This is a genomic window from Candidatus Pelagibacter sp. PS_28 (assembly GCF_059417885.1).
The window spans coordinates 459,633-574,975 of sequence record NZ_CM182070.1; the positions used below are offsets into that span (position 1 = coordinate 459,633).

The window sequence follows — 115,343 nt, forward strand, 5'->3', positions numbered from 1 at the left end:
AAGGTGTGGTAATGCTAATTTAATGTCACTAATCCCTACTTTTTTTTTAAAAGAAGATTTTGCAACTAATTTTGAATTAAAAATTAAACCAGACAATATTAAAAAATTAACAGAATGCTCTAGATTGTTAGATGAGATTTTAAATAGAAAACCTAACAAACATCTTCCATACGTTGGTGCTGCTGCTTTTTCTCATAAAGGTGGCCTTCATGTATCAGCGGTTCAAAAAGATCCAAAAACTTACGAACATATTGATCCAGTAGAAGTTGGAAATTCTCGAAACATAGTAGTTTCAGATCAATCTGGAAAATCCAATATAATCTCAAGATTAAAAACTATTGGTATAGAAATAGAGGAGAGTGACCCTAAAATTAAAAAACTTTTAGATGAAGTAAAAGATAGAGAATTTATAGGTTATAGTTATGATGGTGCTGACGCATCTTTTGAATTATTGGCCAGAAGGATTATTAGCAAAATACCAAGGTATATATTGATTAAAGAATATGATGTTTCTGTTAAAAAAGATTCATCAGGCACAATTGTTTCTTCTGCAAAAGCTCAGCTTGAAGTTGATGGTGAAAAAATTATGTGTACCGGTGAAGGAAATGGTCCTGTTAATGCACTAGATAATGCTATTAGACAAAATGTAGATCGATTAAATAAATACTCTAAATATTTAAAAGATTTAAAATTAGTTGATTATAAAGTTAGAATTTTAAATACAGGTACTGAGGCAATCACTAGAGTTTCAATAGAAAGCACAGACTCAAAAGGCAAAAATTGGTTCACCATTGGTGTTTCAGCAAATATAATTGATGCTTCATTTAAAGCATTGGTGGATAGTTTAGATTATAAATTATTTAAAGATAAAGCTCCAGCAAGTCTTTAATGTCTTTTAGCAATATATCATTTATCTTACATCAACCCCAATTATCTGAAAATATTGGAGCTTGTGCGAGAGCTCTTAAAAACTTTAATTTTAAAAAGCTAGTTATTGTTAAACCAAAACCAATTTTTCCAAATGATAAAATTTTAGCAACGTCAGTTGGTGCAAAAGATCTAATTATTAATGCTAAAGTATATGAAACTTTAGAATCTGCTGTAAAAAAAGTAGATTACGTTATTGCAACATCTGCAAGATTTAGAAATAAAAATATTAAACATATTAATTTAGATGATTTAAAAAAAATTGATTTTAATAAAAAGATAGCTTTTTTATTTGGCTCTGAGGCGTCTGGCTTATCTAATAATGAGATCAGTTATGCTAATTACACCATGCAGATCTCAACTAACCCTGATTTTAAATCTTTAAACCTGTCACATAGTGTTATTATTATTGCCCATACTGTAGCAAGCATTATTGATTTAAAGGGTGCAAAATATTCTAAATCAAAAAAAGTAACCTTAGCTAGCAAAAAGGATATTCAAGCTATGACTAACTTGTGCATCAAAAAACTAGAGGAAAAACACTTTTTTAAACCCTTGGAGAAGAGACCTATTATGCTTGAAAACTTAAGAAGTATTTTTTCTAAAATGGAGCTTTCTGAGAAAGAAACACGTATTTTATCCAGTGTATTTGCAAGTTTGTCCAAAAAAGGTTGATTGACAAAATAATGAGTAAGTTTATAAACCCATCTATCAAATGACAAAAAGAATAAGCGCTAAACATAAAATAGATAGAAGGTTAAAAATTAACCTATGGGGTAGACCTAAAAGTCCTTTTAATAAAAGGGATTATGGTCCAGGACAACATGGACAAGGTAGAAAAGGAAAACCTTCTGATTACGGAATTCAACTACAAGCTAAACAAAAATTAAAAGGTTACTACGGTAACATTAACGAAAGACAATTCAGAAATATTTATAAAAAAGCTACCATGTTAAAAGGGGATACCGGTGAAAATTTAATTGGTTTGCTTGAAAGAAGATTAGATTCTGTTGTTTATAGAGCAAGATTTTCAACAACAGTATTTTCAGCGAGACAACTTATTAACCATGGTCACGTAAGAGTTAACGGTAAAAAAGTTAACATTGGAAGTTACGTTGTTAAAGAAGAAGATATAATTGAAATTAGAGATAAATCTAAACAGTTGGCTATAATTGATATTGCTCTAGCTAGCAAAGAAAGAGAAACTCCTGAATACATTAATTTAGATGAAAAAAATAAAAAAGTTACTTTTGTTAGAACACCTAAGTTCGACGAAGTTCCTTATCCAGTAATAATGGAACCTAATCTAGTAATTGAATATTACTCTAGATAATAAATATCCTTTTTTTTAAATAATTCTTTTAATATTGTTCTTAAAATTCCAATAAAATTGTGAATTAATCCTAAGTGAATTTTACATAAATTCATTATATATTTTCTTATAAATAAAATTTTTATGAGATTTTAAATGCAACTGGCAAGATATCTAAATAAATTGTTCCAGAAAGATGGTTTTCTTTTAATTGATGCAAGTTCAAATAAATATATTATAGGCACACCAAAAAACAATAAACCAATCACAGTTAAAATATTAGATAAAAAACTCCATTATAAATTATTTTTTAGGCCAGATTTATATTTTGGAGAAGCTTATTCTAATGGAGATATACAAATTGAAAACGGAAGTTTAACCGATTTCTTAGATATAGCGCTTATGAATATAGGAAGAGGTGAATTAAATTTTTTTAGTATGTTGATAAATAAACTTTATGGCTCTTATAGATATTTGACAAACTTTAACTTTATAAAAAAATCAAAAATGAATGTGGCACATCATTATGATCTCTCAGATGATTTATACTCTTTATTTTTAGATCCTAAAAAACAATACTCTTGTGGATATTTTATAAATGAAAATGATACTTTAGAAGATGCTCAAAATAATAAAATACAACACATAATAAAAAAACTTAATATAAAGCCAAATCAAAAAGTTCTTGATATAGGTTGTGGCTGGGGATCTTTAGCTATTGATATTGCAAAAAGTACCAATTGTGAGGTGACAGGAATTACTCTATCTGAAAATCAGTTTAACTACTGTGTTAAAAAAGCCAAAAAGCTTAATTTAGAAAATCAAGTTACCTTTAAGCTAATAGATTATCGTCAGTTAGATGAAAAGTTTGATAGAATTGTAAGTGTTGGAATGTTTGAACATGTTGGTAGAAAATTTTATAAAAATTTTTTTAAGAAAATCGATAATTTGCTTAATGATGATGGTGTTTCACTAGTTCACACTATTGGTTCAGTTAACCCTCCTAGAGACCCACACCCCTGGATAACTAAGTATATTTTTCCAGGTGGTTATACGCCTAGTCTCAGTGAGGTGGTAACACCTGTTGAGAAAGCTGGATTAATAGTATCTGACATAGAGGTTCTTAAATTACATTATTCTCACACTCTAAGGCACTGGAAAGAAAATTGTATTAAAAATAAAATTCAAATAATTAACATGTTTGATGAAAAATTTTTTAGGATGTGGGAATTTTATTTAGCTAGCTGTGAAAGTGCTTTTAAATGGGGAGACCAAGTTGTTTATCAATTCCAACTAACAAAGAACTATATGTCAACTCCTAATACTAGAGATTATATTTATAAGTAATAAATTATTTTTTAAAATTAATTCCTTTATCCTCAAGGACTTTCTTGAGTTCACCGTTTTCATACATTTCCTTAACGATGTCACAGCCACCAACAAATTCACCTTTAATGTAAACTTGTGGAATAGTAGGCCAGTCACTAAATTCTTTTATACCCTCTCTTAAAGACTGAGATTCAAGAACATTTATTCCTTTGTAATTCACTTCTAAAATTTTTAACATATTTGACACAGCCATAGAAAATCCACATTGAGGAGCATCTGGTGTTCCTTTCATAAATAAACATACTTCGTTGGCGTCTATATGACTTTGAATTAAATTTTTTGTACTATCGTCCATTATTGTTCCTTTGTTTTAATTGCTAATGCATGAAGTTCGTTGCCCATTTTTCCTTTTAAAGAATTGTACACTATTTTGTGTTGTTCAATTTTACTTTTTCCTGAAAATTCTTTAGAAGTTATTGTCGCTGAGTAGTGATTACTATCTCCAGCTAGATCTTGAATTTCTATTATAGCATCTGGTAAAGCTTCTTTAATGAGTGTTTCAACTTCTTTTATATCCATTGCCATTTTAATTTTCCATGTAGTTCGTTAGCCAATTTGTATGTGATTTAATCAAATCGTCAATTGATAGTTTTGTCTTATCGTTAATTATTAAACTATCCTCATTTACTAACCCAAGTTCATCAAAATGTACGGAGCTTTCTTGAAGTATTTTAGTAGCATTTTCTAGATCATCTTTACTAATTTCAATAATGTATCTTCCCTGATCTTCACCAAACAAGTATTCAAATTGATTAATTAAGTAATTAGACTTTTTAAGAGTTGCACCTTTTTTACCTTTAATACACATTTTAGAAAGAGCAGTAATTATTCCACCTAAAGAAACATCGTGAGCTGATTTAATATATTTTTTATCAATAAGTTTTAAGATTGTTTCACCATTATTTTTTTCATTAAAAAGATTAATTTCAGGAGGAGGTCCATTTTTTTCATTTAGAATATCTCTTGCAAATAAGCTTTGATCCAAGTGACCTTCAGTTTTACCAATAACTAAAAGTATATTATCAGCTTCTTTTAAATCCATTGTAACAATATTTTGGTAATCTTTAATTAAACCAACTCCCCCAATTGTTGGAGTAGGTTTAATCCCAATATCTTTAGTTTGGTTGTAAAATGAAACGTTTCCTGAAACTACTGGAAACTCTAAGTAAGCACTCGCTTCACCTAAACCTTGAACACATTCAACAAACTCACCCATATTTTCTTCGTTTTCGGGACTACCAAAATTTAAGCAATTAGTAATAGCAATAGGTTTAGCACCAACTGAAATTAAATTCCTCCAACTTTCACAAACAATTTGTTTTCCACCACTTAATGGGTGAGCCCAACAATATACAGCAGATGAATCTACAGATGCTGCAACAGCTTTATTGGTACCATGAACCCTAACAACACCAGCATCTCCGCCAGGTTTTTGAATAGTGTCACCCATAACAGTATGATCGTATTGTTGCCAAATCCACTCTTTGCTACAAATATTTGGATTAGATAATATTTTGTTTAAAACATTTTTTACTTTTAAGGTTTTAAATTGTTCTTTCTTAACTTTAATTCTTTTAGGTAATTTAGCTTTCTTCCATTTACGGTCATACATAGGTGAGTTTTCAACCAATGTGTTAACAGGAATATCTGCTACCTTTTTTTCATTAAAATAAAGTTCAATCTTTTTACTTTTTGTTGTTTGACCAATTACAGCGAAATCTAAATTCCATTTATCAAATATTTTTTTAGCCATTTCTTCTTTGCCATTTTCTAAAACAATAAGCATTCGCTCTTGGCTTTCAGATAGCATAATTTCATAAGGGGACATGTTTGCCTCTCTACAAGGAACTTTATTTAAATTGATTTCAATTCCTAAATTTCCTTTTGAAGCCATTTCAATACTTGAAGAAGTTAATCCAGCAGCGCCCATATCCTGAATAGCAATAATGGAATCTCCTGCCATTAATTCTAAACAAGCCTCTAATAATAGTTTTTCTGTAAAAGGATCTCCAACTTGAACAGTTGGTTTTTTTTCTTCAATTTTATCATCAAATGAAGCTGACGCCATGCTTGCACCATGAATTCCATCTCGACCTGTTTTTGAACCAACATAGATCACAGGTTTTCCTAAACCTGCAGCTTTTGAATAAAAAATTTTATTTTTTTTTACATGACCTAAGGTCATAGCATTTACTAAAATATTACCATTATAAGATTCGTCAAAACTAGTTTGACCAGCAATTGTTGGAACCCCCATGCAATTACCATATCCGCCTATACCGTGAACAACTCCACGTAATAAATTTTTAGTTTTTTTATGTTGAGGTGATCCAAAATGAATTGAGTTTAAATTAGCTATTGGTCTTGCTCCCATTGTAAAGACATCTCTCATAATTCCACCAACACCCGTTGCGGCACCTTGATAAGGTTCAATAAATGAAGGGTGATTATGACTTTCAATTTTAAATACTATTGCATCATCATCGCCAATATCAATAACACCAGCATTTTCACCAGGACCTTGAATTACGTTTTTTCCTTTAGAAGGTAAGTTTTTAAGATGAAATCTTGAAGATTTATAAGAGCAATGCTCATTCCACATTGCTGAGAAGATACCAAGCTCAGTAATATTGGGAACTCTTTTTAATAAATCACAGATTTTTTTATATTCATCTTTTTTTAAACCATGATCAATTGCAAGCTGTTCGTTAACTATCATTATTTTAAATTATTGATTAAGTTTTGAAAAAAAATTGAACCATCTTCACCAGAAAGAGCAGGGTCTATCATTCTTTCTGGATGAGGCATCATTCCTAAAACATTTTTTTGTTTATTAAAAACACCAGCTATATTTTGTAATGAACCATTTGGATTAGATTGTTCATTAACATTTCCGTTTTCATCTGAATAAAATAAAGCTATTTGATTATTGTCATTAATTTCTTTAATTTGATCATTAGAGCAAAAGTAATTTCCCTCATTATGAGCTATATGAAACTCGTAGACGTCTTTTTTATCATCTTTAAAATAAGAGTTATCTTTATTGTTAGCTTTAACAAAAACATTTTTGCAAATAAATTCTAGGTATTTATTTCTAAGCAGCACACCTGGTAGCAAACCAGATTCAACTAAAATTTGAAAACCATTACAGATTCCCATAACTTTACCACCCCCTTGAGCAAAGTTTAATACCGATTTCATAATTTTTGATTTTGATGCCATACTTCCACATCTAAGGTAATCCCCGTATGAAAAACCACCTGGTAAAACTACTAAATCACTTTTTGGCAGCTCAACATCGTCATGCCAAACCATTTTGTTTTTAAAGCCAAATTTTTTTAAAGCAACATCCATGTCTCTGTCACAATTGGATCCAGGAAAGGTTATTACGGATGAATGCATTTTTTATTATTGTGATCCAATAATTTTAAAGTCTTCTATTACTAAGTTTGCTAAAAGTTTCTTACACATTTCTTCAACTTTTTTTTCTGCTTTTTTTTTATCATCTTCTTTAGTATCAATTTCAAAATATTTTCCTTGTCTTACTTCATTAATTCCTTCAAATCCCATACCATCCAGGGTTTGATGGATAACTTTACCTTGAGGATCTAAAACATCTTTTTTAAGAGTTATAATTACAGATATTTTCATATTATTTTCTTTTTTTAACTGATCTTAATTTAGTAACATTTACAGCACTTAAATTTGATTGCTCATGCAATATACCAAGTCTTTTTGCAACTTCAGTATATGCGGGTATTAAATCACCTAAATCTTTACGAAATCTATCTTTATCTAGTTTTTTATCAGTAATACTGTCCCATAATCTGCAAGTGTCAGGACTAATCTCATCAGCCAGAATAACCTCATTTTTTCCATTTTCTTTAAGTCTTCCAAATTCAAGTTTGAAATCAATTAGTTTAATCCCAACTCCTCTAAACATTCCAATCATAAAATCATTAATTCTAAGGATCATTTTTTTAACTTTTTCTAATTCAGATTTTGTAGCCCAATCAAAAGCTAAAATATGTTCTTCAGCAATAAGTGGATCACCCAATTTATCATCTTTAAGGCAATACTCTAATAGTGGCTGTTTTAGAACTGTTCCATCTTCGATACCTAATCTTTTAGTAATAGAGCCTGTTGCAACATTACGAACAATAAATTCAATAGGTATAATCTCAACTAATTTGATAATTTGTTCTCTCATATTTAGTCTTTTTACTAAATGATTTTTAATCCCAATTTGAGTTAGGTTTGATAAAATATGCTCTGAAATTCTATTGTTTAAAACACCTTTGCCTTCAATTGTTGATTTTTTCAAATTATTAAAAGCAGTTGCATCATCTTTGAAATACTGAATAACCAAATTTTTATCAGATGTTGCATAAATTATTTTAGCTTTACCTTCGTATAATTTTTTACCTTTTTTCATTATTTGAATACTCTTCTAAAAATTAAATCTACGTTTTTAAAATGCGATGAATAATTGAATATAGCTTTTAATCTTTTTGATGAAATTTTAGTCATTATGAATTTATCATTTAATATAACATCAAACAAATTTAGGTTTTCTGCAAAACATTTTTTTGCATAATTTTGGACCATTTTGTAAGATTGCTCTCTACTTAAACCAGATTTTGTTAGCTCTAACATTACTTCTTGTGAAAAAATTAAACCCTTGGTTATATTTAAATTTTCAATCATTTTTTTTGGATAGACAATCATTTTATCTAAAATATTACTTAGTCTTGCTAAAGCAAAATCTAAGGTAATATTTGCGTCTGGACCAATATTTCTTTCAACACTTGAGTGAGAAATATCTCTTTCATGCCATAGTGCAATATTTTCAAGAGCAGGGATAACAGCACTTCGAACCATTCTAGCAAGTCCTGTTAAATTTTCACTTAAGATTGGATTTTTTTTATGAGGCATTGCAGAAGAACCTTTTTGATCTTTTGAAAAAAACTCTTGAACCTCATAAACTTCAGTTCTCTGTAAATGTCTAATCTCAATTGCAACTCTTTCAACTGATCCTGCAATAATTCCAAGAATTGAAAAATAAAAAGCATGCCTATCTCTTGGTATTACTTGAGTTGATATAGGTTCAACTTTTAATCCAAGTTTTTTTGCCACATGTTTTTCAACATTAGGACTAATATTTGCAAATGTGCCAACAGCACCAGAAATTGCACATGTTGAAATTTCATCAATTGCATCAACTAATCTTTTTCTATTTCTCTTAAATTCCTCATAAAATGATGCTAATTTTAAACCAAAAGTTATAGGTTCAGCGTGAATTCCGTGACTTCTACCCATACAAGGAGTGTATTTATATTTCTTGGCTTGTTTCTTTAAAACTTTTAGAATTTGATCGATATCATCTCGTAAAATTTTACCAGATTGAACTAATTGAATATTTAAACTGGTATCTAAAACATCAGAAGAGGTCATACCTTGGTGAAGGTATCTTGCTTTAATCCCTGCTTTTTCAGTAACAGATGTTAAAAATGCTATTACATCGTGCTTAACTTTACTCTCAATTAGATGAATTCTTTTAACGTTTATTTTAGCTTTTTTTCTAACAATTGATGCAACACCTTTAGGAATTTGACCTAATTTTTCCATGGCTTCTGCTGCTGCAACCTCTACATCGAGCCAAATTTGGTATTTGTTTTGTTCTGACCATATGTCAGTTAGTTGTTTTCTAGAATATCGTTCAATCATTAATTATAAGTAAGGAGGCTTAGAATAACCTTTAACAGATTCTGTAAAGATTTCATAACCATTTTCAGTAATACCTAGTGTATGCTCAAATTGTGCTGATAAAGATTTGTCTTTTGTAACTGCTGTCCAGCCATCTTTTAGCATCTTCACATCCCATTCACCGATATTTATCATAGGCTCAATTGTAAAAGTCATTCCAGGTCTAAGTTCCATCCCTGTATTTCTTCTTCCATAATGTAAAATATTAGGTGGTTCGTGGAATGTTGTGCTTATTCCATGACCACAAAAATCTCTAACAACTGAGTAGCCTTTTTTTTCAACAAAAGATTGTATTTCATATCCAATGTCACCTAATTTTAATCCTGGCTTTAATAAATTAATTGCTCTCATCATCGACTCGTATGTAGCATCAATTAAGTTATTAACTTTAACAGGAGTTTTTCCAACACAAAACATTCGACTTGTATCACCATAATGTTCATCAACTATAGCAGTTACATCAACATTTAAAGCATCACCTTCAACTAAAACTCTATCAGAGGGTATACCGTGACAAACAACATGATTTAAAGAGGTGCATAATGATTTTTTAAAACCTCTATAAAACAATGGAGCTGAATACCCACCATTGTCTCTAATAAATTCATATCCTAGTTTATCTACAAACTCTGTGGTTACACCGGGCTTAATATTATCTGTAAGCATATCAAGAGTTCTTGCTGCAAGATTTCCAGCAACTCTCATCTTTTCAAATTTCTCTAAATAATCAGGCATTAATAATTTTAATTTTTTTATCTATTTTAATTTCTTTTGAATTTATTTTACATTGATAAGCCAAAAAGTTAACTTCAGCTTTTTTTGCAAGTAAATAATTTTCATAATATTCTTTATCAATGTCTTTTGCTATTTTAAAATTATCCACACCCTCTATTTGGACTAAAAATAATAGATAGGATTTATAGCCCTTTTTAACTGCCTCTATAAGTGTTTTTAAATGCTTTGACCCTCTAGTGGTAACGGCATCTGGAAATTCTGCAGTTTTTTCTTCTCTAAATAAAGTAACATTTTTAACTTCTACAAATATTTTTTGTTTATTTTTTTCAACTAAAAAATCAAACCGTGTTTCTTTATCAAAAAATACCTCAGCTTTGATACTGTCAATGTTAGCAATTTCTTTAACTAGATTATTTGTTAAACCATGGAAGGCAATTTTATTTGCAAAATGAGTATTAACACCAACTAAATTTTTTTTAACTTTAACTATTTCAAGGGTATATTTTAATTTTCTTTTTGGGTCATCATTTTTAGATACATAAACCTCATTTCCTTCATCTAATAAGCCCTTCATAGATCCAGTATTAGGGCAATGCGCTGTAACAATTTCCTTGTCAATTTTAACGTCTGCAAAAAACCTCTTATAACGTTTGATCAGTTTGCCTTTTATTAAAGCTTTGGTAAATTTCATATTTAAATTGTATATTTAATAATGACTCAAAATACAAAATTTAATGCAGCAATACTTATTATTGGTAATGAGATCCTATCTGGAAGAACGCAGGACACTAATACCAGCACAATTGCACAATGGTTAAACTCAATTGGTGTAAAAGTTAACGAAGTTAGGGTTATTCCAGATATAGAAAATACAATTATTGAGACCGTTAATCATTTAAGAAAGGTTAATAATTATGTATTTACAACTGGTGGTATAGGACCAACTCATGATGATATTACTGCTCAGTCTATTTCTAAAGCATTTAATCTTGAGTATGAAATTCACAAAGAAGCTTTTAAGATATTAGAAGCTTACTATAAAGTGGGTGAATTTAATGAAGGTCGACAAAAAATGGTATGGATGCCACGTAATGCTAATTTAATATTAAATCCAACAAGTGGTGCACCAGGATTTAGTGTTGAAAATGTTTTTTGCTTACCAGGAGTTCCTTCAATTTTAAAGTCAATGTTAGGTGGATTAAAAAACAAGATAGTAGGGGGAGATCCAATATTAAGCCATACAATAAGTTTAAATACTGTTGAAAGTGAAATTGCAAACTCTTTAACTAATGTTCAAGATAACAATAAAGATGTTGAAATTGGAAGTTATCCATTTTTTCAAGCAGGAAAACTAGGTGTATCAATAGTAATAAGATCTGAAGACCAACTTAAAATTGATAAGTGCAGTTCTGAAGTATTAGAGTTTGTTGATCAAAAAAAAATAGAAGTAGTTGTTAGATAGTTTAATGTTTTATTTCGCTTACGGAAGTAATCTTAATCATTTTCAAATGAAAAGAAGATGCAAGGATAGTGTCTTTTTAAAAAAAATTAATTTAACTAATTTTAAATTAACTTTTAGAAGCAAATATAGAGCTGCTGATATAGAGCGTAAAAAAAACTCAATTGTTCCAGGTGCTTTGTTTGAAATATCAAAAAGTGATGAAAAAAAATTAGATGTTTATGAAGACTATCCAGTTCTTTATAAAAAATATTATTTTACTTATTATGGTAAAAAAGTAATGACCTATACTATGACTAAAAAAACCTTATTTGCATATCCAACAGAACGATATTTAAATATTATAAAAAAAGGGTATCAAGATTGCGGTCTTGATAAAAAGTATCTTAATCAAGGATTAAATAATTTGAGCAAACAAAAAAATCACAAAAAATAAAATAAAATTAGATAATTGTGAACAATTTCCTAATATTTATTAAAAAGTATTTTATTTATAAGAAAAAGACTATGTTTTATTGTAAATAAAAATTTTTAAAAGTTTCACCTAATAAATAAATCAATATAATTAACAAAGACCAAAAAATAGCAACATGGATTTAGGAATTGACCTCTGAATGAAAAAGACAAGTAATCAAAAAAAAATAAATATTTATAAAAAAAAATTATTAATTTTTACAACCACCATATTTGTATTTTTTTCAATAATAACAATAATTTTTTTAAGTAAATTTAAAGATATTATATATTTAAACAACCCAATTACCGCGCATGAAATTAAAAACATTCGAAATATAGATAACTACTCGAGATATTTTAAATTTTATTTATTAAAAAATAATTATAAAAATCAAAATTTTATTTTTGGATCTTCTTCTATCAAATTTATGAATCCTGTTTTGAAAGACAAAGGTGAGAAATATTCAGCTATAAACATGGGAATGCCCGGTTTTACCATAGAAGAATTAGAAAAATATATTAATTGGCTTGTAGTAAATAAACAAAACACTCAAGATGTCATAATTTTTTTGAAATCATTTTCTTTTGATAAAAATAAAAATTATAAAGTTTATTTACCTTATGAGTTAGAGATTTCAAATTATGGAAAAATTCAAAATATATATAACAAGCTTCATTTTTCAAGAATAGTTAAAATGATATTAAAAAACAAAATTACTAATAAAAAAAATAAGCAAAAAAATGAACAACTAACAAATGATGATTTAAATAGCTTTAATTATGGATATAAAATTATTAATAATTCTCAAAAATTTAATAGTACAAAAAAATTTAAGCTAGATTATGTAAATGAAATAGATATTGAATATGATGAGTATGTGGATAAATTATTTAGAATAAATCAGTTATTAATAGATAAAAATATCAATGTTAAGTATGTTTTTGATCCAGTTTATTATGAAAAATTATTATTAGATAATAAAATATATCATTTATTTGAACTTGAGTTAATTGAAAAATTATTAAAAAAAATTAATAAGATTTATTATTATAACAATTTTAATAAATATAACTTTTCTACTGATTTCAGTGATTTTGACCATTATAATGCTGACCTTGCTAGCAAAATATTAAGTGAAATTGTTTTTCCAGATGTTGAGAAAAATTATATAGTTTTAGATAAATATAATTTTACTAAATTCAAAAAACAAATTAATGAAAAACAATAGTGTACTTTAATAGTTTACTTTATATCTTTTTATTTATACCGACAGTGTTTTTTATTAATTTTTTTTTAATAAAGAATAAAATTAATAATAAATATTTTTTAATAATTTCAAGTTTATTTTTTTATAGTTTTTTTAATATTGTTTTTTTACCAATATTAATATTTTCAATTTTAATAAACTATTATATATCTTTAAAAATCAAATACTTTTTACAATCAAAAAAAGAATTATCTAAGAGATATTTATTTTTTGGGATTTTTTTCAATATATCTATTTTGATAGTTTTTAAATATACAAATTTTTTAATTTCTAATGTAAATTTTTTTATAGAGGAAAAATTAAGTCTTATAAACTTGATATACCCGTTAGCTCTAAGTTTTTTTTCAATACAGCAAATTGCTTATCTTGTTGATAATTATCAAAGTCCTGACCTCAAGACTCCAAATATTTCAGATTACTTTTTTTTCATATCTTTCTTTCCTCAACTAATTGCCGGTCCAATTGTTCTTTATAAAAATATCTCAAACCAAATTGAAAATCGATTTTTTTCAATTATTAATTATAAAAATATTTACATCGGGACAATAATATTTTTTATTGGCTTATTTAAAAAAGTAGTTATTTCAGATTATATAAGTATTTTTACACTTAATAATTATGCAAGGCTTGAGATGGGTTTTTTTGAGTCTTGGGCACTCAGTCTATCTTATACAATGCAAATTTATTATGATTTTAGTGGTTATAGCGATATGGCCATAGGAAGTGCATTAATATTTGGTATTAGTTTACCTAATAATTTCAATAGTCCATATAAATCTTTATCCTTAATCGAGTTTTGGAGAAGATGGCATATAACTTTGTCTAATTTTTTAACTTATTATTTATTTTTTCCAATACTTTCTACTTTTAAATCTATTAATAAATTTAAAGAATTGTTTTTAATATTTTTTGTTATGTTTGTCATGGGAATTTGGCATGGTGCATCATTCAGCTATTTAATTTTTGGCATGTTTCATGGATTTGGATTGATAATTAATCATTTATGGAGAGCAACCAACATAAAGATTAATAAAATTTTAAGTTGGTCAATATTATTTTTGTTTTTAAATATATCTTTTTTAATATTTTATTCGCCTGACCTTGACACTTTTAAAAATATTTCAAGAGGATTAGTTGGTTTAAATGGTATTGGATTAAAAGATTTAAGCACTTTAAATATTAGTGAAATTTTAAACTATAACTTGGGCTTAAATTTCAGCTTGTTTACTTTAAAATATATAATTGTATTATTTTCATCTGTAATTTTGATTTTTTCAAAGATAAATAGCGAAGATTTTAGGAATTATGAAAATATTTCTAAAAATAAATTCTTTTATTTTTTAATCATTATAGCAATCATGGGGATAATGAGAATTGATACTAGTAACATTATACAATTTTCATATTTTGAGTTTTAGTACTACAATTTTTTTTCAATCAGAATGATTATTTTTTCATCAGACATGCACGAAAGAGAAGAAAGTTCACTTGAGGAAAATTTAATAAGAAATTTTTTTTCAATTTTAACTATATTTTTAAAAAAGTCTAAAGAATCAAATTGTTTATTGTTTAGCCCTCCTGGAAACGTTTTTTTTATAAATTTTTTAACTTTATCTTTATCCATAAAATATTAGTATAGTTTACACTATGAATTACAATAAAATTATTCATTCAAATTTTTATAATAAATTTCTTAAAAATATTGATAATAATAAAATCTTATTTTACAGATATAATAATAATGAGAAAACTTATAATGATCTGAAGAACTATAGTGCTAAACTTTTTAAATTTTTAGATCAATTTAAAATTAAAAAAAAAGTCATTTTTACATACTCAAACAAATCATTTGAGATGTACTCATCAATAATGCCCATATTTCTTCAAAACTGTATATGGGTGCCGCTAAGTATTCATTATCCCACTGAAAGGCTAAAATTAATTTTTGAGCAGTTGAAACCTGATTTATTTTTATATGATAATAATAATGAATCTTTTCTTTCCTTTTTAAAAAAAAATAAAGTTAAGTGTGTCAACTTTAAGAGTATTTATCGTGTCAAATTATCAAAAAACTATTTGGATAATATATTTAAAAAAAAGATTTTAAAAACTAATATAAATTCAACTTGTATGGTTTATTTTACTTCTGGATCAACAAATATTCCCAAAGGTATTAAGATTAGTCAAAAAAATTTATTAATTGATGTCATTGATCAAAAATATCATTTATTTAAGAATAAAATAAAAAATCCAGTATTTGGTGATTATTACGACACTGCATTTAGTATATTTTTTGATATTTTTTTTCCAGCTGTGCTTTTAGGAGCTGCAATAAGTCCGGGTAAAACTAAATTCGAAAACTCAATTCCTTTAGAGCATATAAAAGAAAATAAAGTCAATGTATTCATTGGAGTACCTTCTACAATTCAACTAATTAAAAATTATCATAAAAATAAAAAAACTGATTTGATTTTTGATGTTTTTATTCTAACAGGTGAGCCATTTTTAATGAAATTGATACCCTATATATATAAAATATTTAAAATTAAAAAACTTTTTAATTGTTATGGATCAACAGAGACTTCAAATTGGACTTTTTTTCACAAATGTTCACCAAATGATTTGATCAAATTTCCAGATGAACCTTACACACCAATTGGCAAACCTTTTAGAAATGCTAAATTAAAAATTAAAAATAAGGAACTTGTTATTAAAGGTCCAACAGTATCTCAAGGTTACATTGAGCAGGTACAAAATAAAGGTGTTTTTGTTTTAAACAATAAAAACAAAGACAATGTTTATTATACATCTGATTTAGTTAAAAAAAGTTTTTCTAAATATTTTTGCATAGGCAGAAAATCAAACTTAGTAAAAATTAGAGGTTATAGGGTTGATATTTCAGAGATAGAGTATGTATTAAAAAAAAATAAACAGATTGATAACGTTATTATTTATGAAAAAAATAAATCAAATTATGAAAATTATTTAGTTGCTATAATATTATCGAAAAAAAAAATATTAGACACAGTACTAGTGAGTTATCTTACAACTAAACTCCCACAATATATGATACCAAAAAAATTTTATTTTGTTAAAAAGTTAAAACTAAATTCAAATGGCAAGGTAGATAGAAAAAAAAACATTTTAATTTTTGATAAAAAATTATTAAGATTACAGTCTTAATAATAGATATTTAAAAAATATTTTAAAAGAGGGTATCAAGACTGTGGTCTTGATAAAAAGTATCTTAATCAAGGATTAAGTAATTTGTAATTAAATTAAATTATTTAATAATCAACATCATTTTGTGCAGCAACAATTGATGGTTCGGTAATGTTAGGTGTTTTTGAGATTTCAATAATAAAATTATTAACATCCATTTCCTCTTTTAAAACTATATCATAAGTTAATTTTAGTGAACTTTTGTCGCCAGATGGTTCTGAGTTTAAAAGGATATGTGAGGAGCAAAATTTTTTTAATATATTTAAATACAGCGGAATATTTTCATCAAATTTACTGTATCTAAATTGTAAAATAAACTCACTTTTGTAAATAGCTCCGTAATTTGTTTTGTATAACACAAGAGCTGTTGTAGTAATTATAATTGATGAAGTTAATGCAATAAAATAACTCCCTGTTCCACAAGCCATACCTGCAGCCAAAGACCAAAATATATATATAATATCCTTTGTATCTTTTATTACAGTTCTGAATCTTATTATCGATAGAGCCCCAACAAGAGCGAATGCTCTAGCGATGTTGTTTCCAATTGTCATAATTACCATACAAACGATTAAACTTAAAAAAATATTTGTAATCATGAAAGATTGTGAATAGCTCATACCTTTATGTGTTTTTTTATAAATAAAACTTATTAATAAACCATAAAAAAAGGAAAGAATTAAATTTAATATAACCTCATTAGGAAAATATATTATTTGTAATTCTTGTAATTGGTTGGTAATTAAAGTTGATTCCATGCTATTAACATAAGTGATTTATGTTTAAATATAAAGGTATTATTTTTTTTATAACAACTTTAATTTTAGTAAGTTCTTCAATCGTATTCATATTATTTAATGATAACTTTCGAAGAAATTTATTTAATAAATTTTTCTCTGGGTATGGTCTTTATCAGACATTTAAGATGAGTAAAAATGTTTATGATAGAGATTTTGTTTCAGCAGAAAAGCAAATTTTATCCTACATAAACATTTCTCAAAAAATTTCAAAAGGAAAAAATTCAATGCTAAAAGGAATATTCCAAGTTACTGAACTAATATCATCAAAAGCATATACGCAAAAAGATTTTAACGATATGCAAGAAGTTTATATTGAAATTAATGAAATAACAGATGATATTTACCAGAACCATATTTGGCTTGCTAGAGCTTTGCTGGATGATGATTTAGATAAATCAATTTTTCATTTTAAAAAAGCTATAAAATTGGCAAGGTCAGATGAAAATGTATATAGGGAAATTGTTAATTTTTTATATAATAATAAAAAAGGAGCTGATTTAATAAATACATATTGCAAAAATTACTTTAAAGATAATGGGAGTGGCACAACAAAGAACGAAGGTTTTTTCTATGATGAAAAAAAGTTTTTTTATGGAAGCAGCTCTGAATTTGCAATTTCAATTAATAACAATAATTTACTTTATTCAAATTTTATTGGTGATGTTGGTAAATATATCAATTATAATATTAACTTAAAAAAAAATGAAAGTGTTAACCAGATAAGTATTTATAAAAATTTCTTTTCAGGATCAATAATAACTATAAATAATTTAGTTTTATCAAATGGTAATGAAGAATTTAAAATTAATTTAGATGCTATAATCGCCAATAGTTTGTTTAGTTATATTTACGATCAATCTAAGAATGAAATAATTATTTTTAATGCAAATGATAAAAGTGACATTATAAAATTAAACTTTTTAAAAAATTATAAGAATATTAGCAATATTTCTTTTAATTTAAAACTTGTTAGACTACCAATTATAAGTAACAATATTTGTTTAAACTTAGATGAAAATTAAAAAAACTTTTTTAACTTTTTTTATTCTTTTTTTTCCTTTTTTTTTATTAATTATATTTATTTTTTTTATAAATATAATCATTAAAGATCTTAATTATTCTCACAAAAGTCATAATACTTATGTTCCTGTTGTTAACTGGACAAAATATTATTTTGAACTTAAGAAAAAAAAAATAGAAAACTATTTTTTAAATCATAATAATGATGATAAACGATTAAATTCTGTGAATATTTATGTTACAGAAAAATCATCTAGGAAGCTATTATCAAACATTCCAAGTTCTACAAAACAATATGTTGATGCTTCAATTGATATTAATGGGAAAAATCAAAAAGCGAAGTTAAGATATTTGGGAGATAATCCTAGAAATTACTTGTTCCATAAAAAATCTATTCGTCTTAAACTTAAAAAATCAGAATTAGCAAATAGAACAAGATATCTTCAATTTAAGAATTATGAGGAGAATATTCTTGAAAGATATACCTCATATTTAATTGCAAAACATTTGAATATGTTAGTACCAAAAATGCAAATGATTGAACTATTTGTAAATGGTGAAAATTCAGGTCTGTATTTACAGGGTGAAAGACTGAATGAATCATTTTTGAGAAGAAACAAGATAATGCCAATTAATATTTACAAAGGTGAAGCATATATGAATAGTGAAAAAAAGATTGGTTTAGAATTTTACTTAGATCAAAATCCTGGATTGTGGGAAAAAATATCATATTTCAATATGGTAAAAAAAGATGATTACAGTGATTTAATTAGCTTTTTTCATGATATCAAAAATGCAAATAACTCAATAGACCATTTAAACAAGATTATAAAAAATGAAAATTTAGAATTATTAGCAAGAGCATCAATTTTGGAATTACTAACTAATAGCCAAAATGGTGATTATATTCACAATAGAAGAATTGCATTAGATCCTTGGTCAGGTAATGTACATATATTACCACATGATTATTCATACAATAAAACAACAATTGATTTGAGCAATAATTATTTAGATCAAAATGACACAAACCTATTTAATAATTTAAACCAAAGTAGTAAATTTTTAAATCATAAATATGATTTATTGATTAAATTAATAAAAGAAGAAAAGATTTTTAAAAAAGTTATTAGTGATTTATTAAATTTAAAAGATGAATATATAAATAGCAAATCTAGAGATCTAGGTTTAGTTAATCCACTAAAACTTTCAATTAAAAAAAATAGAAAACAAATTGAAAAAGAATTTGATGACTTGATTGTCTCTCTTAAGGAGAGAGAGCAAAAATTAATTAGTTTTTTTGAACAAAGTGTAAAAGCATCATGGGAAATTTCAAGTAATGGATTTGATATTCATTTAGAAGACTCATTACCATTATCTAATTTACAAATAAAATTTAAAGATGTTAAACCAAAATGGGTAATTTTTGATTATAACAATAATAAAATTATTGATGACAAAGATTTATATTTTTATCCCAATAATCAAAACCAATTCAAAATCAATCTTAAACTTTTTGCGAATAGAATTGCAATTCTTAAAGATAATCTTGAAGTGAAAAAAAAAATTATTACACAGAAAACAAAATTTTCTTTCTTTGTTGATAATGGTTATATGCCCTCTGCATTGTTATCATCTTTTAATTTAAAAAAGAAAATAAAATTTAATGATGAGAATACAGTCTCAACTCTGCCAAGTTTAAACAATATAGCAATTAGTTATAATCAAGAAAAACAAAAAATTTTAAGTGGAGAAATTTTTGTAGATAAGGATCTCATTATAAAGGACCCAATTAAGATTAAAGAAGGTACAATTTTTAAACTTAAAAATAATGTCAGTATTATTTTTGAAAATAAAGTAGAGGCTATAGGATCCAATAAAAAGCCAATTATATTTAAGAGCAATTCAGAAAAAGATTATTTTGGCACAATAGCAATTCATGGTTTGAAAACTGAGGGTAGCATCTTTAAAAATGTTTTAATTCATAATGGATCTGGAAAAAAAGTAAATGGTATTAATTATTTTTCTTCTTTATCAATTCATTCAGCAAAAAATATAAGATTAAACAATATTGAGGTTAGAGATAATTCTAAATATGATGATATGGTTCATATTATCTATTCTGAAGGTGTTAAAGTAAAAAATTCAAAATTTATAAATGCATATAGGGATTCAATTGATGTAGACATTTCTAAAGATATATACTTCAATCAAGTTGAAATAACCAATTCAGGGAATGATGGCATAGATTTTATGGAAAGTACTGCAGAATTAAAAAATTTGACGGTTGCATTAAGTGGAGATAAGGGAATTTCTGTTGGTGAAAATTCTGACATATCAGTGCATAAATCAATTTTTAGGCAAAATAATTATGGTTTGGCTTCAAAAGATTCATCAAGAGTAAAAATATTTAATTCATCATTTGTAAATAACAATATTCAACTAAGCACTTATAAAAAAAATTGGAGATATGGTGCATCAGGAAATATTTTTGTTTATCAATCAAAAATAATTTCAAAAAAAAATAACATTAACTCAGATAATTCTGGTTTGATTAAAATTGTATCTAGCGAGATTAATGGAGAAATTGTAAAAAAAAATAACGTTATTATTGAATAATTATTAGCCTATTTTATGAGAAAATATCAAATTAAAAAAGATAATAATTTTTTTTCAAGATTTGAATTTAAATATATTTTAAAAAAAAGTTTATCTAGTTTAATTAAAAATGAAGTTAAACATTTTATGCATCAAGATAAATTCACCAAAGATAATGATTACTATTTGGTTAGGTCTTTATATTTTGATAATCAAGAGTGTTCAAATTTTAATGAAAAAATTGATGGTTTAAAAAATAGACATAAATTCAGGATAAGAACGTACTCGGAAAAAAAAAAACAACGTTCCTGTTTTTCTAGAAATGAAAGGAAGAAACAATTTGAGAACCTTTAAAAATAGAACAAAAATAATTAATGATGATTTATTATTATTTTACAATAATCAAAATTTATTTAATCTAAAAAAAAAATATACAAATGATAATTTAGTAGATAGTTTCATTTTTGATGTATATAAAAAGAAAATATCTCCAATGGTTTTAATTGATTATAACAGATTACCCTTAGAAAGTAAAAATGGAGTTTATTTTAGACTCACATTTGATAGTGATATAAAAGCTTGTAAGTCAGATAGTATTTATGGAACAGATAATTCATGGAATTTATGTTTACCTGGATATGAAATTCTTGAGGTAAAATTTGATTTTACTATGCCCCCATGGTTTCATCGAATAATACAAAATTATCAATTAAAAAGATTATCCGTATCTAAATTTGTTTTAGGTTTTGAAGCAACAAAATTAGCTTACGATTATGAGGGAAGATAGTTAGTTTATTATGTTTAAATATAGAATAATTGATAACTTTTTATCAAAAAATGATCTTGATATTGTTTCTAATTTAAAATTAGGAAAAATTGAAAATAAAGGAAAAAGAGTATTCCACAATAGAATCCATAAAAATGGAGCAATAGAGTCATCTTGTTTAAGTAAAGAAATAATTAAAAAAATGCACAATAGATATTTTCCAATAGCTATAAATTTATTAAAAGAGTTTTCTGAAAAAAAAATTGAATTATATGAATATTCAGATTTTCACATTGTAATTACTGGAAAAGACTATAATTATCCCATTCACGTAGATGCTCACAATAAATTATTAAGTGGTGTAATATACTTAAAGCCAGATAATAATTTAGGAACTAGACTGTATGAAGAAAATAAAAAAGATTTTGTTGAGCTTGAATGGAAATCAAATAGATCTTTGTTTTTTTCAAGAAACAACAAAACATTTCATAGCTATAAATCTAACGGTATTTCTGAAAGAGTTACTTTAATTTACAACTTGATGACAACTAATGTCAAAGATGTTTGTAAAATTGATGGAGATAGTTATAAAATTTTGAAATTAAAAGAATATTTTAAAAAGATGTTAAACTAAAATTTTACTTATTATCCTTGTTCTATTATAAGTATTAGCATAAATATTCATGAAATTCATTAATGCCCTCGTGGTGAAATTGGTAGACACAACGGACTTAAAATCCGTGCCTTTTTTGGAGTGCCAGTTCGAGTCTGGCCGAGGGCACCACTAAATGACTAAACTTCAGATAATTTCTGATAAAAATAAAAAATCAATAAAGATAAAAAACCTACTAACTAAAAAAATTAATAATAATCAATTTAAGCAAAAAAATCTTATAATTGTTATTGGTGGCGATGGGTTTATGCTTGAAACCTTAAAAAAAATTAGAAATAAAAAAAAACAATTTTATGGAATTAATTCAGGAAATTATGGATTCTTGATGAATAAATTTTCATCAAAAAATATTATTAAAAATTTATCTAGTGCTAAAATGATTTCGATTTCTCCATTAGAAATGATTGTAAAAGATAAGAATAATAAAATTACAAAATCGTTAGCTATTAATGAAGTCTCTGTATTAAGACAAAGCAGACAAGCTGCATCATTATCAATTAAACATGGATCAAAACAAATTATTAAAAATTTAGTTTCAGATGGAGTCTTGGTTTCCACACCAGCAGGAAGTACTGCTTATAATCTCTCTGTTCATGGACCTATATTAAGTTTAAACTCAAAAAAATTATCCATAGCACCAATTAGTCCATTTAGACCTAGAAGATGGAAAGCTAAAATAGTTAGTGATAAATTAAAAATTGTAATTAATAATTTAAATCCATCTAAAAGACCAATTAGCTCAGTAGCTGATAATTTAGAAGTCAGAAATGCCAAATCAATTACAGTAAAAATAAATAATAAAATTAATTTTAATCTCTTATATGATAATAGCAGAAGCTTACAAAAAAAGATTAAAATTGAACAATTAAGAAAAGAAACTAGTTAATAAATTATTTTCTAATAAAAAAATTTTATAATTTTTTACATTAAAGTTTTTATTTTAATGATATGAGTGTGTTAATTTAATTTAAATGAAATTTATCAATAAATATACTTTTAAGAAACCATCATATAGATTAATCTTCTATATAGCCTTAAGTTTAATTATTTCTTATATAATCTTAGATGCATCGCAAAGCAAAATTACATGGAAGGAATTTTGGAATTATTTTATAATAAAAACTCCAAAACACTGGCCAGCATTTAGTGATATTTATCACATCCAAAGTAGTCTTATATGCAAACTTAGTGGCATAGATCCGTTCATAACAAATCCATGTGAATTCTATAATATAAGATACCAATACCCTATTACTTGGTTATTTGTTTTTGAATATTTAAATTTAGATAATGAGAATAATTTTAGAATATTTATTTTTTTCATTTTATCATTTTTGTTTTTAACTTATTTTTTACTATTAAAAATATCAAAAAATAAATTTAATAAGATAATCCTGATATTGTTATTTTTTTCAACTTCATCTACGTTAGTGATAGAAAGAGGCAATGTAGATCTCATAATTTTTTCATTAACTTTTTTAATAGTCCTTATTCCCTCATATTATATGTCTTTATTAATTATATCTGGGTTATCTTTGTTAAAAATCTATCCTTTTTTTCTATTTTTTTATTTATTAGCAAAAAAAGACAAAAAGATAATTACTATATCAATTATGCTTTTAGTTATTTATTTTATTTATGAAGTATCCATAGCAAAATATATAGATAAGAATCATTCAATAATGGCACTTTCACAATCTTATGGTGTTCAATCTATCACAGAGGGAATATTTAAAACTCTAGAAAAAACTAATTTTGCATTCATTACTGAAAATCAAAAAAATATAATTAGATTAACATGTAGTTTAGTATTTTTACTAATAAGTATTTTATTTTTTTTAACTGGAATTAATTCTAATAAAAAAATTGAATTTCTGAAAAAAGATATACAAAAAAATTTATTTACTTTAGGAGCTACAATTTATATTGGTAGCTACATATTTTACAGTAATGTTGATTATAGATTAATTTTTTTATTTTTTACAATCCCATTTATGGAGAATTTTAGTAAAAAGGTTAATTATGCATACTGTTTTTCAATTTTCATTATATCAAATAGTTTTTTTTTAAGTTTTGCTCCATTAACAATTGAGCACATCATTTATACTTCAATACTTTATCTAATAAAATTATTTTTAGTTTTTTTTCTAGCTTTCTATTTGGGCATACTTAATAAGGACTTTTTTAAATTAAAATCGTAAGCTAATCAAATGAAAGATATATATATAGTTATTTCTTCTGTTAAATAAAAAAATATAAATAGAATTTTTAAACAGAAATTTATGGCATAGGTTGGGCTCATAAAAATGACACTAAATGGAATTATCAAAAAAAATTTAAAAAATTAATTATTCATTTCGTTTAAAGCTTTGTATATATCTTTTTTAATTTTCCACCCTAAAATTTTTTTTGCAAAACGATTATCACCGATAAGGTTGATTTGTTTTTTTTTAATGTTAATATTACTATCTATAATATTTTTTAATTTATTTTTATTTAAGAGATACTTAATTAATTTATTTACACTAGTTAATTTTGAAGAGGATAAAATTATATTATCCACAATAATTTTCTTTTTAATAAGAAGAAATATAGCATTACAAATATCCTCAGCATGAGAAAAATCTGCGTAAATATTTTGTTTATAAATTTTATTAATAAAGCTTTTATCCTTATTTTTAATAGATTTAATTATCCTTGGAAGTAAAAACTTTTCAGATCTAAATTTAGAGTCATGATTAAATAATATCAAGTTTATATATTTAAATTTACTTTTTTTTTTAAGAAGTTTCATATATTTTATAATATCAATTCTAAACGATGTGTAGGGGTCTTTTTTAGTAATTTGGAATTTTTCATTAACTTTTTTTTTAGTTTTTTTAAAAATTTGAGATGAGTTTGCAAATATGAAAATAGAATTAAGATTTAAATTATTTATTGAATTAATCAAATTCAAAGTTGATTTTATATTATTTTTTTCAAATTTTTTTTTTTATTCTTTTGATTAAATGAAGGGTTCTCAGAACCTAAATGAACTATATAATCTGGTTTTGATTTAAATAAAAATCTTTCTATTTCTACTGAATTAAGTAAATCCAATATATAATATTTTACTTTATCTATTTTTTTTTTAAATTTTTTACTACGGATAACGCCCATGACGTTAAAACCTTTTTTAATTAATATTTCAGATAATATGATTCCATCTTGACCTTGAGCTCCTGTAATTAAAATATTCATATTTGGTATTTATATTATATACTGTAAATCAACTTTATTTGATATTTTGAATTATTCCTATTGAACCAGATAACTCTAAAGATAATAAGATCATTTTTTCATCTTTTAAGTAAATAATATCTCTTATTCTTTCTCCAATAAATATTTCTTCTTTATAAAGCAATTTATTATAATTATCATTAAACTTAACTCTATAAAGAGCCTTTTTGTTTAATGAACCTATTAAAAAATTATTTTGCCAAAAAGTAGAAAAGTTATTTGGTAATCTTATTATTTCTGAAATCCCAATTGATGGTGTGAAAGCAAATATTGGTTCTTCAAAATTATATATTTTGTGATTTTTTTTATAATAAACTTTTTTATGAGATCTTTTTCCATCATATATTGTTCCATATGATGACACAGGCCACCCATAGTTTTTTTTATAGGATATGTTATTAATTTCATCTCCACCATTAGGACCATTTTCAGTAGCTAGTACTAATTTTTTATCAACATACAAACCCAATATATTTCTGTGTCCTTTAGAAAAAACTTCCCAATTATGATTCTTTTTATCTAATATTAATATTTTTCCACAGATACTATCATTTGAAATTTCTTCAAAAATAGTATCGTTGGATTTACGAATGAACCCAGTTGTTAATAAAAGTCCATTTATATTTCCATCATTATAATATTTCATTTTTCCGCCAAGCTGGAAAGCTGAAACACATCTAGCATCACTTTCTTGAAAAATCTTATCAAATTGAATTTTATTCAAATTTTGAATTGAAGATTTATAAACCACTAGAGAAAACTTGTCATCTTCACTTTTAATATAGCCAGAAATATAAATGTCATTATCATTTATAAAAAAGTCAGTTACACCATTTAATTTTAAGTTTGTTTCAATTTTTTTAAAATTTTTATTATTTACAAAATCTAATACCTTTGAAAAATATAAATTATTATTTTTATCAATTATTAATAAATTCTTTTTATAAGTTTCTAAAAAAAAAGTATAACATTTACCACTATAACAATTATTTGACTCTAAGAAATTAATCCTTTTTTTATCAAAATTAAAATCTTTAAATTGTGTTTTTGGAAGAAACACAGAGTTATAGTCATTCATTAATTTTGGAATAATATTTTTTTTATCACCCTTAATTATTTTTTTTAATTCTTTTGAGTAATGTAAAATAAAAAAATTATTTGTATTATTAATATATACTAAAACACCCGCTATACTTATTAAAGCAACCCAAAATATTACCAGAATAAATTTATTTATAGTAGATAATAGCTTCATAGGATTTTAATATATTTTAAAGTGAAATAAGTAAAGAGTACTGTGGTGCCCCCGCACGGAGTCGAACCGCGGACCTATTGATTACAAATCAATTGCTCTACCAGCTGAGCTACAAGGGCATAATTTAATTATTAGTTTTTTTAGTTTAATTAGTTAATTAAATCAATCCATAATTAATTATTCATCATTTAGGTTATTTACGGATAAATAAATGATAGATATCAAATTTATAATGTTCCTCAAACTCGTTATTTTCAATGTATAATTCAGCAAATTTTTGATCACGAGTTATTAGAGCTTTTATATTACAATATTTATTTTTTTCACCTTTTAAAACCTTTCTTGGATAATAATCTTTTAAATAAGGATGTTTTATAAACCAACCACCCCAATTACATAACTTATGTATTTCACCATCTAATTTTGTTGTGTAAAAAATATAATCGTCAGAGAAAACATTTGAATAGCCTAAACCTTTTTTATTTAATATAGGAACAATCTTATAATTTATTTCTGAACTTAATTTGTATTTTTGAATAACATATTTGAAATGATAGGAAGATAGATAAATAAGATGTCCAATTAGAAAAAGAAAAATAAAGCATGTAATAAATTTAGATCTTATTATTTCTCTAAAATTCAATAAAATAATTATATAACAGATAAATAATGATGGATAATAACCAGCATGATAACCTGGCAACACAATAAGAAGGTAACCTAGAAAAATTACTAGTGAGAATAAAATTATACTTTTTCTGGATACAGAATAAGCAAGTAAAAAGCAAAATATAAATGGATAAACCATTCTTAAAACACCTCTAATATGATTTAGTGTTATTGAAACAATATGATCAATTTTTTCATTAAATAAATTAAAATTTATATAGTGTTCTGATTGGTAAACTATTTTTAAATCTCTCCAATCACCCAATTTTTCACCATGTAAATAATAGTATAACTTTCCTGTAGTCAGAGACTCAGAAAATGCGTTTATTAAAAATAAATGAAAATTTGAAATTAAAAAAGGTGTTATTAAAGTAAAAATGATTATTAAATATTTCTTATAATTAGATATAAGCTTTTTATTACATTGAATATTTTCATAATATAAGAATAAAACAAAAAGAAAAAAAACAATTATTGGACCCTGGTGTCTAAATATAGCTGATACACCAATTAATACTCCTCCTAAAATACAAACTAAAAGATTTTTTTTAAAATAATAACCAATAATAAAAAGAAGAATTCCATTATATAAAAGTAAAATAAAAATACCATCTGAATGAATAAAACCAATAGTAAAGATTATTATTAAATGAAAAATTAAAAAAAATAGATAAAGATAAAATTTTTCAACCTGATTAAATTTTTGTTTAATTAATTCTGTAATTGAATAAACGAGATAACTACTCTGAAAGCTTAAATAAACAATTAAAAAGGATAGTATTGTTAAAGAATTAGAGAATAATAAAGTATAATATGTAAATCCTGGGGGGTAATAGCCATTTACAAATTTTAAATTTCCATCAAGGGATGTTACTTTGAATATATGAAGTATATCACTTGTTTCAGGATAACCTTTAACTAGTAAAATTGAGCCGTAAAAAATTAAATTTACTAAAATAAAAGATATAATAAATAACTTTTTTAAATTAATTTTATTAAGTAGTTTCATAAAATAAACTTATATTTTAATTATTATAAACATGTAATAAATATATTATTTACAAATAAGAATAACAGCAAGATTTAAAAATATTATAATGCAAAAAAAAATTTGCCCAATTTGTGAATCTGATAAATATTCAAAATTAGTATATGATGAAAAATTACCAGATGATTTAGTAAATCCTAATTTTGCAGGTCGAAAAGATCCTGACGGTTATCATTATCAAATGTTAAGATGTGAAAATTGCACTTTACTTTATGCTTCAGAAATATATGACGAAGATTATTCAAATCAATTGTATAACGACAGTTCATTTGATTACTCACCAGAACTTGAAGGTTTAACAAAATCTTATTCAAAGACTATAAAAGAAGGGATTCAATTATTAAATAATTCAAAAGAAAATTTTTTAGAAATAGGGTGTGGTAATGGCTTTATGTTGCAAGAAGCATTAAGATTAGGATTTAAAAATGTAAAAGGCATTGAACCCTCTAAAGATGCAATATCTTTTGCGGACAGTAAAATAAAAAATTTTATTCAAAATAGAATTTTTGATGAGAATCAAATTGAAAATGAAAAATATGATTTAGTATTTATTGCAATGGTTATTGAACATGTTGTTGATGCTAATAAATTCTTAGCAAGCATATACAAAGTTCTTAAACCAGGAGGTATTGTAATTTGTGTTTGTCATAATGAGAGACATTTTTTGGCTAAGATATTAAAAGAAAAACATCCTATAATTAATGATGAACATGTAGCTGTATTTAACAAAGAAGCTTTAAATTTAATTTTCAAAAAAAATAAATTTGTAGATGTTAAAATTAGAAATTTAAAAAACTATTATTCCTTTAATTACTGGTTAAAAATGATACCAATTCCAAGGATAATTAAAAATCTATTAAATAAAACAATTATGTTAATATTAAAAAACTTATTAATAGGTCTCAATGCTGGTAATCAGTATTTGATTGCAAAAAAAAAAATAAAAATTAAAAAATTTAATTTTATAGCTATTTTATTTTAAATTTTATAATGAACAATTTAATGTAACTACTTTGAAATATCCAATTCTCATAACTGGTGCTGCTGGATTTGTAGGGGCAAATTTAGCGCGTTATTTTGCGTCAAAGGGGATCAAAATACACATCATAATTAAAAAAAATTCAAATTTATGGAGAATTAAAGATGTAATGAACAAAATTCATGTTCATCATTCTGATTTGAATAATAAAACAAATATAAAAAGAATTATCAAAAAAATTAAACCAAAAACTATTTTTCACTTAGCAGCTAATGGAGCTTATTCTGATCAAAATAATCTTGGAAAAATAAAAGAATCTATTTTTGACTCAACATTTAATCTTGTTAATGAATGCAAAAAATATAAATTTAATATATTTATTAACACTGGTTCGAGTTCAGAGTATGGTTTTAAGAAAAATAAAATGAGAGAAAGTGATGTTCTTATTCCAAATAGCTATTATTCAGCTTTTAAAAGTTCAGCAACCTTATATTGCCAATTTGAAAGTATAAATTCCAATATTCAAATAGTTACAATTAGACCTTTTCATGTTTATGGACCATTCGAAAGACCTAGTAGATTAATACCAGTTTTAATAAAGAAAATGTTGTCAAACAAAAGTATAAGTCTTGTTTCTCCAAAAATATCTAGAGATTTAATTCATATAGATGATTTAATTAAATTTTATATAAAAATTGCAAATAAAAAAGATTTAATTGGTGAAATATTTAATTTAGGAAGTGGAAAAAAATATACAATAAAAAATATTTATAATTCTTTAAGAAAATTAACTGGTTACAAAAAAAAAAATTTGTGGAGTACAATGAAAAATAGAACATGGGATCAGAATACATGGTATGCTGATATGTCTTATGTTAAAAAAAAAATAAATTGGACGCCAAAGTTAAATTTGAATAATGGTTTGTCTAAAACTATCAACTGGTATAAGAATTTTTACAATGAGAAAAAAAAATAAATCAATAGATAAAATTAATTTTATATCAAAAGAGCTTAAAAAAAAAATTTTAGATATTTCATTTAAAAAAAAAGCTCATCATATTGGATCATGCTTGTCATGCATAGACTTACTATGTGCCTTATATTTTGGGTTCATGAAAATAGATAAAAAAAAAATAAATAAAAATGATAGATTCATAATGAGCAAAGGTCATGCGGCTTTATCTTATTATTTGATTTTGATGAAACACAAATTTTTTACAGAAAAATTTCTTATGAATGAGTACTTAACTGATAATGGAAAACTTGGTGGTCATCCCGACATGAATAATAAATTGGGCATTGATTTTTCATCAGGGTCTTTAGGTAATGGAATTTCAGTAGCAGCTGGGATGGCGTATGCCTTTAAAGCAGACAAAAAAAAAAATAAAGTTTTTGTATTAGTTGGTGATGGAGAGTGCAATGAGGGAATTGTATGGGAAACAGCATTATTTGCAGGTCATCATAAATTAGATAATTTATTTGTTATTATAGACTATAATAAATTACAAGGTTTTGGGTCAACAGATAAAATTTTAAATTTAGAACCGTTAAAACCAAAATTTGAAAGTTTTAATTGGAATGTCATCCAAACAGATGGTCACAATATAATTGAAATTTTAAGATCCCTCAAATCACTCAACAAAAAAAAAAGACCAAATTTACTTATAGCCAATACAATTAAAGGAAAAGGTGTGAAATTTATGGAAAATAAATTTGAGTCTCATTATGAAGTTTTAAATGAAAATAAATACAATATATCAATTAAAAACTTAAATTAATATTTTATGCGATTTGTTTTTGTTAATAAACTAATAAATTATTCAAAGAAAAATAAAAACGTATATCTGATAACTTCTGATTTAGGATATAGAGCTTTTGAAAAATTTGCTAAATTATTTCCAAAAAGATTCATTAACGTAGGGGTTTCTGAAAACAATATGATTGGTATCGCAGCAGGTATGGCTGCCAGTGGAAAAAAAATTTTTGTATACTCTATATTACCTTTTGTAGTTTTTAGATCATTGGAACAAATTAGAAACAATATTGTTCATAACAATTTGGATGTAAATATTATTGGTGCAGGAGGTGGGTTTAGTTATAATGTTCAAGGAATTTCACACAATACATCTGAAGATATTTCAGTTTTAAGGTCATTACCGAATTTATCTATTCATAATCCAGGATCAAGATTGGAAGTTGAATTTATTCTAAAATCTATGTTTAAAAGTAACAGACCATGTTTTGCAAGATTAGGAAAATCTCCAGATATGGATTTTTATAAAAAAAAAATTAATAGTACGAATGACTTAATTTTAACCAAAGGAAATGATTTAACAATATTTACCACAGGAAATATTTTGGAAAATGTTTACAAAGCTGTCAAAAATCTTGAGAAAGACAAAGGTTACAAAATTAAATTAATAAGTATACCAACTTTAAAACCAGCAAATGAAAAATTTATTATAAAGAATGTAAATGCTCCAAGAGTACTCTCCATAGAAGAAAATATAAATATTGGTGGACTTGGATCTTTGATAGCCATGTCTATATTTAAATATAAAAAAAATAAAAGAATTCATTTTAAATCTCTCTCTTTAGAGGATATCATTCATAATAAAATAGGATCTCAAGACTATTTAAGAAAAATAAATAAACTAAATATTGAAAATATAAAAAAATTAATAATAAAATTTTTACGTGAAAAATATTAAAGAACAAACATTATCTGCTGTTATTGCTTGTTACAAAGATGGGGAAGCAATACCAATAATGCACAAAAGGTTGACTGAAGTATTTAATAAAATTGGATGTAATTATGAAATAATATTTGTTAATGATGGAAGTCCAGATAATTCAGAAGAAATTTTAGAACAAATCTGTTTGATTGATAAAAATACTACTGCAATATTTCATTCAAGAAATTTTAATTCTCAAAATGCTTTCACTTCTGGAATGAAACAGGCAATAGGTGATGCTGTTATTTTATTAGATGGTGACCTTCAAGACCCCCCAGAACTAATTGAGGATTTTTTTGAAAAATGGAATGAGGGTTATGATGTTGTTTATGGTTCAAGAGTGGAAAGAGAAGCTACAGTTTTAATGAATTTTGCTTATAAAACATTTTATAGATTATTTAATAAATTCTCATATTTAGAAATTCCTTTAGATGCAGGGGATTTTTCATTAATGGATAGAAAAGTGGTTGATGCTATTAATAACACTTCTGAAACTGATCGTTTTATTAGAGGACTAAGAGCTTGGGTTGGTTTTAAGCAAGTAGGAGTACCCTATAAAAGAGTAGAAAGAAAATTTGGAAAATCTACCAATAATTTTTTAAAAAACTTAAACTGGGCCAAAAAAGGACTTTTTTCTTTTTCATATTTTCCATTAGAATTTATGTCTTTATTCTCGTATTTAATTGTTGCCCTTTCTGCGGTTGCTTTAATTACTTATGTCATATTTTATTTTCTTTATCCTGGGGCACCAAAAGGTATTACGACACTAATAGTCCTTGTTTTATTTATTGGAGGAATACAGCTTTTGTCTATTAGTATTTTATCTGAATATATTCGAAAAGTTTTAGATGAAACCAAAAAAAGACCACTTTATATAATCAAAAAAATTTTGAATAATAAAAAAAGTAAATAATCCAGCAAGACTCTCCTGATAAATTAAAGAAGAAAACAAAACTACTACATAACTTTCAAGGTCGTAAATATTAAACTTATTTATGATGCTTAAAATAATTAGATTTAATTTATATTATTACTTTCTTTTATTAAGCCATTTATTAGAGTACATACTAATTCTTTAGAATTTAATTATGAGAAAATCATCAACGAATATAGGGATAATTGGATTTTTAGAAAAAATAATCAGGGTCCACCCTCTTGTTTATTGGGTCTTAAGATCTTTGATTAGATATACAAATATTTTTGAAAAAGATTTTGATGGTTTGAAAAAAATATATTTAAAAAATAACATAAATATTATTGATGTTGGAGCTAGTGATGGCTTGGCTGTAAAATTTTTTTTGAATAATCTCTCTGTAAATAAAGTCATTTGTTTTGAGCCATATAAAGTTTATATAAACATTTTAAAAAAACAAAAAAAAGTAATTGTTAAACCCTTTGCCATTGGAAATAGTAATATTAAAACAAAAATTTTTTTTCCAAGATATAAATTTTTTAATAGAAATTTGGACTTGATGACTTACGCTCACTATGATCATTCCTTAATGCAACATTTTATCAAAGATTTCAAATTCAGAAGTAATCTAAGTATAGGAAGTGGATACCTTAAAATTAAAAAAATTAAAAAATTAAGTCATAAGATAGATTTAATAAAAATTGATACAAATGGATATGAATTAACTGTAATAAAAGGCCTGTATAACATTATTAATAAAGACAGACCTGCATTAATTGTTGAAATAAATAAAGATAGGGAGATTATAGCTAAGTTATTAAAGAATATAGGATACTTTGGTTGTTATTATTCAGTGAAATTAAATAAATTTACAAAAAAAATGGATGTTAATTGTACGAATAAGTATTTTCTTCAAAAGAAACATTTAAATTATATAAAATAACATATATAATTTGTAATCTAAATTTGACTGCCTTGAAAATAAAAAATTGTAGATCCTGTAAATGTAAAAACCTAACTAAACTCTATACGTTAGGAAAACAAACGCTTACTGGAATTTTCCCTCCTAAAAAAAAAACTAAGGTAACGAAAGGTGAGCTTAGTATGGTGATTTGCAACAAATGTAAATTGTTACAATTAGAGCACAATTTTGATGCCAACGAAATGTACGGTGATAATTATGGCTACATGTCTTCATTAAATAAATCAATGATAACTCACCTTAAATTGAAGGCTATCAGTTTAAAAAAAAGATTTAATTTAAAAAGAAAAAATAATATTTTAGATATAGGTAGTAATGACGGGACATTTCTTTCATTTTTTGACAAAAAATTTAAATTAATTGGTTGCGATCCGACAATTAAAAAATTTAGTAAGCATTATAGAAAAGACATTATTAAATACCCTCTCTTTTTTTCTTCTAAACTATTTAAAGATCAAAAATTCAATCTAATTACATCAATTTCAATGTTTTACGATCTACCTGATCCATTAAATTTTGCTAAAGAAATTAATTCCATATTACACAAAGATGGAATTTGGCACATAGAATTAAGTTATATGCCTATGATGATAAAAAATAGATCGTATGACACTATATGCCATGAACATCTTGAATACTACTCTCTTAAATCGTTAAAATATTTATTAGATAAGGCAGGTTTAAAAATTATAAACCTTTCATTTAACCAAATTAATGGGGGCAGTATGGTAGTAGATGTTGCAAAAAAAAAATCAAAACTAAGTGAATGCAAACATTTAATTAATTGGGTTTTAAAGAGTGAGTCATTAAACAAGTATAATGAAATAAAAAAACATAAGCAGTTTTTTAAAGAATGTCAAAACCATAAAATTTTATTAAAAGAATTACTTGTCACATTAAAAAAACAGAATAAAAAAATCTTAGGTTATGGTGCATCTACAAAGGGTAATGTTTTACTTCAATACTGCAACATAGATTCTAAATTATTAAATTATATTTCAGAGGTTAACAGATTCAAATTTAATAAATACACGCCTGGTTCAAATATTAAAATAATTTCTGAAAAAGAAGCTAAGTTGAAAAATCCAGATTATTTGTTGGTACTTCCTTGGCATTTTAAAGACCATATTGTCAAACGTGAACAAATTTTTTTAAAAAATGGTGGTAAGTTAATTTTTCCACTCCCCGACATAGAAATTATTTAATTTAGATGAAAATTTGTGTAGCAATACCCACTCTTAATGAAGAAAAAAATATTTCTATCATTTTTTCAAAAATTAAAAAAACTAAAATTAAGTTAGATATTTTATTTGTTGACGATAACTCAAGTGATAAATCTCAAGAATTAATAAAAAAATTAAGTAAAAAAAATAAAAATGTTAAATATATTTTTAGGAAGAATAAAGTTGGTATTGGTTCAGCACATAAAGATGCAATAAAATATGGATACAAAAAAAAGTATGATTTGTTAATCACAATGGATGCTGACGGAACCCATGATCCTAAATATTTTAAAAAGATGATGTTAAATGCGAAGATTTTTGATTATGTAATTACTAGTAGGTTTATTAAACGAGATTTAATTAAAGATTGGCCAATTTTTCGTAAATTTCTTACTTGCACAAGATACCTGTTAATGAAAATTTTATTAGGAATGGATTTTGATGCAACTGGTGCATATCGTTGTTTTTATTTAAAAAAAATTAATCTTAAAGATATTTTGAAAGCAAAAAATAATGATTATTCTTTTTTTTGGGAAGTTACATATTTAATACAAAAAAAAAATTATAGTATTAAAGAAATTCCTGTAAGATTAATTTATAGAAAGCTTGGTGCATCAAAAATGAAATTTAAACATATTGTAATTTCTTTTGTTCATTTATTAAGAATTTTTATTTTTAAAAAATAATATATTTGAACCAAGTAGGTATATAGAGGAAGCTATTGCTTTAGATGTTAGTACAGGTCGTGACGTGTATGCAATTTATCTTATAACTTTTGTTGATAAAGATTTAAATCCTTCTCCTTAGGAATATGTTACAACATTATTTAAATTATCCCCATAATATCAGTCAAACTTTTACTTTACAAAAATAACAAGGGGTGAATTTATTGAGTGATAGTGCCCCGCATGAAACCGGAACGTGGACATATTGATTTCCGATAAGATATCTTAGACTAATTAAGAATTTTTTTTCAAATAACTTAAATGATGAAACACAATCGCTGCACTATTTGAGATATTTAAGCTTTCTACATCTTTATTTATATCAATCTTAACAAAAAAATCTGTGTACTTTCCAGTATGTTCTCTCATGCCAAAACCTTCAGATCCAAATAAGAGAACATTTTTTCCTTCCCATTTAATATCTGTAAAGTCTTTTTCTCCTCTTGCATCAAACCCATAAACCCAAAAATTCTTTTCTCTTAAATTTTTAAGTGTTGAATTTATGTTTGATACCTCAAAAATATTTATATGCTCCATACATCCACTAGCAGCTTTATACATAAGCTTGCTATCAGATGGAAATTGTCTTTCTTTAACTATTAATCCGTCTATATGAAATGAAGAGGCACTTCTAATTAACGACCCAATATTTCTTGGGTCAGTTACTTCATCAATACAAACAAATGTTAATTTGTTTTTACCTTTTATAAATTCTTTTAAGTCGGGTTGATCGATATGTTCAACTTCTGCAATGTAACCACCATGCATAATTTGATCTTTAGAAGTGTACTTATCTAATTCTTTTTTTGATTTGAAATAAACCTTAACGTCCTCAAGAACATTTTTCTTTGGGTTTTTTCTATGAATATTTTTTTTACTTTCTTCCGTTAAAAAAACTTTTAAAACCTTTCTTTTTGGGTTTCTTAAAGCCTCAATGACCGCATGTTGACCAACGATTAAAAAAGATGATTTATTCATAAATTATCTTTGTTTTATACGTATTTTCCACCATTTTCACAGTAAATCTCGTGTTGCAATTGCATAATAAAAATATATAAAACGCATGTTGTTTGAAGCTTTATTGAGCAAGGGGACACTTCCCCAAAAAGGAGGGGTTCCAGAGCGGTCAAATGGGGCGGGCTGTAAACCCGTTGACTTCGGTCTTCGAAAGTTCGAATCTTTCCCCCTCCACCAATCAATAAATTTTTTTATAACAATGGAGTGTTATTCTTGATGTTGTGCGGGTGTAGTTCAATGGTAGAACGCTAGCCTTCCAAGCTGGATGTAAGAGTTCGATTCTCTTTACCCGCTCCAAGAAAAAAAGAAATTATTAATAAAACTAAAACTGAGGTAAAAACGTAATGTCAAAAGAAAAGTTCGTAAGAAATAAACCACACTGTAACATCGGTACAATTGGTCATGTCGACCACGGTAAGACAACATTAACAGCTGCTATCACAATTACATTAGCAGAACTTGGTGGAGGAAAAGCTGTTGCTTACGATCAGATTGATAAAGCCCCTGAGGAAAAAGAAAGAGGGATTACAATTTCAACTGCTCATGTTGAATATGAAACTGAAAAAAGACACTATGCACACGTTGATTGCCCAGGTCACGCTGACTATGTAAAAAACATGATTACAGGTGCAGCGCAAATGGATGGAGCTATCTTAGTAGTTAATGCTGCTGATGGTCCTATGCCTCAAACTAGAGAACACATTCTTTTAGGAAGACAAGTGGGTATTCCTGCAATTGTTGTTTACTTAAATAAAGTAGATCAAGTTGATGATAAAGATATGATTGAACTTGTTGAAGAAGAAATTAGAGAACTTTTAACTTCATACAAATATCCAGGTGATAAAACTCCTATCGTTAAAGGATCTGCATTAGCTGCTGTTGAAGGCAGAGATGAAGAAATTGGAAAAAATTCTATTGTAGAATTAATGAAAGCTGTTGATGAATTTATTCCTCAACCAACTAGAGATATTGACAAGCCTTTCCTAATGCCTGTTGAGGATGTTTTCTCAATTTCAGGTAGAGGAACTGTTGCAACTGGAAGAATTGAATCTGGTGTTATTAAAACTGGTGAAGAAGTTGAAATCGTAGGGGTTACTGCAACTAAAAAATCAGTTTGTACTGGTGTTGAAATGTTCAGAAAACTTTTAGATTCAGGTGAAGCAGGTGATAACGTTGGTATTCTATTAAGAGGTGTTGAGCGTGATGACATTCAAAGAGGACAAGTTCTTTGTAAACCCGCTTCAATTACACCACACACTAAATTTGAAGCTCAGGCATATGTACTTAAAAAAGATGAGGGTGGAAGACACACTCCATTCTTTACTAAATACAGACCTCAGTTTTACTTTAGAACAACTGATGTAACTGGAGAAGTTACATTACCAGCTGGAACGGAAATGGTTATGCCTGGTGATGACGCTAAATTCACTGTTACATTAATTACTCCAATTGCGATGAGTGAGAAATTAAACTTTGCTATTCGTGAAGGTGGTAGAACAGTTGGAGCTGGAGTAGTAACTAAAATTATAGAGTAAACTCTATAGGAGTGTAGCTCAATTGGTAGAGTGCCGGTCTCCAAAACCGGAGGTTGAGGGTTCGATTCCCTCCGCTCCTGCCAACAAGCTAAACAGTATATTATGAAAAACCCAATAAAATTTATCCAAGAAGTTAAACAAGAAGCTTTTAAAGTTTCCTGGCCTACTGGAAAAGAGACAATGCAAGGTGCATTAATGGTGTTTGCTATGGCAGTTATTATGTCTCTTTTCTTTTTGCTTCTTGATCAAGTACTTAAATTTTTATTGGAAGCTTTACTGAAGGTAAGTATTTAATGAAAAATTGGTATATTGTTCAATCTCACTCAAATTTTGAGAATAAAGTTGCTGGATTAATTAAGGAAGAAGCTGAAAAAGCAAAAATTTCTGACAAAATTGAAGAAATTGTTGTTCCAACACACGATGTAACAGAAGTAAAAAGAGGAAAGAGAATTCAAAGAAAAAAGAAATACTTTCCGGGTTATGTTTTGATTAAAAGTGAAATGGATAATGACCTTTATCATTTAATTAAAAACTTAAAGCGTGTAAGTGGGTTTTTAGGTTCAAAGGGTATTCCCGTTCCTGTTTCTGATAAAGAAATAGAAAAGATTTTAGGACAAATAAAAGATGGTGTAGCTCAGCCAAAATCTGGTATAGAATACAGCATTGGTGAAAAAGTTCAGGTCGTTGACGGTCCTTTTGCATCATTCAGTGGTATGGTTGAAGATATAGATGAAGAGAAATCAAGACTTAAGGTTTCAGTTTCAATATTTGGAAGACCAACACCAGTTGATTTAGAATATAACCAAGTAGAGAAAGCAAGTTAATGGCAAAAGAAATTAGTGGATATATAAAGTTACAAATTATGGGTGGCCAAGCTAATCCAGCACCACCAGTTGGTCCTGCGTTAGGTCAACGTGGAATTAATATAATGGAATTTTGTAAAGCTTTTAACGATAAAACAAAAGCATTTGCTGGAAAACCAATTCCAGTAGTTATCACTGTATATAAAGATAAAAAATTTGATTTTGAAATTAAATCACCACCAGCATCACATTTTATTAAAGAAGCTGCTAAACTTAAAGGTGGATCTAAAGAACCAGGCAGAAGTATTGCTGGATCAATTACAAAAAAACAAGCAGAAGAAATTGCAACCCAAAAGATGAAAGATCTTAATGCTCACGATCTTGAGCAAGCAGTAAAAATTATTGCAGGATCAGCAAGATCAATGGGGATAGAGGTTAAAGACTAATGCCATCAAAAAGATTTAAACAATTACCTGAAAAAACAAAAGATTTAACTGCTGACGTTATTGAAAATTTATTAGCGACTGTTAAAAAAAATTGTAATACTAAATTTGATGAATCAATTGACTTGAGCTTTCAAGTGAATAACAAACAAAAAAAAGGTGAAGTAAATATTAGAACTGTAGTTAACTTACCTGGTGGTACAGGTAAAAAAGTGAAAGTAGCTGTTGTTTGTGAGGATACAAAAGCCAAAGAAGCCAAAGATGCTGGTGCTGATATAGTTGGTAGCGATGAATTTATAGATAAAATTAAAGCAGGTGAACTTAATTTTGAAAAATTAATTTGTACACCAGGTATGATGGTTAAATTATCCAAGCTTGGAAAAGTTTTAGGACCAAAAGGATTAATGCCTAACCCTAAATTAGGATCAGTTTCAGAGGATATTAAGCAAGCTGTAACAAATGCTAAATCAGGACAAGCAGAAATTAGAAACGATAAAGATGGAAATATTGGTGTAAGTATAGGTAAGAATTCTTTTCATGATGATCAATTACTTAAAAATTTTCATGCTATTTTAGATACTTTAGAAAAAGAAAAAGGAAACCTAACTTTAAAAGGTGATTTAATAAAAAATACTTTTATAACGTCAAGCATGGGTGTTTCGTATAAAGTTAAATTAGGAAAAGCTATATAGTTATGATGAACAAGGAACAAAAAAAGAATTACATTAGTGAAATGGAAATACAGTTTCAAAATAATGAAGCTGTAATGGTAACTCACTACCAAGGCCTTACAATGTCTCAACTTGATGAACTAAGAGGGCAAATGAGAGAGCATGGCATTAAATTCACTATAACAAAAAATAGAATTACTAAAATTGCACTAGAAAAAACTAAGTGTAAGGAACTATCAAATTTATTTACAGGAGCTACTGCAGTTGCTTTTTCTAATGATGCAATAATATCAGCTAGAATTTTATCTAAATTTGCCAAAACAAACGAGAGTTTGAAACTTTTAGGTGGAATTATGGGTAATGAGGTATTAGACCAAGCTGCAGTTCAAAATGTAGCAAATTTACCAACACTTGATGAAGCAAGAGCTAACCTTGTGGGAATTTTGGCTACACCAGCATCAAAATTAGTAAGTATTTTACTTGCACGATCCGAAAAAATGAGTAGTTTGAGCCCAGAAAATTCTTAAAAAACAACCTAAAGAGTAAAAAAAAATATGCCTGATCTAAACAAAATTATTGAAGACTTATCAAGTTTAACTGTTGTTGAGGCAGCTGAACTTTCAAAACAGCTTGAAGAAAAGTGGGGTGTTACAGCTATGGCTGCAGCAGCACCAGCAGCAGCAGCAGGTGGAGCAGCTGAAGAAGCAAAAGATGATTTTACAATCATGCTAATTTCTGCAGGCGATAAAAAGATTAATGTTATTAAGGAAGTTAGAGCAGCAACATCTTTAGGTCTTAAAGAGGCAAAAGATTTAGTTGAGGGTGCACCAAAAGAAGTTAAGTCTGGTGTAAACAAAAAAGACGCTGAAGAGATCAAGGCTAAGTTGGAAGCAGCTGGCGCAAAAGTAGAACTTAAATAAATTAATTAGAAAGATTTCATAACTGGTTAATTTATTAATCAGTGATTAGTATTAAATGCAATTATCTTTTACTCAAAAGAAAAATGTAAGAAAAAGCTTTGGAAAGCTTTCAGAAACTTTATCTATTCCAAATTTAATTGAAGTTCAAAAAAACTCATACAAACAACTTACTGATTTTGACAGTGAAGCTGGGGATTTATCAAAAGGATTTGATAGAGTTTTTAAAAGTATTTTTCCGATAGAAGATCTAAATGATAAAGCAACATTAGAATACGTTTCTTATAGACTTGAAAAACCAAAATTTGATACTGAAGAATGTATTCAAAGAGGATTATCTTTTACGTCAGCATTAAAATGTACTTTAAGATTGGTTGTTTACGAAATTGACCAAGAAAATAATACTAAAGATATTTTATCTGCCAAAGAGCAGGAAGTTTATATGGGTGAAGTACCTATGATGACTGATAGTGGAACTTTTATAACAAACGGTGTTCAAAGAGTTGTTGTAAACCAAATGCACAGAAGTCCAGGTGTTTTCTTTGATCATGATAAAGGCAAATCACATGCAAGTGGTAAATTATTATTTAATTGTAGAGTTATTCCTAACAGAGGATCTTGGTTAGATTTAGAATATGATGTTAAAGATTTTTTATATTTTAAGATTGATAGAAAGAAAAAAATATTTGCTTCAACTCTTTTGATGGCTTTAGGTTTAACTAAATCAGAAATAGCTGATGAGTTTTATGATAAAGATACTTATTCATTTGATGCGAAAACAGGTAAATGGAAAACAAAATTTAATCCTGAAAATTACAAAGCAAAAAATTTTTCTGAAGAAGTTACTGATGCTAAAACAGGAAATGTAGTAATTAAGCTTGGTGATAAAATTAATTTTTTAACTGCTAAAAAGTTAGCTTCAGATGGGCTTAAAGACATTCTAGTATCTCAAGAGTCTTTAATTGGAAAATATTTGCATAATGAAGTTAAAGTTAGCGATGATGAAGAAGAAGGTACTTTTGGAATAGGTACAGAGTTAAATGACACTATTATTAAGCAAATTTTAGAGGCTAACATTAGCTCAATTGAAATTTCTATTACTAATTCTATTAATAAAGGACCTTATTTATTAACAACAATCTTAAATGATAAAAATAATTCAAAAAATGATGCAATTACTGAAATTTACAAGGTTTTAAGACCAGGTGAACCACCAACAGTTGAGATTGCTACACAGATATTTAATAACCTATTCTTTAGTTCAGATAGATATGACCTTTCTGATGTTGGTAGAGTTAAGATGAACTCGAGACTTAACCTTGAGTGTTCTGATAAAATTACAATTTTAAGAAATGACGACATAATTGCTATCGTTCATAAAATGTTAGATTTACGAGATGGTAAAGATGAAGTTGATGATATTGATCATTTGGGCAACAGAAGAGTAAGATCTGTTGGTGAACTTGTTGAAAACCAAGCGCGTATTGGTGTTTACAGAATGGAAAGAGCGATTAAAGAAAAAATGACAACTCTTGATATTGAATCAGCAATGCCACAAGATTTGATTAATGCAAAACCATTAACAGTTTCTCTTAAAGATTTTTTTGTAAGTTCACAACTTTCTCAATTTATGGATCAAACAAATCCATTATCAGAAATTACACATAAAAGAAGAGTTTCAGCTTTAGGACCAGGTGGGCTAACTAGAGAAAGAGCTGGATTTGAAGTACGTGACGTTCACCCAACTCACTATGGAAGAATTTGTCCAATTGAAACACCTGAAGGACCGAATATTGGTTTGATTAATAGCTTATCTACTTATGCTAAAATTAATAAATATGGTTTCATTGAAAGTCCTTATAAAAAAGTTCTAAACGGTGTAGTTCAAGATAAAGTTGAATATCTTTCAGCGATGGAAGAAACAAAATATACAATTGCTCAAGCTAATGCAAAAATAGATAAATCTGGAAAAATTTTAGAAGAACTTGTTCCTTGTAGAGAAAATTTGAATTTCGTTTTGTCAAATCCAAGTAAAATTGATTATATTGATGTTTCACCTAAACAGTTAGTTTCTGTTGCAGCCTCTCTAATCCCTTTCTTAGAAAATGATGATGCGAACAGAGCTCTAATGGGATCTAACATGATGAGACAAGCGGTTCCTTTATTAAAACCAGAGTCTCCTTTAGTTGGTACTGGAATTGAAAGTGATGTTGCTCTTGATTCAGGTGTAACTATTGTTGCTAGTCGTGATGGTACAGTAGATAAAATTGATGGAAAAAGAATTGTAATCAAAGCAACTGAAGAAACGGATTTCACTAAATCAGGTGTGGATATTTATAATCTGCAAAAATTTAAAAGATCAAACCAAAATACATGTATTAACCAAAAACCACTTGTTAGAGTAGGTGATAAAGTTAAATCAGGAGATATTATTGCTGACGGACCATCTACTAAACTAGGTGAGTTAGCACTCGGAAAAAATGTGACAGTAGCATTTATGCCTTGGCAAGGTTACAATTTTGAAGACTCTATTTTAATTTCAGAAAGATGTGTCACGGATGATGTATTTACATCAGTTCATATTGTTGAATATGAAGTTATGGCTAGAGATACAAAATTGGGTGAAGAAGAAATCACTAGAGATATTCCAAATGTAAATGAAGAAGCCCTAAAAAACCTTGATGAATCTGGAATTGTTTATATTGGCGCTGAAGTAAAAGCTGGAGATATATTAGTTGGTAAAGTTACACCAAAAGGAGATTCAGCATCTGGACCTGAGGAAAAATTATTAAGATCTATTTTTGGTGAAAAAGCAATCGATGTAACTGACACATCATTAAAAATGTCTCGAGGAAGCAGTGGAACAGTTGTTGATGTTAGAGTATTTAATAGACATGGTATAGAAAAAGATGAAAGATCTATTACAATTGAAAGAGCAGAAATTGATACTGTTCAACAAGACAAAATTGTAGAGGAAGAAATTCTAGAAAGAAGCATAAAACAAAGAGCTAATCAAATTTTATCAGGAGCTTCTTTAACTAAAAAAATAAAAGATTTAGATGAAGGCACCAAACTTGATCTTGAGACAATTAATGAAATTAATATTAACGATGTATTCAAAATAACAGTAGGCAATGTTAATGATGAAGCGAGTATTGCTCAATTAAAAGATCAATACAATCAAGCAAAACAAGATATTCAAGAAAGATTTGAAGATAAGGTTTTAAAAATTAGAAGTGGTGATGATTTATTACCAAGTGTTATGAAAATGGTAAAAGTTTTCGTTGCGATTAAAAGGAGATTAAGACCAGGTGATAAAATGTCAGGTAGACACGGAAACAAGGGTGTAGTCAGTAAAATTGTACCTGTTGAAGATATGCCTTATAGAGAAGATGGTAGACCTGTTGACATTGTATTGAATCCACTTGGAGTTCCAAGTCGTATGAACGTAGGTCAAATCTTAGAAACTCACCTTGGTTGGGCTTGTAAAGAATTTGGTGAAGAAGTTAAAAGATTAGTTAATGAAAATAATAAAAAATTTGAAAAAACTGAAAAAATTTCATCATTCCTAAAATCTGTTTATGGTAAAGAAGTGTTTGATGGTGGAATTGATAAATTAAACAAAACTGAATTTTCAGATTTATGTGAAAACTTACAAAATGGTATAGCTATTTCAACTCCAGTATTTGATGGAGCTAAAGAAAAAGATGTTTCTGAAATGCTTGAGTTAGCAAAATTACCTACTTCAGGTCAAACTAATTTATGGGATGGTAGAACAGGTGAAATGTTTGATAGACCTGTAACTGTTGGTATTATTTATATGCTTAAACTACATCACTTGGTTGAAGATAAAATTCACGCAAGATCTACTGGTCCTTATAGTCTTGTTACACAGCAGCCATTAGGAGGTAAAGCACAACTCGGTGGACAAAGATTTGGTGAAATGGAAGTGTGGGCTCTTGAAGCATATGGAGCTTCGTACACATTACAAGAAATTTTAACAGTTAAGTCAGATGACGTTGCTGGAAGAGTTAAAGTTTACGAAACAATTGTTAAAGGTGAAGAGAATTTTGAGTCTGGTATTCCAGAGTCATTCAACGTTCTAGTTAAAGAAATTAAATCATTAGCACTAAACATAGAGTTAAATTAAATATGAAAAAAGAATTAACAGATTTATTTAAAAATAGTGAAGTTTCTGAAGCACAAAATTTTAATAGCATTAAAATAACTTTAGCTAGCCCTGAAAAAATTAAATCTTGGACATATGGTGAAATTAAAAAACCTGAAACTATTAACTATAGAACTTTCAGACCAGAAAAAGATGGTTTGTTTTGTGCTCGAATTTTTGGACCTATAAAAGATTACGAATGTTTGTGCGGTAAGTACAAGCGTATGAAGTTTAGAGGAATTATTTGTGAAAAATGCGGAGTTGAAGTAACTAAATCTAATGTAAGAAGAGAGAGAATGGGTCACATAAACCTCGCTACTCCTGTTGCACACATTTGGTTTTTAAAATCTTTACCTAGTAGAATTTCATTAGCCGTTGACATGAAGCTAAAAGAAGTTGAAAGAGTTCTTTATTTCGAAAACTTCATAGTTATTGAGCCTGGTTTAACTGGTCTTCAAAAAAATCAATTACTTAACGAAGAAGAATTAGCAAAATACCAAGACGAATTTGGTGAAGAATCTTTTGAAGCTGGTATTGGAGCTGAAGCAATTTTATCTATTCTTAAATCAATGGATCTTGAGCTTGAAAGAAAGCTTTTAATTAATACAATTAAAGAAACAAAATCAAAAGTTAATGAAGAAAGATCAATTAAAAGACTTAAATTGATTGAGTCATTTATTGAAACTGGTCAAAAGCCAGAATGGATGATTTTAACTGTAATACCAGTTATACCACCTGAATTAAGACCTTTAGTTCCATTAGATGGTGGAAGATTTGCTACATCAGATCTTAATGATCTTTATAGAAGAGTTATAAACAGAAATAATCGTCTTAAGAGATTAATGGATTTAAAAGCTCCAGATATCATTGTTAGAAATGAGAAAAGAATGCTTCAAGAATCTGTTGATGCATTATTTGATAATGGTCGTAGAGGAAGAGTAATTACTGGAACTGGTAAACGTCCACTTAAATCTTTAGCGGAGATGCTTAAAGGTAAACAGGGTAGATTTAGACAAAACTTACTAGGAAAAAGAGTAGATTATTCAGGAAGATCTGTAATCGTTGTAGGGCCAGACCTTAAATTACATGAATGTGGTTTACCTAAGAAGATGGCTTTAGAATTATTCAAACCATTCTTGTATGCTAGATTAAATAAACTAGGATTAGCTTCTACAATCAAACAAGCAAAAAAATTGGTAGAAAAAGAAACAAATGCTGTCTGGGATGCATTAGAACTTATTGTAAGAGAACACCCAGTTTTATTAAACCGTGCACCAACGCTTCACAGACTTGGGGTTCAAGCTTTTGAACCTAAGTTAATTGAAGGAGATGCAATTGAACTTCATCCTTTATGTTGTGCAGCCTTTAATGCTGACTTTGATGGTGACCAAATGGCTGTTCACGTTCCTCTAAGTTTAGAAGCCCAACTAGAAGCAAGAATTTTAATGTTATCAACAAATAATATTTTAAGTCCATCAAACGGTAAACCTATCATAGTACCCAGTCAGGATATGATCTTAGGTCTTTACTATTTATCTCAAGCGCCTTTTCAAACTGAAAAGCCAGATGGTTACTTCATAAATAATGATGAAATTGAACATGCACTATCTACAGGTCAAATAAAAGTTCACTCTACTATTGTTTCTAGATTTGAAACATTAGATGAGAAGGGAAACAAAAGAGTTGAAAAGCACTCAACGACAGCTGGAAGATTCTTATTAGCTAATTTACTTCCAAAACATAAAGATATTACTTTTTCAATGATTGATAGATTGCTTCCTAAAAAAACTGTTTCAGAAATTATTGATAGTGTATTTAGATTTTGTGGTCAGAAGACTACAGTTATATTTTGCGATCATTTAAAAGATTTAGGTTTCAAACATGCATTTAAAGCTGGTATTTCTTTTGGTAAAGATGATTTGGTTATTCCTGCAAATAAAGGACAACTAATTGATGATACTAAAAAATTAATTGCAGATTATGAAAATCAATATTCAGAAGGTTTAATTACTAGAGGTGAAAAATATAACAAAGTTGTTGATGCTTGGTCAAAATGTACAGATAAAGTTGCTGGTGAAATGATGAGAGGTATTTCAGCTACTGAAAGTACTCCTGATGGCATGAAGATTAACTCAGTATTTATGATGGCAGATAGTGGAGCTAGAGGTTCAGCTGCGCAAATGAAACAGTTGGCTGGTATGAGAGGTCTTATTGCAAAACCATCTGGAGAAATTATCGAAACACCAATTATTTCTAATTTCAAAGAAGGTTTAACTGCACTAGAATATTTCAACTCAACACACGGAGCCAGAAAAGGTTTAGCTGATACAGCCCTGAAAACTGCAAGCTCGGGTTATTTAACAAGAAGACTTTGTGACGTAGCTCAAGATCTTACTATATCTAAAATTAAGTGTGATAATCCAGGGTTTATTGAATTAGCAGAAATTTTGGAAGGTGGAAATGTTGTTGTTAGTTTATCAGAAAGAGCACTTGGTAGAGTTACAGCTTTCGATGTAAAAAATCCAATCACTGGCGAAGTAGTTATTAAAAAAGAAACAATGATTGATGAAGCTGGTTGCGATAAAATTGATGCAGCTGGTGTTAAATTTATCAAAGCTTATTCAGTAATGACTTGTAGCTCTAAACTTGGTGTTTGTGCTACTTGTTATGGAAGAGATTTATCTAGAGGAAAAATGGTTCATGTTGGTGAAGCAATTGGTATGATTTCAGCTCAATCGATTGGTGAACCAGGTACGCAATTAACAATGAGAACCTTCCACGTTGGTGGTACTGCTTCTGTTAAACAAGAATCTCAGATCGTAACAAAAACAGCTGGAACTTTAAAAATTATAAATTCTAACTTACTAGAAGATTCTAAGAAAAATTTAATTGTAATGGGAAGAAACACTCAATTATCAATTGAAGATAATAATGGAGTTCAAGTTGCTGTTTATAAAGTTGCTTATGGTTCGAAATTATTTTTCCAGAATGGAGATAAAGTTAAAGCAAATGAAAAAATTTGTGAATGGGATCCTTATACAACTCCAGTTATCGCAGAGAAAAGTGGTATAGCTGGTTATGTAGATTTAATTGATGGTGTTTCAATTCAAGAAACAACTGATGATGCAACAGGAATTTCGTCTAAATCAGTTATTGATTGGAGAGCTCAATCTAAAAATACTGATTTAAAACCAAGAATTACTTTAAGAGATGATAAAGGAAATGTTATTAAAAAAGCTGATGATAATGAAGCCAGATATTATTTAGTTCCAGATTCAATTCTTTCAGTGAAAGATGGTCAAAAAATATTTGCTGGTGACATAATAGCTAGACTTCCAAAGGAAACTACTAAAACTAAAGATATTACTGGAGGATTGCCTCGTGTTGCAGAATTATTTGAAGCTAGAAAAGCAAAAGATAGCGCAATAATTGCAGAAAATGATGGCCAAGTTTTATTTGGTAAAGAAGTTAGAGGAAAACAAAAAATTTCCATACAACCAGATAATGGTGAACCTTCAAATTATCTAATTCCAAAAGGTAAACATATTAATTTTAACCAAGGTGAAAAAATAAAAAAAGGTGAGTATCTTTTAGATGGACAACCGTTGCCACATGATATTTTAAGAATACTTGGTATAAAAGATTTAACAGAATACTTTGTTAACCAAGTACAAGAAGTTTATAGGTTACAAGGTGTAATTATTAACGACAAACATATCGAAACAATATTAAGACAAATGCTTAAAAAAGTTGAAATCAAAGAGTCTGGCGACTCGTCTTACTTACCAGGTGAAATGATTGACAGAATTAAGTTTGATAATACAAATGAAAAACTAGTTGCTGAAGGAAAGAATCCAGCATTTGGTGAAAGAGTTTTAATGGGTATTACTAAAGCTTCACTTCAAACTGAGTCATTTATTTCTGCTGCTTCATTCCAAGAAACTACTAGAGTTTTAACTGATGCTGCGATTAAAGGTAAAGTTGACCCATTAAATGGCTTAAAAGAGAACGTTATTGTAGGTAGATTAGTTCCAGCTGGAACAGGTCACATTAAGAACAAATGGAATAAGAATGCCATTGATGCCGATAATAAATTCTTAGCTGAGCAAGAGAAAATTGAGCCTTTAGAGACTACAGAAACTCCAGCAAATTAATAAAAAAAACACGTTTAACTTGTAGTTTTAGTTTGACAATCAGAGATTTAATAGTATTTTGACGCTGTTTTTGGTTGGAATGTAGTACCTACTTTACGGAACTAAACGCTGCCACAAAATAACCTGTCAGTTATTTTCACTCAAAAATATATTAATTAATTAAAAAAATTTATGCCAACTATTAACCAGTTGTTAAGAAAAAAAAGAATTAAACCTGTTGCTAGGAATAAAGTTCCTGCACTTCAGAAACAACCTTTGAAGAGAGGTGTTTGTGTAAAAGTTTACACAACAACTCCTAAAAAACCCAACTCAGCATTAAGAAAAGTTGCTAGAGTTAGACTATCTAATGGTTTTGAAGTTACAGCTTATATTGGTGGTGAAGGTCATAACCTACAAGAACACTCAGTTGTATTAATTAGGGGTGGTCGTGTAAAAGATTTACCTGGTGTTCGTTATCATATCCTTAGAGGAAACCTAGATACACAAGGTGTTGCAAATAGAAAGAAACGTAGATCTTTGTATGGAACTAAAAAAGGTAAATAATTATGTCTAGAAAAAAAACACAACCCAAAAAAGTTGTTACTCCAGACCCAATATTTAATTCTACAATAATCCCTAAATTAATTAACTCAATAATGTACGACGGCAAAAAAGTAGTTGCTGAAAAAATTGTCTATGAAGCTATAGAAAAAATAAAATCAAAAACAAAAGAAGAGCCCATTAATGTTTTTAATGAAGCAATAAATAATATTAAACCAACTGTAGAAGTTAGATCTAGAAGAGTAGGTGGTGCAACTTATCAAGTTCCTGTTGAAGTTAAAACTAAACGTGCACAAGCACTAGCAATTAGATGGTTAGTTGATGCTTCTAGAAAAAGAAAAGACAAACATATGTCAGATAAAATTTTTAACGAACTGTATGATGCTTATGAAAAAAAAGGTTCTGCGGTTAAAAAAAGAGAAGATGTACATAAAATGGCAGAATCAAATAAAGCTTTTGCTCATTTTAGGTGGTAATAAATTATGGCTAGAACACATACATTAAATAAATACAGAAACATTGGTATCATGGCCCATATTGATGCTGGTAAAACTACTACGACCGAAAGAATTTTATATTACACAGGAAAAAGTCATAAAATTGGTGAAGTACATGATGGTGCTGCAACAATGGATTGGATGGAACAAGAGCAAGAAAGAGGTATTACAATTACATCAGCAGCAACAACTTGCTTCTGGAACGATCATAGAATTAATATTATTGATACCCCTGGCCACGTAGATTTTACCATTGAAGTTGAGAGATCACTTAAAGTTTTAGATGGTGCTGTTTGTGTTTTTGATGGTGTTGCAGGTGTAGAACCTCAATCAGAAACAGTTTGGAGACAAGCTGACAAGTATAAGGTTCCTAGAATATGTTTTGTTAATAAATTAGATAGAACAGGTGCTGATTTTTATAGATGTGTTGAAATGATTAAAGATAGACTGGGTTGCACACCTCTACCCATTCAAATTCCTATCGGAATTGAAGCAGATTTAGTGGGTGTTGTTGATTTAGTAAAAATGAAAGCTCAAGTTTGGAAAAATGAAGCTTTAGGAGCTGAGTGGGAATACAAAGAAATACCAGACGATTTAAAAGAGCTTGCTCAAAAATATAGAACAGAATTAGTAGAGTTAGCTGTAGAGCAAGATGAGAAACTGATGGAAGCTTATTTAAATGGAGAAGAAATTAAAGAAGAAGATTTGATTAAATGCATTAGAAAAGGAACATTAAATTTTACTTTTGTTCCAATAACTACCGGTTCTGCTTTTAAAAATAAAGGTGTGCAACCATTGCTTGATGCAACAATTAACTATCTTCCAAGTCCAATCGATATTGGATCTATTAAAGGTACAAAACCTGGTTCTGAAGATGAACTTGATATGAAATTTGACGATAAAGAAGCTTTTTCTGCGTTAGCTTTTAAAGTTGCTAACGATCCATTTGTTGGATCTCTTACTTTTATTAGAATTTATTCTGGTACAATTAAAACTGGTACAGCTGTCTACAACACATCAAAAGACAAAGAGGAGAGAGTTGGTAGAATGTTATTAATGCATGCAAACTCTAGAGAAGATATTAAAGAGGCTAATGCTGGTGATATAGTTGCTCTGGCCGGCCTTAAATATACTATTACAGGGCACACATTATGTGATGAAAATAATCCTGTACTACTTGAACCAATGGAATTCCCTGAACCAGTAATAGAAATTGCAGTTGAACCAAAAACAAAAGCTGACCAAGAAAAAATGGGTGAAGCACTTGGTAGATTAGCAGCTGAAGATCCTTCATTTAGAGTTACCTCTGATGAAGAGTCAGGACAAACTATTATTAAGGGTATGGGAGAATTACACCTAGATATTATCGTTGATAGAATGAAAAGAGAATTCAAAGTAGAAGCAAATGTAGGAGCCCCTCAAGTTGCTTATAGAGAAACTTTACAAAATACTTCTGAATTTGAGTACACTCACAAAAAACAAAGTGGTGGTGCTGGACAGTTTGCAAAAGTTAAGCTTTTAGTTGAACCACAAGAACCTGGCTCAGGAAGATTAGTTGAAAGTAAAATTAAAGGTGGGGCCATCCCAAAAGAATTTATCCCAGGTGTTGAAAAAGGAATTGAAACAATTTCAGATGGTGGAATTCTAGCTGGATTTCCTATGATTGATTATAAAGTAACAATACTAGATGGTTTACATCATGATGTTGACTCAAGTGTTTTAGCTTTTGAGTTAGCAGGAAGAGCTTGTTTTAAAGAAGCTTGCACAAGAGGAACATTAAAATTATTAGAACCAGTAATGAGAGTTGAAGTTGTTACACCTGAAGATTACATGGGAGATGTTATTGGTGACTTAAATAGCAGAAGAGGACAAATTAGTACTCAAGAGCAAAGAGGGAACGCAACTGTTATCACTGCGATGGTCCCTTTAGCTAATATGTTTGGTTATATAAATAGTCTAAGATCAATGTCTCAAGGTAGAGCTCAATATTCTATGTTTTTTGACCATTATTCTAAAGTCCCACAAAATGTTCAGGATGAAGTAACTAAAAAGATTGCAGGCTAATCATTATGGAAAAACAAAATATAAGAATTAAATTAAGAGCATACGACAATAAGATACTAGATGCTTCTACAGAAGAAATTGTAAATACTGTTAAAAGAACAGGTGCCACAATAAAAGGACCAATACCTTTACCAACTAGAATTGAAAGATACACCGTTTTAAAAGGCCCTCACATTGATAAAAAAAGTAGAGAGCAATTTGAAACAAGAACACACAAAAGATTAATTGATATTATAGAGCCAACACCTCAGACTGTTGAAGCTTTAATGAAACTTGATTTAGCATCAGGTGTTGATGTGGAGATAAAAATTTAATTATGAGTGAAATTGCATTAGTTGGAAAAAAAATTGGTATGACTAGAGAGTTCTATAAAACTGGGCGTTTAGTTCCAGTAACTGTTATTAAAATGGAAAAGGCTAGAGTGATCCAAGTTATTGATGAAGAAAAACGTGGATATAAAGCTGTGCAACTAGGGTTTGGTAAAATTAAAGCATCTAAGCTTACAAAGGCAATGAAAGGCTTTTATGCAAAGAAAAATACAGAAGCTAAGAAAAAATTAAAAGAATTTAGAGTTCAAGATACAGAGTTATACAAAGAAGGTAACGAATTTGGTCTTGAAATATTTAATGAAGTTAAGTTTGTTGATACAACTTCAAAAACTATAGGTAAAGGTTTTGCAGGTGCCATGAAGAGACATAATTTTGGTGGATTAAGAGCTACACACGGTGTTTCTGTATCACATAGATCTCATGGATCTACTGGACAAAGACAAGATCCTGGTAAAGTTTTTAAAGGTAAAAAAATGGCTGGTCATATGGGTGATAGAGTTAGAACTATGCAAAACTTAGAGATTATCAAGACAGATATTGAAAATGAATTGCTATATTTAAAAGGATCAATTCCTGGTTCAAAAAATACTGAAATCTTAGTTAAAAAGTCAGTAAAAGTTATAAACAAAATGACTATTAATGAAAAAATTGCTGCTGCTGAAGAAGCTAAAAAAACACCAGATAAAAAGAAAAAATAATGAAAATTGATAAATTAAACTTAGACGGTAAAAAAGATTCAATTGAAGTTTTAGATAAAATTTTCTCTGCTAAAATTAATAAAAGATTGGTTGATAACGTATTATATAAAACTAATGCTAATTACAAAGGTAGACACGCAAAAACTAAACAACAAAATGAGATTACTGGATCTACATCAAAAATTTATGCACAAAAAGGTACTGGTGGAGCTAGACACGCAAGTAGAAAAGCACCTATTTTCGTTGGTGGTGGTGTTGCACATGGACCCAAAGGTGAACTGGCATACAAAAAAAGAAAATTAAATAAAAGTGAAAAAAAACTAAGTATAGCTTCACTAATTACTGAGAAGAATAAACTTAATAATTTGATAATTTTTAGTGATTTTGGAAATGAGATTAAAAAAACTAAAGAAATGCATTCAATTATTAAAAAATTTGAAATTACAAATTCATTAATCATTTTAGACAAATCATCTAAAGAGAAAATTGAAAAGTCAGCTAGAAATATTCCAAACGTTAAAGTTACGGATATTAATCATTTCAGTGCATTTGATATTATAAAGTTTAAAAAAGTAGTTTTTACAGAAAGTTCAATTAAAGAACTAGAAAAGAGATATTCTTAAAATGGATAAAATACATTTATACGATAAAATTCTATCACCAATGGTTACTGAGAAAACTACTAACTTGTCAGAACAAAATAAAATTGTTTTTAAAGTACCAAGAGCTGCAAACAAAACTAATTTGAAGAAAAATATTGAAAAGATTTTTAAAGTTAATGTTACGAAGATAAATATTATCAATAAACAAAATCGAACTAAAGTAACTAGGGGTAAAAAAATTAATGTTCAAGGTTACAAAAAAGCAATAATAACACTTAAAAAGGGTCAAAGTATTGATCTAACATCTGGAATTTAAAAATGGCATTAAAAACATTCAAACCGTATACAAAATCAACAAGAGGAACAATCTTAGTTGATAGAGCTGGTCTTTGGAAAGGCAAGCCATTTAAGGCCTTAGTTGAGCCAAAAAATTCAATGCGTGGAAGAAATAATAATGGACACATAACTTCTCGTAATATGTCAGGCGGTGGGCACAAGAAAATGTATAGGTTGGTTGATTTCTACAGAAAGAAAATCGACATGCCAGGCACTGTCGAAAGAATTGAATATGATCCAAATAGATCTTGCTACATCATGTTAGTTAAGTTTGATGATGGACAACATTTTTACTATTTAGCTCCTCAAAAAATTAAAGTAGGTGATAAAGTTGAAAATGGATCGGAAAAAGAAATTAAAGTTGGAAACTGTATGCCACTTAGAGATATTCCTGTTGGTATCAATATCCATAATGTAGAGCTAAAACCTGGAGCTGGTGGAAAAATAGCTAGATCTGCTGGTACATCAGTTACTATCAGTGGATTAGATGGAAATTACTCATTAATTAAAATGACCTCTGGAGAAGTTAGAAAAATCGACTCAAGATGCATGGCAACAATTGGTGTGCTTTCAAACCCAGATCAAAAAAATATTAAGATTGGTAAAGCTGGAAGATCAAGATGGCTTGGTAGAAGACCTCATACTAGAGGAGTTGTGATGAATCCTGTTGATCACCCACACGGAGGTGGTGAAGGTAAAACTGCAGGTGGAAGACATCCAGTATCTCCAACAGGTCAATCTGCAAAAGGATTAAAAACTAGAGACAATAAGAGTACAGATAAATTTATAGTTAGAAGAAGAAACAACAGGAAGGATTCTAAAAAATAATGGCTAGATCAGTATGGAAAGGACCTTTTGTTGAAGAGAGCTTGATTAAAAAAGTTGAAAAACAAAAATTAGATCCAAAAAAAATGCCTATTAAAACGTGGTCAAGAAAATCAACAATTATTCCTGAGTTTATAGGGGTTAGTTTTTTGATTTATAATGGAAAAAAATTCATTCCAGTTACTATATCTGAAGATATGGTGGGTCATAAATTAGGTGAATTTTCTCCAACTAGAACATTTTTTGGACATACACCAGCTGAAAAAAAAGGAAAACCAGCTGAGAAGAAAAAATAATTATGAATAAAAAAAAGAAAATTAACAGAACTAAAGTAGATACAGTTAGATCTGTAAATAATAATATTAGATCTAGTGTTAGAAAACTTAACCCAATACTTAAAGCAATTGTTGGAAAAAAAGTTGATGTAGCTATTAGAGAGCTTCAATTTTCTGCAAAAAGAATTACTAGAGAAATAAGAAAAACAGTATCATCAGCTGTTGCTAACGCTGAAAATAACAATCAATACGACATAGATAAACTAATTGTTAAAGAAGCATACTGTGGGAAAAAAGTTGTTATGAAAAGATTTAGACCAAGAGCAAAAGGTAGAGCTGCACCAATTTTAAAACCTTATTCAACTATTACAATTATATTATCAGAAGCAAAACAAATGGAGAGTCATGGGTCAAAAAGTTAATCCTGTTGGTTTCAGACTAGGTGTAAACAGAGGTTGGGATTCTGTCTGGTATGCAAAAAAGAAAGATTTTGGAAATTATCTTATCGAAGATTTTAAGATCAGAGCATATATCAAGAAAAATGTTGTTAATTCTGGTGTATCTAAAGTTATGATAGAGAGAACCTCTAATAAATGTTTTGTTACTATTTACACATCAAGACCGGGATTTGTAATTGGAAAGAAAGGTAGCGATATTGATAAAATAAAAAATAATTTATCTAAGTTTACCAACAATGAAGTAACGCTTAATATTAAAGAAGTTAAAAAACCGGAAACAAATGCTTATTTAGTTGCTGAAAATATAGCACAACAATTAGTTAAAAGAATATCATATAGAAGAGCCATGAAGAGAGCTATGCAATCATGTTTAAGACTTGGTGCAAAAGGCATTAAAGTTTCTATTAGTGGTAGACTAGGTGGAAATGAAATAGCTAGAACTGAATGGTTAAGAGAAGGAAGTATACCATCACATACTTTAAGAGCAGATATTGACTATGCAGAAGCTGAAGCATTAACAACATTTGGTATTATTGGAATAAAAATTTGGATTTATAAAGGTGAAGTATTCGCTAAAGAATTTAGCCAAGAAACTAACAAGATAGTTCCTAAAGAGGTTAAAGAATAATTATGTTACAGCCAGTCAGAACAAAATACAGAAAAGCACATAAAGGAAGAATTCATGGAACAGCTACACGTGCTAGCAAGATTAACTATGGATCTTTTGCATTAAAAGCTATGGCGCCAGAGAGAATTATAGGAAAACAAATAGAAGCTGCTAGAGTTGCTTTAACAAGACACATGAAAAGACAGGGACGTGTTTGGACAAGAATCTTTCCAAATATACCTGTTTCAAAAAAACCTGTTGAAGTACGTATGGGTAAAGGTAAAGGAGCTCCTGAATATTGGGCTTGTAGAGTGAAGCCAGGTAGAATTTTATTTGAAATTGATGGTGTTTCAGAAACAATAGCAAAAGAAGCACTTTATAAGGCTTCAGCTAAACTACCTATAAAAACAAAATTTATTAAGAGATTTGCATAATATGAAAAAACAAGAAATTAAAAAATTATCTAAGGACGAAGTTATCAAAAATATTGATAAATTAAAAAAAGATTTATTTAACTTTAGATTTCAAAAAATTAATTCACAAGTTACAGATCCATCTAAAATTGGACAAACTAAAAAAACTATAGCTAGATTAAAAACTACACTAAAAGGAAAATTAAATGCCTAAAAAAATATTAACAGGAGTAGTAACAAGCGATAAACCAAACAAAACTATAACTGTATCTGTTGAAAGAAAATATTCACACCCAGTATTAAAAAAAGTAGTTAAAGTTAGAAAAAAATATAACGCTCACGATGAAAATAATAAATTTAAAACTGGAGACACAGTGTCAATAATTGAGTGTAAGCCTTTTTCTAAGAATAAAAAATTTCAAGTAATGGATGGATCTAAATGATACAAGTACAAACTGAATTATTAGTAGCTGATAACACTGGTGCAAAAAGAATAGAATGCATTAAAGTTTTAGGTGGCTCTAAACGTAGATACGCAAGTATTGGTGATACTATCGTTATCGCAGTTAAAGAGGCATTACCTAAAGGAAAAGTTAAAAAAGGTTCTGTTCATAAAGCTGTTGTAGTTAGAGTTAAAAAGGGAATTCATAGGGAAGATGGATCTAAAGTTAGATTTGATAATAATGCAGCTGTTTTAGTTGATGATAAAGGTGAACCAGTGGGGACTAGGATTTTTGGTCCAGTAACAAGAGAATTAAGAAGTAGAGGTCAAATGAAAATAATTTCATTGGCTCCAGAGGTTTTATAAATGATTAAAAAAGGATTAAAAGTTAGAGTTTTAACTGGAAGAGATAAAAAAAAAGAGGGTGAGGTTATTGAAATCGATAGACCTAATAACAGAGCAAAAGTTCAAGGAATTAATATTGTGAAAAAACATGTTAAAACTACAAAAGAAAAAAAAGGTGGAATAGTCTCTAAAGAGAGCTTCATCCACATTTCAAACCTTAAACTTATTGACGAAAAAGCTAAAACAAAAAAAACTGAGGCTAAGAAATAATGATACCTAGATTAAAAGAACTTTATTACAAAGAAATCCAACCACAGCTTAAAGAAACACTTGGATATAAAAATACCTATATGGGGCCAAAAGTTGAAAAAGTTGTTATTAACATGGGTCTTGGTCTTGATGGTGCTGATGCAAAGATTATGAAATCTACTGAAGAAGATTTAGGGAAAATTACAGGTCAAAAACCAACTGTGACTAAATTTAAAAAATCAGTAGCAAACTTTAAAACGAGAAAAGGTACAAACGCTGGTTTAAAAGTTACTTTAAGAGGTAACAAAATGTATGAATTTTTAGATAGACTTGTAAATATTGCTTTACCAAGAATTAAAGACTTTAGAGGCTTATCACCCAAAGGATTTGATAAGTTTGGTAATTATACGTTTGGCATTAAAGAACATATAATTTTTCCAGAAGTTAATTTTGATAGAATTGATAAGATTAGAGGTCTTGATGTTGTAGTTGTGATCTCTGCTTTAAATAAAGATCATAGTTTTGCTCTTTTAGAAAAACTAAATTTTCCATTTATTAAAAAAGGAGACAATTAAGAATGGCTAAAGTAAGTGCAGTAAATAAAAACAATAAAAGAATTAAACTTTCAGATAGGCTTTTCAAAAAAAGACAAGCATTGAAGAAAATTGTAATGGATAAAAAAATATCATTAGAAGAAAGATTTAAAGCACAGCAAAAGCTTTCAAATTTACCTCGTAATTCTGCAAAAAACAGAGTTATGAATAGATGCCAAATTACTGGAAGACCACACGGTGTTTACAGAAAATTAAAAATATCAAGAATAGCCTTAAGAGACTTGGGACTGCATGGATTAATTCCTGGCATGACTAAGTCGAGTTGGTAGAAAGGATAATATGAGTTTAAGTGACCCAATAGGGGATATGATTGCAAGAATAAAAAATGCACAAGTGAGAAATCATAAGAAAGTAGCATTACCTTCTTCTAACTTTAAAGTTAAGATTGCAGATATTCTTAAAAGTGAAGGATTTATAAAAGACTATAAAATTGAAACTGAAAATAATAAACCCACATTGTCAGTTGACTTAAAATATTATTCTGGAAATCCAGTAATTAGTACTTTTGAGAGAGTATCTAAGCCTGGTAGAAGAATATTTTCAAGTGCTGATAGTTTGCCAAAAATTAATGGCGGACTAGGAATAGCTATTGTATCAACACCAAAAGGTGTAATGACTGATATTGAAGCTAGAAAACAAAAAGTTGGTGGCGAAATAATTTGTAAGGTATTTTAATGTCTAAAATTGGTAAAATAAGTATTTCAATCCCTGAAAAAGTTAAAGCAGTACTTTCTGGTAGTGTTCTTAACATTGAGGGACCTTTAGGTAAAAAATCACTTAATATTGATCTTGAAATGTTTAATCTTGACGTTACCGAAGGAAAAGAAATATCTATCAGCCCTAAAGTAAAGGATCAAAACTCAAAAAGATTATGGGGCATGAATAGAAGCTTAATCAATAATGCTGTTATTGGGTCAAGTACTGGCTATGAAAAAATTCTTGAGCTTGTTGGAGTGGGTTACAGAGCTGCATTAAAAGATAAACAGTTAAATTTACAATTAGGTTATAGCCACGATATTAATTTTGATATTCCTGAAGGAATTAAAATTGTTGTTGAAAAACAGACGGTAGTTAAAGTTAGTGGATCTGATAAACAACAAGTAGGTATGGTTGTTTCAAAAATCAAAGCTTTTAGAAAACCAGAGCCATATAAAGGCAAAGGTATTAGAGAGCAAGGTCAATACATTCTAAGAAAAGAAGGGAAGAAGAAATAATGAAATTAAATACCATCCAAAGAAAGAAATTTAGAGTAACTGGTAAATTAAAAAAAGTTGCATCATCTGATAGATTAAGACTTAGCATATCAAGATCTGCAAAAAATATTTCAGCTCAAATTATTGATGATGTTAAAAACATTACTTTAGTGTCATGTTCTTCTGTTGAAAAAGACATTCGCTCTATGGACAAAGTAAATAAAACAGAAATTTCTAAAATAGTAGCAGAGAAACTTGCAAAGAAAGCCCAAGAAAAGAAAATATCAAAAATTTTTTTTGATAGAGGTATATACAAATACCACGGCAGAGTTAAAGTTTTTGCTGAAACACTACGTAAAAATGGAATGGAATTTTAATTATGGATTTTAAAGACAAAAAAGACGACGATATTTTAGAAAAATTAGTTCACATCAACAGAATTACAAAAGTAGTAAAAGGTGGTCGTAGATTTGGTTTTTCAGCTTTAGTTGTAGTTGGTAATCAAGCAGGTAAAATTGGAGTAGCACATGCTAAAGCCAAACAGGTGCCTGATGCAATTAAAAAAGCCAATGAAACAGCAAGAAGAGTTTTAATCCATGTGCCGCTAAGAGAAGGTAGAACTATTCATCATGATGTTTATGGTAAAGATGGTGCTGGTAAAATTATTTTAAGATCTGCTCCTAAGGGAACAGGTATTATTGCAGGCGGTCCTGTAAGAGCAGTTTGTGAAGTTTTAGGAATTAAAGATATAGTTGCTAAATCAATGGGTACATCAAACCCTCACAATATGATAAGAGCGACGATGAAAGCTCTTTCAAAACAAAATTCACCAAAGCATATTGCAACAATTAGAAATAAAAAAATTTCTGATGTAATCGAAAAAAGAGGATAATGACTACATTAAATACTACAGGAAAAGTTTTATACAAAAAGAAGATGAGAGTTGGTAGAGGTATCGGTTCTGGAAAAGGAAAAACATCTGGCAGAGGTGTTAAAGGTCAAAAATCTAGATCTGGTGTTGCTATTAAAGCTTTTGAAGGTGGTCAAATGCCTTTATATAGAAGATTACCTAAAAGAGGCTTTAATGCAATTAAGAGATACCAAGCTATTATTGCAATAATGAACTTGGAAAAAATTCAAACTTTTATAACTGAAAAAACAATTAATTCTGGTGATGTTATTAATATGGCATTACTTAAAAAACTTAAATTGATCAATAAAAATTCACAAAAATTAAAGATACTAGGTACAGGTGAAATTAAAGATAAAGTTAATATCGAAGCTGACTTAATCTCTAAATCTGCTGTAGAAAAATTAGAGAAAGCTGGCGGAACAATACAACTAAAAAAATAATTAAGATATTATGAGCTCTTCTTCTCAAACTAATGATCTTAAAAATCGTATAATCTTTACAATATTTATCTTAGCAGTTTATAGATTTGGTACTTTTGTGCCAATTCCAGGCATTGACCCTGAGCAATTACAAACAATGATGAGTGGTAATCAACAAGGATTACTTGGAATGTTTAATGTTTTTTCAGGTGGTGCTGTAAGTAGAATGGCTATATTCGCACTTGGAATTATGCCTTATATCTCATCTTCAATCATAGTTCAGTTATTAACTGGCGTTTCTGATTATTTTAAAAATTTAAAGGCACAAGGTGAAACTGGAAGAGCAAAAATAACTCAAATCACAAGATATGGAACTGTAATTCTTGCTACTATTCAGGGTTACGGATTATCTATAGGTTTACAATCTTCTGCTGACTTAGTTATTAATCCAGGCTTATTTTTCACTATAACAGCGGTATCAACCATTGTTGCTGGTACAATGTTTTTAATGTGGCTTGGTGAACAAATAACACAAAGAGGTATCGGCAATGGTATTTCGTTGATTATTTTTGCTGGTATTGTTGCTGAAATTCCACGTGCTTTAGTTACTACATTCGAGTTGGGTAGAACGGGTGCTGTATCTACAATTATGATTATTGGAATTTTTGTATTATTAGTCGCAACAATTATGTTCATTGTTTTCATGGAAAGAGCATTAAGAAAAATTTTAATAAATTACCCTAAAAGACAAATGGGAAATAAAATGTACGGTGGTGAATCTTCTCATTTACCTTTAAAGATTAACCAAGCCGGTGTTATTCCAGCAATCTTTGCTTCAGCTTTATTGTTATTGCCTGTAACTTTTTCTAATTTTAGTTTTTCAGACAATGACACATTCTTAAATTTAAGTTCATACTTTACACAAGGACAACCTCTTTACATGTTGCTTTATGCTTCTGGAATAATATTTTTTACTTTTTTCTATACATCCATAACATTTAATCCAACTGAGACCGCTGATAACTTAAGAAAATATGGTGGTTTTGTACCTGGGATTAGACCAGGTGAAAATACAGCTTTGTATATTGAAAAAATTGTGACAAAACTTACGACAATTGGGGCATTGTATTTAACAATAGTTTGTTTAATGCCAGAATTTCTAATTGCTAATTATCCAATACCCTTTTATTTAGGTGGAACTTCAATCTTGATTGTTGTTGTAGTTGCAATAGATACTGTTACACAAATCCAAACTAGATTAATGAGCTCTCAATATGAGCAATTAATTAAAAAAACAAAATTCGGAAAATAATTAAGTGAATATAATTCTTTTTGGTCCTCCAGGAGCGGGTAAGGGGACTCAAGCTCAATCTATTGTTAAAAAACATAATTACTTCCAATTATCAACAGGAAATCTATTAAGAGATGAAGTTAAATCTAAAACTGATCTTGGAGTGGATATAGAAAAGTTAATATCTAATGGCAAATTTGTTTCAGATGAGATCGTAAATACTTTATTAAGACAATCTTTAACTAATTTAAAATATAGAGATAGAATCATTTTTGACGGCTATCCAAGAAATGTTGAACAAGCTATTAATTTAGAAGTTTTATTAAATGAGTTTAACCAAACAATAGGACATACTATATTTTTAAATGTATCAAGAGATATTATTGAAAAACGTATTATGGGCAGAATGACCTGTGAAAAATGTAATATGACGTTAAATGAATATTTTAATAAGGAGCAAATAGAGCTTCATCCTTGTGGTGTTGAGCACTTAAAGAAAAGAAAAGATGACAATCTTGAAATTGTTATTTCTAGATATGACACTTATATGTCTTCAACAAAACCAGTGTTAGACTTCTATTCAAAAAATTCAAATTTCACTGAAATTGATGGAGCCGGTGAAATTGATCAAATAACCAATAAAATTAATGAAATTCTTAAGGTTTAAGACGTTGACTTTGGAACATCTTCTTATATAAAAGGCTAAATTTATTCTCAAAAATATGGCTCGTATAGCAGGTGTAAACATTCCGCAAAACAAACTTGTCCACATAGGACTAACGTACATTTATGGTATTGGTAATAAATTTTCTAGCCAAATTTGTACTTCTTTAGAAATTCCTAAAGCAAAAAGAATAAATGAACTTACTGACGAAGATATTTTAAAAATTAGAGAATACATTGATGCAAATTTTAAAGTCGAAGGTGATCTTAGAAGAGATTACTCTTTAACTATTAAAAGATTAATTGACCTTGCTTGCTACAGGGGATCTAGACATAGAAAAAAACTTCCTGTTAGAGGACAAAGAACAAGATGTAATGCAAGAACAAGAAAAGGTAAAGCAATAGCAATTGCTGGTAAAAAATTAACTCCACTTAAAAAATAATTAATTTATGGCTAAAGTAGATAAAGTTGAGAATAAAGATGCTGTTGTAGAAAAAAAAGTAGATAAAAAATCTAAGAAAAGCTCTTATTCCAAAAAAAAGAAAATAAAAAAAAATATTCTTAATGGTATTGCTTATGTACAGTCTACTTTTAACAATACAATAATTTCAATTGCAGATACTAATGGAAATGTAATTTCTTGGGCATCTGCTGGACAAAAAGGTTTTAAAGGTTCAAGAAAATCAACACCTTATGCTGCACAAATTGCTGCAGATTCTGCTGCATCTAAAGCTTTAGAATATGGAATGAAAACTTTATCAGTTGAGGTTAAAGGACCTGGTTCAGGAAGAGAAACTGCATTAAGAGCTTTACAAGCGAGAGGATTTAAGATTCTTTCAATAAAAGATACAACACCAATGCCACATAACGGCGTAAGACCACCAAAAAAAAGGAGAGTTTAATAAATGGAAAGTTTAAATGTAAATGCTAAAAATTGGAAAGCATTAATTAAACCAGCTCAATTAGATGTTAAAATTAGTGATGACAAATCACATGCAAAAATTATCGCAGAACCTTTAGAAAAAGGATATGGTTTAACTTTAGGTAATTCTTTAAGAAGAATTTTACTTTCATCAATAAGAGGTGCTGCTGTAACTTCAATTCAAATTGATGGTGTTTTACATGAATTTACATCTATCAAAGGTGTTAGAGAAGATGTTACTGACATAGTTTTAAACGTTAAATCCTTAGCTTTAAAAAGCTCATCAGAAACTACTAAAAAACTTATTTTAGATGCTAAAGGTCCTGGAGAAATTAAAGCTTCCGACATAGCACCAGTTGCTGATATTGAAATTTTAAATCCTGATCTGGTTATTTGTAATTTAGATGAGAATACTCATTTCCATATGGAAATGAATGTTGGAACAGGTAAGGGATACGTTCCTGCAGTAATGAACAAGCCAGAAGAACCACCTTTGGGATTAATTGCTATAGATTCTTTATATAGTCCAGTTAAGAAGGTTTCTTACTCTATAAGCACAGCAAGAGAAGGAAAAGCCCTTGATTATGATAAATTAATTATGGAAGTTGAAACTAATGGATCAATTTCTGCTGAAGATGCCGTTGCTTATTCTGCTAGAATTTTCCAAGATCAACTAAATATGTTTGTTAATTTTGACGAACCTGTTGAAGTACCTGTAAAAGAAGTTTCATCTGAGCCTGAATTCAATAAGAATTTATTAAGAAAAGTTGATGAACTTGAATTATCTGTGCGTTCTATGAATTGTCTTAAAAATGATAATATTATTTACATTGGAGATCTAGTTCAAAAGTCAGAAGGTGAAATGCTTAGAACACCTAACTTTGGAAGAAAATCACTTAATGAAATAAAAGAAGTTTTAACTGGTATGTCTTTATACTTAGGTATGGAGATTCCGAACTGGCCACCAGAAAATATAGCTGAAATGTCTAAAAAGTTAGAGGAGCAAATCTAATGAGACATGGAATGGCTAATAAGAAGTTAAATAGAACTTCTGAACATAGAAAAGCTTTATTGAAGAATATGCTTAATTCTTTAATAAAATATGAGCAGATCACTACAACACTTCCAAAAGCTAAATTCTTAAAACCTCAAGCTGATAAAATCATAACTTTAGGAAAAAAAGAGACTCTTCAAACTACAAAAATGTTAATGTCTAAATTACAAGACATAACATCTGCGAATAAAGTAAAAAAAACATTGTCAAAAAGATATGAAGCAAGAAATGGTGGTTACACAAGAATCATCAAAGCTGGCTTTAGATATGGTGACAATGCACCTATGGCTGTAATTGAATTTGTAGATAGAGATGTTGAGGCAAAAAGAGTTGATAGAAAGAAAAAAGATCCAGCTAAAGATAAAACTGAAGAGAAAAAATTAGCTACTGCTTAATTTTTTATATAAAATTATATCATCATGAAAAAGTCTTTTAACGTTGATTCAACGTTTAACGATATGCGTATCGATAGATGGATACGTAATAATCTTGGCAATTACCCTCAAGGTCTAATTGAAAAAAGTTTAAAAAGTGGAAAAGTTAAAATCAATAATAAAAAAATTAAAAGCTCTCATAAAGTAAAGACAGGTGACACTATAGATTTATTCAACTTTGATTTTAAAGAAACAATTGTTCAAAAGACAATCAAATTTGTACCTTCAGAAGAAGTTATTAAAGAAAATGAAGAATTAATAATTGATAATAATGATGATTTCATTGTTCTTAATAAAAGCTCTGGTATTTCAGTTCAAGGTGGAACTAAATCTAAAAAAAATCTTGTAGATATATTTGCTCGTAGTGAAATTTTTCAGGACACAAAACCATTTTCTGTACATAGACTTGATAAAGATACATCTGGAGTTTTTATTATGGCAAAACACAGACAATCCGCTCAGTTATTAACCTCTTTATTTAGACTTCGAAAAGTTCATAAAACTTACCTGGCTATATGCCATGGAGAATTGCAAAAGGACTCTGGTGAGTGGAATGATGATTTAACCAGATATGATAATGATAGAGAGGTAGTTGAAAAAGCTAGAACACTTTACAAAGTTTTAGATAAAAATTCTATATGTAGTCTAGTTGAAATGAAACCAATCACAGGAAGAAAACATCAACTAAGAAAACAACTTTATGCAGTAGGATGTCCAATCTATGGAGATCAAAAATATAAATTTAGTAACACAGATAAAGCAATAAATAAAAATTTAATGCTTCATTCATATCAAATTAAATTTATGATAAATGATAAAAAATATACCTACACAGCATTATTACCAGATTATTTTAAAAAACTTTTAAAGACAAAAAGACTTAGATTTCCAAATTCTTAGAAAAGGTTTCAATAATAATTTCATCTAAATTCTTATAGTCTTGATCTTTAATTTCTTTAAGATTGATTACGCCTTTGTCTGAAATACCACACGGAATAATATTTTTATATTTTGTAAGATCGTTATTAATATTTATTGCAAATCCATGATAGGCTATCCACTTACTTACTCTTACACCTATTGCTGCAACTTTATTAATTTTACCTTTATGGTCAGTCCAAATACCAATGTTTTTTGGATCACCAAATGTCTTAATATTAAATTTTGATAAACTGTCAATAATCGTCTCTTCAATTAAAGTTATAAATTTTCTTATATCCTTTTTTCTTTTTTTTAAATCTATCACAAAATAACAAATCAATTGACCTGGACCATGATAAGTAATTTTTCCTCCACGGTTTGTTTTTACTAGACTAATATCTTTATTAAGAATTTCTTTTTCTTTATAACTCGTACCTGCTGAATAAACCTCTTCATGTTCTAAGATCCATATCAAATCCTCTTTTTGACCATTGTTTATCTCCAATAATCTTTCTTCAAGTAGTTTTATTGCATCTTCATATTTTATTGGTTTTATTGACTTTTTAATCTCTATATTCATTTATAAATTGTATTATTTTTATTATGCACTATTAGTGCAAAATTGATTTATAGGTAAATTTATGTCTTTAATAAAAAAAATAAAAGATAAAAAAGTTAATTTTGAGTTTAATAAAGAGTACATAAAAGTTGTTACTTCTAAGATTGCTAATAATGATGCTCAATTTATTACTAATTCTTTTAATGAGATGCACCCAGCTGATGCGGCTGATATAATTGAACATCTTGGTCAAAATGATAGAGAAAGCTTAATTAAACTTAATAATTTCAATATAGATCCAGAAGTTTTTATTGAATTAAACGAGTCGGTGCAGTCTGAAATCATAGCTTATCTTTCACCTGATACTATTGTTAGACTTTTAAAAAATCTTGAATCTGATGATGCAATTACAATTTTAGAAAATGTTGATGAAAAAGATAAGAATACAATATTAAGCTCCTTACCTCCAAAAGATAGATTTGCTTTACTTGAAAGTTTAAGTTATCCGGAAGACACAGCTGCTAGAATAATGCAACGTGAGTTCACGGCCGTTCCTAGTAATTGGTCAGTTGGTCAAACAATTGACTATTTAAGAGAAAATAAAGATTTACCTGAGGAATTTTTAGAAATTTTTATTATAGATGAAGATTTTAAACCGATTGGAACCGTTCCATCATCTAAAGTTTTGACTACTTCGAGAGAAACTAAAATGCTTTCTATTATGTCAGAATCTCAACTACTTATTCCTGTTGATATGGACAAAGAAGAAGTTGGTAACGTGTTTGAAAACTATAGCTTAAATTCAGCAGCTGTTGTTGATAAATCAAACAAGTTGGTTGGTATGATCATGTATGACGATGTTTTAACCGTATTAAAAGAAGAAGCTGAAGAAGATGCCTTAAGATTAGCTGGGGTAGGGGATGAAGAAATTACTGATGGAGTTTTTAAGAAAACTAGAAGAAGATTTAACTGGCTTTTATTAAACCTATTTACAGCATTTCTTGCAACCTGGGTTATTAGTTTATTTGGTGCTACAATTGAACAAATGGTAGTACTCGCATTTCTTATGCCAATTGTTGCTTCTATGGGTGGTAATGCTGGAATGCAAACTTTGGCAGTAACTGTAAGAACATTAGCAACAAATGACTTAACAAAAAACAATTTTACACAAAATATTTTAAAAGAATTTAATATTGGTATTTTAAATGGCATTATATTTGCAATAATAAGTGCTTTAGTAGTTCAAGTTTGGTTTCAAGATTCTCTACTTTCTTTAATAATTTCTATGTCAATGATAGTTACGATGATTGTTGCAGGTTTATTTGGAATTTTAGTACCTATAACTTTAAAAAAAATGGATATTGATCCTGCTATTGCATCAAGTGTGTTTGTAACAACTATTACTGATGTTATTGGTTTTGTTTCATTTCTTGGTGTTAGTGCTTATTTTCTCTAAAAATTGTCAATTAATCGTACGTTATTAATATAGTAGGCCACAAAAAGTTTAAAAGGTTTGTTCATAATATTTGTGCTTAAATTATGTGTGTTTCTGCATTCCAAATATTCAATTTTAATATCAAAATTTTTAGATAGTTCTTCTTTTAAATTAAATATCATTTTTTTGTAATTTTTTTTGTTTTTTTTAATCTCATTTTTTAGAGATAATAGTTTTTTTGCAATTATTCCTGAATTGATAAAACTTTTCTTATTTAATAAAGAGTTTCTAGAAGATAAAGCTAGTTTGTTTTTTTCTCTGACTGTTTTACAAACGTGAACTTTGATATTGTACTTATTTTCAATATATTTTTTAACCAAGAAAAATTGTTGAAAATCTTTTTCCCCCATAAACATTTTTTTTGGAGAAATTAATTCAATAAAACGATCCAAAACATCAAGCACACCTTCAAAATGTCCTTTTCTAAATTTTGCACATAATATTTTTTGTGATTTATTTAGTTTAATTTTATTATTTTTTTTCCAATAAATTTGTTTAATGGTTGGCAAATATACATAGTCAACTTTAAGTTTTTTAAGGTAACTCAAATCTTGCTTTAAATTCTTTGGGTATGTTTTATAATCTTTTTTATTGTTAAATTGAGTTGGATTAATAAAAATACTTACTAATGTTTTTTTGCAGTTTTTTTGTGATGTTTTGATTAATGTTTTGTGACCTTCATGCAAACTTCCCATTGTTGGGACAAAACCTAATCTTTTATCTAACTCAATTGCCTTAATTAAATCAGTTTTTAATTTTATTAATTTCATTTGTAATAAGAATATTAATAAGTAAAACATTTATATGATTAAACAAGCTATAATTCCTTTAGCTGGTCTTGGGACTAGACTACTACCACTAACAAGTGTTTTTGCTAAAGAGCTTCTACCTATTAATGGAAAACCAGGCTTAGAATATATTATCGAAGAATGTATTGAGGCTGGTATTAAGGAAATTGTATTTATTATTTCTAAAAAAAAATTGATGATAAAGAAATATTTTTATAATGATAAATTTTATAAAGATATTATCAAGAAAAAAAATGATCCAAAAATTATCAAAGAATATAAAAAAATTCTCAAATATAAAAAAATGATTAAATTTGTTTTTCAAGACAAACCATTAGGAACTGGTGATGCTGTCTACAAGACTAAAAAATTTATTACAGATGAATATTTTTTAATGTTGCTACCTGATGATTTGATAATTAAACAAAACTGCTCTAAGTCCATGATTGCTGTGCATAATAAATTTAAAGCATCAGTTATGGCAAGTATGAAGGTTAATAAAAATGATGTATCTAGGTGGGGTATCTACAACATCAGAAAAAAAATTGATAAAAATAATTTTATTATAAATAATGTTGTTGAAAAACCTTCTATAAAAACTTCACCTTCTAATAATGCTGTAATAGGAAGATATATATTACCTAAAACAATTTTTTCTAAATTAAAATCTCTAAAACCAGGTAAAAGTGGTGAATTTCATATCACTGACGCTATCCAAGCTTTAATAGAAGATGATAATCAGTTTATCGGTCACAATTTTTCAGGTAAATACTTAGATTGCGGAACAATGAAGGGTTATATTAAATCAACTTTGGAGATTTCTAAATAATGAAACTTTGTATGATAGGAACGGGGTATGTTGGTTTAGTAAGTGGAGTTTGTTTTTCCGACTTAGGAAATGACGTAATTTGTGTTGATAAAGATTTGAGTAAAATTGAAAACTTAAAAAATGGTATTATCCCAATATACGAACCTGGTTTAGATGAATTACTCATTAAAAATTATAAAAATAATCGTTTAAAGTTCTCTACGAACTTAAAAGATTCAATTTCAAAGTCTGATATTATTTTTATTTGTGTTGGCACACCCACTAAAAAAAATGGAAATAACGCTGACTTAAGTCAGGTATTCAATGTTGCAAAAGAAATTAGTAAATCTATTAAAAAATTTAAAGTTATTATAACTAAATCTACTGTTCCTGTGACCACTGGAGACGAAATAGAAAAAATTATCTCAAAAAAAGTATCAAAAAATTTTTTTTCAGTAGTTTCAAATCCTGAATTTTTAAGAGAAGGTGATGCTATAAGAGATTTTACTTATCCAGATAGAGTAGTAATAGGTACAAATAATAAAAAATCTAATAAGATATTAAAAAATCTTTATTCACCATTGATATCAAAAGGTGCAAAGTACGTTAATACGTCTCGAAGAGCAGCCGAATTAATAAAGTATGCTTCTAATGCTTTTCTCGCAACAAAGATTACTTTTATTAATGAGCTAGCCAATTTGTGTGAAAAAATTAATGTTAATGTGGAGGATATCTCCATTGGAATGGGGCTTGATGATCGTATTGGCAGCCGTTTTTTAAGAGCAGGTCCTGCTTATGGTGGATCTTGTTTTCCTAAAGATACTAAAGCTATTACAGCTACTGCCAATAAATTTAAAACAAATTTAACAGTTATTAAAAGTGTCATTAAATCGAATGAAAATAGATCATCATTAATGTTAAAAAGAGTTTTTGATATTTTAAAAAATAAAGTAAACAATAAAAATATTTGTTTCTTAGGTGTTACATTTAAGGCAAATACTGATGACATGAGAGATTCTTCAAGTCTAACAATGATCCCTGCATTAATTAAAAAAGGTGCAAAAATAAACTATTTTGATCCTACTGGTGAAAAGTCAGATTTTAAAAAATTTAATAATGTTACTTTTTCAAACAACATTAAAGACGCAATTAAAAAATCAGATTTAATCATTATTCATACAGAATGGAATGATTTTAAAACTATTAATTTCAAAAAAGATGTTAAAAATAAAAAATTTTCAATTTTTGATATGAGAAATATTTATTCTGCTAATAAGATGAAAGATCAGAAAATTAAATATTTTAGTATTGGAAATTAATTTAATTCAAAAATAGCATCAACTTCAACTGACACACCAAGGGGCAAACTATTTGTACTAACTGCAGCTCTTGTGTGCATTCCAGTGTCTCCAAAAACTGAAACTATTAAATCTGAAGCACCATTTATTACTTTGGGTTGTTCTATAAAGTCTTCTGTTGAATTAACAAACCCTGTAAGTTTTATACAAGATTTTACTTTTGAAAGATCATTGCCACAAGCTTTTTTAACTTGAGATATTATATTTAGGCCACAACGTTTAGCTGCCTCATATCCATCTTCAGTTTTTAAATCCTTACCAACCTTACCTTTGATCAATTCTCCATTTGCTGCAATAGAAATTTGTCCTGAGATAAATAACATTTTACCAATTTGTTTTGATGCAAGATATGATCCAACTGGATCTCTTGCTTCTGGTAGTTCTAAGTTTAATTTTTTTATTTTATCTTCATATGACATGATTATTTCTCCATAGATTCAGTTAATGTTTTATTGTTTTTAAATTTAACAAGCTTTTCTTTAAAACTAGATTTGTCAAATTTCTTTTTTCCACTCTTAGCATTAGTAGTTATTTTATCTTTAAGTTCTTCAGCTCCAACCGTCGCTTTTAATTTAAGTTCTGAAGATTTTTCTTTTAGATTTTTTGCTGAACACTCTATGTATTTTGCACTAATCTTTTCAAACTGATTACAATCAATTTTTTCAGCCATAGTTTTAGACATAAGGACTGATGTAATTAATGTTATAAATACTATTTTTTTCATTTCTTTTTCTTTTTTTTAACTTTTTTATTTTTATCGTATTCTTTTCTTTTCTCAATTAATATTAAAGCTTCTTCCATATTAAGTTCTAAGGGGTCTTTTTCCTCTGGAATTGTTGCATTAAGAGATTTATATTTAATATAAGGCCCATATTGTCCTTTCATTACTCTAACAGGTTTTTTGTCTTCAGGGTGTTCTCCTAGATCTTTTATAATTGATGCAGACATTCTACCAGGTTTAGCCTCCGCTATTAGAGTTATTGCTCTATTAAGTCCAATTGAGAAGATCTCCTCAACATTTTCAATTCTTGCTGATTTGTTTTCACATTTCAAATATGGGCCAAATCTTCCTGAGTTTAATATTATATCTTTCTGATTTTCAGGGTTAATGCCTAAATTTTTTGGTAATGAGCATAAAAATTTAGCTCTATCAAGATCCACGCTATCTAATGTAATTCCTTTAGGTATTGATACATTTCTTAAATTATTATCTTCTTTTTCTATCTTCTTTTTTTTTGTTTTCTTTTTCTTTTTTGTTTCAATTATAATCTCTTCTTTTATTTCCTCAATTTTTTCATATTGTAAGTAGGGACCAAATCTTCCATTTTTAAGGTACATGTCATTTCCATTTTCATGCTTACCTATAAACTTTGGTTCAGCTAATTGAGATTGAGCAGCTGCTTTTGCTTTAGACAGGGGTCTGGTAAATTTACAATCTGGATAATTTGAGCAACCAATAAAAGCACCACCTCTAAAACTATTTTTTAAACTTAATGATCCACTGTCACATAATTTGCATTGTCTATTAATATTTCCATCCGCATCTCTTTCAAAAATTAAACTTCCTAGACTATCGTTTAATAGATCTAAAACCTCCCTAGTTCTTTTCTCTTTAACGTCAGATACGTTTTGATTAAAGTCTTTCCAAAATAACTCTAGAACTTTTATCCATCCTTCCTTCCCGGTAGTAATATCATCAAGTTGATTTTCTAAACTTGCTGTGAAGTTATAATCAACATATTTAGAGAAAAGCTTTTCAAGAAAAGCAGAAATTAATTTACCACGATCAGTTGGGTGAAATCTTTTATTAATTGTTTCCGCATATCCTCTAGTAGATATAACAGATATTATACTTGCATATGTTGAAGGTCTTCCAATACCTAATTCTTCTAATTTCTTAACCAAACTAGCTTCTGAATATCTTGGTGGTGGCTGTGTAAAATGCTGTTCATCTAATAGAGATTCTATATTAACTGGACCCTTGTTCATTTCAGGAAGGATATCTTCATCATCATCTTTTTTAGTATCTTTCATAACTTTTAAAAAGCCATCAAATTTAATAACAGATCCACTAGCTTTACAAATTGTTCCATTATCATCCGAAGTTATCGTTATAGTATTTCTGTCAAATTGAGCGGGTTTCATTTGAGAGGATAGGGCTCTACTCCAAATTAAATCATATAATTTATGCTGATCTGGACTTAGGTATTTTTTAACTGTATCTGGTGCTCGCATTATATCTGTGGGTCTAATTGCTTCATGTGCCTCTTGAGCATTTTTAGCTTTTTTTCCAGAGTAACTTGCTGCGTTATCTGGAACATATTCATCACCAAATTCATTTTTTATATATTTTCTAAAAGTATCTATAGCGTCTGTGGACAGGTTAGTGCCATCTGTTCGCATATACGTAATAAGACCAATAGTTTCACCGTCAATTTCTATACCTTGGTAAAGTTTTTGAGCTATTTGCATTGTACGTGACGCTCCAAATCCTAACCTACCAGAAGAAACTTGCTGTAATGTGGAGGTAGTAAAAGGGCCAGAAGGGTTTCTATTAACAACTTTGCTAGAGATGTCATTTATATTGAAATTCTTAGATTTAACCTCTTCCATTGTTTTATCAATTTCAGCTTTATTTTTAAAAGAAAATTTTTCAATTTTTTTATCATTCAATTGAGTGATACTTGCTAATATAGAATTTTTATCACTATCGTTGAATTGAATACTTAAAGTCCAAAATTCCTCAGGATCAAAAAGCTCTATTTCATGTTCTCGTTCTGTAATTAATTTTAAGGCAACTGACTGAACACGACCTGCAGATTTAGAACCTGGTAACTTTGTCCACAAAATTGGTGATATATTAAAGCCAACTAAATAGTCTAAGGCTCTTCTAGCCATATAGGCATCAACAAGTAGTGGCTCTATTTGTCGAGGGTTTTCAATTCCATGAATAACAGCTTTTTTTGTAATTTCATTAAAAACAACTCTTTCTATATGCTTGTCTTTAATTAATTTTTTTTCATTTAAATATTCTTTAACATGCCAAGCAATTGCTTCTCCCTCTCTGTCTGGGTCAGTTGCTAGTATAATTTTTGATGAAATCTTAGCTGCATCTGTAATTTCTTTAAGATATTTTTTAGAAAAATTATCGACTTCCCATTCCATCTTAAAATTATTTTCTGGATCAACAGAACCATTTTTTGAGGGAAGGTCTCTAATATGACCATAACTCGCTAAAACAATATATTCATCACCAAGATATTTGTTGATAGTTTTAGCTTTAGCTGGACTTTCTACGACTACAAGATTCATTACTAAACAAATTACTTAAAAGACTTAGATAGTCAAATCAATAAATTTTAGTCTTTGTTTCTTCTTTGTTTTTCAATCGTTTGACGTTTTCTCTGTGCGTGTAGAATATAAGCACAAACATTATTATGAAAAATATTGAATTATAATTTTCAAAAATTATTAAATACATTGGCACCATTAAACTACCAACTAGTGATGAAAGTGATGAGTATTTTGAAATAAGAAATGTAACAGCCCAACTAATAATAAATACTAAACCCAAAACTATGTTTATCGAAAATAATATTCCAACATATGTTGCAACACCTTTGCCTCCTCTAAACTTAAGCCATATTGGAAAAACATGACCTAAAAATGCACTTAATGATGCAATAAAGATAAAATCAGGATAATTAAATTTTAAATATAATACAGGCAATACAGCTTTTGTTATATCTAGTAGTAAAGTTGCGTAGCCTAATGTTTTATTACCTGTTCTAAGAGCGTTTGTAGCTCCAATGTTTCCTGAGCCAATATCTCTAATATCTTTTTTTAAAAATATTTTTGTAAGTATAAAACCAAAGGGTATTGATCCTAATAAATATGAGCTTAATGCAACAATTAAATATTCCATTATTATAACTTAAATAATTCTTCACCTTTTACAAATGTATTAGTGACTTTTCCTTGGAGTTTTTTGTCTTCAATAGAGGTATTTTTTGATTTGGAGACAAGCTTATCTTTTTTGACAACCCATGGCTTATCAATATCAACAATGCAAAAATCTGCTTCATTGCCTACTGAAAGATTACCCTTATCAATTTTTAAAATTTTTGCAGGGTTTGATGTTAAAGCTTTAATGATAGTTTCTAATTTAACAGAGCCATTGTGATATAATTCTAGACTTAATGATAAAAGCGTTTCTATTCCAGAGGCCCCTGTAGACGCTTGTGCAAATGTTAATCTTTTTTGCTCTTCGTCTTCTGGTTTGTGATCAGATACAATAACGTCGATTGTTTCATCTTTTAATCCTTGTACTAGAGCAATTCTATCTTCTTCAGTTCTTAATGGCGGTGATAATTTTAAAAAAGTTCTAAAATCTCCTATATCATTTTCATTTAATGAAAGATTATTTATGGATACACCTGTCGTAAATTTAACTTTATTTTTTCTTTCCTCGATAATTTCTACTGATTTAGCAGCTGAAATCTGTGATATGTGATATCTGCATTTAATGTTTTCAAGTAACGTTAAATCTCTTTCAATAATTATTCTTTCAGCAACAGCAGGTATTCCAGATAATCCAAGTTTAGTTGCAATAATTCCAGAATTAATCATTCCATTTTTGGATAAATCATAATCTTCAGCGTGTTGCATGATCAGTGCGCCTAAGTCTTTAGCTGAATTCATTATACGTGACATTAATCTAGTATTTTGAATTGTTTTAACTCCATCAGTAAATCCAATTATTCCTCTGCTTTGAAGTAAACCAAATTCAGTCATGCTAGTTCCTTCAATATTTTTGGTAAGAGCAGCACTTGGAAAAACATTAATTTTAGATTTGTCTCTTCCACGTCTTTTTAAAAAATCTACTATTGAAACGTTATCTATAATTGGGTCAGTATTAGGCATAGTAACAACTGAAGTAACACCTCCTGCAAGAGCTGCATTACTTAGAGTTCTAAAATTTTCTTTATATTCATAACCAGGTTCACCTGCAAAGACACGCATATCAACTAGACCTGGGAATATATATTTGCCATTTAAATCTATTACTTTTTCTCTTGAAGGAATGTTATTAATATTTACTTTTTTACCAACAGCTTCAATAAAGCCATCTTCTCCAATAATTAATCCGCCGTTCTCATTGATAGAGTTATAAGGGTCAATTATATTTGCATTTATAAAATATTGTTTTTTCATTTATTCACAAAATATTTTTAAACAAGCCATTCTTACTGCAACACCTAGTTCAACCTGTTCCTTAATTACACTTCTGTTAATGTCATCTGCTAATTTAGTGTCAATTTCGATTCCTCTATTCATAGGGCCTGGATGCATAATTAAAGCATCATCTTTCGCATGAGCAAGCTTATCTGGAGTTAGTCCATAATATTCATAGTACTCTCTATTAGAAGACAAGAAAGAACTAGTCATCCTTTCATTTTGTAACCTTAACATCATTACAATATCACAATCTTTCAAACCTTTTTTCATATCTGTAAAAGTATTAACCCCAAACTTTTCTATTTCTTTTGGCATTAAATTTGATGGTGCGATAATGTTAACTTCTGCACCCAGCATATTTAGAAGATAAATATTTGATCTTGCAACACGTGAATGAGTTATGTCACCACAAATCGCAACTCTTAAACCTTCAATTTTCTTTTTACGATTTATAATTGTTAAAGCGTCTAATAAAGCTTGAGTAGGGTGTTCACGGCTTCCATCACCAGCATTAAGTACTGCACAATTTACTTTTTGAGATAAAAGATTACATGCTCCTGAGTCTTGGTGTCTAATTACAATTATATCAGGATGCATTGCATTTAAAGTCATTGCGGTATCTATTAGTGTTTCACCTTTCTTAATAGCTGAATTTGCCATATTCATTGACATAACATCTGCACCTAATCTTTTTCCAGCTAATTCAAATGAACTCTGTGTTCTTGTTGAAGGCTCAAAAAACAAATTAATTTGAGTTTTACCACTTAAGACATTTAATCTTTTGTTTTTACTTTGATTTAATTTGATGAAACTTTTAGCTTCTTCTAAAATAAAATTAACATCATTAATTGATAGATCTTGAATCCCTAGGAGGTGTTTTTGAGAGATTTTAATAGCTTTATTTATTTTGGTTGCCATTAAAATTAACTTTATAACTATTAACCATCACTATGGCAAGTATTAATTATTTAAAAAGTCTATTGCCCCTTGTAAAATAAAGGCCGCAGCATTTTGATCAATTGTTTTAACTCTTTTTGAAACATTAACATCTAATAAACTCGATAGATTAAATGCTCCAACTGTTGAAAGTCTCTCATCCCACAAAATTACTGGTAGGTCTATAGATTTTGATATATTTGATGCAACATCATTAACTGATTGAGCGGATCTACCTAGACTGCCATCCATATTAACTGGGTTCCCTACAATTATTCCACCAATATTATTATCTTTAATTATTATCTTAAGTTCATCAATTAGTTCGTTTGTGTTGGTTTTGTTTATGGTTTTAAAGGGTGTGGCTATGGATTGTCTTTCATCACAAATTGAGACGCCAATTCTTTTAGACCCTAAATCTAAACCAATAAATCTCACCTTATTTGTGTGTTTTATTTTAAAATCTTCAATTGTGATCATATTGTATATTTTATACTTAAGTGATAGTTTGCCGACATATTTAATTACCACATGACAATTGATCTTAAAACAATAAAGCATATATCTAAATTATCAAGAATCTCAGTTGATGATGCAAAAGCTAATAAATTAGCTGGAGATCTTAACTCTATATTTGATTTCATTGAAAAATTAAATGAACTCAATACTGATAATATTGAGCCTTTAACTTCTGTTGCAGAGACCACATTAAAATTAAGAGTTGACGAGGTTAAAAGTGAAAATATTAGAGATCAAATATTAAAAAACTCACCAGAGGAAAATGAAGATTTTTTTGTAGTACCAAGGGTTGTTGAATAATGTCTGATATTACATCACTCACTTTAACTGAATTAGTTAAAAATATTAAAGATAAAAAGATTTCTTCTGAAGAAACTACCAAAGCTTTTATTGATAGAGGAGAAAAATCTAGAGATTTAAATACATACATAACAGAAGATTTTTCTAATGCACTTTTGAAAGCTAAAAGTTTTGATCAAAAACCAAATTTTGATTTAAAACTTCCGGGTGTTCCAATAGCTGTTAAGGATTTGTTTTGTACCAAAGATGTAAAAACTACAGCAGGTAGTAAAATTTTAAATAATTTTATTCCGCCATACGAATCTACTGTTACTCAAAATATTTGGAATGAAGGTGCGATATTACTTGGTAAGTTAAATTGTGATGAATTTGCAATGGGCTCATCTAATGAAACTAGTTTTTTTGGAAATGTACAAAGTCCAATAGATAAAGGTTTAGTACCAGGTGGCTCTTCAGGAGGCTCTGCATCAGCTCTAGCAGCTAATTTAACGCCTATTACAATTGGAACTGATACAGGTGGCTCTATTAGACAACCTGCTTCATTTACAGGTACTGTTGGATTAAAGCCTACTTATGGAAGCTGTTCACGATATGGAATTGTTGCTTTTGCATCTTCATTAGATCAAGCAGGACCAATGTCTAAAGATGTAAAAGATTGCGCATTGCTTCAAGAAATAATTAGCACTTATGATGAAAAAGATTCAACTTCAATTGATTTTAAAAGAAATGAATACAGTAAAGAATTAACAAATAATATTAAAGATAAGAAAATTGGAATTCCTAAAGAATATAGAGTTGATGGAATGCCAAAAGAAATTGAGGATTTATGGATTAAGGGCACTGAGTATGCAAAAGATTGTGGTGCTGAAATTGTAGAAATTTCATTACCTCATACAAACTATGCTTTACCTACCTATTATATAGTAGCACCCGCTGAAGCTTCTTCAAACTTATCAAGATATGATGGCGTTAAGTATGGCTTTAGATCTAAAGGTGAAAACCTTATTGATATGTATGAAAAGACAAGATCTGAAGGTTTTGGTAGTGAAGTTCAAAGAAGAATAATGATTGGGACTTATGTTTTGTCCTCTGGCTATTATGATGCTTATTATCTAAAGGCACAAAAAGTTAGAAAATTAATAAAAAACGATTTTGATGAAGCTTACAAAAAAGTTGATGCAATTTTAACTCCATCAACACCAAGTGCCGCTTTTAAGATTGGTGAAAAAACTAATGACCCAGTTTCAATGTATTTAAATGATATATTTACAGTTCCAGTGAATTTAGCTGGATTACCAGCAATTTCAATTCCAGCAGGAATAGATGTTAAAGGTTATCCATTGGGACTACAAATTATTGGTAAAGCATTTGATGAGCAAAATATTTTAGATATTGCTTATGCTATTGAAGAGAAAATTCAGTTTAAAAATAAAATTACTGATTGGTGGATTAAATAAATGACTAAAAATAATTCAGAATACTTAATCGAAAGACGAGACAATGTTTACGAAGTGGTAATTGGTCTTGAAGTACATGCGCAGGTTACATCAAATTCAAAATTATTTTCATCTTCATCAACAACATTTGGTGCTGAACCTAATACACAAGTAAGTTTAGTAGATGCTGCATTTCCAGGAATGCTTCCAGTTATTAATGAGTACTGTGTAAAACAAGCAATTAAAACAGGAATAGGCTTAAGAGCTCAAATTAATAAAAGGTCAGTTTTCGATAGAAAAAACTATTTTTATGCAGATCTTCCACAAGGTTATCAGATCTCACAGTTTAAGTATCCAATAGTAGGAGAGGGAACAGTTATTCTTGATATGGCACATGGCCAAAAAGAAGTAGGGATTGAAAGATTGCACCTAGAACAAGATGCTGGAAAAAGTATTCATGATATGGACCCACAAAATACATTGGTTGACTTAAATAGATCTGGTGTAGCTTTGATGGAAATTGTTAGCAAACCAGACATGAGAACTCCAGATGAAGTTAGTGCTTATATTAAAAAATTAAGATCTATTATGAGATACCTTGGTACGTGTGATGGAAATATGCAAGAAGGTTCTTTAAGAGCTGACGTTAATATTTCTGTTAGAACTAAAGGTTCTGATAAGCTTGGAACTCGTTGTGAGATTAAAAACGTTAACTCAATTAAATTTATGCAAATGGCTATTGATTATGAAGCTAATAGACAAGTTGATTTAATTGAAGAAGGTAAAACAATTGATCAAGAAACAAGATTATTTGATACTAAAAAAAATGAAACAAGATCTATGAGATCTAAAGAAGATGCTCATGATTATAGATATTTTCCAGATCCAGATTTATTACCATTAGAAGTAACAGATGAATTTATAGAAAAACTTAAAAAAGATATCCCAGAATTACCAGACGATAAGAAAAAAAGATTTATTGATGAATTTAAAGTCTCTGCTTATGAGGCTACAATACTAGTGTCTGACATTAATACAGCTAAATATTTTGAGGAAGTTGTTGCAAAAATGGGCAAAAACAAAAATATGAAGTTAGCAGTTAACTGGATTACAGGTGAATTGTTTGCTGTTTTAAATAATAAAAATTTAGAAATTTCAGAAAGCCCAGTAAGTGCCAAAAATTTAGCAAAGTTAATTAATCTAATTAAGAATGGAACAATTTCTGGAAAAATAGCTAAAACAATATTTGAATTAATGATTGATGGAGACAAAGATCCTCAAATAATTGTTGAAGAAAAAGGTTTAAAACAGGAAAGTGACCCTAAAGCTTTAGAAGTGTTAATAGATAAAATAATTGATACTAATAGAGAAAAAGCTATTGAATATAAGAATGGTAAAGAAAAGCTATTTGGTTTCTTTGTAGGTCAAGCAATGAAAGTTTCAGGTGGTAAAGCTAATCCACAACTAATAAATGAAATATTAAAGAAAAAACTTCAATAGTCTTAAAATAGGTAGACACAAAGGACTTAAAAGCCGAGGGATTCACAGACGTGTCAGTCCATAGTAGTCCAAGGTAGTCTAAACATCCTTAAAACCTCATAATTAAAATTTAGTTCTGAATTAATGTAGAATAATAACACTTAATTAATTTGTGGAAACCAGCACAAGACCAGCACATAGAATGATAAATAATGTATAGTAAATTAATGAAAAATATCTCAGTAATCATGGTTTTGGGTTTGTTGTTAAGTAGGAAAGTTTATGCTGGTTAATTTGGAAAGTAGTTATAAAAGTTAATTAAATTATGAATTTTAAAAGTTTTTTATATAGATTAAAAAGATTGATATTTCAATTGATAAGAAATCCTCTAAATTTTTTAAAAATCTTTAATTTAAAAAAATTATTTAGAGTTTTTTATCAATTATCAAATGTTCAAGTTTCTTTTAAAGATCTCAAAAAAGATTATCAAATAAATGTATTGTTCAATACGTTAGAAAAAATTGATTATATTTCTGAAAAAAATTTAATTAATAAAAAATTTTTAATAAATGAAACAAAAATAGAAGAACTTGAAAAAAAATATTTAAATAATGAAAAGTGTGAAAAATTAAAAAATTTATTTAATCAATATGGTAGTGATAAAGTTAGAACATTATTAGTATATATTTATTTTGAAATATTTAGTAACTTTAAAATTAATTCTTTATTTGAAATTGGTTTAGGTACAAATAACATAAAAATCAGATCAAATATGGGATTAGATGGAAAACCAGGGTCATCATTAAGAGCTTTTAGAGATTATTTGGGAATTAAAATTTATGGTGCTGATGTTGATGAAAAAATTTTATTTGAAGAAAAAAATATAGAAACTTTTTTTATTGATCAATTAGAAACCAAAACAATTAAAAATATTAAGAAATCAATTCCAAAGTTAGATTTAATTATTGATGACGGACTCCATCAACCCGATGCTAATTTAAATGTAATTTTAGATTTATTGGATCACTTAAACCCAAATGGTATTCTTGTAATTGAGGATATAGAGCTTAATTTTGTTCATATTTTTAAAATTATTGAAAAAATTTATAATAATTCAGATAGTTATAAATCATCACTAATAAAGATGAGAAATGGCTATTGTCTTTTGATACAAAATTTAAAATAGGATTTTAAAGGACAACCAGCACAAGACCAGCACATCAAGAGATAAAATAAAAAAATTTTACTTATTCCTCTTGTTCAATTATAAATATTAGCATAAATACTCATGAAATTCATTAAAGCCCTCGTGGTGAAATTGGTAGACACAAAGGACTTAAAATACCATGGGTAAGAATCTTGAAATTACAAAAAAACTTGAAAAATATATAAATAATTTTAGTTTGAAGCTAAATCCCATTCAGCAAGAAATAATCGATTACAATAATACACTTGGAGATATTAAGAGAATGCAAGTAGCACCATCTCAATGTCATTTTCTTCATTTAATTATAAAAACTTCTAACATTAAAAATGTGCTTGAAATTGGTACTTTTACTGGGTTAAGTGCACTTTCAATTGCTTTAGCACTACCAGATGATGGCAAACTTATAGCACTAGATAAAGACAAAGAAACCAACAAGATTGCAGTAAGTTTTTTTAAAAAAGCTAATCTTAATAATAAAATTCAAACAATTGTTAAGCCTGCATTAGATAGTTTAGATGAATTAAAGAATAGTAAATTTGATATGGTTTTTATTGATGCCGATAAAATGAATTATAAAGATTATTATGAAAGATCACTGAAGTTATTAGATAAAGGTGGATTGATTATTGTAGACAATGTTTTATGGCATGGTGAGGTCGCTGATGAAGATAATTTAGATAAATTCACTGTAAATATTAGAGATTTTAATACTTATGTTGCAAACGATAAAAGAGTGGAACAAATCATTGTCCCTTTAGGTGACGGTATGACTGTTTGTAGAGTGATATAATGTTTGATGTTTTTGGTTTTTACAAATTTAAAAAACTCACTTCTTTAAAAAAAAATAAGATTTTACTACAGGATTATTTGATTAAAAAAAATATCCGAGGAACAATAATTATAGCTAGTGAAGGAGTAAATGCAACAATCTCAGGAAAAACTGACGATCTAAAGTCAACTATCACCACGATTAAAAAGATATTGAATTTTAAAAAGTTTGATAGTGAAAATATTTCAAAAAGTAAATTTCAACCATTTCATAAGCCAAAAGTAAAAATTAAAAAAGAAGTAGTTCCCATGGGTCTTTCTTTGTCATCAAAAAATAAGAAAAATAATCATATAGATCCTAAAAAATGGAATAACTTAATTAATTATAAAGACACATTAGTTTTAGATTCAAGAAAACCATTTGAATATAATGTAGGTACCTTTAAAAGATCAGTTAATCCTGATGTTGCTAATTTTAGAGAATTTCCAAAATACCTAAATAAACTAAAAAAAACAAAACCAATTGCAATGTTTTGTACTGGTGGAATAAGATGTGAGAAAGCTTCAGTATTTTTAGAAAAAAAAGGTTTTAAAAATGTTTATCAGCTAAAAGGTGGAATTTTAAATTATTTAAAAAATATTAAAAAAAAAGAAAGTTTATGGAATGGGGAATGTTTTGTCTTTGATAACAGAATCAGTGTTAAACATGGATTAGTAACTGGTACATACTCAATGTGTAGTGGATGTAGAAAACCGGTTTCACCAAAAGATAAGAAGTCTAAAAAATATGAGGAGGGTGTTTCATGCGTAAACTGTCATGATAATTTAACTCAAACTCAAAAAGAGAGATTTCGAATGAGACAAAAGCAAATAAACCTTGCTAAAAAGAGTGGATGGAAGCATATATTTCAAAAAGAATTTAAATAGGAAAAATAATTGTCCAAAGCCATTAAATTAACTAAAGATCCAATTTGGGAATTACTTAGAAAAGTAACCATCCCAGCAAGTGTTGGTTCATTATTTCAAACATTTTATAATTTAGTTGATACCTGGTTTGCGGGTAGAATTTCTGCAGAAGCTATAGGTGCTATTGCTAAGTCATTTCCCATATATTTTGTGATCATTGCTGTTGGTGTTGGTATTGGTGCTGCAACGAACTCATGTATTGGCAATTTATTAGGGGCTAAAAAAATTAATAAAGCTTCACTATTTATTGCCCAATCAGTAATTTTTTCATTGGTAACTTCTATTGTAGTTACTTTATTTGGATTAAACGCCTCTAATTTTCTCTTGAGCGTTATGGGCTCTGATGCTGCTGGTATCGCTTTAACTAGAGAGTATTTAGATATAATTTTTTATGGAACATTTATAGTTATGATCCAAATCTCTTTAAATGGTGCTTTAAATGCACAGGGAGATACTAAAAGTTATAGAAATGTTCTTATCTTTAGCTTCTTTTTAAATATTTTTTTAAACCCATTATTTATCTGGGGATACGGAATTGTTCCAGCTTATGGTATAGGTGGCCTTGCAATAGCAACTGTTATCGCTCAATCTATTGGTACTATTTATTTAGCCTATAAAATTAACTCATGTAAATTAAGAAAATATTTATCTATTAAATGCTTTATTCCTAAGTTTATTCTTCTTAAAGAATTATTCACACAAGCAATGCCAATTATGATTAGCATGTTATTTATTGGAGTAGGTATTTTTAACATATTATATTTTATTGGACAATTTGGTGATCTTGCAACAGCAGGTTATGGTGCAGCTTTAAGAGTTGAACAAGTCTTCTTACTTCCAGTAATTGGTTTAAATACAGCAGTACTTTCTATCGGTGGACAAAACTTTGGTGCTAAAAATTATAACCGTATTAGAGAGCTTTATACTAAGGCATTATTTTTTGGATCATCGTTTATGGCCGTAGCAGGTGTAGTTTTATTCTTCGGTGCAGAGTTTTTTGTATCTCAGTTTACAGATAATATAGAAGCTATTTATCATGGTGCTATATATTTAAAAGTTGCTGCATTAATAGCTCCTATTTACCCAGTATTCTTTATTACAACAGCTGTCTTCCAGGCGCTAAAAAAGCCAATTTACAGTCTTTACTTAAGCGTTCTAAGGTTAACTGCATTTCCGTTCTTATCATTATGGTATGTAATTAATATTAGAGGAGGAGATTATGCAGATATTTTTTATACCATCATGGCAACCAATTGGTTTATGGGTATTGCAGTAATCATCTTTATTGGATATTTTTTAAATAATGTTTTTAAACAAAAAAAAAGCCATTTTTCTTATTAGTGTCTCAATACTAATATTTATTTTAACTACTAACCAGGTCAAATCTCAAACAATCAAAATTGTAGATGGAGACACAATTCATCTTAATGGAGAAAAAATTAGATTTACAGGGATAGACACACCTGAATTAAAACAAACTTGCCTGAACGAAGGAGCTAAGGATCCTTGTGGAATTACAGCAAAACAAATCCTTATTGATAAAATTTCAAACAATAATGTTGAATGTATTAGTGAAGGAAAAGATCAATACAAAAGAACACTGGCCGAATGTTTTGTTAATAATGAAAGTTTATCAAGTTATTTAGTTAGAAGTGGCTATGCATTTGCCTATAGAAGGTATTCAAAAAAATTTGTATCTGATGAAGATTATGCAAGAATTAATAAAATAGGTATGTGGTCAATGGAGTTTGATTATCCTTGGGATTACAGAAAATCTAAGAAAAATTAAAGCTAATAGGGTAGTTCTGTTACCAGGTGCTCCAAAATTCTAGTTAATCTCTTGTTTATTAATTTTAAAGAGCTTTTCACCTAAAGGACTGATTGGGTCTTGAGGTGTGGGTTTGATTTTAGTTTTTTCCTCAACGATACTTAATAGTTTTTTAGCAAGTCCTTGACGTCTAAACATGGGGTTAACAAAAATATACTCCACTACGGCTGTCTCATTATATCTAACAAAACCAAGTGTAGTATTAATGTTTTTAAAAGTAATAACACCATCATTTAGTTCAACATCATAGTCTAAATTACTCATTAATTATTACCATCTTGTTTAAGTTTTTTTTCAAATTTTCTCACTATGAAAGAAACAATTAATATCAAAATTAAATATTCCAAGATTAAAAATGTATAAATTTCTAATGGTCTATAGGTTGACACAACTAATTCATTTGCTTTTCTTGTTAAGTCACCGATACCTATAATTGATACCAATGAAGACATTTTTAATACATATACAAACTGGTTGCCTAATGCAGGAAGGATATTTTTAATTGCTTGTGGAAGAATTACTAATCTTAACCTTTTATAAAAAGTTAAACCCAGTGATGAGCCTGCTTCCCATTGTGATTTTTTAATTGAGTTTATTCCTGCTCTAAAAATTTCTGCTTGAAAAGCACTTTCACTTATAGCCAGCGCAATTATTCCAGACACAAATGGACTAAAACTTAATCCAGTCATTATAGGTAAACCATAATAAATCCATAATATTAAAACAAGTAACGGTATTGCTCTTACAATTTCCACATATCCAATATTTATGTATGTTAAAAATTTATTCTTAGCTAAAGAAGGAATTGCAACGATAAACCCTAAAATTGCAGATATAATTATAGATACTACTGAAATGTAAATAGTTGTAGTTAAACCACTTAATAAAAATTTTAGATTTGTTAAACCTTCAACATTGTTAGGTGATAGAATAAACCAACCTAATTCCTGACCACTACAAGAGGTAAGGGGTAAAATTAAAAGTAAAAAAAGTAAATTTTTCACTCTTAAAGTTATAATGAATTAGAGATTAATATCTAATTTTTTATAAGCTTTTTAAATTATATTTAGCAAGTAGTTTGTTAAAAAAACCAGAGGATTTTTTACTTTTAATCCACTCATTTACATAATCATTCCAAACTTGATCATTTTTACTAACCATCATTGCTAAAAAGGCAGGATTTTTTTCTCCATCAGGAACAATTGCTAATTGAGGGTACTTGACAACTAATTTATTAGCTTCTGTTGAACTTGTAATGTTTCCATCAGCTCTACCAGCTAATACTTCTTGAAAGTCTCTTGCAGGTGATTCAACTGATTGTAATTTAGACAAAGGAAAGAACTCTTTAGCTTTTTCCTCTTGAGAAGTCCCAAGAGTTGTAGCAATTGTTACATCTTTATTGTTCAAAGATTTCCATGTTGAGTATTTTTTTAAATTCTTTTTAAGTACCAATGGAACAGTTCCATACTTGTAATAAGAATCTGTAAATCCAGCAACTTCTGCTCTTTTTGGAGTTTTAGTGACACTTGTAGAAATATCATATCTTCCAGCAGTAATTCCTGAAACAATTGTTTTCCATTCAGTTGGAACAAAAGTAATTTTCACACCCATATCTTTTGCTAATTCTTGCATGACATCAATATCAAATCCCTTATATTTATTTGTAGCAGGATCTTTCATGGTCATTGGATCCCAGTCACCTGTTGTTCCAACTTTTAACTCACCAGAGGATAAAATCTGATCAAGTTTTGATTCTGCGTTAAGAGAGAAGGGTAAAAGTGCTAATAGCACCACAAGAAGTATTTTTTTCATAAAACTTATATAACAATAATTTTAATAAATATAAGCTTATAACCTTGACGCACTATCACTCAACCAAGAGTGTAAATGCTCAGAAAAAGACCTTCTAACAAATAAATTTACCTCATTAATCTCTTTATGATGAATAATTACATCAATATGAGATAATATTGTTTGAACAACTGGTCCTTTTTTTGTTTTAAAATCATTAAAATTGAAAGGAGAACCTGTAGCAAATAAATCAAAAACCTTACCACCTTTTACATTTAACATTACAAATTGGTCGCTAACATCAGTTACAGCGCCCAATTTAACATTAGATATATTTTTGATTAAATCGTCTTCAACTTGATAGGTGTTACTTTCCTCACTCACAGTTTCATTTGATATTAACATCCATTCATCTGGACTTAACCAAAATGCAGTTAATTTCTCTGCTGATGTAGACGTATTAGCCTCAGTGGGTAAAACCATATTATGATTTTTACCAACTGCAGTAATAAAATCTTTTGTTTTACCTCTTATGATTAATTTCATAATAGGTTTAATTTCTTTAATTTCTAAATCGGAATATGTTATATCACCTTTAATAGAAGTTTTATAATTAAGCATTTAACCTCAAATTTTCTTTGTCAAAAAAAACAGGATCAACAATAGTCACATTAATATTTTTATTTTCCATTGGAATAAATAGTTTTTGACCTAGCATATTTTTTCCACCTCTAACTACTGCTAGAGCAATAGATTTATTCAAATTAGGACTATAGTAACTTGAAGTTACATGACCAAGCATTTCAACTGGTTTTAAACTAGTGTCAGCAACTATCTGAGCTCCTTCTTCTAAAACTTCACTTGGATTATCTGTCAGTAAACCTACTAATTGTTTTCTATCTTCTTTCATGGTGTCAGATCTATAAAGAGATCTTTTACCAATAAAGTCATATTTCTTTTTACTAACAATCCAATCCATTTGTAAATCTATAGGTGTCATCGTTGCATCCGTATCTTGGCCAACAATAATAAATCCTTTTTCTGCTCTTAATAAGTGCATTGTCTCAGTGCCATAAGGAGTGATATTAAATTCTTTACCTGCTTCCATGCATTTTTTCCATAAGTCTTCACCATAGTTAGCTTGGATATTAATTTCATAACTATGTTCACCAGTAAAACTAATACGCATAATTCTACATTTAATATTGCCAATTTTTGTATTTTTGAATGACATGTGTGGAAAGCTTTCATCTGAAAGATCAAGATCAGGTATTAATTTATTAAGAATTTTTTTACTATTAGGACCACAGATGCTAGCTGTTGCATAATGATCTGTTACAGATGACAAATACACATCTAATTCAGGCCATTCCGTTTGCAGGTAATCTTCAAGTTTTCCTAATACGTTTGCAGCACCACCTGTTGTTGTGGTCATAATAAAATGGTTTTCATCAAGTCTAGTTGTAACCCCATCATCATAAACCATACCATCTTCATTTAGCATTAAACCATAACGACATTTTCCAATGGCAAGTTTTGACCAAGCATTTGTATAAACTCTGTTTAAAAATTCTGAAGCATCCGTTCCTTGAATATCAATTTTACCAAGAGTTGAAGCATCTAATATACCAGCACTATTTCTTGCAGCTTTACTTTCCCTTTGAACGGCCTCATGCATTGTTTCATTATTTTTTGGATAGTACCAAGCTCTTTTCCACTGACCAACATTTTCAAATTCAGCTTTATTTTCTATGTGCCAGTCATTCATTGGAGTTCTTCTAAATGCATCAAAATATTCACCAACATTTCGTCCAACAATTGTTCCAAATGTTAATGGAGTGTAAGGAGGTCTAAAAGTTGTAGTTCCAAGCTCACCCATCTTAACACCAGCAGTTTCTGCAATAATACCAAGGGCATGCATATTACCAAGCTTTCCTTGATCGGTACCCATTCCAGTTGTTGTATATCTTTTTACATGTTCAATCGATCTAAAACCTTCTCTTAGAGCAAGTTTAATATCTTTTGCAGTTGCATCATTTTGATAGTCTACGAAAGGTTTTGTTTTTCCTAAAACTTTATCGGATGGAAGTAGCCAAATATTTCTAATCTCATTATCTTTAGGACAATTTATTTCTAAATTATCAAATTCAGTTTCATTTATATTTAAAAATTCTTTTAAAGATTTTGTAGAATTTTTTACAACATCATCTAAATCAAAATCACCATTACAAGAACCAATGCTAATTTGAGCTGATGAGTATATATCAGGAATAAATACTTGATCTTTTTCTCTAAATTTTAATTTACCTCCTGATTGAGTAAACAAATGAACGGCTGGCGTCCATCCACCTGCAATTGCTAGGCAATCACAATCAAGTTCTATTTTTTCTGGATTTGCAAAAGATTGACCATCTTCTGACAATTCCATTATTGTAATTTTATTAATTCTTTTATAACCTTCAGTATTTACAACTGTGTGTGATCTATAAACTTTAATTCCTAAATCGTCAGCTGCTTTAGTAAATGCAGTATTAGATTGCTTTCTAATATCTATGATTGCTTCAACTTTAATACCTTTTTTTTGTAATGAAATTGCACTTTCATAAGCTGAGTCATTATTGGTAAAAAATATATTTTTTTGACCAGTTGCAACACCATAATAATCTGCATATTTTTTAACTGCAGATGAAAGCATAATACCAGGTCTATCGTTATTATTAAATACCAGAGGTCTTTCTAAAGAACCAGTAGCAACAATAACCTTTTTAGCTCTAATTTTTAATAATCTTTGTCTTACTTTTTTATTTTTTTCATTTTTAGGAAGGTGATCAGTTAAATTTTCTCTAGCTAATAAATAGTTATATCCATGATATGCGGCAACACTAGTTCTTGTTTTAATTTCTAGGTTTTCAATATTTCTTAATTCATTAATTTCATTTTCTAACCAAACAGAAGAATTTTGATCGTTAATTTTTACATGATCTGAATTTTGGAAAATTGTAGATCCTCCGATTTCATTTTTTTCATCAAGTAATAATGTTTTAAGATTATTCTTTGCTGCAGTTTTTGCAGCTATAATTCCACTAATGCCAGCTCCGATAACCAAAACATCACAGTGAATGTATTTATGATCATATATGTCAGGGTCAGGCACGGTTGGAGATTTTCCTAGTCCTGCTGAATGTCTTATAACATATTCATACTTTTCCCAAAAATTAGCAGGCCACATAAATGTTTTATAATAAAAACCAGCAGGTAGAAGTGGGGATAAGAAATTATTTATACCTCCAATATCAAAGTCAACACTAGGCCAACAGTTTTGACTGTTTGCCTCAAGCCCATGATAGATTTCTAGTTCGGTTGCTCTAACATTGGGTTCTGTTAGTGCTGTGTTGTTATTAACCTGTACAATTGCATTAGGCTCTTCAGATCCTGAAGTCATTATTCCTCGTGGCCTATGATATTTAAAACTTCTTCCTATTAGATGAATACCATTAGCTAGCAAAGCTGAGGCAAGGGTATCACCTTCGTATCCAAAATAAGATTTTCCATTGAATTTAAAAGAAATTCTAGAAGTTTCATCAATATATTTACTACTTGTAACTCTTAAATTTTTTAGCATTAAATTATTTTATAGGAGGTTTTTCACCCATTTTATAAACAGCTTTAATTTGGTCATTTGAAGTATCTCTGACCATGTTAAACCACTTTCTACATCCGTGAGCATGGTTCCATCTTTCAAATTGAATACCTTTAATGTTTTTTCTCATAAATAAGTATTCTGCCCATTCATCATCACTTAATTCCGTGGGTTGTTTAGGTCTTTCAATGTGAGCCTCGCCACCAGCTTTAAATTCACTTTGTTCTCGTTCACCACAAAAAGGACAAGTAATTAAAAACATTAATGAGCTACCGCCGCTGCACCATGTTCATCAACAAGGTCTCCACTGATAAACCTATTTAAATTAAATGCAGCATTTAGTTTGTGTGGTTCATCATTTGCGATTGTGTGAGCAAATAAATCACCCGATCCAGGTGTTGCTTTAAATCCACCAGTTCCCCAACCACAATTAAAGTACAAACCTTTTATCGTCGTTTTACTAATAATAGGACTAGCATCTGGGCAGATATCTACAATTCCACCCCATTGTCGAAGCATTCTCATTCTACTAAAAATTGGATAAAGTTCTAAGATTGCATTTAATGTTCCCTCAACAATATCGTGACTACCTTTTTGTGAATAAGAAACATAATCATCAGTGCCTGCGCCTATTACAAGTTCACCTTTGTCAGACTGACTAACATATGCATGTACAGCGTTAGACATTACTACCGTATCAATAATAGGCTTAACTGGTTCTGAAACTAGAGCTTGAAGAGGTTTGCTTTCTAAAGGTAATCTTAAACCTGCCATGTTTGCTAGTACACTTGAATGACCAGCAGCAACCACTCCAACTTTTTTAGTTTTTATAAAACCTTTAGTTGTTTCAATACCTTCTACTTCATCACCATTTCTTTTAATTCCTTTAACTTCACAATTTTGAATTATATCTACACCCATTTCATCTGCACCTCTAGCATACCCCCAAGCAACAGCATCATGTCTTGCGGTACCAGCTCTTCTTTGTAAAGTTCCACCCAGTACAGGATATCGAATATCTTGTGAGGTATTAATAATAGGGCAAAATTTTTTAACTTCTTCTGTGCTTAAGTAAACTGCGTCTATGCCATTTAATCTATTAGCATGCGTTCGTCTTTTTAAATCTCTAACGTCCTGTAAGTTATGAGCAAGATTCATCACGCCTCTTTGACTAAACATTACATTGTAATTTATTTCTTGAGATAAACCTTCCCACAATTTTAAAGCATGATCATAAAGACCAGCACTAGCATCCCATAAATAATTAGATCTTATAATCGTAGTATTTCTTCCTGTATTACCACCACCAATCCAGCCTTTTTCTACTACCGCAATATTTGTCATATTATGTTTTTTTGCTAAATAGTAAGCAGTTGCCAAACCATGACCACCGCCACCAATAATAACCGCATCATATTCTTTTTTTACAGTGGGATCTTTCCAGGCTTTTTGCCAATTTTCATGATAGGAAAAAGCATTTTTGACTAATGAAAATATTGAATACTTATTTTTCATAATATTATTCAAGAATTACTTTATAAATATTGAATATTCAATACAATCGGTTATATCAATGTCGCAGTGGAAGAGTGGGTGAGAGGCTGAAACCAGTCGTTTGCTAAATGACCGTGCGGGGAAACTTGTACCGAGGGTTCGAATCCCTCCTCTTCCGCCATGACAATCATCTTAAATTTGATTGATTCATAGTAATTTTTCAGAATATGGACACCTAATTAGAGGCTTGTTAGTCTTTGATTATGAAGATTGTTTTAAATTTCTTATCTTTGATTAATACTCTTTCATCTAAATTATTTAGCAAATATAATAAAAAACGTTCGAATTATATGTAGGTCTTAAAACTGGTAAAATTTTATATTCTTTGAGATGCTATGTTATATTTAATTTAAAATTATGAATTATACAATTTTATCAAAAAAAACATATCAACTATCTATAAAAGAAATAAACAAAATTTGTGTGCTAAAAAATACACATTGGAGATATGGTTTGAAATCTCAAATAGCTTGGTTCACAACAAATACTAAAAAAAATGATATTCATAATATCTTTTATTTCAAATCACAAATAATTGGATACACTCTATTGAGATATAGAACGTGTAAAATCAATGCAGTCTCTAAGAAATATTTATTATTTGATACATTAATTTTAAAAAAAAACTTCAGAGAAAAAAATATGTCTAGTTTACTTATGAACTTTAATAATCAGTTAATAAGATTGAGTAATAAATTTTCTTTTTTAATTTGTGATAATAAAATGATTAATTTCTACAAAAAATTTAATTGGAAAATTCTTGATAAGAAAAAAATTGTTATGTCGACTAATGTTTCAAACAAAATAGGCATGATTTTTAATCAAAAGAATTTAGCAAAAAAAAATAATCTTAAATATGAATTTTTTTAATTTCAAAAAAATTCATATATATGTATAAATTATTAACTTTTAATAATAATTAAGTTTAACAACTCAAAATTATCAAATTATTCAAAAACAAAATCATAGTTTAATAGTAAATATTTTTCTTTACTGTTCAAAATATGAACGTTATATAAGTATTTCATTATATGAATTTTAACGAAGATCATTTTCAAATTTTACGAAAAATTCAAAAAAAACCAAAGAGCTCCCAAAGAGAATTAGCTAGTGAGCTAGGTATAAGTTTAGGTAAATTAAACTATTGTATAAAAGCGCTTAAAAAAAAAGGGTTAATAAAAATCAATAATTTTCAAAATAATATTAATAAAATAAATTATATTTACGTTTTAACTCCGATAGGAATTAAACATAGACTAAAATTAACAATAATATTTATGAAAAAAAAGATGCGTGAGTATGATGAGCTTAAATCAGAAATTAAATTAATATGAATATGATTAATAAAAAATTAGATTTAAAGATTTTAATAAAGAGATGAAAAATATGTTGAGAGCTTATAATGGTTAAAAAATTAAATGTCGGTATTATAGGTTTGGGTGTTGGTCTAAATCATTTAAAATGTTTTATCCAAAATAAAAATTGTAGAGTCATTTCAGTATGTGATTTTGATGAAGAGAAAATTAAAGTTATACAATCTAAATTTCCTAAAATAAAAACAACTTTAGTTGATAGGGACATTATAGAAGATAAGAATATTGATTTAGTATGTATTGCATCATACGATATTTATCATTGTGAACAATTAATAACTGCTGTTAAAAATAACAAACATGTTTTTGTGGAAAAACCACTTTGTACTAATTATAAAGAATTTATAAAAATAAAAGAAATACTAAAAAAAAATCCTAAAATCAGAATATCAAGTAACTTTATTTTAAGAGGAGCCCCACAGTTTATGGCATTGAATAATATGATAGAAAAAAAAAATTTGGCAAAATATTTTATATATCGGGTGAATATAATTATGGACGTTTAGGTAAAATTGTTAATGGATGGCGTAGTGATATGTTTAATTATTCAGTAACACATGGCGGTGCAATTCATATTATTGACTTAGCTCTTTCTTTACTAAAAAAAAGACCAAAAAAGGTCGTAGCTTCAGGAAATAATATTTCAACAGCACACACAAATTTTAAATCAAATGATATTATTAATTCAACAATTAAGTTTGAGGATAATACAATAGTAAATATTACATCAAATTTTGGATGTGTTATGCCACACCATCATACATTTAAATTATATGGCACAAAGCGCACTTTTATACAGGATTATAAAAGAGTTTATGTTAGTAATTCTAGACAAATAAATAATAAAATAATTAAAATAAATGATAATTATCTCAACAAAAATAAAAAAAAAGTATTAGAAAGCTTTATAGATAGCTTGGTATCGAAGAAAAAACCTTTAGTAAGTCAAAAAGATGTTTTTAGTTCAATGGCAATTTCTCTAGCGATTGACAAATCTGTAAAATCAAATAAATGGGAAAAAATAAGATATTAAACAATGAAAACTAAATTTCCTTTTGGCAAACCAATTTTGAGTAATTCTGAAAATTATTCAATTAAAAAAGTATTAGATAGTAATATTTTAGTGCATGGACCAATAACAAATAAATTTGAAAATCTTTTTAAAAAATTTACAAAAGCTAAAGAAGCAATAAGTGTATCATCTTGCACAGCTGGAATGCATTTAGTATATTTTGCATTAGGCCTAGGAAAAGGTGACGAGGTTATAATTCCGGCCCAAACACACATATCTACCGCTCATGCAGTTGAGTTAACAGGTGCAAAACCAGTTTTTGTAGATTGTGATTTAAAAACTGGAAATATTTTAGCTTCAGATATTGAAAAAAAAATTAATAAAAAAACAAAAGCTATAGCTGTTGTTCATTTTCTTGGGATACCTGTAAATATTTTAGAAATAAAAAAAATAGCAAAAAAAAATAATATTTTTATTTTAGAAGATTGTGCATTAGCGATTGGAGCAAGATATAACAATAAACATGTAGGCACTATTGGAGATGTTGGGGTTTTTTCGTTTTATCCCGTTAAACATTTTACTACTGGTGAAGGCGGAATGATTATTACTAGTAATAGAAGATTATCAAAAAAATTGAAATTATTGAGAGCTTTTGGTGTAAATAAAACTTTTTCTGAAAGAAAAAAAGGACTTTATAATAGTAATTACCTTGGATTAAACTGCAGAATGAGTGAAATACACGCTGCTATTGGCTGTAGTCAAATTAAAAAATTACCTAGTTTTATAAAACAAAGAAGAATTAATTTTAATTTGATGTATGAAAAAATTAAAGATAATAAAAAAATCCAAGTAATTAAAAATGAAGATAAGTTTTTACAGAGCTCAAATTATTGTTTATCAATAATATTGAAAACTGATATCTCAAATAAAAGAGATGAAATTATTAAAAAAATGAATAAAAAGGGCTTAGGCACAAGTATTTACTATCCTCATCCAGTACCTCGAATGAACTATTATAAAAATAAATATAAATATAATAAAAAAAATTTTAAAAATGCATCAATTATAAGTGATAATTCTATATCATTACCAATTGGACCACATTTAAAACAAAATCAAATTATACAAATTTCAAAAATTATAAACAATATATTGAGGCATTATGAATAAAAAAATTGTAATAATAGGTGGTGCTGGATTTATTGGACATAATTTAGGTATCCATTTAAAAAAATTAGGAGCCGAGGTTACATTAATTGACAGTTTGGCAATTAATAATATTAATTCAGTAATAGATAATAAAGACAATTTACCAAACCCTGATTTAGCTCTTAATTTTTTATATGAGAGATTGAGACTAATTAAAAAAGAAAATATTAAATTAATCATTCAGGATGCCAGAGATTATCATGCATTAACAAAAATTCTTCACAATATAAAGCCACAAATTGTAATTCATCTAGCTGCTGTTTCTCATTCTAACAGATCAAACAAAGATCCTTATTCAACTTTTGATCATAGTTTTAGAACTTTGGAAAATGCATTAGATTGCTCTAAAAATAAAGTTGAACAGTTCATTTATTTTTCTTCAAGCATGGTATATGGAAATTTTAATAAAAAAAATGTAGATGAAGAAAGCAATTGCAATCCTCTTGGAATATACGGTGCATTAAAATTCTCAGGTGAAAAACTTGTAATAGGTTACAATCAAGTATTTGATTTACCTTATACCATAATACGACCTTCTGCGTTATATGGGGAAAGATGTATTAGTAGAAGAGTAGGACAAATATTTATTGAAAATGCTATTCAAAATAAACCTATTATTACAGATGGGGATGGTAGTGATAAATTAGACTTTACATATATTAACGATTTAATTGATGGTGTTGCTAAATCTATCGAAAGTAAAAATGCAATAAATCAAATTTTTAACCTTACACATGGTCATGGGAGAGCTATAAAAGAATTAATTGAAATACTAAAAGAAAGTTTTCCAAATATTAAAATAGAAAATAAAGAAAGGGATAAATTAATGCCAGAAAGAGGCACTCTATCAATAGAAAAAGCAAAAAAATTATTAAATTACAAACCATCTTGGAAATTAGAAGACGGATATAGAGAATACATAAATTGGTATAAAAAAATTTTTAAGGATAAAAGATAAATTGATATCTAATAATTTTTTTGGAAAAAATAATATTTTTGTTGTTGCTGAAATTGGAAATAATCATGAAGGTAATTATAAAAATGCTATTAAATTGATTGATAAAGCATCTGAGGCAAAGGTTGATGCGGTAAAATTTCAATCGTATATAATTGAAGGATATTTATCAAATTCTATAGAAAAAAAAAGAATAGAATTATTAAAAAAATTTCAATTATCATTTAATGAATTTAAGAGATTATCAGTCTATGCCAAAAAAAAGGGATTAATTTTTTTTTCTACACCTCTAGATTTAAAGAGTTGTGATTATTTAAACAAAATTCAACCAATATTCAAAATAGCTTCAGGTGACAATAACCATGATTTACTTATTAAAAAAATTATAAAATTTAAAAAACCAACAATTATTTCTACAGGAATGTTGGATTATAATGAAGTATTGAAATTATATAATTTTATTAAAAAATTAAGAATAAATTCAAAATTAGGTATTCTTCATTGTGTTTCTAATTATCCAGCACAACGAGAAGAACTAAACCTTAATTCAATTACATTTCTTAAAAAAAAATTTCCAAGCTGTTATATTGGATATTCAGATCACTCTATTGGCATACATGCTTGTATCTCAGCAGCATCAATGGGGGCAAGAATAATTGAAAAACATTTTACATTAAGTCATAATTTTTCAAAATTTAGAGATCATAAATTATCAGCGGATCCAAAAGAAATGAGTCTTCTGGTTAAAAGAATTAGAGAAATTGAAATAATGAATGGAAAATTTCAAAAAAAAATTACTAAAAATGAAAAAAAAAATAAAATACAAATACGACGATCTATTGCTGCTAATAAAATACTTAAAATTGGAGATACAATAAAAGAGTCAAATTTAATAATGTTGAGACCTGGAATTGGTTATGAATATAAAGATCGAAAACTTATAATAGGAAAAAAAGTAGTTAAAGTTATTAAAAAAAATGAAATCATAAAAAGGGATTCTGTTAGATGATAATAGCAGTTATACCAGCTAAGAGTGGCTCGTTACGATTAAAAAATAAAAATATTAAAATTTTAAACAAAAGACCCATGATTTATTGGTCAATAAAATATGCCAAAAAATCAAAGCTATTAGATAAAATTTATGTCTCAACAAATTCAAAAAAGATCTCAGGCTTAATGAAAGAATATAAAATACCAGTTATTATAAGACCTTTAAAACTCTGTGGAGAAACACCTATTATAGATGTATACAAACATGCTTTTGAAAAAACCAATAAATCTGCAAAAATTATCGTAGGATTGCAACCAGATCATCCAGACCGAAACTGTGATATTGATAGTTTAATTAAATCATTTATAAAAAAAAAAGCAGATATTTTATATAGTGTTGATAAAAATAATATTAAAAATGGAGCTCATTACATTATTTCTAAAAAAATTTTAATGGGAAGTGAGGTAAAAAAAAAGATTAAGATTATAGATAATTGTACCAATATTCATTTTAAAAAAGATTTAAAAAGAGCTGAAAAAAGATTAAAAAAATTATATGAATAAAAAAATAAATATATTCAGCTCTATTGATTTGAGTATGCTGGGTGATGAATTAGATTTTTTAAAAAAAAAAACCAACTTAAGTTTTTCATTAGACTCTACATATAAAAAAATAGTAGATGCTGATATTTATATATCGTCAGCAAAAATCAAAGTAGATAAAAAATTTTTGAATAAATCAAAAAATTTAAGACTTATTCTAAGCCCATCAACAGGAACCGATCATTTAGATATGAACGAAATTAAGAAGAGAAAAATAAAATGTATTCATATAGCAAAAGAAAGAAAGTTACTTGATACTTTTACTGCAACATCCGAATTGGTATTTGCTTTACTATTATTCATTAACAGGTCTTTAATACAAAATTATTTTTCTGCAATATCTGGTAATTGGATAAGAGATAAGTTTACAGCAAGACAATTATATGGAAAAACTTTAGGTATAATAGGATTGGGTAGACTTGGCAAGATTACGGCTAAAATTGCAAATGGTTTTGGTATGAAAGTTATAGGTTTTGATAAAAATAAAAAAATAAAATTGAATAAAGTTAAAAATGTTAGTTTAAACACTTTATTAATCAAGTCAGACGTAATTTCATTACACATACATTTAAATAAAAAAAATGAAAATTTTATTAATCGAAAAAAAATTTCAATTATGAAAGATGATGTTACATTGATTAATACAAGCAGGGGTAAAATCATTAATGAAAAAGATCTTCTTTATTATCTAAAATTGAGGAAAAAATTTAAGGCAGGGTTAGATGTTATTGATGGAGAATGGCTTTCCAAAAAAGATTTAAAACAACATAAATTGATTAAATATGCAAATAAAAATGATAACTTAATAATAGTACCTCACATTGGTGGGGCAACAAATGAATCTATTTATGGAGCGAGATCATTCATAATTAATAAACTAAAAAAGGAAATTAAAAATTTATAATTCTTGATAAAAATTCAATAAAACCTTTATTTATATAGTAAAGTTGATGAAGGGACTTGTTAAACGACTATGAGGAGAAACGTGTACCCGTGAGTTTGAATTTATTTTCTTCAACCATCAAAATAAAGGCTGATCTTTAAAAAAGTCTTTCATTTTAATAGGTTTTTTTTCCAAGATATATCTGTAAACATTGTAATTTTCCATAACACGCTGAACATAGTTACGAGTTTCTTTAAATGGAATTAATTCAACCCAATCTACAAAATCAATTTGTTTTTTTTGAGGATCTTTGTTTATTTTTTTCCAGTGTTTAACTCTTTTAGGACCAGCATTATATGCGGCGGTAGCAAATGGGTAGGCACCATCATATTGTAAAATTAAACCAGCTATATAATGAGATCCTAGATTAATATTGTATTCAGGATCAGAAGTTAACCTTGATTTTGAATATGGAAGTTTTGCTTGTTTAGCAACTAGCTTAGCCGTATAGGGCATTATTTGCATTAATCCTTGAGCACCAACATGACTGTTTGCTCTCATGTCAAACTCACTTTCTTGTCTTATAAGAGAAAGTATAAATGCTGTTTCAGGTATTTTTCTGCCATTAACATATTGTGGGACACTTATAATTGGATAATTAAAAGTATTATGAAATCTTTTTTCATATGAGGCTAGTTTTGATACTTGGATCGCAAAATCGTATCTTGATATATTTGTAGCAAGTTCAGCTGCTAAAATCTCACTTCCACTTGCAATATTGTCATTAGCTAAATGTCTCAGTATATTTTTGGTATATTTATCTTTATTTAATTCATTTAAAAGATGTGTAATTTTTACAAGCTCTTTATTATAAAAATATTTTCGATACTCATCTTTAACATTAGCTTGTTCTTCAAGTTCAAAATTTTGACTAGGGTTGATTTTTAAAAAAGCTAATTGACCATAGTAAGTTGTTAAATATTTTGTTGCTTCACGATACCAATCTTCTGATTGTCGTTTATCACCAATTTTTTCATAAGATCTACCAAGCCAATAAGCGCCTCTCGCCAAACTTATGGGGTAACTAACATTTTGATAAAAGTTATTGAAATGATCAACTGCTAAAATAGGATCATTTAAAAAACTTAATGCAATCCAACCACTCAACCATTCTGCCTCAGCAAACTTTGATCCTTTATTTAGTGAGTGTTGGCTAGCAACTTTATAAGCCGCCTCATATTTGTTTTTATAAATTAGAGCTCGTGACATGATTGCTCTCTCAACCCACCATTTATCTGGTCTCACTAGATAATCTTTATTATTTTTAATTGAAAACAATATTTCAAGTGAACTATCAATTCTGCCTCTTTTTCTTCTCCATTTAAGTCGATCATGATTGAGACCAGCATCATTTTTGAATTTTTGTGGAACATTTTTTATTGCCTGGTCAACACCATAAGATTTGCTCATCAAAATTTGTCTAGCTGTATAAAGTTGTTGATAATCTTTAGGTAAATAAGGAAGCATTCTTTTTAAATCCCAATATTTATTTTCCCATGCTAAATAATCAGCTCTATTTACATAATCTTTTGAGTTTAAATATTTTCTATATTTTTTACTTAAAGATTTCATGCTAGCTCTAGAAAGTTCTGCTGTAATCCAGCCTCTTTTAATTAAAGCAATTCCTTTTTCACTATCTCCAGTTTGTATAAAGCTTTCACCTAATACCAGCATACCATAGCCACTTAAGGGCTCATCAACTCCAAACCAATTAATAATTTTTTTAGGAGAAATTTTATCCGTTGAAAGTTTTTGTTCTGCTAAATATTTTATTCTACTTATTCTTGGGTAGTCTTTATTATTTTGTATAAAAGTTATGTAGTCATAAAACGTAGCTTGGTTTCCTGTTGTTAATAAATGTCTCCATTGTATAAAATTATATATGGATTTATCTTTAGCTTTTTTTGAATTTTTCAATGCAGTTGTCCATTGACTTTTTTCCATTGCCTGGATAGATTTTTTCGCAATATCATAGTCTTTTTGGCTGTAGTATTTTGAGCTTTTTTGAACTACAGATTTTTCACTTTTAACTATTAATGGCTTACTTTTAGGAATGAGAAAATTAATTTTTTTTTGATTTTTTTTGACTGTTATGATTTTGACTTCTTCTTTTTTTTGTGATGGTTTAGGTTTAGGTTTAAGGATCCCTTGAGATATCTTTTGCCTCTTAACTTCTTCATCTAAAATAGGTTTTTTTAAAGGAATTATTGATATTTCAGCAGCAAATATATTCCCTATAATTACCAAACTTAATAATAGTGATTTTATAAAAAAAATTATCTTTCTGGGCATAAATTTACTAAATGAATCTTTAAACTATGTTATAAGTATTTATGTTCAAAGGATCAAATGTTGCTTTAATGACCCCGTTTAAGAATAATGAGCTAGATGTTGAGGCTTATATTAAGCTAATTCATTTTCAAATATCAAACGGTACAAACGGCTTGGTTCCTGCTGGGACAACAGGTGAGTCGCCAACATTAAGCCATGATGAACATCAAAAAGTAATAGATTTATGCGTTAAAGAAAGCAATGGAAAAAATATAGTTATTGCTGGCACTGGTTCTAATTCGACTAAAGAAGCAATTTCTTTAACAACTCATGCAGAAAAAGCGGGAGCAGATGCGGCTCTAATAGTAACTCCATATTACAACAAACCAACTCAAGAGGGTTTATATCAACATTATAAAGCAATAAACAATAAATGTGGGATACCAATTATAATTTATAATATTCCTGGAAGATCTGTAATTGATATGTCTGTTGATACAATGGCAAGATTATTTGAATTGAAAAATATTGTTGGTGTAAAAGATGCTACTGGAGATTTGGATAGAGTTAATCAACAAAAAGATAAAATGGGAACTGATTTTGTTCAACTAACAGGTAATGATGATAACGCTTTAGAATTTAATAACAGAGGTGGGGTAGGCTCTATAAGTGTAACTGCTAACATTGCTCCTAAGTTATGTTCTGATTTTCAAAAAGCCTCAAAAATAGAAAATAATGAAAGCAAGCTTGAAGCAATCAGGTTAGATAAAATTTTACAACCCATTCACAGCTCAATGTTTATAGAAAGCAATCCAAGCCCTGTTAAATATGCCGCAAAACTTCTGGGTCTTTGTGATGATGAGGTTAGATTACCTTTAGTTAAAGTTACAGACCCAACCAAGGATATTGTTAAAGAAGCTTTAGTATCAGCAAATCTACTCTAATGAACAAGAAAGCCAATCCTGGTTTAAAAATTATTTGCTTAAATAGAAAAGCAAGTTTTAATTTTTTTTTTGAAGACTTGATTGAAGCTGGGATAGTTCTTAAAGGGTCTGAAATTAAATCCATTAGAGATGGAAAAGTTAATATTGCTGACTCTTATGCTGTAGAGAAAGACGGTGAAATAGTTTTAATTAACTCTCATATTGCTGCTTTTAAGCAAGCCAGTTATTCAAATCATAATCCAACAGATGAACGAAAATTATTATTAAACAAAAAGGAAATTAACAAATTAATTGGTAAAATGCAGAGGGATGGCTTTACACTAGTTCCAACAAAGATGTATTTTAAAAAAGGAAAAGCTAAAATAGAAATAGCAGTAGCAAAAGGTAAAAAACAATTTGATAAAAGAGCTACTAAAAAAAATAGAGACTGGAATCGTGAAAAAGCAAGACATATTAGAAAATCAAGTTAAACAATCATATTTAGCAATAGGATCAAATTTAGGTAATAAAATTACCAACATTCATATAGCCTTGTCTGAACTTAAGAAAAATAAAATTAAGATAAAAAAAGTTTCATCTCACTATTTATCAAAATCTTGGCCAAATCCTTTAATGCCATGTTTCATAAATATTGTAATAGAAATCGAAACAATCTTAACACCTTTAGAATTATTAAAAATTTGTAACAATATTGAATTAAAATTAGGCAGGGTTAGACTAAAAAAAAATGCTCCACGAACATGTGATATTGATATAATTGATTATGATAAAAAAATTTTGAATATAAATAGTAACAAGTTAATAATACCTCATCCAGAGATGACTAAGAGAAATTTTGTATTGTTACCATTATTTGAGATAAACAGAGGTTGGAAGCATCCTGAATCTAAGATTAATATAGTAAATTTAATTAATTCTTTACCAATTAAAGATTTAAGATCTATCAAACAAATATAAATTGGTGTTATAGTTAAAAAATGATTAATTCAGAAGAGTTAATAAACAAAGTTAAAACTTATAATAAATTTTTAAATCCAGAAAAATTAAGTAAAGCATATAATTATGCTGTTAAAGCTCATGAAAACCAAAAACGTGATTCAGGTGATCCTTATTCAAATCACCCTATAGCTGTTGCTTCAATACTTAGTGAGCTAGAGTTAGACAGTGCTACTATTGTTACAGGGCTTTTACATGATACGATTGAGGATACTCACGCAACTTATGAAAATATTAAAGATGAATTTGGTGAAGAGATTGCCAATCTTGTAGATGGTGTAACCAAAATTTCTGTTTTTGAAAACCAAGCAACATCATCATCTAAAGCAGAAAACTTTAGAAAATTAATCTTAGCTACATCAAAAGACATAAGAGTATTACTTGTAAAGCTGGCAGATCGTTTACATAATATGAGAACTATTGATGCTATATCTAAAGTTGAAAAAAAAGAACGTATAGCGAGAGAGACAATGGAAATTTATGCTCCTTTAGCAGATAGAATGGGCATGCATAGAATTAGAGATGAACTTGAAGACTTATCATTTAAAGTTTTGAATAATGAAGCACGTGAACTTATTAAAAAAAGATTAGACGAAATTAAAGAAGACAAAGTAAATAGTTTTAATTCTATTTCTTTACAATTAAGTGAGCTTTTAAACGAACATAAAATTAATGCTGAAATTTTTGGAAGAGAAAAAACTCCATTTTCTATATGGAGAAAAGTTCAAAAAAAAAGAACATCATTAGAGCAAATTACAGACATAATTGGATTTAGAGTTATTCTTAATAGTGGAGAAGATTGCTATAAAGCATTAGGAATTTTTCATCAACACTGGAATTGTATACCAGGAAAATTTAAAGATTATATATCATCACCAAAAATAAACAATTATCAGTCATTGCACACAGCTGTGATAGGTCCAAATAGAAGACCTATTGAAATTCAAATAAGAACTATGCCAATGCATGAATTTGCAGAAAGAGGTATTGCTTCCCATTGGAAATATAAATCATCTGAAAAATTTGATTCATTAACATGGAAAGAATATGACTGGTTAGCTGACCTTGTGGAAATTATTGGTAAAAATGAAAACCCTGAACATTTTTTTGAGTATACAAAACTACAAATGTTTCAAGAAAATGTTTTTTGCTTTACACCAAAAGGCTTAGTTATTAAGTTGCCAAAAAATGCAACACCTATAGATTTTGCATATGCTGTTCATACAAAAGTTGGTGATCATGCAATATCCTGTAAAATTAATGGTAATGACAGTGAATTACAAAACATACTTTATAACGGTGACGTAGTTGAAATCATAACATCTAAAAATAAATCACCATCATTGCATTGGATACCAATTACAAAAACTGGAAAAGCAAGAGCTGCTATTAGAAGATACTGGCATTCTAAAGGTGAACAAAAAGAGAAAAGAATAAAAAAATATAATACAACACTTTGGATTTCTCTCCCAGATCAACCTGGTAAACTTGGTCAAATAACTACATCATTAGGCTCTCATAAATTGAATATATCAAGTGTAGAGATGAAAGAAAAAACTAAAGATTATATTAACTTCAGATTTAACCTTATTATTAAAGACCTGAAAAACTTTACAAATTTTATCAGTGAGCTAAAACAAAAAGATATTAAATTTAAAATCATTAGACATGAGGAAAAAAGGAATGCTTTCACACAAAAAATCTTTAAATATTTTAAAAAAAACTAATGCTCTTTTAGAAGGTCATTTTGTTCTTTCATCAGGTTTGCATTCACCTAAATATATTCAATGTGCCAAACTTTTAAGCTTTCCACATTTGGCAAAAGATATTTGTAATTCATTAGCAAAAAAAATAAAAAAAAAATTTAAATCTATAGATTTGATTTTAGCTCCGGCAATGGGCGGGGTTATTATAGGCTATGAAATTGGTAAAATTTTAAAAAAAGAAACAATTTTTTGTGAAAGAGTTAATGGTAAATTTACTTTAAGACGAGGCTTTCATATAAAAAAAGGATCAAAAGTTTTAATAATCGAAGACGTTATAACAACTGGTAAATCGAGTTTAGAGTGTGTTAAATTGATAACAAAACCTGGTGCAAAACTTATTGGTTTTGCTTCAATTATTGACAGATCAACCAAGAATTCATTAAAAATAAAAAAAAATATTATCTCACATATGAAGATAGATGTTCCAACATTTAAGAGTAATAAATTACCTGAAAGTCTTAAAAATACTCCAATTACAGTACCTGGAAGTAGATTTATTAAATGAAAAGACTAGGAGTTAATATTGATCATGTTGCTACAGTAAGAAATGCAAGAGGATCTTTTCATCCTGACCCATTTACTATTGCAAAACATGTAATTAAATGTGGAGCACATTCAGTTACCATTCATTTAAGAGAAGACAGAAGACATATAAAAGATTCTGATGTTGTTAAAATTTGTAAAAATAAAAAAATAATTACTAATTTAGAAATTTCACTTAACAAAAAAATAATTAATGTAGCATTAAAGAATAGACCTAATTTTATTTGTATAGTTCCTGAAAAAAGAAAAGAGGTGACAACAGAAGGTGGATTAAATTTAATTGAAAATAAGAAAAAAATTAAATCTATAATATCATTATTTAATAAGAAGAATATTAGAACAAGTCTATTTGTTGACCCAAACTTAAAAGATATAAAAATTGCAAAAGAATTAAATGCTACTTGTGTTGAGCTACATACAGGAAAAATTTCAAATTTAATAAAAGAAAATAAAAGTTATAAAAATGAATATTTAAAAATTAAAAAATGTTCAGAACTTGGCGTTAAACTTGGTATAGAGGTTCATGCAGGTCATGGTCTTGACTACAAAACTACCTCTATACTAAGTAAAATTAAAGAAATTACAGAATTTAATATTGGTCATTTTATAATTGGTGAGTCACTTACTCATGGTTTAAAAAAAACCATTAAAATATTTAAAAAAATAACCAATAAATAAATATGAAAATTCTAGGTATTGGTGTTGATATAGTAGAAAATATTAGAATACATAAATCTTTAAAAAATGTTAATTTTATTAAAAGAGTTTTTTCTAACTCAGAAATATTGTTAGCCAAAAAAATAACTAATAAAAAATCTTTTTATTCTAAAAGATTTGCTGCTAAAGAAGCATTTTCTAAAGCAATTGGAACTGGTTTTAGAGAGAATTTGAATTTCAAGGATATAACTATAATTAACGATAAGTTAGGTAAACCCTCATTTGTCGTCACAGACAAAATAAAAAAAATTGTTAAAAAGCGATTTAAAATATCATCCTTTAATTTCTTTCTGTCAATTTCAGATGAAAAAAAATATTCTGTAGCCTACGTGATTTTACAAAAAAAATGATATCAAAAAAAATTATAATCGATAATATTAAAACAATTTTTTATGCTTTAGTTATAGCTATTATTATTAGATCTTTTTTTATTCAACCTTTTTATATTCCCTCATCATCAATGGAACCAACGTTATTAATTGGTGATAGATTGTTTGTTACGAAATATTCTTATGGTTATAGCAAGCATTCTTTTCCTTTTAGTCCACCAATAATAAATGGAAGACTATTTTATAATAAACCTAAGGTTGGAGACATTATTGTTTTTAAAACACCAGCTGATAACAGAACTGATTATATTAAAAGACTAATTGGTCTCCCAGGAGACAATATTCAATTTATTAACGGCGATTTATTCGTAAATAATAATCAAATATTAAAATCTAGAATTTCTCAAAATGATAAAATTTATTGTGGAGATCAAACAATAGATGTTAATACATTTGAGGAAAAGCTTCCAAATGGTAAAACACATAATAGTGTATATTTAAAAAGTTATAGTTTTCAAAGTTCAGATAATTTTATAGTTCCGCCTCAACACTACTTTTTTTTAGGAGATAATAGAGACTGCTCTAAAGATAGTAGATATTTGACTAGTGTTGGATATGTACATGAAGATAATTTAGTCGGTAAGGCTCAATTTATTTTTTTTTCATCTGATTTTAGAATTGGAAATATTTTTTCTTTTTGGAAATGGCATAAGACAATTAGATTCGACAGGTTTTTTAAGAAAATTATTTAATGAAAACTAACCCCATAAAATTAGAAAAGAAATTAAACATAAAGTTTTCTGATCAAGAAATTTTGATTAAGAGTTTAACGCATAAAAGTTTTGACTCAATAAACAACAATGAAAAGATTGAATTCTTAGGGGATAGAGTTTTAGGTCTTATTATTGCAAAAAAATTACTAGTACTTTATCCTGAAGAAAAGGAAGGGGTGTTAGATAAAAAATTTGCTTCATTGGTAAATAAAAAAAAATGTTTAGAAATTGCAAAAAAAATAGAACTAGAGAAATATATTTTAGTTTTAAACCCCAAGAATAAAAAAATTGAAATTGAAGATAAAATTGTAGCGGACTGTTTAGAGGCCTTAATCGGAGCGATCTATCTTGATAAAGGTTTAAATTTTACTGAAAAAATTATTCTTAATTTATGGAGCGAACATATTACAGCGAGTGTTATAACTCAAATTGATGCTAAGACAAAACTACAAGAATACTCACTTAAAATTTTCAAAGTTTTGCCTATTTATAAACTAATCTCAAATACAGGGCCCCGACATAAACCTCTTTTTAAAGTTGCCGTTAAATTAAAAAATACTAAATTTTTTACAGCAGAAGGAACTTCTAAAAAAGATGCAGAGCAGAATGCTGCTTCTTTATGTTTACAGGATATTTTTAAAAAATGAATTGGGACGATAGCGCTTATTTAGTTTCTAAAAATAGATATAGTGAAAATTCAATAATTGCTGAGGTCTTTACAGAAAACCATGGAAAAATCTCAGGGATAATTTTTGGTGGAACTTCAAAGAAAATCAAAAACTACTTGCAAATTGGTAATAAGATTTATGTAAACTATAATTCTAAAAGTGTTACTAGAATTGGTTATTTCAAAATAGAGATTTTAAAAGCTTTAACACCGCTCTATTTTGATGAAAATCAGAAACTATCATGCATTACATCGGCAATGCACCTTATAAAACTTCTTACTGCTGAAGCACAATCTAATATAGAAATTTTTAAATTAATTGATAAATTTTTTGAAATATTAAACTCTGAAAATTGGATTCAAAAATATATTTTCTGGGAGTTAGAACTTTTAAAATTATTGGGATATGATTTGGAATTAAAAACTATGGCTGAAAAAGAAATTGTTGATAATGAAGTTAATTATTACGTTAAATCCTCAACTGAAAAAAAAAGTATTCCAAATTTTTTAATAGATGAAAATAATATAGATGTTAATTTAAAAAATTTACTTAAAGGACTTAAGCTTGTTAGTGATTACCTTGAAAAAAGTATTCTAAAACCAAATAATTTAAATCTTCCTACTTCTAGAACTCATTTTATTAATCTTTTAAAATAGTTATTTAATTAAATCGTCAATTCTATCTGCGTAATAGCTTACTATAGCGTTTGCTCCAGCTCTTTTAAAAGCAATCAAGCTCTCTAACACTGAGTTTTTATCTATTAGACCTTTTTTGATACTATTACTTAATAATGAATATTCTCCTGATACTTGGTAAGCGAGAACAGGAATTTTAAAATTATCTTTAACTGTTTTAATTATATCAAGATAGGGCATACCGGGTTTAACCATAACCATATCAGCTCCTTCTTTAATATCTAGCGCCACCTCTCTTATTGCTTCATTGCTATTTCTAAAGTCCATTTGATAATTTTTCTTATCACTTTTTAACAAACCTTTAGAACCAACTGCATCTCTGAATGGACCATAAAAACTTGAAGCATATTTTACTGCATAAGAAAGTAGTTGAACCATTTCATGACCTTCCTTATCTAAAGCTTTTCTTATTTTACCTATTCTTCCATCCATCATGTCTGAGGGAGCCAGAACATCACAGCCAATTTCTGCTTGTAACATTGATTGATTTATTAATACTTCAATAGTTTCATCATTTAACACGTAGCCAGATTTTATTAAACCATCGTGACCATGTGAGGTATAAGGATCTAAAGCTACATCACACATAATACCAATTTCATTTTTATATCTTTTTTTAATATATCGAATGGCCTTACAAACAAGATTGTCTTCATTTAATGCTTCAGTTCCAATTTCATTTTTTTTTGTTTTATTTGTATAAGGGAACAATGCAACCATAGGTATTTTGCTTTTGATTGCTTTATCAACAATAATTCCAAGCTTATCTATTGTGTATCTATAAACATCAGGCATTGTTTTAATGGATTGTTTTGTATTTTTTCCATCAATCAAAAATATAGGTAATATAAAATCGCTAGATGACAGGCTATTTTCTTGAACTAATCTTCTAGACCAATCATTTTTACGACTACGTCTAAGTCTTAAATTTGGGTAATTTCCTGTAATCATGTTTAAATCTGCTTTTAAAATGCGACAAATGTATTATACAAATATATATTAAAAAAGGTAGAAAACAACTGCATGAGCTTAGACAACAATAACATAATTGACCTAGATCTTAAAAAAGATCAAAATGTTTTAGATTTTAGTGATTTTCAAAAACAAGATATTAAATTTGATATTAATAAACTCCAAGAAGCTTATAACCAAATTGTTCAAACAAGAAAATTTGATGATGGCGGTGGCATTGCTCACTTTGGTGCTATTTGTTTAACACAAATTCCTGGAGATCCAGATTCTATTAAAGGAAGTAAGGCTAGAGGCTCTTACTGGACAAAACCAGACAAATCAGGAAAAGAAGTTACTAGAGATGTTTCAATAGATGAGGCCGCATACTCTGAATTTGTACCAGACTATGAAAACACTTATTTCAAGGAAGTATTTGATGCACTTTCTTCAAAATACAAATTAGGTAGAGTTAGAATTTTACTTAAGGAGCCGAGATCAACATTGAGTTGGCACAGAGATCCAGAGCCAAGGTTACATATACCTATAATTACAAACCCTGGTTGCTTAATGGTTATTGATAATGTCGCAAAACATATGCCTGCTGATGGATCAGTGTGGGTAACTAATAATGTAAAATACCATAATGCCTTTAATGGTGGTGAAGAAAACAGAGTTCACTTGGTAGCCTGTGTTTTAGATTATAAGTTTAATTAAATTGAAAAAAATATTTTTATCTTCTGATCACGCTGGCTTTAAATTAAAAGAATTAATAAAACTTCATTTGGATAAAAAGAAAATTAACTATACAGACTTAGGTCCGTTCAATAGTGAAAGTGTTGACTATCCAGACTATGCTCATAAAGTTGCTAAAAAAGTTAAAACAAACAATAATCATGCCGGCATACTCGTATGTGGCTCTGGGATGGGAATGAATATTGTTGCAAATAGACATAAAAATATACGTGCTGCTCAGTGTTTTAATTTGAAATCGACTAAATTATCAAGATTGCATAACGATGCAAATATCATTACATTAGGATCAAGACTTCTTACTAAAAAAACTGCTTTAGATTGTGTTAGCGTTTTTTTAAATACAAAGTTTGAAGGTGGAAGACACGCAAAAAGAATTAAAAAGATTTAATTATGTCTAGTGAAAAAAACTATTTAAATGAAAATTATAAAAGCTTTTTTGAAGACAGCTTATCTGTAACTGATCCAGAATTACATAAAGCCATAAGTGATGAGCTAAAAAGACAACAACAACATATAGAATTAATTGCTTCTGAAAATATAGTTTCTCAAGCTGTTTTAGAGGCTCAAGGCTCTGTATTAACAAATAAATATGCAGAAGGATATCCTGGAAAAAGATACTATAATGGATGTGAGCATGTTGATATTGCTGAAAATTTAGCCATAGAGAGATTAAAGAAAATTTTTGATTGTAAATTTGCAAATGCCCAACCACATTCTGGGGCTCAAGCAAATGGTGCTGTATTTTTAGCGCTATTAAATCCTGGTGATACATTTATGGGAATGAGTTTAAATTCTGGTGGACATATTACTCATGGGTTAAAAATATCAATGTCAGGTAAATGGTTTAATCCTATAGGGTATGACGTTGATAAAGAGTCTGAACTTATTGATTATGATAATGTTGAAAAACTTGCATTAGAACATAAACCAAAACTCATAATTTGTGGTGGTAGTGCTTACTCTAGAGTAATTGACTTTAAAAAATTTAGAGAGATTGCTGATAAAGTAGGGGCATATTTGATGGTAGATATGGCTCATTTTTCAGGTTTAGTTGCTGGTAAAGGTTACCCTAACCCATGTGAATACGCACACGTAGTTACTTCAACAACTCATAAAGTTTTCAGAAGTGCTAGAGGTGGAATTATTTTAACTAATCATGAAGACCTAGCAAAAAAATTTAATACTGCAGTATTTCCTGGTTATCAAGGTGGACCGTTGATGCATGTCATCGCTGGAAAGGCTGCTGGGTTTTTGGAAGCTTTAAGACCAGATTTTAAAGATTATATCAAATCAGTTTTGGCAAATGCCAAAATTTTATCTGAGACACTTAAGAATAATGGTTTTAAAATTTATTCTGGTGGAACTGATACACACTTAATGTTAGTTGATCTAAGACCTTTCAATGTTAAGGGTAATGCCGCTGCTGAAAGCCTTTCAAATGCTAATATTACCTGTAACAAAAATGGAATACCTTTTGATTCTGAAAAGCCAATGATTACTTCTGGGATAAGACTTGGAACTCAAGCTGCAACAACTAGAGGCTTTGGATTGAAAGAGTTTGAGAAAGTAGGAGAATTAATTACCAAAGTTGTAAAAGGTTTGTCTCAAAACCCTAAGGATAACAGTAAAATTGAAGAAGAGGTTAGAAATGAAGTTATAGATCTTACATCTAACTTCCCAATCTATAAAAATTTAAAATAATGATTTGTTCAATTTGTAAAAAAGGTGAAACATCAGTAGTAGATTCTAGACCTACAGAAGATGGAACAGCCATAAGAAGAAGAAGACTTTGTGTGTGTGGAGCTAGATTCACAACTTTCGAAAGAGTACAATTTAGAGAAATAATGGTCGTCAAAAAGAATGGAAGAAAATCATCGTTTGATAGAGATAAACTTTCTAAATCAATTTATATAGCATTAAAGAAAAGACCTATTGATACCGAAACTGCAGAAAAATTTATTAGTCGGACTTCAAGAGCTTTAGAAGAACTTGGTCAAAGTGAAATTTCATCAAATACAATTGGCACAATGGTTATGGAGGGTTTGAAAGATCTTGATCCTGTTGCATACGTTAGATTTGCATCTGTTTATAGAAATTTTAGAGAAGAAAAAGACTTTGTGCAATTCGTGGACAAATTAGATGTCTACAAAAAAAGATAAATTTTCAATTAAAGATAAAATTTTTATGGAGCTTGCCTTGAATTTGGCAAAAGCTCGTCATGGACTAACTGGAATTAATCCTTCTGTAGGTTGTGTAATTGTTAAAAATAATAAAATACTTTCAATTGGTCAAACAGGTTTTAAAGGTACACCTCATGCGGAATTTAATGCCATTAAAAATTCACATGAAAATTTAGAAGGCTCAAAAATGTATGTGACCCTTGAACCATGTAGTCATTATGGAAAAACGCCTCCGTGCACAAATATTATAATTAAAAATAAAATTAAAGAAGTTGTCTATGGAGTTGAAGATATTGATAAAAAAGTTAAAGGTAAAACTTTAAAAACTCTTAAGTCAAAAAATATTTTAGTAAAAAAAGATTTACTCAAAAAACAAATTAATAAATTTTATATACCTTATTTTTTTAATAGAAAAAAAAACCTTCCTTATGTTACTGGTAAAATTGCAATTTCTAAAAATAATTTGATATATAGTAAAGATACAAAAAGAATTTCAGATATTCATACTGATAAATTTACACATTTTCTTAGATATAAAAATGACTCGTTAATGATTTCCTCCAAAACTTTAAATAAAGATGACCCAAAACTCAATTGCAGACTAGAAGGTTTGAGTAAATTTTCTCCTAAAAGAATAATTTTAGATAGAAACTTAGAAATTAAAAAGAATTCATATATTTTTAAAACAGCAAATAAAAACAATACTATAATTTTTTATCATAACACCAAAGCTGAAGTGAAATTAATGTTAAAAAAAAAAGGTATAACATTAATCAAAAGTAAATTAAATAAAAATAGCTTTGATATTAAATCAATTTTAATGAAACTCTATGTCCTTGGCTGTAGGAATTTATTAGTTGAAGGGGGGAATGATCTTTCTAAACACATTATTAAAAAAAAATTATTTAATGAATTTTATTTATACAAATGTACTAAAAGTTTATCAAAGTTAGTTAATCATAAAGAGTTTGATTTTCTTAAAGAATTAAA

130 protein-coding genes, 6 tRNA genes and 1 pseudogene (2 of these 137 cut by a window edge) are annotated in these 115,343 nt (G+C 28.2%); 102 read left to right on the top strand and 35 right to left on the bottom strand.

Translation table 11 applies throughout. The features are described 5' to 3' along the window. The 4 genes from cimA to AC5SMR_RS02445 form a co-directional block, all read left to right on the top strand. Positions 1-889: the 3' portion of a citramalate synthase gene (cimA, locus tag AC5SMR_RS02430; RefSeq protein WP_494577246.1), read on the top strand. 713 nt of this gene lie to the left of the window's left edge; 889 of the gene's 1,602 nt are visible here — the last part of the coding sequence; its start codon lies off the left edge, out of view; it ends in the stop codon at positions 887-889. Continuing rightward, a complete protein-coding gene (locus tag AC5SMR_RS02435) occupies positions 889-1,602 on the top strand; it encodes an RNA methyltransferase (protein WP_494577247.1) in 714 nt (237 codons plus the stop codon). Before cimA ends, AC5SMR_RS02435 begins: the two co-directional genes overlap by 1 nt. A gap of 40 nt (positions 1,603-1,642) precedes the next feature. Continuing rightward, positions 1,643-2,260, top strand: a complete 618-nt coding sequence (gene rpsD, locus AC5SMR_RS02440) for a 30S ribosomal protein S4 (RefSeq protein ID WP_006996782.1) — start codon at positions 1,643-1,645, stop codon at positions 2,258-2,260. Between the two features lie 135 nt (positions 2,261-2,395). Beyond that, positions 2,396-3,586 (top strand): class I SAM-dependent methyltransferase, encoded by a 1,191-nt coding sequence (locus AC5SMR_RS02445; protein WP_494577248.1) that lies wholly within the window; start codon positions 2,396-2,398, stop codon positions 3,584-3,586. Positions 3,587-3,590: 4 nt separating this feature from the next. Here the strand turns inward: AC5SMR_RS02445 and grxD are convergent, their stop codons facing one another. The 9 genes from grxD to sfsA are packed head-to-tail and all read right to left on the bottom strand — an operon-like array spanning position 3,591 to position 10,820. Continuing rightward, entirely contained in the window at positions 3,591-3,923 is a 333-nt protein-coding gene (grxD, locus tag AC5SMR_RS02450; protein ID WP_271617074.1) for a Grx4 family monothiol glutaredoxin, read from the bottom strand. After that, positions 3,923-4,153, bottom strand: coding sequence for a BolA/IbaG family iron-sulfur metabolism protein (locus tag AC5SMR_RS02455; protein ID WP_494577249.1), 231 nt, complete (start codon positions 4,151-4,153; stop codon positions 3,923-3,925). The genes grxD and AC5SMR_RS02455 overlap by 1 nt, the downstream gene beginning before the upstream one ends. A gap of 1 nt (position 4,154) precedes the next feature. Next, a complete protein-coding gene (purL, locus tag AC5SMR_RS02460) occupies positions 4,155-6,347 on the bottom strand; it encodes a phosphoribosylformylglycinamidine synthase subunit PurL (protein WP_494577250.1) in 2,193 nt (730 codons plus the stop codon). Next, on the bottom strand, positions 6,347-7,030 hold the full coding sequence (gene purQ / locus AC5SMR_RS02465; RefSeq protein WP_027307006.1) for a phosphoribosylformylglycinamidine synthase I: 684 nt from the start codon (positions 7,028-7,030) through the stop codon (positions 6,347-6,349). Before purQ ends, purL begins: the two co-directional genes overlap by 1 nt. A gap of 6 nt (positions 7,031-7,036) precedes the next feature. Beyond that, on the bottom strand, positions 7,037-7,279 hold the full coding sequence (gene purS, locus AC5SMR_RS02470) for a phosphoribosylformylglycinamidine synthase subunit PurS (RefSeq protein WP_006996789.1): 243 nt from the start codon (positions 7,277-7,279) through the stop codon (positions 7,037-7,039). A gap of 1 nt (position 7,280) precedes the next feature. Continuing rightward, complete coding sequence (purC, locus tag AC5SMR_RS02475) at positions 7,281-8,063, bottom strand: phosphoribosylaminoimidazolesuccinocarboxamide synthase (protein WP_006996790.1); 783 nt, start codon at positions 8,061-8,063, stop codon at positions 7,281-7,283. Then, positions 8,063-9,355: an adenylosuccinate lyase gene (gene purB / locus AC5SMR_RS02480; RefSeq protein ID WP_494577251.1), complete on the bottom strand. Its 1,293-nt coding sequence runs from the start codon at positions 9,353-9,355 to the stop codon at positions 8,063-8,065. Before purB ends, purC begins: the two co-directional genes overlap by 1 nt. A 3-nt stretch (positions 9,356-9,358) precedes the next feature. After that, positions 9,359-10,129, bottom strand: a complete 771-nt coding sequence (map, locus tag AC5SMR_RS02485; RefSeq protein WP_020169493.1) for a type I methionyl aminopeptidase — start codon at positions 10,127-10,129, stop codon at positions 9,359-9,361. Next, entirely contained in the window at positions 10,122-10,820 is a 699-nt protein-coding gene (gene sfsA, locus AC5SMR_RS02490; protein ID WP_494577252.1) for a DNA/RNA nuclease SfsA, read from the bottom strand. Before sfsA ends, map begins: the two co-directional genes overlap by 8 nt. Positions 10,821-10,841: 21 nt before the next feature. Here sfsA and AC5SMR_RS02495 point away from each other — a divergent pair, with 21 nt between their 5' ends. From AC5SMR_RS02495 to AC5SMR_RS02510, 4 genes are all read left to right on the top strand, one after another. Next, a complete protein-coding gene (locus AC5SMR_RS02495; protein WP_494577253.1) occupies positions 10,842-11,591 on the top strand; it encodes a competence/damage-inducible protein A in 750 nt (249 codons plus the stop codon). Between the two features lie 4 nt (positions 11,592-11,595). Next, entirely contained in the window at positions 11,596-12,024 is a 429-nt protein-coding gene (locus AC5SMR_RS02500; RefSeq protein ID WP_494577254.1) for a gamma-glutamylcyclotransferase family protein, read from the top strand. Positions 12,025-12,202: 178 nt separating this feature from the next. Continuing rightward, the gene (locus tag AC5SMR_RS02505; protein ID WP_494577255.1) at positions 12,203-13,273 is read left to right on the top strand and encodes a hypothetical protein; all 1,071 of its coding nucleotides are present in this window, start codon (positions 12,203-12,205) and stop codon (positions 13,271-13,273) included. A 44-nt stretch (positions 13,274-13,317) separates the two neighbouring features. After that, positions 13,318-14,730, top strand: a complete 1,413-nt coding sequence (locus AC5SMR_RS02510) for an MBOAT family O-acyltransferase (RefSeq protein ID WP_494577256.1) — start codon at positions 13,318-13,320, stop codon at positions 14,728-14,730. A 2-nt stretch (positions 14,731-14,732) separates the two neighbouring features. On the opposite strand, the gene AC5SMR_RS02515 is transcribed toward AC5SMR_RS02510, so the two are convergent. Further along, positions 14,733-14,936: a hypothetical protein gene (locus tag AC5SMR_RS02515; protein WP_494577257.1), complete on the bottom strand. Its 204-nt coding sequence runs from the start codon at positions 14,934-14,936 to the stop codon at positions 14,733-14,735. Positions 14,937-14,959: 23 nt separating this feature from the next. On the opposite strand from AC5SMR_RS02515, the gene AC5SMR_RS02520 reads away from it, so the two are divergent. Continuing rightward, positions 14,960-16,495, top strand: coding sequence for an AMP-binding protein (locus AC5SMR_RS02520; RefSeq protein ID WP_494577258.1), 1,536 nt, complete (start codon positions 14,960-14,962; stop codon positions 16,493-16,495). A 104-nt stretch (positions 16,496-16,599) separates the two neighbouring features. Here AC5SMR_RS02520 and AC5SMR_RS02525 read toward each other — a convergent pair whose 3' ends face one another. Further along, on the bottom strand, positions 16,600-17,292 hold the full coding sequence (locus AC5SMR_RS02525; RefSeq protein WP_494577259.1) for a DUF4956 domain-containing protein: 693 nt from the start codon (positions 17,290-17,292) through the stop codon (positions 16,600-16,602). Between the two features lie 20 nt (positions 17,293-17,312). Between AC5SMR_RS02525 and AC5SMR_RS02530 the strand changes: the two genes are divergently transcribed. The 7 genes and pseudogenes from AC5SMR_RS02530 (at position 17,313) to AC5SMR_RS02560 (ending at position 24,592) form a co-directional block, all read left to right on the top strand. After that, positions 17,313-18,356, top strand: coding sequence for a hypothetical protein (locus tag AC5SMR_RS02530; RefSeq protein ID WP_494577260.1), 1,044 nt, complete (start codon positions 17,313-17,315; stop codon positions 18,354-18,356). Next, positions 18,346-20,973, top strand: coding sequence for a CotH kinase family protein (locus AC5SMR_RS02535; protein ID WP_494577261.1), 2,628 nt, complete (start codon positions 18,346-18,348; stop codon positions 20,971-20,973). The genes AC5SMR_RS02530 and AC5SMR_RS02535 overlap by 11 nt, the downstream gene beginning before the upstream one ends. Before the next feature lie 15 nt (positions 20,974-20,988). After that, a pseudogene (locus AC5SMR_RS02540) lies at positions 20,989-21,739 on the top strand (polyphosphate polymerase domain-containing protein). 10 nt (positions 21,740-21,749) lie between these two features. After that, the gene (locus tag AC5SMR_RS02545; protein WP_494577262.1) at positions 21,750-22,352 is read left to right on the top strand and encodes a hypothetical protein; all 603 of its coding nucleotides are present in this window, start codon (positions 21,750-21,752) and stop codon (positions 22,350-22,352) included. Between the two features lie 64 nt (positions 22,353-22,416). After that, a tRNA-Leu gene (locus tag AC5SMR_RS02550) sits at positions 22,417-22,502 on the top strand. A gap of 4 nt (positions 22,503-22,506) precedes the next feature. Beyond that, on the top strand, positions 22,507-23,277 hold the full coding sequence (locus AC5SMR_RS02555; RefSeq protein WP_494577263.1) for an NAD kinase: 771 nt from the start codon (positions 22,507-22,509) through the stop codon (positions 23,275-23,277). An 85-nt stretch (positions 23,278-23,362) separates the two neighbouring features. Beyond that, positions 23,363-24,592: a hypothetical protein gene (locus AC5SMR_RS02560; RefSeq protein WP_494577264.1), complete on the top strand. Its 1,230-nt coding sequence runs from the start codon at positions 23,363-23,365 to the stop codon at positions 24,590-24,592. Between the two features lie 143 nt (positions 24,593-24,735). Here AC5SMR_RS02560 and AC5SMR_RS02565 read toward each other — a convergent pair whose 3' ends face one another. From AC5SMR_RS02565 to AC5SMR_RS02585, 5 genes are all read right to left on the bottom strand, one after another. Then, positions 24,736-25,341, bottom strand: a complete 606-nt coding sequence (locus tag AC5SMR_RS02565; protein ID WP_494577265.1) for a GDP-mannose 4,6-dehydratase — start codon at positions 25,339-25,341, stop codon at positions 24,736-24,738. Between the two features lie 14 nt (positions 25,342-25,355). Further along, entirely contained in the window at positions 25,356-25,631 is a 276-nt protein-coding gene (locus AC5SMR_RS02570) for an NAD-dependent epimerase/dehydratase family protein (protein ID WP_494577266.1), read from the bottom strand. A gap of 34 nt (positions 25,632-25,665) precedes the next feature. After that, entirely contained in the window at positions 25,666-26,925 is a 1,260-nt protein-coding gene (locus tag AC5SMR_RS02575; protein WP_494577267.1) for a PQQ-dependent sugar dehydrogenase, read from the bottom strand. A 43-nt stretch (positions 26,926-26,968) separates the two neighbouring features. After that, positions 26,969-27,044, bottom strand: a tRNA-Thr gene (locus AC5SMR_RS02580). 74 nt (positions 27,045-27,118) lie between these two features. Next, a complete protein-coding gene (locus AC5SMR_RS02585) occupies positions 27,119-28,603 on the bottom strand; it encodes a hypothetical protein (protein ID WP_494577268.1) in 1,485 nt (494 codons plus the stop codon). An 88-nt stretch (positions 28,604-28,691) separates the two neighbouring features. Between AC5SMR_RS02585 and AC5SMR_RS02590 the strand changes: the two genes are divergently transcribed. The 8 genes from AC5SMR_RS02590 to AC5SMR_RS02625 all read left to right on the top strand — a co-directional run bounded on the left by AC5SMR_RS02590 (position 28,692) and on the right by AC5SMR_RS02625 (position 36,160). Next, on the top strand, positions 28,692-29,624 hold the full coding sequence (locus tag AC5SMR_RS02590) for a class I SAM-dependent methyltransferase (RefSeq protein WP_494577269.1): 933 nt from the start codon (positions 28,692-28,694) through the stop codon (positions 29,622-29,624). A gap of 31 nt (positions 29,625-29,655) precedes the next feature. Next, the gene (locus tag AC5SMR_RS02595; RefSeq protein WP_494577270.1) at positions 29,656-30,597 is read left to right on the top strand and encodes an NAD-dependent epimerase/dehydratase family protein; all 942 of its coding nucleotides are present in this window, start codon (positions 29,656-29,658) and stop codon (positions 30,595-30,597) included. Next, positions 30,581-31,399: a transketolase gene (locus AC5SMR_RS02600; RefSeq protein WP_494577271.1), complete on the top strand. Its 819-nt coding sequence runs from the start codon at positions 30,581-30,583 to the stop codon at positions 31,397-31,399. Before AC5SMR_RS02595 ends, AC5SMR_RS02600 begins: the two co-directional genes overlap by 17 nt. A gap of 6 nt (positions 31,400-31,405) precedes the next feature. Further along, positions 31,406-32,332, top strand: a complete 927-nt coding sequence (locus tag AC5SMR_RS02605) for a transketolase family protein (RefSeq protein ID WP_494577272.1) — start codon at positions 31,406-31,408, stop codon at positions 32,330-32,332. Next, positions 32,319-33,269: a glycosyltransferase family 2 protein gene (locus AC5SMR_RS02610; protein WP_494577273.1), complete on the top strand. Its 951-nt coding sequence runs from the start codon at positions 32,319-32,321 to the stop codon at positions 33,267-33,269. Before AC5SMR_RS02605 ends, AC5SMR_RS02610 begins: the two co-directional genes overlap by 14 nt. A 175-nt stretch (positions 33,270-33,444) precedes the next feature. Next, complete coding sequence (locus AC5SMR_RS02615; protein WP_494577274.1) at positions 33,445-34,212, top strand: FkbM family methyltransferase; 768 nt, start codon at positions 33,445-33,447, stop codon at positions 34,210-34,212. A 32-nt stretch (positions 34,213-34,244) separates the two neighbouring features. Then, positions 34,245-35,456, top strand: coding sequence for a class I SAM-dependent methyltransferase (locus tag AC5SMR_RS02620; protein WP_494577275.1), 1,212 nt, complete (start codon positions 34,245-34,247; stop codon positions 35,454-35,456). Between the two features lie 5 nt (positions 35,457-35,461). Next, a complete protein-coding gene (locus AC5SMR_RS02625) occupies positions 35,462-36,160 on the top strand; it encodes a glycosyltransferase (protein WP_494577276.1) in 699 nt (232 codons plus the stop codon). A gap of 273 nt (positions 36,161-36,433) precedes the next feature. On the opposite strand, the gene rlmB is transcribed toward AC5SMR_RS02625, so the two are convergent. Further along, complete coding sequence (gene rlmB / locus AC5SMR_RS02630) at positions 36,434-37,177, bottom strand: 23S rRNA (guanosine(2251)-2'-O)-methyltransferase RlmB (RefSeq protein WP_018414179.1); 744 nt, start codon at positions 37,175-37,177, stop codon at positions 36,434-36,436. A 130-nt stretch (positions 37,178-37,307) separates the two neighbouring features. Between rlmB and AC5SMR_RS02635 the strand changes: the two genes are divergently transcribed. From AC5SMR_RS02635 to AC5SMR_RS02840, 42 genes are all read left to right on the top strand, one after another. Further along, positions 37,308-37,393, top strand: a tRNA-Tyr gene (locus tag AC5SMR_RS02635). A 46-nt stretch (positions 37,394-37,439) separates the two neighbouring features. Continuing rightward, positions 37,440-37,513 (top strand) — tRNA-Gly (locus AC5SMR_RS02640). A 47-nt stretch (positions 37,514-37,560) separates the two neighbouring features. Then, positions 37,561-38,751, top strand: a complete 1,191-nt coding sequence (gene tuf / locus AC5SMR_RS02645) for an elongation factor Tu (protein WP_271563404.1) — start codon at positions 37,561-37,563, stop codon at positions 38,749-38,751. Positions 38,752-38,758: 7 nt separating this feature from the next. Beyond that, positions 38,759-38,834: transfer RNA gene (locus AC5SMR_RS02650), tRNA-Trp, on the top strand. A 19-nt stretch (positions 38,835-38,853) separates the two neighbouring features. After that, positions 38,854-39,045, top strand: coding sequence for a preprotein translocase subunit SecE (gene secE / locus AC5SMR_RS02655; RefSeq protein ID WP_006996799.1), 192 nt, complete (start codon positions 38,854-38,856; stop codon positions 39,043-39,045). After that, positions 39,045-39,575 carry a transcription termination/antitermination protein NusG gene (gene nusG, locus AC5SMR_RS02660; RefSeq protein ID WP_006996800.1) on the top strand — a complete coding sequence of 177 codons (531 nt, stop codon included), beginning with the start codon at positions 39,045-39,047 and terminating at the stop codon, positions 39,573-39,575. Before secE ends, nusG begins: the two co-directional genes overlap by 1 nt. Next, positions 39,575-40,000, top strand: coding sequence for a 50S ribosomal protein L11 (gene rplK / locus AC5SMR_RS02665; RefSeq protein ID WP_006996801.1), 426 nt, complete (start codon positions 39,575-39,577; stop codon positions 39,998-40,000). The genes nusG and rplK overlap by 1 nt, the downstream gene beginning before the upstream one ends. Then, positions 40,000-40,689 carry a 50S ribosomal protein L1 gene (gene rplA, locus AC5SMR_RS02670; protein WP_494577277.1) on the top strand — a complete coding sequence of 230 codons (690 nt, stop codon included), beginning with the start codon at positions 40,000-40,002 and terminating at the stop codon, positions 40,687-40,689. The genes rplK and rplA overlap by 1 nt, the downstream gene beginning before the upstream one ends. A 5-nt stretch (positions 40,690-40,694) precedes the next feature. Then, a complete protein-coding gene (gene rplJ, locus AC5SMR_RS02675; protein WP_271627377.1) occupies positions 40,695-41,195 on the top strand; it encodes a 50S ribosomal protein L10 in 501 nt (166 codons plus the stop codon). 27 nt (positions 41,196-41,222) lie between these two features. Next, the gene (gene rplL / locus AC5SMR_RS02680) at positions 41,223-41,588 is read left to right on the top strand and encodes a 50S ribosomal protein L7/L12 (RefSeq protein ID WP_006996804.1); all 366 of its coding nucleotides are present in this window, start codon (positions 41,223-41,225) and stop codon (positions 41,586-41,588) included. A gap of 55 nt (positions 41,589-41,643) precedes the next feature. Further along, positions 41,644-45,735: a DNA-directed RNA polymerase subunit beta gene (gene rpoB / locus AC5SMR_RS02685; RefSeq protein ID WP_494577278.1), complete on the top strand. Its 4,092-nt coding sequence runs from the start codon at positions 41,644-41,646 to the stop codon at positions 45,733-45,735. A 2-nt stretch (positions 45,736-45,737) separates the two neighbouring features. Further along, positions 45,738-49,907 (top strand): DNA-directed RNA polymerase subunit beta', encoded by a 4,170-nt coding sequence (gene rpoC, locus AC5SMR_RS02690; RefSeq protein ID WP_494577279.1) that lies wholly within the window; start codon positions 45,738-45,740, stop codon positions 49,905-49,907. Positions 49,908-50,078: 171 nt separating this feature from the next. Continuing rightward, on the top strand, positions 50,079-50,450 hold the full coding sequence (gene rpsL / locus AC5SMR_RS02695) for a 30S ribosomal protein S12 (RefSeq protein WP_006996807.1): 372 nt from the start codon (positions 50,079-50,081) through the stop codon (positions 50,448-50,450). 2 nt (positions 50,451-50,452) lie between these two features. Further along, a complete protein-coding gene (gene rpsG / locus AC5SMR_RS02700; RefSeq protein WP_006996808.1) occupies positions 50,453-50,923 on the top strand; it encodes a 30S ribosomal protein S7 in 471 nt (156 codons plus the stop codon). A 6-nt stretch (positions 50,924-50,929) separates the two neighbouring features. Next, on the top strand, positions 50,930-53,008 hold the full coding sequence (gene fusA / locus AC5SMR_RS02705; protein WP_494577280.1) for an elongation factor G: 2,079 nt from the start codon (positions 50,930-50,932) through the stop codon (positions 53,006-53,008). 5 nt (positions 53,009-53,013) lie between these two features. Continuing rightward, positions 53,014-53,322 carry a 30S ribosomal protein S10 gene (gene rpsJ, locus AC5SMR_RS02710; protein WP_006996810.1) on the top strand — a complete coding sequence of 103 codons (309 nt, stop codon included), beginning with the start codon at positions 53,014-53,016 and terminating at the stop codon, positions 53,320-53,322. Between the two features lie 2 nt (positions 53,323-53,324). After that, positions 53,325-54,035: a 50S ribosomal protein L3 gene (gene rplC, locus AC5SMR_RS02715; protein WP_020169484.1), complete on the top strand. Its 711-nt coding sequence runs from the start codon at positions 53,325-53,327 to the stop codon at positions 54,033-54,035. Next, complete coding sequence (gene rplD / locus AC5SMR_RS02720) at positions 54,035-54,658, top strand: 50S ribosomal protein L4 (RefSeq protein ID WP_020169483.1); 624 nt, start codon at positions 54,035-54,037, stop codon at positions 54,656-54,658. Before rplC ends, rplD begins: the two co-directional genes overlap by 1 nt. A 1-nt stretch (position 54,659) precedes the next feature. Beyond that, positions 54,660-54,953, top strand: a complete 294-nt coding sequence (gene rplW / locus AC5SMR_RS02725; RefSeq protein ID WP_494577281.1) for a 50S ribosomal protein L23 — start codon at positions 54,660-54,662, stop codon at positions 54,951-54,953. A 2-nt stretch (positions 54,954-54,955) separates the two neighbouring features. Then, entirely contained in the window at positions 54,956-55,801 is an 846-nt protein-coding gene (gene rplB, locus AC5SMR_RS02730; RefSeq protein ID WP_006996814.1) for a 50S ribosomal protein L2, read from the top strand. Further along, positions 55,801-56,094, top strand: a complete 294-nt coding sequence (rpsS, locus tag AC5SMR_RS02735; RefSeq protein WP_006996815.1) for a 30S ribosomal protein S19 — start codon at positions 55,801-55,803, stop codon at positions 56,092-56,094. Before rplB ends, rpsS begins: the two co-directional genes overlap by 1 nt. 2 nt (positions 56,095-56,096) lie before the next feature. Next, positions 56,097-56,495 (top strand): 50S ribosomal protein L22, encoded by a 399-nt coding sequence (gene rplV, locus AC5SMR_RS02740; protein WP_006996816.1) that lies wholly within the window; start codon positions 56,097-56,099, stop codon positions 56,493-56,495. Further along, complete coding sequence (gene rpsC / locus AC5SMR_RS02745) at positions 56,479-57,159, top strand: 30S ribosomal protein S3 (RefSeq protein WP_011282155.1); 681 nt, start codon at positions 56,479-56,481, stop codon at positions 57,157-57,159. The genes rplV and rpsC overlap by 17 nt, the downstream gene beginning before the upstream one ends. Positions 57,160-57,161: 2 nt before the next feature. Further along, the gene (gene rplP / locus AC5SMR_RS02750) at positions 57,162-57,572 is read left to right on the top strand and encodes a 50S ribosomal protein L16 (RefSeq protein ID WP_006996818.1); all 411 of its coding nucleotides are present in this window, start codon (positions 57,162-57,164) and stop codon (positions 57,570-57,572) included. 1 nt (position 57,573) lies between these two features. Further along, the gene (gene rpmC, locus AC5SMR_RS02755; RefSeq protein ID WP_006996819.1) at positions 57,574-57,765 is read left to right on the top strand and encodes a 50S ribosomal protein L29; all 192 of its coding nucleotides are present in this window, start codon (positions 57,574-57,576) and stop codon (positions 57,763-57,765) included. Further along, entirely contained in the window at positions 57,758-57,994 is a 237-nt protein-coding gene (gene rpsQ, locus AC5SMR_RS02760) for a 30S ribosomal protein S17 (protein ID WP_006996820.1), read from the top strand. Before rpmC ends, rpsQ begins: the two co-directional genes overlap by 8 nt. After that, complete coding sequence (gene rplN / locus AC5SMR_RS02765) at positions 57,991-58,359, top strand: 50S ribosomal protein L14 (RefSeq protein WP_006996821.1); 369 nt, start codon at positions 57,991-57,993, stop codon at positions 58,357-58,359. Before rpsQ ends, rplN begins: the two co-directional genes overlap by 4 nt. Next, positions 58,360-58,608: a 50S ribosomal protein L24 gene (gene rplX / locus AC5SMR_RS02770; RefSeq protein ID WP_006996822.1), complete on the top strand. Its 249-nt coding sequence runs from the start codon at positions 58,360-58,362 to the stop codon at positions 58,606-58,608. Further along, positions 58,608-59,162: a 50S ribosomal protein L5 gene (gene rplE, locus AC5SMR_RS02775; RefSeq protein WP_006996823.1), complete on the top strand. Its 555-nt coding sequence runs from the start codon at positions 58,608-58,610 to the stop codon at positions 59,160-59,162. The genes rplX and rplE overlap by 1 nt, the downstream gene beginning before the upstream one ends. A 2-nt stretch (positions 59,163-59,164) precedes the next feature. Then, a complete protein-coding gene (gene rpsN, locus AC5SMR_RS02780; protein WP_006996824.1) occupies positions 59,165-59,470 on the top strand; it encodes a 30S ribosomal protein S14 in 306 nt (101 codons plus the stop codon). 10 nt (positions 59,471-59,480) lie between these two features. Next, positions 59,481-59,876, top strand: coding sequence for a 30S ribosomal protein S8 (gene rpsH / locus AC5SMR_RS02785; protein ID WP_006996825.1), 396 nt, complete (start codon positions 59,481-59,483; stop codon positions 59,874-59,876). Beyond that, on the top strand, positions 59,876-60,415 hold the full coding sequence (rplF, locus tag AC5SMR_RS02790) for a 50S ribosomal protein L6 (RefSeq protein WP_006996826.1): 540 nt from the start codon (positions 59,876-59,878) through the stop codon (positions 60,413-60,415). Before rpsH ends, rplF begins: the two co-directional genes overlap by 1 nt. Next, the gene (gene rplR, locus AC5SMR_RS02795; RefSeq protein WP_006996827.1) at positions 60,415-60,771 is read left to right on the top strand and encodes a 50S ribosomal protein L18; all 357 of its coding nucleotides are present in this window, start codon (positions 60,415-60,417) and stop codon (positions 60,769-60,771) included. The genes rplF and rplR overlap by 1 nt, the downstream gene beginning before the upstream one ends. A gap of 2 nt (positions 60,772-60,773) precedes the next feature. Further along, positions 60,774-61,286 carry a 30S ribosomal protein S5 gene (rpsE, locus tag AC5SMR_RS02800; RefSeq protein ID WP_494577282.1) on the top strand — a complete coding sequence of 171 codons (513 nt, stop codon included), beginning with the start codon at positions 60,774-60,776 and terminating at the stop codon, positions 61,284-61,286. Beyond that, positions 61,286-61,747 (top strand): 50S ribosomal protein L15, encoded by a 462-nt coding sequence (rplO, locus tag AC5SMR_RS02805; RefSeq protein ID WP_271487083.1) that lies wholly within the window; start codon positions 61,286-61,288, stop codon positions 61,745-61,747. Before rpsE ends, rplO begins: the two co-directional genes overlap by 1 nt. 10 nt (positions 61,748-61,757) lie before the next feature. After that, positions 61,758-63,038, top strand: coding sequence for a preprotein translocase subunit SecY (gene secY / locus AC5SMR_RS02810; RefSeq protein ID WP_494577283.1), 1,281 nt, complete (start codon positions 61,758-61,760; stop codon positions 63,036-63,038). Positions 63,039-63,042: 4 nt separating this feature from the next. Continuing rightward, entirely contained in the window at positions 63,043-63,684 is a 642-nt protein-coding gene (locus AC5SMR_RS02815) for an adenylate kinase (RefSeq protein WP_020169479.1), read from the top strand. 55 nt (positions 63,685-63,739) lie between these two features. Next, on the top strand, positions 63,740-64,123 hold the full coding sequence (rpsM, locus tag AC5SMR_RS02820; protein WP_006996832.1) for a 30S ribosomal protein S13: 384 nt from the start codon (positions 63,740-63,742) through the stop codon (positions 64,121-64,123). A 7-nt stretch (positions 64,124-64,130) separates the two neighbouring features. Continuing rightward, positions 64,131-64,583, top strand: coding sequence for a 30S ribosomal protein S11 (gene rpsK, locus AC5SMR_RS02825; RefSeq protein WP_006996833.1), 453 nt, complete (start codon positions 64,131-64,133; stop codon positions 64,581-64,583). Between the two features lie 3 nt (positions 64,584-64,586). After that, positions 64,587-65,615: a DNA-directed RNA polymerase subunit alpha gene (locus AC5SMR_RS02830; RefSeq protein WP_006996834.1), complete on the top strand. Its 1,029-nt coding sequence runs from the start codon at positions 64,587-64,589 to the stop codon at positions 65,613-65,615. Next, positions 65,615-66,052, top strand: coding sequence for a 50S ribosomal protein L17 (rplQ, locus tag AC5SMR_RS02835; protein ID WP_006996835.1), 438 nt, complete (start codon positions 65,615-65,617; stop codon positions 66,050-66,052). The genes AC5SMR_RS02830 and rplQ overlap by 1 nt, the downstream gene beginning before the upstream one ends. A gap of 24 nt (positions 66,053-66,076) precedes the next feature. Continuing rightward, positions 66,077-66,991: an RluA family pseudouridine synthase gene (locus AC5SMR_RS02840; RefSeq protein WP_006996836.1), complete on the top strand. Its 915-nt coding sequence runs from the start codon at positions 66,077-66,079 to the stop codon at positions 66,989-66,991. Here AC5SMR_RS02840 and lipB read toward each other — a convergent pair. Beyond that, on the bottom strand, positions 66,972-67,592 hold the full coding sequence (gene lipB, locus AC5SMR_RS02845) for a lipoyl(octanoyl) transferase LipB (protein ID WP_271564639.1): 621 nt from the start codon (positions 67,590-67,592) through the stop codon (positions 66,972-66,974). The two genes, AC5SMR_RS02840 and lipB, sit on opposite strands and share 20 nt — an antisense overlap. A gap of 61 nt (positions 67,593-67,653) precedes the next feature. Between lipB and mgtE the strand changes: the two genes are divergently transcribed. Next, positions 67,654-69,027 (top strand): magnesium transporter, encoded by a 1,374-nt coding sequence (gene mgtE, locus AC5SMR_RS02850; protein ID WP_006996838.1) that lies wholly within the window; start codon positions 67,654-67,656, stop codon positions 69,025-69,027. On the opposite strand, the gene panC is transcribed toward mgtE, so the two are convergent. After that, positions 69,024-69,866, bottom strand: a complete 843-nt coding sequence (panC, locus tag AC5SMR_RS02855) for a pantoate--beta-alanine ligase (RefSeq protein WP_494577284.1) — start codon at positions 69,864-69,866, stop codon at positions 69,024-69,026. The genes mgtE and panC overlap by 4 nt on opposite strands. 4 nt (positions 69,867-69,870) lie before the next feature. On the opposite strand from panC, the gene AC5SMR_RS02860 reads away from it, so the two are divergent. After that, positions 69,871-70,683: a sugar phosphate nucleotidyltransferase gene (locus AC5SMR_RS02860; RefSeq protein WP_271479712.1), complete on the top strand. Its 813-nt coding sequence runs from the start codon at positions 69,871-69,873 to the stop codon at positions 70,681-70,683. Beyond that, a complete protein-coding gene (locus tag AC5SMR_RS02865; protein ID WP_494577285.1) occupies positions 70,683-71,981 on the top strand; it encodes a UDP-glucose dehydrogenase family protein in 1,299 nt (432 codons plus the stop codon). The genes AC5SMR_RS02860 and AC5SMR_RS02865 overlap by 1 nt, the downstream gene beginning before the upstream one ends. Here the strand turns inward: AC5SMR_RS02865 and AC5SMR_RS02870 are convergent. The 7 genes from AC5SMR_RS02870 to ruvX are packed head-to-tail and all read right to left on the bottom strand — an operon-like array spanning position 71,978 to position 78,674. Continuing rightward, positions 71,978-72,439, bottom strand: coding sequence for a RidA family protein (locus AC5SMR_RS02870; protein ID WP_494577286.1), 462 nt, complete (start codon positions 72,437-72,439; stop codon positions 71,978-71,980). The two genes, AC5SMR_RS02865 and AC5SMR_RS02870, sit on opposite strands and share 4 nt — an antisense overlap. 2 nt (positions 72,440-72,441) lie before the next feature. Beyond that, a complete protein-coding gene (locus AC5SMR_RS02875) occupies positions 72,442-72,744 on the bottom strand; it encodes a hypothetical protein (RefSeq protein WP_494577287.1) in 303 nt (100 codons plus the stop codon). After that, entirely contained in the window at positions 72,741-75,332 is a 2,592-nt protein-coding gene (gene topA / locus AC5SMR_RS02880; protein ID WP_494577288.1) for a type I DNA topoisomerase, read from the bottom strand. Before topA ends, AC5SMR_RS02875 begins: the two co-directional genes overlap by 4 nt. A gap of 37 nt (positions 75,333-75,369) precedes the next feature. Next, positions 75,370-75,945, bottom strand: a complete 576-nt coding sequence (gene plsY / locus AC5SMR_RS02885; protein ID WP_494577289.1) for a glycerol-3-phosphate 1-O-acyltransferase PlsY — start codon at positions 75,943-75,945, stop codon at positions 75,370-75,372. A 2-nt stretch (positions 75,946-75,947) separates the two neighbouring features. Beyond that, positions 75,948-77,234: a dihydroorotase gene (gene pyrC, locus AC5SMR_RS02890; RefSeq protein ID WP_494577290.1), complete on the bottom strand. Its 1,287-nt coding sequence runs from the start codon at positions 77,232-77,234 to the stop codon at positions 75,948-75,950. Next, a complete protein-coding gene (locus AC5SMR_RS02895) occupies positions 77,235-78,176 on the bottom strand; it encodes an aspartate carbamoyltransferase catalytic subunit (protein ID WP_006996847.1) in 942 nt (313 codons plus the stop codon). Between the two features lie 42 nt (positions 78,177-78,218). Next, complete coding sequence (gene ruvX, locus AC5SMR_RS02900; RefSeq protein ID WP_006996848.1) at positions 78,219-78,674, bottom strand: Holliday junction resolvase RuvX; 456 nt, start codon at positions 78,672-78,674, stop codon at positions 78,219-78,221. A 51-nt stretch (positions 78,675-78,725) separates the two neighbouring features. On the opposite strand from ruvX, the gene gatC reads away from it, so the two are divergent. The 8 genes from gatC (at position 78,726) to AC5SMR_RS02940 (ending at position 86,658) form a co-directional block, all read left to right on the top strand. Further along, positions 78,726-79,013 carry an Asp-tRNA(Asn)/Glu-tRNA(Gln) amidotransferase subunit GatC gene (gene gatC, locus AC5SMR_RS02905; RefSeq protein ID WP_494577291.1) on the top strand — a complete coding sequence of 96 codons (288 nt, stop codon included), beginning with the start codon at positions 78,726-78,728 and terminating at the stop codon, positions 79,011-79,013. Further along, entirely contained in the window at positions 79,013-80,470 is a 1,458-nt protein-coding gene (gene gatA / locus AC5SMR_RS02910) for an Asp-tRNA(Asn)/Glu-tRNA(Gln) amidotransferase subunit GatA (protein WP_494577292.1), read from the top strand. Before gatC ends, gatA begins: the two co-directional genes overlap by 1 nt. Next, entirely contained in the window at positions 80,471-81,949 is a 1,479-nt protein-coding gene (gatB, locus tag AC5SMR_RS02915) for an Asp-tRNA(Asn)/Glu-tRNA(Gln) amidotransferase subunit GatB (protein ID WP_494577293.1), read from the top strand. 304 nt (positions 81,950-82,253) lie between these two features. Then, positions 82,254-83,114: a class I SAM-dependent methyltransferase gene (locus AC5SMR_RS02920; protein WP_494577294.1), complete on the top strand. Its 861-nt coding sequence runs from the start codon at positions 82,254-82,256 to the stop codon at positions 83,112-83,114. 160 nt (positions 83,115-83,274) lie between these two features. After that, entirely contained in the window at positions 83,275-83,925 is a 651-nt protein-coding gene (locus AC5SMR_RS02925; protein ID WP_494577295.1) for an O-methyltransferase, read from the top strand. Then, the gene (trhO, locus tag AC5SMR_RS02930; protein ID WP_494577296.1) at positions 83,925-84,830 is read left to right on the top strand and encodes an oxygen-dependent tRNA uridine(34) hydroxylase TrhO; all 906 of its coding nucleotides are present in this window, start codon (positions 83,925-83,927) and stop codon (positions 84,828-84,830) included. The genes AC5SMR_RS02925 and trhO overlap by 1 nt, the downstream gene beginning before the upstream one ends. 9 nt (positions 84,831-84,839) lie before the next feature. Then, a complete protein-coding gene (locus tag AC5SMR_RS02935) occupies positions 84,840-86,210 on the top strand; it encodes an MATE family efflux transporter (protein WP_494577297.1) in 1,371 nt (456 codons plus the stop codon). After that, on the top strand, positions 86,173-86,658 hold the full coding sequence (locus AC5SMR_RS02940) for a thermonuclease family protein (RefSeq protein ID WP_494577298.1): 486 nt from the start codon (positions 86,173-86,175) through the stop codon (positions 86,656-86,658). The genes AC5SMR_RS02935 and AC5SMR_RS02940 overlap by 38 nt, the downstream gene beginning before the upstream one ends. A 39-nt stretch (positions 86,659-86,697) precedes the next feature. On the opposite strand, the gene AC5SMR_RS02945 is transcribed toward AC5SMR_RS02940, so the two are convergent. From AC5SMR_RS02945 to AC5SMR_RS02975, 7 genes are read right to left on the bottom strand one after another with little or no spacing between them, the layout of a single operon-like run. Beyond that, on the bottom strand, positions 86,698-86,961 hold the full coding sequence (locus AC5SMR_RS02945; protein WP_494577299.1) for a GNAT family N-acetyltransferase: 264 nt from the start codon (positions 86,959-86,961) through the stop codon (positions 86,698-86,700). Then, a complete protein-coding gene (locus tag AC5SMR_RS02950; RefSeq protein ID WP_006996857.1) occupies positions 86,961-87,701 on the bottom strand; it encodes an amino acid ABC transporter permease in 741 nt (246 codons plus the stop codon). The genes AC5SMR_RS02945 and AC5SMR_RS02950 overlap by 1 nt, the downstream gene beginning before the upstream one ends. A gap of 40 nt (positions 87,702-87,741) precedes the next feature. Continuing rightward, complete coding sequence (locus AC5SMR_RS02955) at positions 87,742-88,509, bottom strand: transporter substrate-binding domain-containing protein (RefSeq protein WP_018414158.1); 768 nt, start codon at positions 88,507-88,509, stop codon at positions 87,742-87,744. A gap of 36 nt (positions 88,510-88,545) precedes the next feature. Then, positions 88,546-89,109 carry a sarcosine oxidase subunit gamma gene (locus tag AC5SMR_RS02960; RefSeq protein WP_494577300.1) on the bottom strand — a complete coding sequence of 188 codons (564 nt, stop codon included), beginning with the start codon at positions 89,107-89,109 and terminating at the stop codon, positions 88,546-88,548. Beyond that, positions 89,102-92,110, bottom strand: coding sequence for a sarcosine oxidase subunit alpha family protein (locus tag AC5SMR_RS02965; protein ID WP_494577301.1), 3,009 nt, complete (start codon positions 92,108-92,110; stop codon positions 89,102-89,104). The genes AC5SMR_RS02960 and AC5SMR_RS02965 overlap by 8 nt, the downstream gene beginning before the upstream one ends. 4 nt (positions 92,111-92,114) lie before the next feature. After that, positions 92,115-92,390: a sarcosine oxidase subunit delta gene (locus AC5SMR_RS02970; RefSeq protein ID WP_006996861.1), complete on the bottom strand. Its 276-nt coding sequence runs from the start codon at positions 92,388-92,390 to the stop codon at positions 92,115-92,117. After that, positions 92,390-93,643: a sarcosine oxidase subunit beta family protein gene (locus AC5SMR_RS02975; RefSeq protein WP_006996862.1), complete on the bottom strand. Its 1,254-nt coding sequence runs from the start codon at positions 93,641-93,643 to the stop codon at positions 92,390-92,392. The genes AC5SMR_RS02970 and AC5SMR_RS02975 overlap by 1 nt, the downstream gene beginning before the upstream one ends. 68 nt (positions 93,644-93,711) lie before the next feature. Between AC5SMR_RS02975 and AC5SMR_RS02980 the strand changes: the two genes are divergently transcribed. From AC5SMR_RS02980 to AC5SMR_RS03025, 10 genes are all read left to right on the top strand, one after another. Further along, positions 93,712-93,803, top strand: a tRNA-Ser gene (locus tag AC5SMR_RS02980). A gap of 236 nt (positions 93,804-94,039) precedes the next feature. Beyond that, on the top strand, positions 94,040-94,552 hold the full coding sequence (locus AC5SMR_RS02985) for a hypothetical protein (protein ID WP_494577302.1): 513 nt from the start codon (positions 94,040-94,042) through the stop codon (positions 94,550-94,552). Positions 94,553-94,713: 161 nt separating this feature from the next. Continuing rightward, on the top strand, positions 94,714-95,016 hold the full coding sequence (locus tag AC5SMR_RS02990) for a MarR family EPS-associated transcriptional regulator (protein WP_494577303.1): 303 nt from the start codon (positions 94,714-94,716) through the stop codon (positions 95,014-95,016). 68 nt (positions 95,017-95,084) lie between these two features. After that, positions 95,085-95,561 (top strand): Gfo/Idh/MocA family protein, encoded by a 477-nt coding sequence (locus tag AC5SMR_RS02995; RefSeq protein ID WP_494577304.1) that lies wholly within the window; start codon positions 95,085-95,087, stop codon positions 95,559-95,561. After that, on the top strand, positions 95,531-96,088 hold the full coding sequence (locus AC5SMR_RS03000) for a Gfo/Idh/MocA family protein (protein WP_494577398.1): 558 nt from the start codon (positions 95,531-95,533) through the stop codon (positions 96,086-96,088). Before AC5SMR_RS02995 ends, AC5SMR_RS03000 begins: the two co-directional genes overlap by 31 nt. 3 nt (positions 96,089-96,091) lie before the next feature. Next, positions 96,092-97,237, top strand: coding sequence for a DegT/DnrJ/EryC1/StrS family aminotransferase (locus tag AC5SMR_RS03005; protein WP_494577305.1), 1,146 nt, complete (start codon positions 96,092-96,094; stop codon positions 97,235-97,237). Beyond that, on the top strand, positions 97,230-98,234 hold the full coding sequence (locus AC5SMR_RS03010) for an NAD-dependent epimerase/dehydratase family protein (protein ID WP_494577306.1): 1,005 nt from the start codon (positions 97,230-97,232) through the stop codon (positions 98,232-98,234). Before AC5SMR_RS03005 ends, AC5SMR_RS03010 begins: the two co-directional genes overlap by 8 nt. A 1-nt stretch (position 98,235) precedes the next feature. Next, positions 98,236-99,240 carry an N-acetylneuraminate synthase family protein gene (locus AC5SMR_RS03015; protein WP_494577307.1) on the top strand — a complete coding sequence of 335 codons (1,005 nt, stop codon included), beginning with the start codon at positions 98,236-98,238 and terminating at the stop codon, positions 99,238-99,240. Beyond that, complete coding sequence (locus AC5SMR_RS03020) at positions 99,237-99,785, top strand: acylneuraminate cytidylyltransferase family protein (RefSeq protein WP_494577308.1); 549 nt, start codon at positions 99,237-99,239, stop codon at positions 99,783-99,785. Before AC5SMR_RS03015 ends, AC5SMR_RS03020 begins: the two co-directional genes overlap by 4 nt. Beyond that, positions 99,778-100,728, top strand: a complete 951-nt coding sequence (locus AC5SMR_RS03025) for a 2-hydroxyacid dehydrogenase (RefSeq protein WP_494577309.1) — start codon at positions 99,778-99,780, stop codon at positions 100,726-100,728. The genes AC5SMR_RS03020 and AC5SMR_RS03025 overlap by 8 nt, the downstream gene beginning before the upstream one ends. Positions 100,729-100,845: 117 nt before the next feature. Here the strand turns inward: AC5SMR_RS03025 and AC5SMR_RS03030 are convergent, their stop codons facing one another. Next, the gene (locus AC5SMR_RS03030; RefSeq protein WP_494577310.1) at positions 100,846-103,059 is read right to left on the bottom strand and encodes a lytic transglycosylase domain-containing protein; all 2,214 of its coding nucleotides are present in this window, start codon (positions 103,057-103,059) and stop codon (positions 100,846-100,848) included. 41 nt (positions 103,060-103,100) lie between these two features. Between AC5SMR_RS03030 and dapA the strand changes: the two genes are divergently transcribed. Genes dapA through recO form a run of 10 tightly spaced genes read left to right on the top strand, consistent with a single transcriptional unit; the run spans position 103,101 to position 110,430 of the window. After that, a complete protein-coding gene (gene dapA / locus AC5SMR_RS03035) occupies positions 103,101-103,982 on the top strand; it encodes a 4-hydroxy-tetrahydrodipicolinate synthase (protein ID WP_494577311.1) in 882 nt (293 codons plus the stop codon). Beyond that, positions 103,982-104,452: an SsrA-binding protein SmpB gene (smpB, locus tag AC5SMR_RS03040; protein WP_006996865.1), complete on the top strand. Its 471-nt coding sequence runs from the start codon at positions 103,982-103,984 to the stop codon at positions 104,450-104,452. Before dapA ends, smpB begins: the two co-directional genes overlap by 1 nt. Further along, positions 104,418-104,939: a 2-amino-4-hydroxy-6-hydroxymethyldihydropteridine diphosphokinase gene (gene folK, locus AC5SMR_RS03045; RefSeq protein WP_494577312.1), complete on the top strand. Its 522-nt coding sequence runs from the start codon at positions 104,418-104,420 to the stop codon at positions 104,937-104,939. Before smpB ends, folK begins: the two co-directional genes overlap by 35 nt. Positions 104,940-104,959: 20 nt before the next feature. Then, entirely contained in the window at positions 104,960-106,705 is a 1,746-nt protein-coding gene (locus tag AC5SMR_RS03050; protein ID WP_494577313.1) for a bifunctional (p)ppGpp synthetase/guanosine-3',5'-bis(diphosphate) 3'-pyrophosphohydrolase, read from the top strand. Next, complete coding sequence (pyrE, locus tag AC5SMR_RS03055) at positions 106,662-107,249, top strand: orotate phosphoribosyltransferase (protein ID WP_271479679.1); 588 nt, start codon at positions 106,662-106,664, stop codon at positions 107,247-107,249. Before AC5SMR_RS03050 ends, pyrE begins: the two co-directional genes overlap by 44 nt. Beyond that, a complete protein-coding gene (locus tag AC5SMR_RS03060) occupies positions 107,246-107,965 on the top strand; it encodes a pyridoxine 5'-phosphate synthase (protein ID WP_494577314.1) in 720 nt (239 codons plus the stop codon). Before pyrE ends, AC5SMR_RS03060 begins: the two co-directional genes overlap by 4 nt. Before the next feature lie 2 nt (positions 107,966-107,967). Next, positions 107,968-108,354 (top strand): holo-ACP synthase, encoded by a 387-nt coding sequence (acpS, locus tag AC5SMR_RS03065; RefSeq protein WP_494577315.1) that lies wholly within the window; start codon positions 107,968-107,970, stop codon positions 108,352-108,354. Beyond that, positions 108,351-109,085, top strand: a complete 735-nt coding sequence (gene lepB / locus AC5SMR_RS03070) for a signal peptidase I (protein WP_494577316.1) — start codon at positions 108,351-108,353, stop codon at positions 109,083-109,085. The genes acpS and lepB overlap by 4 nt, the downstream gene beginning before the upstream one ends. Then, on the top strand, positions 109,085-109,753 hold the full coding sequence (rnc, locus tag AC5SMR_RS03075) for a ribonuclease III (protein ID WP_494577317.1): 669 nt from the start codon (positions 109,085-109,087) through the stop codon (positions 109,751-109,753). Before lepB ends, rnc begins: the two co-directional genes overlap by 1 nt. Then, positions 109,750-110,430: a DNA repair protein RecO gene (gene recO / locus AC5SMR_RS03080; protein ID WP_494577318.1), complete on the top strand. Its 681-nt coding sequence runs from the start codon at positions 109,750-109,752 to the stop codon at positions 110,428-110,430. Before rnc ends, recO begins: the two co-directional genes overlap by 4 nt. Here the strand turns inward: recO and hemB are convergent, their stop codons facing one another. Then, positions 110,431-111,420: a porphobilinogen synthase gene (gene hemB, locus AC5SMR_RS03085; RefSeq protein ID WP_494577319.1), complete on the bottom strand. Its 990-nt coding sequence runs from the start codon at positions 111,418-111,420 to the stop codon at positions 110,431-110,433. A 72-nt stretch (positions 111,421-111,492) separates the two neighbouring features. Here hemB and AC5SMR_RS03090 point away from each other — a divergent pair, with 72 nt between their 5' ends. The 5 genes in view from AC5SMR_RS03090 to ribD are tightly spaced (at most 2 nt apart) and all read left to right on the top strand, a layout consistent with a single transcriptional unit that may run on beyond the window. After that, positions 111,493-112,134, top strand: coding sequence for an aspartyl/asparaginyl beta-hydroxylase domain-containing protein (locus tag AC5SMR_RS03090; protein ID WP_494577320.1), 642 nt, complete (start codon positions 111,493-111,495; stop codon positions 112,132-112,134). Position 112,135: 1 nt separating this feature from the next. After that, a complete protein-coding gene (gene rpiB, locus AC5SMR_RS03095) occupies positions 112,136-112,561 on the top strand; it encodes a ribose 5-phosphate isomerase B (protein WP_494577321.1) in 426 nt (141 codons plus the stop codon). A 2-nt stretch (positions 112,562-112,563) separates the two neighbouring features. After that, positions 112,564-113,874 (top strand): serine hydroxymethyltransferase, encoded by a 1,311-nt coding sequence (glyA, locus tag AC5SMR_RS03100; RefSeq protein ID WP_494577322.1) that lies wholly within the window; start codon positions 112,564-112,566, stop codon positions 113,872-113,874. Beyond that, positions 113,874-114,332 carry a transcriptional regulator NrdR gene (nrdR, locus tag AC5SMR_RS03105; RefSeq protein ID WP_006996878.1) on the top strand — a complete coding sequence of 153 codons (459 nt, stop codon included), beginning with the start codon at positions 113,874-113,876 and terminating at the stop codon, positions 114,330-114,332. Before glyA ends, nrdR begins: the two co-directional genes overlap by 1 nt. After that, on the top strand, positions 114,313-115,343 hold the 5' portion of the coding sequence (gene ribD / locus AC5SMR_RS03110) for a bifunctional diaminohydroxyphosphoribosylaminopyrimidine deaminase/5-amino-6-(5-phosphoribosylamino)uracil reductase RibD (RefSeq protein WP_494577323.1). Its footprint extends 70 nt past the window's final position; only the first 1,031 of its 1,101 coding nucleotides appear in the window; the start codon lies at positions 114,313-114,315; its stop codon lies off the right edge, out of view. The genes nrdR and ribD overlap by 20 nt, the downstream gene beginning before the upstream one ends.

Bases quoted from the DNA above. Each gene is read 5' to 3' on its own strand.
- topA (WP_494577288.1), bottom strand. From the start codon at position 75,332: ATGAATCTTGTAGTCGTAGAAAGTCCAGCTAAAGCTAAAACTATCAAC.
- recO (WP_494577318.1), top strand. From the start codon at position 109,750: ATGAATTGGGACGATAGCGCTTATTTAGTTTCTAAAAATAGATATAGT.
- purB (WP_494577251.1), bottom strand. From the start codon at position 9,355: ATGATTGAACGATATTCTAGAAAACAACTAACTGACATATGGTCAGAA.
- rplN (WP_006996821.1), top strand. From the start codon at position 57,991: ATGATACAAGTACAAACTGAATTATTAGTAGCTGATAACACTGGTGCA.
- rpsQ (WP_006996820.1), top strand. From the start codon at position 57,758: ATGCCTAAAAAAATATTAACAGGAGTAGTAACAAGCGATAAACCAAAC.
- rpsM (WP_006996832.1), top strand. From the start codon at position 63,740: ATGGCTCGTATAGCAGGTGTAAACATTCCGCAAAACAAACTTGTCCAC.
- rplK (WP_006996801.1), top strand. From the start codon at position 39,575: ATGGCAAAAGAAATTAGTGGATATATAAAGTTACAAATTATGGGTGGC.
- pyrC (WP_494577290.1), bottom strand. From the start codon at position 77,234: ATGAAAAAACAATATTTTATAAATGCAAATATAATTGACCCTTATAAC.
- AC5SMR_RS02435 (WP_494577247.1), top strand. From the start codon at position 889: ATGTCTTTTAGCAATATATCATTTATCTTACATCAACCCCAATTATCT.
- rpmC (WP_006996819.1), top strand. From the start codon at position 57,574: ATGAAAAAACAAGAAATTAAAAAATTATCTAAGGACGAAGTTATCAAA.
- AC5SMR_RS02870 (WP_494577286.1), bottom strand. From the start codon at position 72,439: ATGTCATATGAAGATAAAATAAAAAAATTAAACTTAGAACTACCAGAA.
- purL (WP_494577250.1), bottom strand. From the start codon at position 6,347: ATGATAGTTAACGAACAGCTTGCAATTGATCATGGTTTAAAAAAAGAT.
- AC5SMR_RS03090 (WP_494577320.1), top strand. From the start codon at position 111,493: ATGAGCTTAGACAACAATAACATAATTGACCTAGATCTTAAAAAAGAT.
- AC5SMR_RS02860 (WP_271479712.1), top strand. From the start codon at position 69,871: ATGATTAAACAAGCTATAATTCCTTTAGCTGGTCTTGGGACTAGACTA.
- mgtE (WP_006996838.1), top strand. From the start codon at position 67,654: ATGTCTTTAATAAAAAAAATAAAAGATAAAAAAGTTAATTTTGAGTTT.
- rplR (WP_006996827.1), top strand. From the start codon at position 60,415: ATGAAATTAAATACCATCCAAAGAAAGAAATTTAGAGTAACTGGTAAA.
- AC5SMR_RS02495 (WP_494577253.1), top strand. From the start codon at position 10,842: ATGACTCAAAATACAAAATTTAATGCAGCAATACTTATTATTGGTAAT.
- AC5SMR_RS02830 (WP_006996834.1), top strand. From the start codon at position 64,587: ATGGAAAGTTTAAATGTAAATGCTAAAAATTGGAAAGCATTAATTAAA.
- AC5SMR_RS03005 (WP_494577305.1), top strand. From the start codon at position 96,092: ATGAAAACTAAATTTCCTTTTGGCAAACCAATTTTGAGTAATTCTGAA.
- AC5SMR_RS02585 (WP_494577268.1), bottom strand. From the start codon at position 28,603: ATGAAACTACTTAATAAAATTAATTTAAAAAAGTTATTTATTATATCT.
- AC5SMR_RS02625 (WP_494577276.1), top strand. From the start codon at position 35,462: ATGAAAATTTGTGTAGCAATACCCACTCTTAATGAAGAAAAAAATATT.
- map (WP_020169493.1), bottom strand. From the start codon at position 10,129: ATGCCTGATTATTTAGAGAAATTTGAAAAGATGAGAGTTGCTGGAAAT.
- rplP (WP_006996818.1), top strand. From the start codon at position 57,162: ATGTTACAGCCAGTCAGAACAAAATACAGAAAAGCACATAAAGGAAGA.
- rplA (WP_494577277.1), top strand. From the start codon at position 40,000: ATGCCATCAAAAAGATTTAAACAATTACCTGAAAAAACAAAAGATTTA.
- rplX (WP_006996822.1), top strand. From the start codon at position 58,360: ATGATTAAAAAAGGATTAAAAGTTAGAGTTTTAACTGGAAGAGATAAA.
- AC5SMR_RS02605 (WP_494577272.1), top strand. From the start codon at position 31,406: ATGCGATTTGTTTTTGTTAATAAACTAATAAATTATTCAAAGAAAAAT.
- AC5SMR_RS02615 (WP_494577274.1), top strand. From the start codon at position 33,445: ATGAGAAAATCATCAACGAATATAGGGATAATTGGATTTTTAGAAAAA.
- AC5SMR_RS02515 (WP_494577257.1), bottom strand. From the start codon at position 14,936: ATGGATAAAGATAAAGTTAAAAAATTTATAAAAAAAACGTTTCCAGGA.
- AC5SMR_RS02525 (WP_494577259.1), bottom strand. From the start codon at position 17,292: ATGGAATCAACTTTAATTACCAACCAATTACAAGAATTACAAATAATA.
- lipB (WP_271564639.1), bottom strand. From the start codon at position 67,592: ATGAATATAGAGATTAAAAAGTCAATAAAACCAATAAAATATGAAGAT.
- AC5SMR_RS02865 (WP_494577285.1), top strand. From the start codon at position 70,683: ATGAAACTTTGTATGATAGGAACGGGGTATGTTGGTTTAGTAAGTGGA.
- AC5SMR_RS02960 (WP_494577300.1), bottom strand. From the start codon at position 89,109: ATGCTTAATTATAAAACTTCTATTAAAGGTGATATAACATATTCCGAT.
- hemB (WP_494577319.1), bottom strand. From the start codon at position 111,420: ATGATTACAGGAAATTACCCAAATTTAAGACTTAGACGTAGTCGTAAA.
- nrdR (WP_006996878.1), top strand. From the start codon at position 113,874: ATGATTTGTTCAATTTGTAAAAAAGGTGAAACATCAGTAGTAGATTCT.
- AC5SMR_RS02560 (WP_494577264.1), top strand. From the start codon at position 23,363: ATGAAATTTATCAATAAATATACTTTTAAGAAACCATCATATAGATTA.
- AC5SMR_RS02520 (WP_494577258.1), top strand. From the start codon at position 14,960: ATGAATTACAATAAAATTATTCATTCAAATTTTTATAATAAATTTCTT.
- dapA (WP_494577311.1), top strand. From the start codon at position 103,101: ATGTTCAAAGGATCAAATGTTGCTTTAATGACCCCGTTTAAGAATAAT.
- rlmB (WP_018414179.1), bottom strand. From the start codon at position 37,177: ATGAATAAATCATCTTTTTTAATCGTTGGTCAACATGCGGTCATTGAG.
- rplV (WP_006996816.1), top strand. From the start codon at position 56,097: ATGAATAAAAAAAAGAAAATTAACAGAACTAAAGTAGATACAGTTAGA.
- gatA (WP_494577292.1), top strand. From the start codon at position 79,013: ATGTCTGATATTACATCACTCACTTTAACTGAATTAGTTAAAAATATT.
- rpsS (WP_006996815.1), top strand. From the start codon at position 55,801: ATGGCTAGATCAGTATGGAAAGGACCTTTTGTTGAAGAGAGCTTGATT.
- AC5SMR_RS02590 (WP_494577269.1), top strand. From the start codon at position 28,692: ATGCAAAAAAAAATTTGCCCAATTTGTGAATCTGATAAATATTCAAAA.
- secE (WP_006996799.1), top strand. From the start codon at position 38,854: ATGAAAAACCCAATAAAATTTATCCAAGAAGTTAAACAAGAAGCTTTT.
- AC5SMR_RS02965 (WP_494577301.1), bottom strand. From the start codon at position 92,110: ATGCTAAAAAATTTAAGAGTTACAAGTAGTAAATATATTGATGAAACT.
- nusG (WP_006996800.1), top strand. From the start codon at position 39,045: ATGAAAAATTGGTATATTGTTCAATCTCACTCAAATTTTGAGAATAAA.
- AC5SMR_RS02895 (WP_006996847.1), bottom strand. From the start codon at position 78,176: ATGGCAACCAAAATAAATAAAGCTATTAAAATCTCTCAAAAACACCTC.
- AC5SMR_RS02545 (WP_494577262.1), top strand. From the start codon at position 21,750: ATGTTTAAATATAGAATAATTGATAACTTTTTATCAAAAAATGATCTT.
- AC5SMR_RS02455 (WP_494577249.1), bottom strand. From the start codon at position 4,153: ATGGCAATGGATATAAAAGAAGTTGAAACACTCATTAAAGAAGCTTTA.
- pyrE (WP_271479679.1), top strand. From the start codon at position 106,662: ATGCTTTCACACAAAAAATCTTTAAATATTTTAAAAAAAACTAATGCT.
- rplD (WP_020169483.1), top strand. From the start codon at position 54,035: ATGAAAATTGATAAATTAAACTTAGACGGTAAAAAAGATTCAATTGAA.
- rplL (WP_006996804.1), top strand. From the start codon at position 41,223: ATGCCTGATCTAAACAAAATTATTGAAGACTTATCAAGTTTAACTGTT.
- secY (WP_494577283.1), top strand. From the start codon at position 61,758: ATGAGCTCTTCTTCTCAAACTAATGATCTTAAAAATCGTATAATCTTT.
- AC5SMR_RS02600 (WP_494577271.1), top strand. From the start codon at position 30,581: ATGAGAAAAAAAAATAAATCAATAGATAAAATTAATTTTATATCAAAA.
- purQ (WP_027307006.1), bottom strand. From the start codon at position 7,030: ATGCATTCATCCGTAATAACCTTTCCTGGATCCAATTGTGACAGAGAC.
- rplC (WP_020169484.1), top strand. From the start codon at position 53,325: ATGAGTGAAATTGCATTAGTTGGAAAAAAAATTGGTATGACTAGAGAG.
- AC5SMR_RS02500 (WP_494577254.1), top strand. From the start codon at position 11,596: ATGTTTTATTTCGCTTACGGAAGTAATCTTAATCATTTTCAAATGAAA.
- rplB (WP_006996814.1), top strand. From the start codon at position 54,956: ATGGCATTAAAAACATTCAAACCGTATACAAAATCAACAAGAGGAACA.
- rpsC (WP_011282155.1), top strand. From the start codon at position 56,479: ATGGGTCAAAAAGTTAATCCTGTTGGTTTCAGACTAGGTGTAAACAGA.
- AC5SMR_RS02445 (WP_494577248.1), top strand. From the start codon at position 2,396: ATGCAACTGGCAAGATATCTAAATAAATTGTTCCAGAAAGATGGTTTT.
- rplE (WP_006996823.1), top strand. From the start codon at position 58,608: ATGATACCTAGATTAAAAGAACTTTATTACAAAGAAATCCAACCACAG.
- gatC (WP_494577291.1), top strand. From the start codon at position 78,726: ATGACAATTGATCTTAAAACAATAAAGCATATATCTAAATTATCAAGA.
- acpS (WP_494577315.1), top strand. From the start codon at position 107,968: ATGAAAATTCTAGGTATTGGTGTTGATATAGTAGAAAATATTAGAATA.
- AC5SMR_RS02955 (WP_018414158.1), bottom strand. From the start codon at position 88,509: ATGAAAAAAATACTTCTTGTGGTGCTATTAGCACTTTTACCCTTCTCT.
- AC5SMR_RS02995 (WP_494577304.1), top strand. From the start codon at position 95,085: ATGGTTAAAAAATTAAATGTCGGTATTATAGGTTTGGGTGTTGGTCTA.
- purC (WP_006996790.1), bottom strand. From the start codon at position 8,063: ATGAAAAAAGGTAAAAAATTATACGAAGGTAAAGCTAAAATAATTTAT.
- purS (WP_006996789.1), bottom strand. From the start codon at position 7,279: ATGAAAATATCTGTAATTATAACTCTTAAAAAAGATGTTTTAGATCCT.
- AC5SMR_RS02975 (WP_006996862.1), bottom strand. From the start codon at position 93,643: ATGAAAAATAAGTATTCAATATTTTCATTAGTCAAAAATGCTTTTTCC.
- rplQ (WP_006996835.1), top strand. From the start codon at position 65,615: ATGAGACATGGAATGGCTAATAAGAAGTTAAATAGAACTTCTGAACAT.
- rplJ (WP_271627377.1), top strand. From the start codon at position 40,695: ATGAACAAGGAACAAAAAAAGAATTACATTAGTGAAATGGAAATACAG.
- AC5SMR_RS03030 (WP_494577310.1), bottom strand. From the start codon at position 103,059: ATGCCCAGAAAGATAATTTTTTTTATAAAATCACTATTATTAAGTTTG.
- AC5SMR_RS02840 (WP_006996836.1), top strand. From the start codon at position 66,077: ATGAAAAAGTCTTTTAACGTTGATTCAACGTTTAACGATATGCGTATC.
- rpsN (WP_006996824.1), top strand. From the start codon at position 59,165: ATGGCTAAAGTAAGTGCAGTAAATAAAAACAATAAAAGAATTAAACTT.
- rplF (WP_006996826.1), top strand. From the start codon at position 59,876: ATGTCTAAAATTGGTAAAATAAGTATTTCAATCCCTGAAAAAGTTAAA.
- rpsH (WP_006996825.1), top strand. From the start codon at position 59,481: ATGAGTTTAAGTGACCCAATAGGGGATATGATTGCAAGAATAAAAAAT.
- AC5SMR_RS02945 (WP_494577299.1), bottom strand. From the start codon at position 86,961: ATGAGTAATTTAGACTATGATGTTGAACTAAATGATGGTGTTATTACT.
- AC5SMR_RS03060 (WP_494577314.1), top strand. From the start codon at position 107,246: ATGAAAAGACTAGGAGTTAATATTGATCATGTTGCTACAGTAAGAAAT.
- rpoB (WP_494577278.1), top strand. From the start codon at position 41,644: ATGCAATTATCTTTTACTCAAAAGAAAAATGTAAGAAAAAGCTTTGGA.
- AC5SMR_RS02985 (WP_494577302.1), top strand. From the start codon at position 94,040: ATGAATTATACAATTTTATCAAAAAAAACATATCAACTATCTATAAAA.
- rpsD (WP_006996782.1), top strand. From the start codon at position 1,643: ATGACAAAAAGAATAAGCGCTAAACATAAAATAGATAGAAGGTTAAAA.
- AC5SMR_RS02875 (WP_494577287.1), bottom strand. From the start codon at position 72,744: ATGAAAAAAATAGTATTTATAACATTAATTACATCAGTCCTTATGTCT.
- AC5SMR_RS02920 (WP_494577294.1), top strand. From the start codon at position 82,254: ATGAATTTTAAAAGTTTTTTATATAGATTAAAAAGATTGATATTTCAA.
- AC5SMR_RS02570 (WP_494577266.1), bottom strand. From the start codon at position 25,631: ATGAATATTTTAATTACAGGAGCTCAAGGTCAAGATGGAATCATATTA.
- rpsG (WP_006996808.1), top strand. From the start codon at position 50,453: ATGTCTAGAAAAAAAACACAACCCAAAAAAGTTGTTACTCCAGACCCA.
- lepB (WP_494577316.1), top strand. From the start codon at position 108,351: ATGATATCAAAAAAAATTATAATCGATAATATTAAAACAATTTTTTAT.
- rpsE (WP_494577282.1), top strand. From the start codon at position 60,774: ATGGATTTTAAAGACAAAAAAGACGACGATATTTTAGAAAAATTAGTT.
- AC5SMR_RS02555 (WP_494577263.1), top strand. From the start codon at position 22,507: ATGACTAAACTTCAGATAATTTCTGATAAAAATAAAAAATCAATAAAG.
- AC5SMR_RS02970 (WP_006996861.1), bottom strand. From the start codon at position 92,390: ATGTTTTTAATTACTTGTCCTTTTTGTGGTGAACGAGAACAAAGTGAA.
- rnc (WP_494577317.1), top strand. From the start codon at position 109,085: ATGAAAACTAACCCCATAAAATTAGAAAAGAAATTAAACATAAAGTTT.
- rpsK (WP_006996833.1), top strand. From the start codon at position 64,131: ATGGCTAAAGTAGATAAAGTTGAGAATAAAGATGCTGTTGTAGAAAAA.
- AC5SMR_RS03010 (WP_494577306.1), top strand. From the start codon at position 97,230: ATGAATAAAAAAATTGTAATAATAGGTGGTGCTGGATTTATTGGACAT.
- AC5SMR_RS02535 (WP_494577261.1), top strand. From the start codon at position 18,346: ATGAAAATTAAAAAAACTTTTTTAACTTTTTTTATTCTTTTTTTTCCT.
- AC5SMR_RS02925 (WP_494577295.1), top strand. From the start codon at position 83,275: ATGGGTAAGAATCTTGAAATTACAAAAAAACTTGAAAAATATATAAAT.
- AC5SMR_RS02990 (WP_494577303.1), top strand. From the start codon at position 94,714: ATGAATTTTAACGAAGATCATTTTCAAATTTTACGAAAAATTCAAAAA.
- AC5SMR_RS02940 (WP_494577298.1), top strand. From the start codon at position 86,173: ATGTTTTTAAACAAAAAAAAAGCCATTTTTCTTATTAGTGTCTCAATA.
- AC5SMR_RS02575 (WP_494577267.1), bottom strand. From the start codon at position 26,925: ATGAAGCTATTATCTACTATAAATAAATTTATTCTGGTAATATTTTGG.
- panC (WP_494577284.1), bottom strand. From the start codon at position 69,866: ATGTTTTACTTATTAATATTCTTATTACAAATGAAATTAATAAAATTA.
- rpsL (WP_006996807.1), top strand. From the start codon at position 50,079: ATGCCAACTATTAACCAGTTGTTAAGAAAAAAAAGAATTAAACCTGTT.
- AC5SMR_RS02530 (WP_494577260.1), top strand. From the start codon at position 17,313: ATGTTTAAATATAAAGGTATTATTTTTTTTATAACAACTTTAATTTTA.
- rpoC (WP_494577279.1), top strand. From the start codon at position 45,738: ATGAAAAAAGAATTAACAGATTTATTTAAAAATAGTGAAGTTTCTGAA.
- rpsJ (WP_006996810.1), top strand. From the start codon at position 53,014: ATGGAAAAACAAAATATAAGAATTAAATTAAGAGCATACGACAATAAG.
- gatB (WP_494577293.1), top strand. From the start codon at position 80,471: ATGACTAAAAATAATTCAGAATACTTAATCGAAAGACGAGACAATGTT.
- glyA (WP_494577322.1), top strand. From the start codon at position 112,564: ATGTCTAGTGAAAAAAACTATTTAAATGAAAATTATAAAAGCTTTTTT.
- smpB (WP_006996865.1), top strand. From the start codon at position 103,982: ATGAACAAGAAAGCCAATCCTGGTTTAAAAATTATTTGCTTAAATAGA.
- ruvX (WP_006996848.1), bottom strand. From the start codon at position 78,674: ATGATCACAATTGAAGATTTTAAAATAAAACACACAAATAAGGTGAGA.
- tuf (WP_271563404.1), top strand. From the start codon at position 37,561: ATGTCAAAAGAAAAGTTCGTAAGAAATAAACCACACTGTAACATCGGT.
- sfsA (WP_494577252.1), bottom strand. From the start codon at position 10,820: ATGAAATTTACCAAAGCTTTAATAAAAGGCAAACTGATCAAACGTTAT.
- plsY (WP_494577289.1), bottom strand. From the start codon at position 75,945: ATGGAATATTTAATTGTTGCATTAAGCTCATATTTATTAGGATCAATA.
- AC5SMR_RS03020 (WP_494577308.1), top strand. From the start codon at position 99,237: ATGATAATAGCAGTTATACCAGCTAAGAGTGGCTCGTTACGATTAAAA.
- grxD (WP_271617074.1), bottom strand. From the start codon at position 3,923: ATGGACGATAGTACAAAAAATTTAATTCAAAGTCATATAGACGCCAAC.
- rplW (WP_494577281.1), top strand. From the start codon at position 54,660: ATGGATAAAATACATTTATACGATAAAATTCTATCACCAATGGTTACT.
- rplO (WP_271487083.1), top strand. From the start codon at position 61,286: ATGACTACATTAAATACTACAGGAAAAGTTTTATACAAAAAGAAGATG.
- trhO (WP_494577296.1), top strand. From the start codon at position 83,925: ATGTTTGATGTTTTTGGTTTTTACAAATTTAAAAAACTCACTTCTTTA.
- fusA (WP_494577280.1), top strand. From the start codon at position 50,930: ATGGCTAGAACACATACATTAAATAAATACAGAAACATTGGTATCATG.
- AC5SMR_RS03050 (WP_494577313.1), top strand. From the start codon at position 104,960: ATGATTAATTCAGAAGAGTTAATAAACAAAGTTAAAACTTATAATAAA.
- AC5SMR_RS02505 (WP_494577255.1), top strand. From the start codon at position 12,203: ATGAAAAAGACAAGTAATCAAAAAAAAATAAATATTTATAAAAAAAAA.
- AC5SMR_RS03025 (WP_494577309.1), top strand. From the start codon at position 99,778: ATGAATAAAAAAATAAATATATTCAGCTCTATTGATTTGAGTATGCTG.